The organism is Ruegeria sp. J8 (assembly GCF_056531925.1).
The window spans coordinates 1-115,343 of record NZ_JBQFMR010000006.1; the positions used below are offsets into that span (position 1 = coordinate 1).

106 protein-coding genes, 1 tRNA gene and 1 riboswitch (1 of these 108 running past the window's edge) are annotated in these 115,343 nt (G+C 58.4%); of the genes, 38 read left to right on the forward strand and 69 right to left on the reverse strand.

Annotation, left to right across the window (positions count from 1 at the left end):
• Positions 1–356 precede the first annotated feature (356 nt).
• Both katG and ACR0L1_RS13345 read right to left on the reverse strand, forming a co-directional pair.
• Positions 357–2,558 carry a catalase/peroxidase HPI gene (gene katG, locus ACR0L1_RS13340; RefSeq protein ID WP_480506090.1) on the reverse strand — a complete coding sequence of 734 codons (2,202 nt, stop codon included), beginning with the start codon at positions 2,556–2,558 and terminating at the stop codon, positions 357–359.
• A 237-nt stretch (positions 2,559–2,795) separates the two neighbouring features.
• On the reverse strand, positions 2,796–3,641 hold the full coding sequence (locus tag ACR0L1_RS13345; protein WP_480506088.1) for an SDR family oxidoreductase: 846 nt from the start codon (positions 3,639–3,641) through the stop codon (positions 2,796–2,798).
• 90 nt (positions 3,642–3,731) lie between these two features.
• Here ACR0L1_RS13345 and ACR0L1_RS13350 point away from each other — a divergent pair, with 90 nt between their 5' ends.
• On the forward strand, positions 3,732–4,364 hold the full coding sequence (locus ACR0L1_RS13350) for a class I SAM-dependent DNA methyltransferase (RefSeq protein WP_480506086.1): 633 nt from the start codon (positions 3,732–3,734) through the stop codon (positions 4,362–4,364).
• Here the strand turns inward: ACR0L1_RS13350 and ACR0L1_RS13355 are convergent.
• From ACR0L1_RS13355 to ACR0L1_RS13365, 3 genes are read right to left on the reverse strand one after another with little or no spacing between them, the layout of a single operon-like run.
• A complete protein-coding gene (locus ACR0L1_RS13355) occupies positions 4,361–5,140 on the reverse strand; it encodes a carnitinyl-CoA dehydratase (RefSeq protein ID WP_480506084.1) in 780 nt (259 codons plus the stop codon). The genes ACR0L1_RS13350 and ACR0L1_RS13355 overlap by 4 nt on opposite strands.
• Positions 5,137–7,149, reverse strand: coding sequence for an acetate--CoA ligase family protein (locus ACR0L1_RS13360; RefSeq protein WP_480506082.1), 2,013 nt, complete (start codon positions 7,147–7,149; stop codon positions 5,137–5,139). Before ACR0L1_RS13360 ends, ACR0L1_RS13355 begins: the two co-directional genes overlap by 4 nt.
• Positions 7,146–8,306 (reverse strand): acyl-CoA dehydrogenase family protein, encoded by a 1,161-nt coding sequence (locus ACR0L1_RS13365; RefSeq protein ID WP_170786038.1) that lies wholly within the window; start codon positions 8,304–8,306, stop codon positions 7,146–7,148. The genes ACR0L1_RS13360 and ACR0L1_RS13365 overlap by 4 nt, the downstream gene beginning before the upstream one ends.
• A 77-nt stretch (positions 8,307–8,383) precedes the next feature.
• Here ACR0L1_RS13365 and ACR0L1_RS13370 point away from each other — a divergent pair, with 77 nt between their 5' ends.
• Entirely contained in the window at positions 8,384–9,325 is a 942-nt protein-coding gene (locus ACR0L1_RS13370) for a GlxA family transcriptional regulator (RefSeq protein ID WP_480859334.1), read from the forward strand.
• On the opposite strand, the gene ACR0L1_RS13375 is transcribed toward ACR0L1_RS13370, so the two are convergent.
• Positions 9,322–10,311: a sterol desaturase family protein gene (locus ACR0L1_RS13375; RefSeq protein WP_480506076.1), complete on the reverse strand. Its 990-nt coding sequence runs from the start codon at positions 10,309–10,311 to the stop codon at positions 9,322–9,324. The genes ACR0L1_RS13370 and ACR0L1_RS13375 overlap by 4 nt on opposite strands.
• Positions 10,312–10,322: 11 nt before the next feature.
• Positions 10,323–11,078 carry a class II aldolase and adducin N-terminal domain-containing protein gene (locus tag ACR0L1_RS13380; protein ID WP_480506074.1) on the reverse strand — a complete coding sequence of 252 codons (756 nt, stop codon included), beginning with the start codon at positions 11,076–11,078 and terminating at the stop codon, positions 10,323–10,325.
• 109 nt (positions 11,079–11,187) lie between these two features.
• Here ACR0L1_RS13380 and ACR0L1_RS13385 point away from each other — a divergent pair, with 109 nt between their 5' ends.
• The 4 genes from ACR0L1_RS13385 (at position 11,188) to ACR0L1_RS13400 (ending at position 15,883) form a co-directional block, all read left to right on the forward strand.
• Positions 11,188–12,063 (forward strand): LysR family transcriptional regulator, encoded by an 876-nt coding sequence (locus ACR0L1_RS13385; RefSeq protein WP_480859336.1) that lies wholly within the window; start codon positions 11,188–11,190, stop codon positions 12,061–12,063.
• A 139-nt stretch (positions 12,064–12,202) separates the two neighbouring features.
• Complete coding sequence (ade, locus tag ACR0L1_RS13390) at positions 12,203–14,005, forward strand: adenine deaminase (protein ID WP_480859338.1); 1,803 nt, start codon at positions 12,203–12,205, stop codon at positions 14,003–14,005.
• Entirely contained in the window at positions 14,002–15,465 is a 1,464-nt protein-coding gene (locus ACR0L1_RS13395; RefSeq protein WP_480506068.1) for an AMP nucleosidase, read from the forward strand. Before ade ends, ACR0L1_RS13395 begins: the two co-directional genes overlap by 4 nt.
• A 130-nt stretch (positions 15,466–15,595) precedes the next feature.
• Positions 15,596–15,883, forward strand: a complete 288-nt coding sequence (locus ACR0L1_RS13400; protein ID WP_039533371.1) for an HU family DNA-binding protein — start codon at positions 15,596–15,598, stop codon at positions 15,881–15,883.
• Positions 15,884–15,943: 60 nt separating this feature from the next.
• On the opposite strand, the gene ACR0L1_RS13405 is transcribed toward ACR0L1_RS13400, so the two are convergent.
• Entirely contained in the window at positions 15,944–16,177 is a 234-nt protein-coding gene (locus tag ACR0L1_RS13405) for a hypothetical protein (RefSeq protein WP_170355542.1), read from the reverse strand.
• A gap of 194 nt (positions 16,178–16,371) precedes the next feature.
• On the opposite strand from ACR0L1_RS13405, the gene ACR0L1_RS13410 reads away from it, so the two are divergent.
• Entirely contained in the window at positions 16,372–17,259 is an 888-nt protein-coding gene (locus ACR0L1_RS13410; RefSeq protein ID WP_170790278.1) for a DMT family transporter, read from the forward strand.
• Here ACR0L1_RS13410 and ACR0L1_RS13415 read toward each other — a convergent pair.
• Positions 17,235–17,756 (reverse strand): glutathione peroxidase, encoded by a 522-nt coding sequence (locus ACR0L1_RS13415; protein WP_480859340.1) that lies wholly within the window; start codon positions 17,754–17,756, stop codon positions 17,235–17,237. The genes ACR0L1_RS13410 and ACR0L1_RS13415 overlap by 25 nt on opposite strands.
• A 140-nt stretch (positions 17,757–17,896) precedes the next feature.
• On the opposite strand from ACR0L1_RS13415, the gene msrB reads away from it, so the two are divergent.
• Positions 17,897–18,346 carry a peptide-methionine (R)-S-oxide reductase MsrB gene (gene msrB, locus ACR0L1_RS13420; protein WP_170786053.1) on the forward strand — a complete coding sequence of 150 codons (450 nt, stop codon included), beginning with the start codon at positions 17,897–17,899 and terminating at the stop codon, positions 18,344–18,346.
• Positions 18,343–18,852, forward strand: coding sequence for a peptide-methionine (S)-S-oxide reductase MsrA (gene msrA, locus ACR0L1_RS13425; RefSeq protein ID WP_170771516.1), 510 nt, complete (start codon positions 18,343–18,345; stop codon positions 18,850–18,852). Before msrB ends, msrA (ACR0L1_RS13425) begins: the two co-directional genes overlap by 4 nt.
• A gap of 4 nt (positions 18,853–18,856) precedes the next feature.
• Here the strand turns inward: msrA (ACR0L1_RS13425) and ACR0L1_RS13430 are convergent, their stop codons facing one another.
• The 7 genes from ACR0L1_RS13430 to ACR0L1_RS13460 all read right to left on the reverse strand — a co-directional run bounded on the left by ACR0L1_RS13430 (position 18,857) and on the right by ACR0L1_RS13460 (position 30,036).
• The gene (locus ACR0L1_RS13430) at positions 18,857–20,860 is read right to left on the reverse strand and encodes a hydantoinase/oxoprolinase family protein (protein WP_480859343.1); all 2,004 of its coding nucleotides are present in this window, start codon (positions 20,858–20,860) and stop codon (positions 18,857–18,859) included.
• Positions 20,861–20,931: 71 nt separating this feature from the next.
• On the reverse strand, positions 20,932–21,969 hold the full coding sequence (queG, locus tag ACR0L1_RS13435) for a tRNA epoxyqueuosine(34) reductase QueG (protein WP_480506062.1): 1,038 nt from the start codon (positions 21,967–21,969) through the stop codon (positions 20,932–20,934).
• Positions 21,970–22,040: 71 nt separating this feature from the next.
• Positions 22,041–22,706 carry an FtsZ-binding protein FzlA gene (fzlA, locus tag ACR0L1_RS13440; protein ID WP_480859345.1) on the reverse strand — a complete coding sequence of 222 codons (666 nt, stop codon included), beginning with the start codon at positions 22,704–22,706 and terminating at the stop codon, positions 22,041–22,043.
• Positions 22,707–22,764: 58 nt separating this feature from the next.
• Entirely contained in the window at positions 22,765–23,499 is a 735-nt protein-coding gene (mtgA, locus tag ACR0L1_RS13445) for a monofunctional biosynthetic peptidoglycan transglycosylase (RefSeq protein ID WP_480859347.1), read from the reverse strand.
• Between the two features lie 116 nt (positions 23,500–23,615).
• On the reverse strand, positions 23,616–28,148 hold the full coding sequence (gltB, locus tag ACR0L1_RS13450) for a glutamate synthase large subunit (RefSeq protein WP_480859349.1): 4,533 nt from the start codon (positions 28,146–28,148) through the stop codon (positions 23,616–23,618).
• Entirely contained in the window at positions 28,145–28,579 is a 435-nt protein-coding gene (locus ACR0L1_RS13455; RefSeq protein WP_170771505.1) for a GFA family protein, read from the reverse strand. Before ACR0L1_RS13455 ends, gltB begins: the two co-directional genes overlap by 4 nt.
• A 23-nt stretch (positions 28,580–28,602) precedes the next feature.
• The gene (locus ACR0L1_RS13460; RefSeq protein WP_480859352.1) at positions 28,603–30,036 is read right to left on the reverse strand and encodes an NAD(P)-dependent oxidoreductase; all 1,434 of its coding nucleotides are present in this window, start codon (positions 30,034–30,036) and stop codon (positions 28,603–28,605) included.
• A 230-nt stretch (positions 30,037–30,266) separates the two neighbouring features.
• Here ACR0L1_RS13460 and ACR0L1_RS13465 point away from each other — a divergent pair, with 230 nt between their 5' ends.
• Complete coding sequence (locus ACR0L1_RS13465; protein WP_480859354.1) at positions 30,267–31,070, forward strand: undecaprenyl-diphosphate phosphatase; 804 nt, start codon at positions 30,267–30,269, stop codon at positions 31,068–31,070.
• Here ACR0L1_RS13465 and ACR0L1_RS13470 read toward each other — a convergent pair whose 3' ends face one another.
• On the reverse strand, positions 31,071–32,054 hold the full coding sequence (locus ACR0L1_RS13470; protein ID WP_480859356.1) for a complex I NDUFA9 subunit family protein: 984 nt from the start codon (positions 32,052–32,054) through the stop codon (positions 31,071–31,073).
• 200 nt (positions 32,055–32,254) lie between these two features.
• Between ACR0L1_RS13470 and ACR0L1_RS13475 the strand changes: the two genes are divergently transcribed.
• Positions 32,255–32,341, forward strand: a tRNA-Leu gene (locus tag ACR0L1_RS13475).
• Between the two features lie 64 nt (positions 32,342–32,405).
• Here ACR0L1_RS13475 and ACR0L1_RS13480 read toward each other — a convergent pair.
• Positions 32,406–33,386, reverse strand: coding sequence for a hypothetical protein (locus ACR0L1_RS13480; RefSeq protein ID WP_480859358.1), 981 nt, complete (start codon positions 33,384–33,386; stop codon positions 32,406–32,408).
• A gap of 299 nt (positions 33,387–33,685) precedes the next feature.
• Between ACR0L1_RS13480 and ACR0L1_RS13485 the strand changes: the two genes are divergently transcribed.
• Entirely contained in the window at positions 33,686–35,314 is a 1,629-nt protein-coding gene (locus ACR0L1_RS13485) for a DUF4139 domain-containing protein (RefSeq protein WP_480859359.1), read from the forward strand.
• A 64-nt stretch (positions 35,315–35,378) separates the two neighbouring features.
• Here ACR0L1_RS13485 and ACR0L1_RS13490 read toward each other — a convergent pair whose 3' ends face one another.
• On the reverse strand, positions 35,379–36,029 hold the full coding sequence (locus tag ACR0L1_RS13490) for a carbonic anhydrase (RefSeq protein WP_170771492.1): 651 nt from the start codon (positions 36,027–36,029) through the stop codon (positions 35,379–35,381).
• A 144-nt stretch (positions 36,030–36,173) separates the two neighbouring features.
• On the opposite strand from ACR0L1_RS13490, the gene ACR0L1_RS13495 reads away from it, so the two are divergent.
• From ACR0L1_RS13495 to ACR0L1_RS13505, 3 genes are all read left to right on the forward strand, one after another.
• Positions 36,174–36,563: a hypothetical protein gene (locus tag ACR0L1_RS13495; protein ID WP_170771590.1), complete on the forward strand. Its 390-nt coding sequence runs from the start codon at positions 36,174–36,176 to the stop codon at positions 36,561–36,563.
• Positions 36,564–36,626: 63 nt separating this feature from the next.
• Entirely contained in the window at positions 36,627–38,009 is a 1,383-nt protein-coding gene (locus ACR0L1_RS13500) for a leucyl aminopeptidase family protein (RefSeq protein WP_480859361.1), read from the forward strand.
• Positions 38,006–38,743, forward strand: coding sequence for a C40 family peptidase (locus ACR0L1_RS13505; RefSeq protein WP_480859362.1), 738 nt, complete (start codon positions 38,006–38,008; stop codon positions 38,741–38,743). The genes ACR0L1_RS13500 and ACR0L1_RS13505 overlap by 4 nt, the downstream gene beginning before the upstream one ends.
• On the opposite strand, the gene ACR0L1_RS13510 is transcribed toward ACR0L1_RS13505, so the two are convergent.
• The 10 genes from ACR0L1_RS13510 to ACR0L1_RS13555 all read right to left on the reverse strand — a co-directional run bounded on the left by ACR0L1_RS13510 (position 38,740) and on the right by ACR0L1_RS13555 (position 49,677).
• A complete protein-coding gene (locus ACR0L1_RS13510; RefSeq protein ID WP_170771486.1) occupies positions 38,740–39,090 on the reverse strand; it encodes a DUF2794 domain-containing protein in 351 nt (116 codons plus the stop codon). The genes ACR0L1_RS13505 and ACR0L1_RS13510 overlap by 4 nt on opposite strands.
• Before the next feature lie 72 nt (positions 39,091–39,162).
• Positions 39,163–40,830, reverse strand: coding sequence for an ABC transporter permease (locus ACR0L1_RS13515; RefSeq protein ID WP_480859364.1), 1,668 nt, complete (start codon positions 40,828–40,830; stop codon positions 39,163–39,165).
• A 119-nt stretch (positions 40,831–40,949) separates the two neighbouring features.
• The gene (locus tag ACR0L1_RS13520; RefSeq protein WP_480859366.1) at positions 40,950–42,167 is read right to left on the reverse strand and encodes a phenylacetate--CoA ligase family protein; all 1,218 of its coding nucleotides are present in this window, start codon (positions 42,165–42,167) and stop codon (positions 40,950–40,952) included.
• Positions 42,168–42,186: 19 nt separating this feature from the next.
• Positions 42,187–43,020: an ABC transporter ATP-binding protein gene (locus ACR0L1_RS13525; protein ID WP_170771463.1), complete on the reverse strand. Its 834-nt coding sequence runs from the start codon at positions 43,018–43,020 to the stop codon at positions 42,187–42,189.
• 74 nt (positions 43,021–43,094) lie between these two features.
• Positions 43,095–44,375 (reverse strand): ABC transporter substrate-binding protein, encoded by a 1,281-nt coding sequence (locus tag ACR0L1_RS13530; protein ID WP_170771461.1) that lies wholly within the window; start codon positions 44,373–44,375, stop codon positions 43,095–43,097.
• A gap of 74 nt (positions 44,376–44,449) precedes the next feature.
• Positions 44,450–45,526 (reverse strand): branched-chain amino acid ABC transporter permease, encoded by a 1,077-nt coding sequence (locus ACR0L1_RS13535; RefSeq protein ID WP_170771459.1) that lies wholly within the window; start codon positions 45,524–45,526, stop codon positions 44,450–44,452.
• A 3-nt stretch (positions 45,527–45,529) separates the two neighbouring features.
• Positions 45,530–45,787, reverse strand: coding sequence for a hypothetical protein (locus ACR0L1_RS13540; protein ID WP_170771457.1), 258 nt, complete (start codon positions 45,785–45,787; stop codon positions 45,530–45,532).
• 2 nt (positions 45,788–45,789) lie between these two features.
• Positions 45,790–46,776 carry a branched-chain amino acid ABC transporter permease gene (locus ACR0L1_RS13545; protein ID WP_170771455.1) on the reverse strand — a complete coding sequence of 329 codons (987 nt, stop codon included), beginning with the start codon at positions 46,774–46,776 and terminating at the stop codon, positions 45,790–45,792.
• Between the two features lie 29 nt (positions 46,777–46,805).
• Positions 46,806–47,624: an ABC transporter ATP-binding protein gene (locus ACR0L1_RS13550; RefSeq protein WP_170355671.1), complete on the reverse strand. Its 819-nt coding sequence runs from the start codon at positions 47,622–47,624 to the stop codon at positions 46,806–46,808.
• 79 nt (positions 47,625–47,703) lie between these two features.
• Positions 47,704–49,677, reverse strand: a complete 1,974-nt coding sequence (locus tag ACR0L1_RS13555; protein ID WP_480859368.1) for an AMP-binding protein — start codon at positions 49,675–49,677, stop codon at positions 47,704–47,706.
• 163 nt (positions 49,678–49,840) lie between these two features.
• On the opposite strand from ACR0L1_RS13555, the gene ACR0L1_RS13560 reads away from it, so the two are divergent.
• Positions 49,841–50,413: an ester cyclase gene (locus ACR0L1_RS13560; RefSeq protein WP_480859370.1), complete on the forward strand. Its 573-nt coding sequence runs from the start codon at positions 49,841–49,843 to the stop codon at positions 50,411–50,413.
• 94 nt (positions 50,414–50,507) lie between these two features.
• On the opposite strand, the gene ACR0L1_RS13565 is transcribed toward ACR0L1_RS13560, so the two are convergent.
• From ACR0L1_RS13565 to ACR0L1_RS13575, 3 genes are read right to left on the reverse strand one after another with little or no spacing between them, the layout of a single operon-like run.
• Positions 50,508–50,906 carry a (deoxy)nucleoside triphosphate pyrophosphohydrolase gene (locus ACR0L1_RS13565; RefSeq protein ID WP_480859372.1) on the reverse strand — a complete coding sequence of 133 codons (399 nt, stop codon included), beginning with the start codon at positions 50,904–50,906 and terminating at the stop codon, positions 50,508–50,510.
• Positions 50,903–52,129 (reverse strand): bifunctional glutamate N-acetyltransferase/amino-acid acetyltransferase ArgJ, encoded by a 1,227-nt coding sequence (argJ, locus tag ACR0L1_RS13570; protein WP_480859374.1) that lies wholly within the window; start codon positions 52,127–52,129, stop codon positions 50,903–50,905. The genes ACR0L1_RS13565 and argJ overlap by 4 nt, the downstream gene beginning before the upstream one ends.
• A 6-nt stretch (positions 52,130–52,135) precedes the next feature.
• Positions 52,136–52,984: a peptidylprolyl isomerase gene (locus ACR0L1_RS13575; RefSeq protein ID WP_170771443.1), complete on the reverse strand. Its 849-nt coding sequence runs from the start codon at positions 52,982–52,984 to the stop codon at positions 52,136–52,138.
• Between the two features lie 176 nt (positions 52,985–53,160).
• Between ACR0L1_RS13575 and secA the strand changes: the two genes are divergently transcribed.
• The 3 genes from secA to ACR0L1_RS13590 all read left to right on the forward strand — a co-directional run bounded on the left by secA (position 53,161) and on the right by ACR0L1_RS13590 (position 58,478).
• Positions 53,161–55,878: a preprotein translocase subunit SecA gene (gene secA / locus ACR0L1_RS13580; protein ID WP_480505456.1), complete on the forward strand. Its 2,718-nt coding sequence runs from the start codon at positions 53,161–53,163 to the stop codon at positions 55,876–55,878.
• 100 nt (positions 55,879–55,978) lie between these two features.
• Entirely contained in the window at positions 55,979–56,902 is a 924-nt protein-coding gene (locus ACR0L1_RS13585) for a hypothetical protein (RefSeq protein ID WP_480859376.1), read from the forward strand.
• 25 nt (positions 56,903–56,927) lie between these two features.
• Positions 56,928–58,478, forward strand: a complete 1,551-nt coding sequence (locus ACR0L1_RS13590; protein ID WP_480859378.1) for a substrate-binding domain-containing protein — start codon at positions 56,928–56,930, stop codon at positions 58,476–58,478.
• 70 nt (positions 58,479–58,548) lie between these two features.
• On the opposite strand, the gene radC is transcribed toward ACR0L1_RS13590, so the two are convergent.
• From radC to dnaK, 13 genes are all read right to left on the reverse strand, one after another.
• A complete protein-coding gene (gene radC, locus ACR0L1_RS13595) occupies positions 58,549–59,304 on the reverse strand; it encodes a RadC family protein (RefSeq protein WP_480859380.1) in 756 nt (251 codons plus the stop codon).
• A gap of 35 nt (positions 59,305–59,339) precedes the next feature.
• Positions 59,340–60,074, reverse strand: coding sequence for an ABC transporter permease (locus ACR0L1_RS13600; protein WP_480859382.1), 735 nt, complete (start codon positions 60,072–60,074; stop codon positions 59,340–59,342).
• Positions 60,071–60,796 carry an ABC transporter ATP-binding protein gene (locus ACR0L1_RS13605; RefSeq protein ID WP_480859384.1) on the reverse strand — a complete coding sequence of 242 codons (726 nt, stop codon included), beginning with the start codon at positions 60,794–60,796 and terminating at the stop codon, positions 60,071–60,073. Before ACR0L1_RS13605 ends, ACR0L1_RS13600 begins: the two co-directional genes overlap by 4 nt.
• Positions 60,793–61,467 (reverse strand): thiaminase II, encoded by a 675-nt coding sequence (gene tenA / locus ACR0L1_RS13610; protein WP_480859386.1) that lies wholly within the window; start codon positions 61,465–61,467, stop codon positions 60,793–60,795. Before tenA ends, ACR0L1_RS13605 begins: the two co-directional genes overlap by 4 nt.
• Positions 61,464–62,399 (reverse strand): ABC transporter substrate-binding protein, encoded by a 936-nt coding sequence (locus ACR0L1_RS13615; RefSeq protein WP_170786111.1) that lies wholly within the window; start codon positions 62,397–62,399, stop codon positions 61,464–61,466. The genes tenA and ACR0L1_RS13615 overlap by 4 nt, the downstream gene beginning before the upstream one ends.
• Before the next feature lie 20 nt (positions 62,400–62,419).
• Positions 62,420–63,385: a ThiF family adenylyltransferase gene (locus ACR0L1_RS13620; protein WP_480859388.1), complete on the reverse strand. Its 966-nt coding sequence runs from the start codon at positions 63,383–63,385 to the stop codon at positions 62,420–62,422.
• Entirely contained in the window at positions 63,382–63,978 is a 597-nt protein-coding gene (locus tag ACR0L1_RS13625; protein ID WP_480859390.1) for a thiamine phosphate synthase, read from the reverse strand. The genes ACR0L1_RS13620 and ACR0L1_RS13625 overlap by 4 nt, the downstream gene beginning before the upstream one ends.
• Positions 63,975–64,739, reverse strand: a complete 765-nt coding sequence (locus tag ACR0L1_RS13630; protein WP_170786117.1) for a thiazole synthase — start codon at positions 64,737–64,739, stop codon at positions 63,975–63,977. The genes ACR0L1_RS13625 and ACR0L1_RS13630 overlap by 4 nt, the downstream gene beginning before the upstream one ends.
• Positions 64,740–64,741: 2 nt before the next feature.
• The gene (gene thiS, locus ACR0L1_RS13635; protein ID WP_480859393.1) at positions 64,742–64,936 is read right to left on the reverse strand and encodes a sulfur carrier protein ThiS; all 195 of its coding nucleotides are present in this window, start codon (positions 64,934–64,936) and stop codon (positions 64,742–64,744) included.
• Complete coding sequence (thiO, locus tag ACR0L1_RS13640; protein ID WP_480505435.1) at positions 64,920–65,897, reverse strand: glycine oxidase ThiO; 978 nt, start codon at positions 65,895–65,897, stop codon at positions 64,920–64,922. The genes thiS and thiO overlap by 17 nt, the downstream gene beginning before the upstream one ends.
• On the reverse strand, positions 65,894–66,697 hold the full coding sequence (gene thiD, locus ACR0L1_RS13645; protein ID WP_480505433.1) for a bifunctional hydroxymethylpyrimidine kinase/phosphomethylpyrimidine kinase: 804 nt from the start codon (positions 66,695–66,697) through the stop codon (positions 65,894–65,896). Before thiD ends, thiO begins: the two co-directional genes overlap by 4 nt.
• A 45-nt stretch (positions 66,698–66,742) precedes the next feature.
• A riboswitch (TPP riboswitch) is annotated at positions 66,743–66,849 on the reverse strand.
• A 171-nt stretch (positions 66,850–67,020) separates the two neighbouring features.
• A complete protein-coding gene (gene dnaJ / locus ACR0L1_RS13650) occupies positions 67,021–68,169 on the reverse strand; it encodes a molecular chaperone DnaJ (protein WP_480859395.1) in 1,149 nt (382 codons plus the stop codon).
• A gap of 74 nt (positions 68,170–68,243) precedes the next feature.
• Positions 68,244–70,151, reverse strand: coding sequence for a molecular chaperone DnaK (dnaK, locus tag ACR0L1_RS13655; RefSeq protein WP_170790228.1), 1,908 nt, complete (start codon positions 70,149–70,151; stop codon positions 68,244–68,246).
• A gap of 213 nt (positions 70,152–70,364) precedes the next feature.
• Here dnaK and ACR0L1_RS13660 point away from each other — a divergent pair, with 213 nt between their 5' ends.
• Positions 70,365–70,967: an alpha-ketoglutarate-dependent dioxygenase AlkB family protein gene (locus tag ACR0L1_RS13660; protein WP_480859397.1), complete on the forward strand. Its 603-nt coding sequence runs from the start codon at positions 70,365–70,367 to the stop codon at positions 70,965–70,967.
• Here ACR0L1_RS13660 and ACR0L1_RS13665 read toward each other — a convergent pair.
• Positions 70,964–71,791 carry an ABC transporter permease gene (locus ACR0L1_RS13665; protein ID WP_480505430.1) on the reverse strand — a complete coding sequence of 276 codons (828 nt, stop codon included), beginning with the start codon at positions 71,789–71,791 and terminating at the stop codon, positions 70,964–70,966. The two genes, ACR0L1_RS13660 and ACR0L1_RS13665, sit on opposite strands and share 4 nt — an antisense overlap.
• 122 nt (positions 71,792–71,913) lie before the next feature.
• Here ACR0L1_RS13665 and cysQ point away from each other — a divergent pair, with 122 nt between their 5' ends.
• From cysQ to ACR0L1_RS13700, 7 genes are all read left to right on the forward strand, one after another.
• On the forward strand, positions 71,914–72,711 hold the full coding sequence (gene cysQ, locus ACR0L1_RS13670; RefSeq protein ID WP_480859399.1) for a 3'(2'),5'-bisphosphate nucleotidase CysQ: 798 nt from the start codon (positions 71,914–71,916) through the stop codon (positions 72,709–72,711).
• A complete protein-coding gene (locus ACR0L1_RS13675; RefSeq protein ID WP_170790225.1) occupies positions 72,711–73,511 on the forward strand; it encodes a 3-deoxy-manno-octulosonate cytidylyltransferase in 801 nt (266 codons plus the stop codon). Before cysQ ends, ACR0L1_RS13675 begins: the two co-directional genes overlap by 1 nt.
• A 56-nt stretch (positions 73,512–73,567) precedes the next feature.
• Positions 73,568–74,551 (forward strand): UDP-glucose 4-epimerase GalE, encoded by a 984-nt coding sequence (gene galE, locus ACR0L1_RS13680; RefSeq protein ID WP_480859402.1) that lies wholly within the window; start codon positions 73,568–73,570, stop codon positions 74,549–74,551.
• A 7-nt stretch (positions 74,552–74,558) separates the two neighbouring features.
• A complete protein-coding gene (locus ACR0L1_RS13685; RefSeq protein WP_480859404.1) occupies positions 74,559–75,623 on the forward strand; it encodes a glycosyltransferase family 2 protein in 1,065 nt (354 codons plus the stop codon).
• Positions 75,624–75,759: 136 nt separating this feature from the next.
• Positions 75,760–76,746, forward strand: a complete 987-nt coding sequence (locus tag ACR0L1_RS13690; RefSeq protein ID WP_480859406.1) for a glycosyltransferase family 2 protein — start codon at positions 75,760–75,762, stop codon at positions 76,744–76,746.
• Positions 76,743–78,440: a DUF5927 domain-containing protein gene (locus ACR0L1_RS13695; RefSeq protein ID WP_170790221.1), complete on the forward strand. Its 1,698-nt coding sequence runs from the start codon at positions 76,743–76,745 to the stop codon at positions 78,438–78,440. The genes ACR0L1_RS13690 and ACR0L1_RS13695 overlap by 4 nt, the downstream gene beginning before the upstream one ends.
• 6 nt (positions 78,441–78,446) lie before the next feature.
• Positions 78,447–79,889, forward strand: a complete 1,443-nt coding sequence (locus ACR0L1_RS13700; protein WP_480859407.1) for a nodulation protein NodH — start codon at positions 78,447–78,449, stop codon at positions 79,887–79,889.
• On the opposite strand, the gene ACR0L1_RS13705 is transcribed toward ACR0L1_RS13700, so the two are convergent.
• The 8 genes from ACR0L1_RS13705 to hslO form a co-directional block, all read right to left on the reverse strand.
• Positions 79,873–80,391: a L,D-transpeptidase family protein gene (locus tag ACR0L1_RS13705; RefSeq protein WP_170771395.1), complete on the reverse strand. Its 519-nt coding sequence runs from the start codon at positions 80,389–80,391 to the stop codon at positions 79,873–79,875. The genes ACR0L1_RS13700 and ACR0L1_RS13705 overlap by 17 nt on opposite strands.
• Positions 80,392–80,451: 60 nt before the next feature.
• The gene (locus ACR0L1_RS13710; protein WP_480859409.1) at positions 80,452–81,237 is read right to left on the reverse strand and encodes an ion transporter; all 786 of its coding nucleotides are present in this window, start codon (positions 81,235–81,237) and stop codon (positions 80,452–80,454) included.
• A gap of 18 nt (positions 81,238–81,255) precedes the next feature.
• Positions 81,256–82,479, reverse strand: coding sequence for a class I SAM-dependent RNA methyltransferase (locus ACR0L1_RS13715; RefSeq protein WP_480859411.1), 1,224 nt, complete (start codon positions 82,477–82,479; stop codon positions 81,256–81,258).
• Positions 82,480–82,526: 47 nt separating this feature from the next.
• Positions 82,527–84,359, reverse strand: coding sequence for an ABC transporter ATP-binding protein (locus tag ACR0L1_RS13720; RefSeq protein WP_480505415.1), 1,833 nt, complete (start codon positions 84,357–84,359; stop codon positions 82,527–82,529).
• On the reverse strand, positions 84,356–86,194 hold the full coding sequence (locus tag ACR0L1_RS13725) for an ABC transporter ATP-binding protein (RefSeq protein WP_480859414.1): 1,839 nt from the start codon (positions 86,192–86,194) through the stop codon (positions 84,356–84,358). The genes ACR0L1_RS13720 and ACR0L1_RS13725 overlap by 4 nt, the downstream gene beginning before the upstream one ends.
• Before the next feature lie 192 nt (positions 86,195–86,386).
• Positions 86,387–87,541 (reverse strand): CCA tRNA nucleotidyltransferase, encoded by a 1,155-nt coding sequence (locus ACR0L1_RS13730; protein WP_480505412.1) that lies wholly within the window; start codon positions 87,539–87,541, stop codon positions 86,387–86,389.
• On the reverse strand, positions 87,538–88,143 hold the full coding sequence (locus ACR0L1_RS13735; RefSeq protein ID WP_170790297.1) for a CoA pyrophosphatase: 606 nt from the start codon (positions 88,141–88,143) through the stop codon (positions 87,538–87,540). The genes ACR0L1_RS13730 and ACR0L1_RS13735 overlap by 4 nt, the downstream gene beginning before the upstream one ends.
• Positions 88,127–89,104, reverse strand: a complete 978-nt coding sequence (gene hslO / locus ACR0L1_RS13740; protein ID WP_170790216.1) for an Hsp33 family molecular chaperone HslO — start codon at positions 89,102–89,104, stop codon at positions 88,127–88,129. Before hslO ends, ACR0L1_RS13735 begins: the two co-directional genes overlap by 17 nt.
• Positions 89,105–89,180: 76 nt before the next feature.
• On the opposite strand from hslO, the gene ACR0L1_RS13745 reads away from it, so the two are divergent.
• Entirely contained in the window at positions 89,181–89,624 is a 444-nt protein-coding gene (locus ACR0L1_RS13745) for an NUDIX hydrolase (RefSeq protein WP_170771379.1), read from the forward strand.
• Here ACR0L1_RS13745 and ACR0L1_RS13750 read toward each other — a convergent pair.
• Positions 89,621–90,892, reverse strand: a complete 1,272-nt coding sequence (locus ACR0L1_RS13750) for a PP2C family protein-serine/threonine phosphatase (RefSeq protein ID WP_480859416.1) — start codon at positions 90,890–90,892, stop codon at positions 89,621–89,623. The genes ACR0L1_RS13745 and ACR0L1_RS13750 overlap by 4 nt on opposite strands.
• A gap of 151 nt (positions 90,893–91,043) precedes the next feature.
• On the opposite strand from ACR0L1_RS13750, the gene ACR0L1_RS13755 reads away from it, so the two are divergent.
• Entirely contained in the window at positions 91,044–91,376 is a 333-nt protein-coding gene (locus ACR0L1_RS13755; protein WP_480505406.1) for an Hpt domain-containing protein, read from the forward strand.
• On the opposite strand, the gene ACR0L1_RS13760 is transcribed toward ACR0L1_RS13755, so the two are convergent.
• From ACR0L1_RS13760 to ACR0L1_RS13770, 3 genes are all read right to left on the reverse strand, one after another.
• Positions 91,371–92,249 (reverse strand): glycosyltransferase family 2 protein, encoded by an 879-nt coding sequence (locus ACR0L1_RS13760; protein ID WP_170790213.1) that lies wholly within the window; start codon positions 92,247–92,249, stop codon positions 91,371–91,373. The genes ACR0L1_RS13755 and ACR0L1_RS13760 overlap by 6 nt on opposite strands.
• Positions 92,250–92,330: 81 nt before the next feature.
• Positions 92,331–93,557: a threonine ammonia-lyase IlvA gene (gene ilvA, locus ACR0L1_RS13765; protein ID WP_170790212.1), complete on the reverse strand. Its 1,227-nt coding sequence runs from the start codon at positions 93,555–93,557 to the stop codon at positions 92,331–92,333.
• A gap of 59 nt (positions 93,558–93,616) precedes the next feature.
• Positions 93,617–94,351, reverse strand: coding sequence for a hypothetical protein (locus tag ACR0L1_RS13770; protein WP_480859419.1), 735 nt, complete (start codon positions 94,349–94,351; stop codon positions 93,617–93,619).
• A 163-nt stretch (positions 94,352–94,514) separates the two neighbouring features.
• Between ACR0L1_RS13770 and ACR0L1_RS13775 the strand changes: the two genes are divergently transcribed.
• From ACR0L1_RS13775 to msrA (ACR0L1_RS13785), 3 genes are all read left to right on the forward strand, one after another.
• Positions 94,515–95,741 (forward strand): argininosuccinate synthase, encoded by a 1,227-nt coding sequence (locus tag ACR0L1_RS13775; protein ID WP_170786164.1) that lies wholly within the window; start codon positions 94,515–94,517, stop codon positions 95,739–95,741.
• A gap of 144 nt (positions 95,742–95,885) precedes the next feature.
• Positions 95,886–96,167: an SCP2 sterol-binding domain-containing protein gene (locus ACR0L1_RS13780; protein ID WP_170786166.1), complete on the forward strand. Its 282-nt coding sequence runs from the start codon at positions 95,886–95,888 to the stop codon at positions 96,165–96,167.
• Positions 96,168–96,256: 89 nt separating this feature from the next.
• On the forward strand, positions 96,257–96,928 hold the full coding sequence (msrA, locus tag ACR0L1_RS13785) for a peptide-methionine (S)-S-oxide reductase MsrA (RefSeq protein WP_170786168.1): 672 nt from the start codon (positions 96,257–96,259) through the stop codon (positions 96,926–96,928).
• Here msrA (ACR0L1_RS13785) and ACR0L1_RS13790 read toward each other — a convergent pair.
• Both ACR0L1_RS13790 and ACR0L1_RS13795 read right to left on the reverse strand, forming a co-directional pair.
• Positions 96,925–97,794 carry a ribokinase gene (locus tag ACR0L1_RS13790; RefSeq protein ID WP_480505398.1) on the reverse strand — a complete coding sequence of 290 codons (870 nt, stop codon included), beginning with the start codon at positions 97,792–97,794 and terminating at the stop codon, positions 96,925–96,927. The genes msrA (ACR0L1_RS13785) and ACR0L1_RS13790 overlap by 4 nt on opposite strands.
• The gene (locus ACR0L1_RS13795; RefSeq protein ID WP_170786172.1) at positions 97,791–100,055 is read right to left on the reverse strand and encodes an NADP-dependent malic enzyme; all 2,265 of its coding nucleotides are present in this window, start codon (positions 100,053–100,055) and stop codon (positions 97,791–97,793) included. Before ACR0L1_RS13795 ends, ACR0L1_RS13790 begins: the two co-directional genes overlap by 4 nt.
• Before the next feature lie 161 nt (positions 100,056–100,216).
• Between ACR0L1_RS13795 and mutS the strand changes: the two genes are divergently transcribed.
• Positions 100,217–102,832 (forward strand): DNA mismatch repair protein MutS, encoded by a 2,616-nt coding sequence (gene mutS / locus ACR0L1_RS13800; RefSeq protein WP_480859630.1) that lies wholly within the window; start codon positions 100,217–100,219, stop codon positions 102,830–102,832.
• A gap of 58 nt (positions 102,833–102,890) precedes the next feature.
• Here the strand turns inward: mutS and ACR0L1_RS13805 are convergent, their stop codons facing one another.
• A complete protein-coding gene (locus ACR0L1_RS13805) occupies positions 102,891–103,454 on the reverse strand; it encodes a nucleotide exchange factor GrpE (protein WP_480859422.1) in 564 nt (187 codons plus the stop codon).
• Positions 103,455–103,464: 10 nt separating this feature from the next.
• Positions 103,465–104,529, reverse strand: a complete 1,065-nt coding sequence (gene hrcA / locus ACR0L1_RS13810; protein WP_480859424.1) for a heat-inducible transcriptional repressor HrcA — start codon at positions 104,527–104,529, stop codon at positions 103,465–103,467.
• 112 nt (positions 104,530–104,641) lie between these two features.
• On the opposite strand from hrcA, the gene rph reads away from it, so the two are divergent.
• Genes rph through ACR0L1_RS13830 form a run of 4 tightly spaced genes read left to right on the forward strand, consistent with a single transcriptional unit; the run spans position 104,642 to position 107,465 of the window.
• On the forward strand, positions 104,642–105,355 hold the full coding sequence (rph, locus tag ACR0L1_RS13815) for a ribonuclease PH (RefSeq protein ID WP_170790208.1): 714 nt from the start codon (positions 104,642–104,644) through the stop codon (positions 105,353–105,355).
• Positions 105,352–105,966 (forward strand): RdgB/HAM1 family non-canonical purine NTP pyrophosphatase, encoded by a 615-nt coding sequence (gene rdgB / locus ACR0L1_RS13820; protein WP_480859426.1) that lies wholly within the window; start codon positions 105,352–105,354, stop codon positions 105,964–105,966. The genes rph and rdgB overlap by 4 nt, the downstream gene beginning before the upstream one ends.
• Positions 105,956–107,110, forward strand: coding sequence for a radical SAM family heme chaperone HemW (hemW, locus tag ACR0L1_RS13825; protein ID WP_480859428.1), 1,155 nt, complete (start codon positions 105,956–105,958; stop codon positions 107,108–107,110). Before rdgB ends, hemW begins: the two co-directional genes overlap by 11 nt.
• A gap of 1 nt (position 107,111) precedes the next feature.
• Complete coding sequence (locus ACR0L1_RS13830; RefSeq protein ID WP_170771350.1) at positions 107,112–107,465, forward strand: YbaN family protein; 354 nt, start codon at positions 107,112–107,114, stop codon at positions 107,463–107,465.
• Here ACR0L1_RS13830 and ACR0L1_RS13835 read toward each other — a convergent pair.
• From ACR0L1_RS13835 to ACR0L1_RS13865, 7 genes are all read right to left on the reverse strand, one after another.
• Positions 107,455–108,351: a ParB/RepB/Spo0J family partition protein gene (locus ACR0L1_RS13835; protein ID WP_480505389.1), complete on the reverse strand. Its 897-nt coding sequence runs from the start codon at positions 108,349–108,351 to the stop codon at positions 107,455–107,457. The two genes, ACR0L1_RS13830 and ACR0L1_RS13835, sit on opposite strands and share 11 nt — an antisense overlap.
• A gap of 19 nt (positions 108,352–108,370) precedes the next feature.
• Complete coding sequence (locus tag ACR0L1_RS13840; RefSeq protein WP_170786181.1) at positions 108,371–109,171, reverse strand: ParA family protein; 801 nt, start codon at positions 109,169–109,171, stop codon at positions 108,371–108,373.
• Positions 109,164–109,766 carry a 16S rRNA (guanine(527)-N(7))-methyltransferase RsmG gene (gene rsmG, locus ACR0L1_RS13845; protein WP_480859431.1) on the reverse strand — a complete coding sequence of 201 codons (603 nt, stop codon included), beginning with the start codon at positions 109,764–109,766 and terminating at the stop codon, positions 109,164–109,166. Before rsmG ends, ACR0L1_RS13840 begins: the two co-directional genes overlap by 8 nt.
• Positions 109,763–111,631, reverse strand: a complete 1,869-nt coding sequence (gene mnmG / locus ACR0L1_RS13850) for a tRNA uridine-5-carboxymethylaminomethyl(34) synthesis enzyme MnmG (protein WP_480859433.1) — start codon at positions 111,629–111,631, stop codon at positions 109,763–109,765. Before mnmG ends, rsmG begins: the two co-directional genes overlap by 4 nt.
• A 12-nt stretch (positions 111,632–111,643) precedes the next feature.
• Positions 111,644–112,930: a tRNA uridine-5-carboxymethylaminomethyl(34) synthesis GTPase MnmE gene (mnmE, locus tag ACR0L1_RS13855; protein WP_480859435.1), complete on the reverse strand. Its 1,287-nt coding sequence runs from the start codon at positions 112,928–112,930 to the stop codon at positions 111,644–111,646.
• 30 nt (positions 112,931–112,960) lie between these two features.
• Positions 112,961–114,232: a transcription termination factor Rho gene (gene rho, locus ACR0L1_RS13860; RefSeq protein ID WP_170771337.1), complete on the reverse strand. Its 1,272-nt coding sequence runs from the start codon at positions 114,230–114,232 to the stop codon at positions 112,961–112,963.
• Positions 114,233–114,379: 147 nt separating this feature from the next.
• On the reverse strand, positions 114,380–114,829 hold the full coding sequence (locus tag ACR0L1_RS13865; RefSeq protein WP_170790202.1) for a CopD family protein: 450 nt from the start codon (positions 114,827–114,829) through the stop codon (positions 114,380–114,382).
• A 404-nt stretch (positions 114,830–115,233) separates the two neighbouring features.
• Here ACR0L1_RS13865 and ACR0L1_RS13870 point away from each other — a divergent pair, with 404 nt between their 5' ends.
• Positions 115,234–115,343 carry the 5' portion of a Maf family protein gene (locus ACR0L1_RS13870; RefSeq protein ID WP_480505381.1) on the forward strand. 490 nt of this gene lie beyond the right edge of the window, so the window shows 110 of its 600 coding nt (coding positions 1–110); its start codon is at positions 115,234–115,236; its stop codon lies off the right edge, out of view.

Genomic DNA, 115,343 nt, shown 5'->3' on the forward strand with positions numbered 1-115,343 from the left:
CCAGTCTATCCTGAGCGTCTCAACCGTCTTTCCAGTCCGTCAGCACCGTCTCCAGCGCCCCAGCACCGCCTCAGCAGCGCCGGTGAAGGGGTATTTACGGATTAGGTCTGGAACCTGCAACCCCCATTTTGAAAAAACTTTGAATTTGCAGGCAGAAACTTATTTAATTTAACAAAAACAACAGACTAACTTTAATAATCGCATCGAAAACCCGCCGAACAGAGTGTCACAATAGAGGATGCATACCCCTTTCGCAGGAATCGTACCCAATGCTTGGTAGCCGTTCATGACTCGCAAATAAAACGCCGCCCAAGTTTCCCTGCGCGGCGTCGTATTGTGAGTGATGGTGGTCTAAATTACTTCAGGTCGAACCGGTCCGCGTTCATCACCTTGATCCAAGCGGACACAAAGTCGGTGGTGAACTTGGCTTCGGCCCCGGCCTGACCATAGACCTCGGCCAGCGCCCGCAGTTGCGAGTTCGAGCCAAAGACCAGATCGACACGGGTCCCGGTCCACTTGACCTCACCGCTGGCGCGGTCGCGGCCTTCATAGACGCCCTTGCCTGCGGGCTTCCATTCGGTGCTCATGTCCAACAAGTTGGTGAAGAAGTCGGTGCTGAGCGTACCGACCCGGTCTGTGAACACGCCATGCTTGGTATCGCCGAAATTGGCGCCAATCACGCGCAGCCCACCAACCAGTGCGGTCATTTCAGGCGCGGACAAGGTCAATAGTTGCGCTTTGTCGACCAGCAACTCTTCGGGTGAAACGGTATAGTCACCTTTCTGATAGTTGCGGAAGCCATCAGCGATGGGCTCCATCACCGCAAAGCTATCGACATCCGTCTGGTCCTGCGACGCATCAGTGCGGCCCGGAGTAAACGGAACCTCGACATCCTGACCGCCAGCCTTGGCCGCCTGTTCGATACCTACGGCGCCGGCCAGAACGATCACATCCGCCAGCGAGACCTTTTTGCCGCCCGACTGCGCATCGTTGAACGCGGCCTGAACACCCTCGAGCGCGGACAGCGCCTTGGACAATTTCATCGGCTCGTTCACATCCCAGTCTTTCTGCGGCGCAAGACGGATACGGGCACCATTGGCACCGCCACGCTTGTCCGACCCGCGGAAGGTCGAAGCCGAGGCCCAAGCGGTCGAAACCAGTTCCGACACCGACAGACCGGTTGCCGCGATCTTGGCTTTCAGGTCCGCCACATCCGCATCATCCACCAGATCATGATCTATGGCGGGGACGTTGTCCTGCCAGATCAGCTCCTCGGTCGGAGCTTCTTCACCAATATAGGCCGCGCGGGGGCCCATGTCGCGGTGGGTCAGCTTGAACCAGGCGCGGGCGAACGCATCTGCGAATTCTTCGGGGTTCTCATGGAAGCGCTTCGAGATCGGGCCATAGATCGGGTCCATGCGCATCGCCATGTCGGCGGTGGTCATCATGGTCTTGACCTTTTTCGACGGATCATGCGCCGCCGGGGCCATGTCTTCTTCTTTCACGCCGACCGGCTCCCAGATCCATGCGCCAGAGGGGCTTTTGGTCAGGTTCCAGTCATAGCCAAATAGAAGATCGAAATAGCCGTTGTCCCATTGGATCGGGTTCGCGGTCCACGCGCCTTCGATTCCCGAGGTTGTGGTGTCGTCACCTTTGCCCGAGCCAAACTTGTTGATCCAGCCAAAGCCCATTTCCTCGATCGCAGCAGCTTCGGGTTCGGGGCCAACCAGATCGGGATCGCCCGCGCCATGCGCTTTGCCAAAGGTATGACCACCCGCAACCAGAGCCACGGTTTCCTCGTCATTCATCGCCATCCGACCAAAGGTGTCGCGGATGTCACGGCCCGAGGCCAGCACGTTCGGCTCACCATCGGGGCCTTCTGGGTTCACATAGATCAGGCCCATCTGCACAGCGGCCAGCGGGTTTTCCAGATCGCGTTCACCGGAATAGCGGCTGTTCGGGTTGTCGGTGGGGGCCAGCCATTCGGTCTCAGTGCCCCAATAGATGTCTTCCTCGGGGGCCCAAATGTCTTCGCGGCCACCGGCAAAGCCAAAGGTCTTGCCGCCCATGGATTCGATGGCGCAGTTGCCCGCAAGGATCATCAGGTCAGCCCATGAAATCTGGTTGCCGTATTTCTGCTTGATCGGCCACAGAAGACGGCGCGCCTTATCGAGGTTGCCGTTATCCGGCCAGCTGTTCAGCGGGGCAAACCGCTGGTTCCCGGTCGAAGCACCACCCCGGCCATCCGCCGTCCGGTATGTCCCGGCGCTGTGCCACGCCATACGAATGAACAATCCGCCGTAATGACCATAATCCGCTGGCCACCAGTCCTGCGAATCCGTCATCAGCGCATACAGGTCTTCTTTCAGCGCCTTCATGTCCAGTTTCTTGAACTCTTCAGCGTAGTTGAAATCGGCATCCATCGGGTTCGAGGCCGGTCCGTGCTGATGCAGGATCGACAGGTTCAGCTGGTTCGGCCACCAGTCCCGGTTAGACCGGGTTCCTGCGCCGTGCATGACAGGGCATCCGCCTGCTTTGGGGTTATCACTTCCGTCCATGTCGATCTCCATTCCTGGCAAAATTCCGGCGCAGGTGCGCCGCTAAAAACTCGGTCGATCAAGAGCACATATAGATGACACTTTTATCCATCCTAAAAGCATGACGAAAAATCGCGCAGTCGTGATGGGCAGTAGCGACTCGGTAGGTCTTGTCTAGAACCGTTCTAGCAAAGACAATCCATGCGAATAAGTTTTGTTTATGGATGATTATGATAACTAAAAGCTATCACAATTCAATCATTCCGCGCGCATCAGAGACGTCAGCCCGACCCGGTAGTCTGGATAAAGCAGCTTTACCCCCAACTCATCCTTGATCCGGTCGTTTCTGACCCGCTTGTTCTCGTTGTAAAAACTGCGGGCCATCGGGGTTAGGTCGGCCTTGTCAAAAGGAACGGCGGGGGGCAGAGGCAATCCCTGCAACTCAGCCGCATAGGCAATGACATCCTGTGGTGGAACCGGTTCATCATCGCAGACATTATATATGGCGCCGGGATTTGGCGCGGCCATCGACGCCGCCAGTACCTGCGCGATATCGGCCACGTGAATGCGCGAAAAGACCTGACCCGGCTTTATGATCCGCCGCATCCCAACGCGTTTCAGCTTGGAGAACGGACCGCGACCGGGGCCATAGATCCCCGCCAGCCGGAAAATATGCGTGGGCAGACCCGGAATGGTCAGCCATTGCTGTTCCGCCTGCACCCGCCATCTGCCCCTTTGGGCCGTGGGTGTTGCAGGGGTAGTCTCATCTACCCAATCACCCTGATGATCGCCGTAAACGGCTGTGGTCGACAAGTACCCGACCCATTCGAACTGCGCGGCGCGCTCGGTGATTTCGTCCTTCAAGGCCGCCAGAACCGGGTCACCTTCGGCATTGGGCGCCGTCGAGATCAGCAAATGCGTCACCCCGTCCAAATCAACCTGCTGTCCAGGCCAAACAACCGGCTCTGCCCCCGAAGCCCGCAGGGTTATTGATTGCGCGGGGTCACGGGTGGTTCCGATGATGCGCCAGCCCGCGGGTGCCAAAAGCCGCGACAATTCCTGCGCGGAATAGCCATGGCCGAATGAATAAAGAGTACCAGTCATGCCGCCATTGATGATCCCCAAATCAGCCGGATGCAAGCGCGGGCGACGGGATACTTGATTCGAATCCCACAATGGGCCTTTCTTTTAGGCATGAGCGATAAAACCCCTGATCTGCATGCGGCCTATGCGCTGGAAACGCCGGACGACAACCGGCGGCTTTATGCGGAATGGGCCGGGGATTATGACACAGGCTTTGCCACGCGTGAGGATTATCAGCTCCACATCCACACGGCGCGCGCCTTTGTAGGGGCGGGAGGACAGGGCCCGGTGCTGGATGTGGGCGCGGGGACCGGTCTGTGCGGTGATGTCCTGGTCGGGCTGGGCGTCGGTCCCATCGACGCCACCGATATCAGCGCCCAGATGCTGGATCAGGCCATGCGCAAAGACATCTACCGCGATGCAATCGAGGCCGACCTGAACGAGGGCATCCCTGTGCCGCGCGAAAGCTACTCGGGCATCGTGTCATCGGGCACCTTCACCCACGGCCACCTCGGCCCCGAGGCGCTGTTGCCCTTGCTGCGCGTCGCGCGCCACGGTGCGCAATTCGCCCTGTCGATCAACGCCCAACATTATGAGGCACTTGGCTTTGCCGAGGCGCTTCACAAGCTGGCTCAGGGTCAGATCAGAAACCTGTCTCTGCCCGAAGTACGTATCTATGGCGACCTCGCCATTGGTCCCAACAAGGACGACACGGCGCTCATCGCCTTGTTCGAGCGGATTTAGCGCCCTTTCCAGACCGGGTCGCGTTTCTCGGCAAAGGCGCGGGCGCCTTCCAGATTGTCCTCGGACCCATACAGAACATCCACGGTCGGCAATTGCCGCCGTGTGATCCGGTTCATAATGTCCTGAAACTTTGAATCCTCGGCCTCGCGCACAATCTCTTTGATCGCGGCATAGACCAGAGGCGGCCCGCTGGCCAGCAAACGCGCCAGTTCCCATGCGCGGTCCATCAGCTGATCGCCGGGCACGATCTCGTTGACGAGGCCCCAGGTCTTGGCCTCATCCGGAGTGAACCAGCGTCCGGTCAGCAGCAGTTCCATCGCGATATGATAGGGGATGCGTTTGGGCAGTTTGACACTGGCCGCATCCGCAACGGTGCCGGATCGGATTTCGGGCAGGGCAAAGCTGGCGTGATCTGCGGAGATGATCATGTCGGCGCTCAGCGCCAGTTCCAGCCCGCCACCACAGGCGATACCGTTCACGGCGGCAATCACCGGCTTGTTCATATCGCGCAGCTCTTGCAACCCGCCGAAGCCGCCCACCCCATAATCGCCATCCACCGCGTCGCCATCCGCCGCAGCCTTCAGATCCCAGCCGGGGCAAAAGAACTTGTCGCCGCCACCGGTGATGATTGCCACGCGCAGGTCCGGGTCATCGCGGAAATCCCGAAACACCTCGCCCATAACGCGGCTGGTGGCCAGATCAATCGCATTGGCTTTGGGACGGTCCAGAGTGACCTGCAATATCGCGCCGTCGCGCTGGGTTTTGACCGGGTTCATGTGCGTGCCTTTCGGATCAGTGCATCCACCGCCACGGCCCCTTTAGGCCCGCAGATAAGCGGATTGATTTCAACTTCGCTGACATGGGTTGCGTTGGCAATGACATAAGCCTGCACGGCCTCGACCGTATCCAGGATCGCGCCTATATCTGCGGCGGGCTTGCCGCGATAGCCAGCCAGCAACGGCGCACAGGCCAGCTCACCCAGCGCCTTTTCGACCACGTTCCGAGGCGACGGTATTAGCAGAGACACCGAGTCCCGCAGGATTTCCGTCAACACCCCGCCCGCACCCAATGTCAGAACATAGCCATGGGCCGGATCGCAAGTGACACCGATTAGCAACTCGGCAACGCCTTCGGGCGCCATTTCCTCGATCAGAACTTCATGGGTGCCGATATGGGCCGCGACGGCCGGCAGATCTCCCGCGCTTACCCCTAACTGAACCGCCCCGTGGTCCGACTTATGGGCCAGTCCAACGCCCTTGACGGCGAAAGGACCGGTCAGGTCACCCGCGCTGGCGGCATCGGCCTGAATCACCAACCTTTTCGGAGTGGACACACCGAAGGCTGCAAGCTGGTCCTTGGCCTCCGCCTCGGTCAGCGTAACGTTTGGATTGGCAGTACTGGGAAGGACCACCGGATCAGAGTCCTGACCTGCGGGTCGCGCCGCTGCTTCGACAGCCGACAGTGCCTCATGCAGCCCGGCGAAGGGAATAACGCCGCCATCCATCAGGCGCTGCGCGACGTCCTCGGGCATCAACTCGGGCAGAGTTGCGGTCACTGCAAAGGGCCGCCCGGTTTTTGCCACACAATTCAGCGCGGCCTGCGTCGCACAGGTCCAATCGGTTTGATCAGTGTGCGGATAGTCCACAATGGCCATAGTCAGAGCCTGTTCTGGCCCCATCATCGCCGACCAGGCACGCGTCATCGCCTGCGTGTCGCGCCAGATATAGGTGTGGTAGTCCAGCGGGTTCGCCAGCGCCACCATCGGCCCCAATGCCGCGCGCAGATCGGTGCGTTGCGTATCCGTCAACGGCGGAAAGTGCAGATCACGCCCCTCGGCCATATCCGCGGCCAGACTGGCCTCGCCCCCCGAGCAGCTGATCGTACCCAGCCCGTTGCTGTCCAGACGCCCAGCAACATGCAACAGCTTGAGGCATTCCAGAAAGCTGGGGATGTCATCCAAGCGGGCAATCCCCAACCGATCCAGAAACGCCTGAGCACCCGCGTCCTGCCCCGCCAGCGAGGCCGTATGCGAAATCGTTGCCGCCTGGGCATGGACCGACCGGCCCATCTTCAGCGCAACAATCGGGACACCGCGCTGACGAGCCTTTTTAGCCAGCGCCTCCCATTTGCGCAGATCGCCAAACCCTTCGATATGCACGCCGATGGCCGTAATGCGGTCGTCATCCAACAACGCCGAGGCAATCTGGGCCTGATGCGTCTGCGCCTGATTTCCACAGGTCAGCATGAAGGCCAACGGTAAAGCGCGGCGCTGCATGGTCATGTTGATGGCAATGTTCGAGCTTTGCGTCAGGATCGCAACCCCGCGATCCACAGGCCGCATGCCGTGCTGATCAGGCCAGACAGCCACTCGATGCAGGCCATTGACGAAACCGTAACAATTCGGCCCAAAAATCGGCATGTCCCCTGCGGCGGCGATCAACTGATCCTGAAGGCCCGCGCCTGAATGGTCTTCAGCCTGTGCCTCGGTATAGCCCGAAGCGAAACAGACCGCACCGCCCGTCCCCATCGCAGACAGAATCCTGACAGCCTCAATTGTGGCGTGGCGGTTGATGCCGACAAAGGCCATGTCGGGCACATCAGGCAACGACTCGAGTGTCGGGTAAGCACTTTCCCCCGCGACATCGGTTGCTTTGGGGTGCACAGGCCAAATTTCGCCCTCGAATCCAAACTTGCGTGCCTGCTCGATAACAGACGTACACCACGCGCCACCGCCGATCACGGCGATGGTCTTTGGGTTCAGCGCTCGGGCCAGCGCTGTCGTCATGCGCCCAGCGCCCGCAAGAGATCGCGGCTGATGATGTGGCGCTGAATCTCGCTGGTGCCGTCCCAGATGCGTTCGACACGCGCGTCACGCCAGAATCGCTCCAGCGGGTAGTCATCCATCAGACCCATCCCGCCATGCACCTGGATCGCCGCATCTGTCACCCGGGCCAGCATTTCCGAGGCGTACAGTTTGGCCGAGGCAATCTCGCGGTTGGCGGGCAGCCCCTTGTCCAGACGATCGGCGGCTGCAAGGGTCAGCAGATCGGCGGCATCAATCTCGGTGATCATGTCTGCAATCTGGAATGAGACGCCCTGAAACTTGCCGATCTTCTGGCCGAATTGCTCACGCGTGGCGGCATAGTCCAGCGCATAGTCGAACGCTCGGCGCGCACGCCCAACCGACATTGCGGCAACGGTGATCCGGGTGGCGTAAAGCCAGGTGTTCATCACCTCGAACCCGCCATCAACCTCGCCCAGAACCTGCGCATCCGGCAGGCGGCAATCGTCGAAATCCAGCACCATGTTCTTGTAGCCGCGATGACTGACCGACTTGTATCCATCCCGGATCGTGAAGCCGGGGGTCCCGCGATCGACCAGAAAGGCAGTGATGCGCTTCTTCGGGCCTTTCGGCGTCTGATCTTCACCGGTTGCGATGAAGACGATGATAAAGTCTGCATGTTCCGCGCCCGAGATGAAGTGCTTGGTGCCATTGACCACCCAGTCGCCCCCATCGCGCACGGCAGCGCATTTCATCCCCCGCACGTCCGAGCCCGCACCCGGTTCGGTCATCGCCAGCGCGTCCATCTTTTCACCCCTGACGGCCGGCATCAGGTAACGGTCGATCTGATCCCCCTCGCACGCCATCAGGATGTTTTGCGGCCGTCCGAAGAAATGGTTCAGCGCCATGGATCCCCGGCCCAACTCGCGCTCGACCAGCGCAAACTCCAGATGGTTTAGCCCGGCACAGCCGACGCTTTCGGGGAAGTTGCAGGCATAAAAGCCCAACTCGATCGTCTTGCGTTTGATCTCGGCGGCGATCTCATGCGGAACCTCGCCAGTGCGCTCGACCAGCTCTTCATGCGGGTAGATTTCGTTTTCGACAAAGCTGCGAACGGTCGCGGCGATCATCTCTTGTTCGTCGGACAGGCCATATTGCATCTGGGGTCTCCACATCTGGGGTTGCGGGTATCCTGACGTGGCTTGCCAAGCTGAACATGCAGAAATAGACCTAAATCATGCAAAGATGGATCAAATCGCCCGCTGCGCCGCAGCAATTCGGAGTGCTTCTGTTCGACGGCTTTTCCAACCACTGCCTTGCGAATGCGGTCGAACCCTTGCGGGCGGCGAATTCCATCGCGGGGCGCAAGCTGTATGACTGGCAATTTCTGTCACTGGATCGCGCTCCCGTCACGTCATCTTCGGGGCTGCAAGTCGCACCGCACGACATCTTGCAGAATGCACGCGGCGATACTTTACTGGTCATGCCCTCTTACGGGTATCGGGCCCATGGCGGGTGGCGGACGCTGGCGGGGTTGCGGTCCGCAGCGAGGCGCTACAGCATACTGGCCGGGCTGGATACCGGAAGCTGGTTGTTGGCGTTGGCCGGATTACTGGACGGGCACCGCGCCACAATCCATTGGGAGGAGCTGGACGGTTTCACCGAACGATTCCCCGAAATTGACGCACAGCGCGAACGCTACGTGATCGACGGCGACCGCATTACCTGTTCTGGCGCGATGGCTGCGTTTGATCTGGTGCTGCACCTGATTGGGCGAGACCACGGGCAGGCTTTGGCACTGGAGGTCGCGCAGCTTTTCATGACACGCGATTCCGCCAGGTCTCATTCCGGTGGGGCGGGTGCGACCAGCAGCTATGTGAACAAAGCGCTGGCGCTGATGCAGGAACATCTGGAAACGCCCTTGCCTATCCCCGAGATCGCCCGCCGGGTTGGACGATCGCAAAAGGCGCTGTCCGTGCGAATGCAAACCGAACTGGGCGCAGGCCCCGCACAGGTCTATCGCCGCCTGCGCCTGAACCTGGCCCGGAAACTGGCAGCCGAGACCGACCTGACCATCGCCGAGATCGCCCTGCGCGCAGGCTATGACGACCCAAGCGCCCTGACCCGAGCCTTTCGGACCGAGTTCGGGACCACCCCGCGCGCAATGCGATCCGGCTAGGTATACATCTGCTTTTTATAGGCCCGCGTCCGCGTCGTCGCCTCGGCAGACCCATCGTGATAGGTGCCAAACCACTTGTCGAAGGGGATTTCCGAGGTGCCGTAGTTGCACTCGAAATACCGGTGATGAAGCTGGTGGAAAAAGTCCCCCGCACGGGCCGCTTCAGTTTCTCCGGCTTTCAACTTTTCAAACCCTGAATGGGACAGAACCGGGCTGATCTGCTGAAAATACGTGTGAAACAGAAGATGCAGAGGGTGGGACGGCACGATCAGATGGATGAAATAGGTCGTGAAATACAGCAGGTTTTCATACCAATGGTTCGATATCCCCGACCACGGGCCGATATTGACGTTGCGATGATGCACGGCGTGGACGTGTTTATAGAGCTTGGGGTGATGCTCCAGCCGATGCACCCAATAGAAATGCAAGCCAGACCACATCGGGATGAACAACATCCAGACGATAAACCAAATCGGCGCGCTGGCCCAAGTGACTGTCGGCACATATCCGTTGGCCATCGCCCAATAGATCACCCATTGATACACGGTTGCCACGGTCATGGCGCTGCCCAGCGTCCACCAGATATTGTCCCAGACCTGATTGCGGAAGGTGAAATTGCCGTTGTCCCGGGTCAGGTCGCGACGGTCGAACTTTTTGTACATGCCCTGCCCCTTGCGCATGTAAAGCCACCAATGCAGCCCGCCCGCCACCAAGATCTGAGGCACCATGTTCAGCAGCCAAATGCGGAACATCCACCCCGGAGCAAAGCTCTTCATCGACTCTAACGCAGGGAAGAATATGGCATAGGCAATGATCGCCAGCCCCATACACAGGGTCAGCGAGGTAATCTGCAGCCAAGCTCCACTGTACCACTTCAGCACAGAGGCGGGGCGCGGAGGCCATGCGAACAGCGGGTTCAAGCCCACCGGACCTTCGGGGTGATAGTGCCAGCGGGCGGCTTCGGGGTCTTGGGCGGCGTCTGTCATGGCAATTCCCTTTAGCTGGCGTAATCCGAACCCTCTGCATCCAGCAGGGCTTTGATTTCCCGCAGATGCGCCTCGGCCTGATCAGGGTAGTCATCCAGTTCCTGCGCGGTCTTCTCGGCGATCTCATCGGACAAGACACGCAGGGGCTGGCCGGTCTGCAACGCGCGGATATATGTCTCGGCCGCACGCTCGAAATAATAGAGGCGGTTGAACGTATCCGCCGGATCGCTGCCCGTCACCAACACGCCATGGTTGCCCATGATCATGACCTTCTTCTTCGGGTCCGACAGCATTGCGGCGCAGCGTTCACCTTCGCTTTCAAAGGCTAGCCCGCCGAATTCCTGGTCCACCACATAGCGGTTGTAGAAGGTGGCAGTGTTCTGGTCGATCGGCGGTAGAGTGCTGTCGGCCAACGAGGCCAGAACGGTTGCAAAGATCGAATGCACATGCATCACACAGCGCGCATGCGGGCAATGGCGGTGGATCGAGCCATGCAGACCCCAAGCGGTCGGGTCGGGCGCGCCGGGCTGATCCATAACGTCGGGATCATTGGCATCCAGCAGCAGAAGGTTCGACGCCTTGATCCGTGCGAAATGCATCTGATTGGCGTTCATCAGGAACTGCGTTCCGCCCTCGTTGACCGCCAAACTGAAGTGGTTGGCCACGGCCTCGTGCATGTTCAGGCGTTCAGTCCAGCGGAAGGTGGCAGCAAGGTCGACCCGCTCGGGCCAGTGGTCGATATTGGGACGCAATTCGGTGACGGTCATGGCGGGCTCCTCCATCTGGTTTCTCAAGAAGGTGGCGACGCGAGGCGGATTTGACCAACGAAAAATTCTCGCCTATCTCATAAGCTCAGCTAATGGTGAGGTTATGCCAATGCAGACATCGCTTCCTCCGCTGGGCTGGCTGCGCACATTCGAGGCCGCCGCGCGACACTTGTCGTTCACCGGTGCGGCGCGTGATCTGAACATGACGCAAAGCGCGGTCAGTCAGCAGATTAAGTCGCTTGAGGGCTATCTGGGCCAACCGCTGTTCCTGCGTCGCCCCCGCGCGCTGGAACTGACCGAGGCCGGAATCACCTATTTGCCCGTGGTGCGTGAAGCGTTTCGTACGCTGGTGCGTGGCACGCAGGCCGTCACCGGCGCGCAGCAGAACGCGGTTCAGGTTCAAAGCAACATCACCTTTGCGGTGAACTGGCTGGGACCACGTCTGCCCCGGTTCCGCGCAGTGCACCCGGATGTGCAGCTGAACATTTTCACCGAACTTTGGGAGCCGCGCGAAATGGCCGAGGGCGCTGCGGTTGAAATCCGTTATTCCCTGCGCCCGTCCGACACTGTGCGTACCGAATTGCTGCGCACCGATCACTATTACCCGGTCTGCGCCCCGGGCTATGAAGTGCGGCTGGAAGACATTCAGGAACAGCCCCTGTTTGATTGTTCGAACCTGCTTTCGAACTGGCCGAACTGGATCACTGAACAGGGTCTAAATTGGGAAAATTCGCCCATTACCTATTCAACAACCTATCTGGTTAGCCTGTCTGTTGCGATGGCCGGGGGTGGGTATTGCCTAACCCATGACACCATAGCTCGCGACCTGATCGAGCGCGGACAACTGGTTTCTCCGTTTGAGTATCGTGCGGAGATGCCCGAGGCTTATTACCTGCTGCTGTCGCCTCAGGCCGAGGAAACGCCGGGTGCCGTCCTGTTCGCCGATTGGGTAAGGCGGGAAATTGCCCGCGATCTGGCGGGGTAGGCGCTCCCGCCCATCGTCAGGGGCGCTTGCGCGCGCCCTCCTTTGGTTGGGCCGGGCAGCGCTGACGCGCTGCGTGACGGTTTGATGATAGATGTTCGGCAGGGGTTGCACCTTCGGACACATTCAGAAAAGTTGAGCCATGGAATATACGCCTTTCCCAAGTTGGCCCGATACCGCCCCCCGATTGATCGCTGTTGCCGCTGGACGTGATCCAGCCGACATGGTCGTGTGCGGCGGGATCTGGGTGAACGTACACACGCGCGAAGCGCTGCCGGATCACGACATCGCAATCGCCAGCGGGCGCATCGCCTTTGTGGGACCGGATGCCTCGCATTGCATCGGCCCAAAGACGCAGATCATCGAGGCCAATGGGCGCTATATGCTGCCCGGTCTGTGCGACGCGCATATGCATATCGAATCGGGGATGCTGACCCCGGCGGAGTTTGCCCGCGCGGTCATTCCTCATGGCACGACGTCGATGTTCACCGACCCGCATGAGATTGCCAATGTGCTGGGACTGGACGGCGTGCGGATGATGCATGACGAGGCGTTGATGCAACCGGTCAACATCTTCACCCAGATGCCATCCTGCGCGCCATCGGCCCCAGGGCTTGAAACCACAGGCTATGAAATCACCCCTGAGGACGTGGCCGAGGCGATGAACTGGCCCGGCATCATCGGGTTGGGTGAGATGATGAATTTCCCCGGCGTGATCCACGGCGACCCCAAGATGCTGGCCGAGATCGCGGCGACTCAGAATGCGGGGAAAACCGTGGGTGGGCACTATGCTTCGCCTGATTTAGGGCCTGAATTCGCGGCTTATGTGGCCGGGGGCCCCGCTGACGACCACGAGGGAACTTGCGAAGCCGACGCCATAGCTCGGGTGCGGCAGGGGATGCGGTCGATGATGCGGCTGGGCTCGGCCTGGTATGACGTGGAAAGCCAGATCACAGCCGTGACCGAGAAAGGGTTAGACCCGCGCGGCTTTATTCTGTGCACGGATGATTGCCACTCGGGCACATTGGTGAATGAGGGGCATATGAACCGCGTGGTGCGCCACGCGATTGCCTGCGGTTGCGATCCGTTGATTGCGTTGCAGATGGCGACGATCAACACCGCCACCCATTTCGGGCTGGAACGCGAGATCGGGTCGATCACGCCAGGCCGGCGGGCGGATATTATCCTGAGTTCTGATCTGGCTGCGTTGCAGATTGAGGTGGTGATCGCCCGCGGCCAGATCGTTGCCGAAAATGGCGCGATTTCAGTAGACTGCCCGCATCTGAACTGGCCGGACAGTGCGCGCAATACGGTGCATCTGGGCCATACCCTGACCGATAAGGATTTTGAGATCAAAGCCCCAGAGGGCGCCAACCGCGTGCGGGCCAATGTGATCGGCGTGGTGGAGAATCAGGCACCGACCAAGGCGCTGAAGGAGGAATTGCCCATCATCGGCGGGTTGGTCGAGGGCGAAAGCGACGTCTGCCAGATCGCTTTGGTCGAACGCCACCGCGCGACCGGAGGAGTCACGAACGCATTTGTCTCGGGCTTTGGGTATCAGGGGCGCATGGCCATGGCCTCGACCGTGGCGCATGACAGCCATCATATGATCGTGGTGGGAACCGACCGCGAACAGATGGCACTGGCGGCGAACCGTCTGGCCGAGGTGGGCGGAGGTATCACCCTGTTCCGCGACGGCGAGGAACTGGCGCTGGTGGAACTGCCCATCGCTGGCCTGATGTCCGACAGTCCCGCCGCCGATGTGGCCGCCAAGGCGGACCGGATGGTTCAGGCGATGCAGGACTGTGGCTGTCAGTTGAACAACGCCTATATGCAGCACTCGCTGCTGGCCCTTGTCGTGATCCCCGAACTGCGGATTTCCGACCTTGGGCTCGTGGATGTGCGGACATTTGAAAAGATCGACCTTTTGGAACCCCTCGCATGACAATAATAAGAACACCCGACGTCCCAAACCCTGAGAAATTCACTGACCCTGCTGCAGCCGTGGCGCGCCTGGAAGAGCTCTACGAAAAGGCCACAAGTTTCCTGTGCGAAAACTTCGCCAAAGCGATGGAGGCAGGCACTCCGACTGAGCGTTTCAGAGCCTATTACCCAGAGATTCGCATCAAAACGACCTCATACGCGCATGTGGACAGCCGGCTGAGCTTTGGTCACGTCTCGGAACCCGGCACCCATGCCACGACGGTCACACGGCCCGATCTGTTCCGGGCCTATCTGACCCAACAAATTGCCCTGCTGATCAAAAACCACGACCAACCAGTGACGATTGGCGCCTCGGATACACCCATCCCGGTTCATTTCGCGGTGGCCAATAACCCCGACCTCGTGGTGCCGCATCAGGGCGCGGCGGGATTCACCTTGCGCGATGTGTTCGACGTGCCGGATCTGACGACCACCAATGATGATATCGTCAACGGGGTGCATGACCACGAAACCGAGATTGGCCCCTTGGCGCTGTTCACCGCCCAGCGTGTGGATTATTCGCTGGCCCGTCTGGCGCATTACACTGCCACCGATCCCAGCCACTTCCAAAACCATGTGCTGTTCACCAACTACCAGTTCTACGTGTCCGAGTTCGAGAACTATGCCCGCGAACAACTGGCCGACCCGGAAAGCGGCTATACCAGCTTTGTGTCGACCGGGAATGCGCAGATCACCTCGGCCGATGGCGTTTTGGAGCAGCCGCTGAAGCTGCCTCAGATGCCGACCTACCACCTGAAACGCGCCGATGGGTCGGGGATCACGTTGGTCAATATCGGGGTGGGGCCATCCAACGCAAAAACCGCGACCGACCATATCGCAGTTCTGCGACCACATGCGTGGCTGATGGTTGGCCATTGCGCCGGCTTGCGCAACACGCAGGCGCTGGGGGATTTCGTGCTGGCCCATGCCTATCTGCGCGAAGACAAGGTTCTGGACGATGACCTGCCCGTCTGGGTCCCGATCCCGCCCCTAGCCGAAGTGCAGGTAGCGTTGGAACGCGCCGTGGCCGAAGTGACAGAACTGGACGGCTACGAGCTAAAGCGCGTCATGCGCACCGGCACCGTCGCCTCGGTCGACAACCGCAACTGGGAACTGCGCGACCAGTCCGGCCCGGTGCAGCGCCTCAGCCAGTCTCGCGCGATTGCGCTGGATATGGAAAGCGCCACGATCGCCGCCAATGGATATCGGTTCCGGGTGCCCTATGGCACTTTGCTCTGTGTCTCGGACAAACCGCTGCACGGGGAATTGAAGCTTCCGGGCATGGCCTCGGACTTCTATACCACACAGGTCAGCCGCCATTTGGCGATCGGAATTCGCGCGATGGAACACCTGCGAGGCATGCCGCTTGAGCGTCTGCACAGCCGGAAATTGCGTTCTTTTGACGAAACAGCCTTTCTCTGAAGCAAAAAAGCAACGTTTTCCCCCTATTTTTGGGGTTTTTCGCGCTACTATTCGTTGTGTTCAGCCACAATATCCCGTTACAGTTACGCGGTGAGGCCCAAGACATCGGGCACGTTAAGGAGACCAAGAAATGGCAAAGCCTATGACAAAGACTCAGCTGGTTGCTGCTCTCGCTGAGGAAATGGGGACTGACAAGAAAGCCGCGAACGCCGCGCTGGAGGCCATGACCGGCCTGATCACACGCGAAGTTTCGGCCGGCGGCGCAGTGACCCTGCCCGGCGTTGGCAAAATCTACTGCCGCGAGCGCCCCGAGCGCATGGTGCGCAACCCCGCCACTGGCGAGCAGTTCAAGAAAGAGGCCGACAAGGTGGTTAAAATGACCATTGCGAAGGCACTGAAGGACAGCGTGAACGGCTGATCTCAGCTGTCGCAAAGATACGATCAAGGGCCGCCGTTTGGGGGCCCTTTTTCTTTGGGATCAGTGCAAACTTAACAGCACTTCCAGATCACGACGGCTGAGCCGGTTCATCAAGGCCCGATCGTCTGCAGACAGTTTTGCTTCCTTACGAATATACGTTTCAAGGTACGTCGCGATCTCACTGGTTGGGCGATAGTACAGATCAGGCGAAGATTGGCTGAGTTCATCCACAAGCCGAAACAGCAGCTTTTTCTGCCGCTCCGAATCCAGGTCTTTTCGCTTCTCTTGCAACATAACGGGCTTCGCCTTTGTTGTGGTCACTTATGATCTAGCGGGCCGAAAAGTAACTCCAACTCCGGTAAGAAATAAATTGTGCGCCGCGCGTGTGGTGCCCTTATGAGATTCCTAGTTACTACGGCCAGACGGTACATCTTGCGACCCTTACTGATTTAAGGAACAGTGCGCGAAACCAACAAAGAGGATGGGCGATGGATCTGCGCGCCATGGCGATGGGGCTGACATTTGCACTGATCTGGTCGTCGGCCTTTACTTCGGCGCGGATCATCGTGATGGACGCTTCACCGTTGTTTTCGCTGGCACTGCGCTTTTTGATTTCCGGGTTGATCGGCGTGGCCATTGCGCGCGCAATGGGACAGAGCTGGCGGCTGACACAGCAACAATGGTACGCGACCATCCTGTTTGGAATCTGCCAAAATGCCCTTTATTTGGGTCTGAATTTCTACGCAATGCAAACGATTGAGGCGTCGGTTGCCGCCATTATCGCCTCGACCATGCCGCTGCTAGTGGCGCTGGCAAGCTGGCTGTTTCTGGGTGATCGTCTGCGGCCCATGGGCGTGATCGGCCTGCTGGCAGGGTTTGCAGGCGTCGCCCTGATCATGAGCAGCCGCATCAGCGCGGGCGTTGATATGTTCGGCGTGATGCTCTGTGGTGTTGGAGCCTTGGCGCTGACCTTCGCCACCTTGGCGGTGCGCGGGGCGACCTCGGGCGGGAATTTCATGATGGTTGTGGGGTTGCAGATGCTGGTTGGTTCAGCCGTTCTGTTCGTCGCGGCTCCCGTATTCGAGACGATCTATATCCACCCCACGGTGCCGCTGGCGCTGGCTTTCACCTACACAACCCTGTTCCCCGGCTTGTTGGCCACGCTGATCTGGTTTCTGCTGCTGGATCGGATCGGAGCGACCCGCGCAGCCACCTTCCACTTCCTCAACCCTGTTTTCGGCGTGACGATTGCTGCGTTGCTACTGGGGGAGAAACTCGGCCCACTGGATGCCGTTGGCGTACTGATCACCACCGCCGGGATTTTGGCCGTGCAGTTATCGCGGCAACCTGCTCAGGGCAGCAAAGCCTCGACCTGAGACAAAACTTGCCGGGAATCGGGGCGCGTGGTTGCGCCATAGGTCGCTATAACTTCGCCTTCAGTGTTCAGAAGGATTTTGTTGAAGTTCCAACTGGGCTCAAATCCTGTCTGCTCCGCGACCTGTTGATAGAAAGGATGCGCTTTTGCGCCTCGAACCGAGGTAATGTCGGTCATTGGCAGGGTCAGGTTATAGTTGAAGTCACAGAATTCCTTGACCTCTTCCGCCGAGCCTAACTCCTGATTGAAGGAATCCGAGGGCACTGCCAGCACCACCAGCCCACGCGGGCCATAATCCTCATGCACCTGCTGCAGCGCGCTGTATTGCCCGGTAAAGCCGCAATGCGAGGCCGTGTTCACCACCAAAACCGGCTGCCCGCGCCAATCCGCAATCGACAGGGTACCGCCGTCGATGGACGGAAACTTTCCGCTCAACGGCGCAGCCTGCACGGTGCGCCCGGTCAGAAGCAAAGCGGTCAACAGCAAGATGCGGAACATGGTGAACCCTCCTCTACACAAGTATACGCGCCAAATCGTCCCCTGGATCAACGCACGAGGGCGCGAGGCGCATGAAACAGGCTTTGATTTCTGCGCCCCAACCCCCAAATAATGGTGCAACTCAACCGACCGGAGGATCCATGACCCAATACACCAAATCCCCCGAGGCCATCGCTGCCCTCTCGCCCGAAGAATACCATGTCACGCAGAACAGCGGGACCGAGCGTCCGGGCACCGGCAAGCTGCTGAACAACAAGGAACCGGGGATTTATGTGGATATCGTCTCGGGCGAGCCGCTGTTCGCTTCGACTCACAAATACGAATCCGGCTGCGGCTGGCCTAGTTTCACCAAGCCCATCGTGCATGAACATGTAGAAGAGTTCCGGGATACCACCCACGGCATGATTCGCACCGAGGTGCGTTCAAAACACGGCGACAGCCATCTGGGCCACGTCTTCCCCGACGGCCCGCGTGAACATGGCGGGCTGCGCTATTGCATCAACTCAGCCTCCTTGCGGTTTGTCCATCGCGATGACATGGAGGCCGAAGGCTATGCCGACTATTTGATCCATGTGGAGGAAATCCAATGACCGAAGAACGCGCTGTCCTAGCAGGAGGTTGTTTCTGGGGAATGCAGGACCTGATCCGCAAGCTACCGGGCGTGTCCCGCACCAGCGTCGGCTATACTGGCGGCGATGTCCCCAATGCCACCTATCGCAACCACGGTACCCATGCCGAAGGGATCGAGATTTTCTTTGACCCCACGCAGATCAGCTATCGTGACCTCCTGGAGTTCTTTTTTCAGATCCACGATCCGACTACGGTAAACCGTCAGGGCAATGACCGCGGGATGAGCTATCGTTCGGCCATCTACTATGTGGATGACGCGCAAAAACAGGTGGCGTTGGACACGATTGCCGATGTGAACGCCAGCGGTTTGTGGCCCGGCAAGGTCGTGACCGAGCTGGAGCCCGTCGGTGATTTCTGGGACGCCGAGCCCGAGCATCAGGACTATCTGGAGCGTATCCCCAACGGCTATACCTGCCATTTCCCGCGCCCCGATTGGGTTCTGCCCAAACGCGACGCGGCAGAATAAGCGATCAGCCGGCGGCGACCCTTGGGCGGCCGCTGGCTTCGACCGTGATCATGGCCTCGACAAAGACCTCCTGCGCCTCGACGCGGGCTGTGCGGATGTCGCGGTCAACGATCACGCGGATATCCTCGGCCCCGGCGTCGCGTACCGCGCCCTCAGCCTCGGATCGCAGTACGGATTCCAGCAGCGACAACGCCGCCTCGGAATCGTTGAAATCCTGCGGTCCGTCCTCAAGATGCACCCGGAACTTGCCCTCGGAAGGCGACGTGACCGTCCCCGTCCGGCGCAAGGTCAGGCGACCGACGACCGCGCCGATGGCATTCGCCACGCCAGTATGTTCGGGCAAGATCATCTTGCAATGCAAACGGTCCCCCACCGCCGGGTAATAGCTGGGGGCCGAGGCACCCAGCCCGATCACATCCACATTCAGCGCCGCATCCAAAGCCAACAGGCCCCGGTGTCGGGCCAAGCCCTTGCGCGTTAGAATGTGCCGAGCCAGATCCGTCGGGGGAATGCCAAAATCCTCGACTTCTTCGGCAAAAGCAGTCTCTAACAAAGCCAAAGACGTTTGTTCCGTCAACTGATCCACGATCATCTGCGCCAAAACCTCGGGGGTTTTCGCCAGCACATCGCCTGACCCAACCCGTTTGCGCGACACCAATTCCAGCGCCTTGCATGCTGCCTCAGCATCCCAGGCGTCCAGCCGCCCCAGAACGTGGCTGGCATCCGACGGCGTCACGCCCGAGACCTGAACGATCCCGCGATCCACCAGCCGCGTCAGGGCGCCATTCTCCATCCGTGTGCGCAATAGGTCGCTCAGCGGCAAAACCTGATCGCCAAGACGGTCCAATAACACCTCTTCCCGTGCACCCAGCCCTTCGGCGTGGATACCGGGCACGCGGCGGGCAAACCGCGTGTCATGTTCACCTACCGTGGTCGCGCGCAGTTGTTTGTCCAACTCAGCATGCACCACATCCGGGGCCTGGGCCGCGATCAGCGACACTGGCAATACCCTACGCGGCCCAAGGACCACGCCGCCCCCCAGCCCCTCGGTCACCACATGGACCTGACTGTCGCCGCCCAGACCATGGGTGCGCATCGCCACCGCCTCGACCATGGTGCGAAAGCCACCGACGCGCGCACCATTGGGATCAATTGCGGGCTTACTGTCGCGGATCACGGCGATGTCCGTGGTCGTCCCGCCAATATCCGACACCAGCGCATTCTCGGCCCCCGTCAACCAACTGGCCCCTACGATCGAGGCCGCAGGCCCGCTGAGGATCGTCTCAATCGGGCGTTCTCGCGCTTGCTCGGCGCTCATCAACGCGCCGTCGCCGCGGACCACCATCATCGGCGCGGTAATTCCCAACGTCAGTAACTGATCCTGCGCCCGTCCGATCAGCCGATCAATCATCCCGATCAGCCGTGCATTTAATACCGCCGTCACTGCCCGTTTCGGCCCGTTTAACTTGGCCGACAGGTGATGAGAACATGTGACCGGAGCCCCTGTCCGCTCGGCTATAATCCGCGCCGCTTCCAGCTCATGCGCGGGGTTGCGCGTGGCAAACTGCGCGGCCACGGCAAAGCCGGATATGCCTTTATGAGAGTCTAAAAACGTTTCCAACGCGGCTACATCCAGCGGAGCAGTCTCACCCCCCGCATGGCTATGACCCCCGGCAATCATCAGCGCCGGATCACCCTTCAACGCGTCGCGCAACCCGTGCCGATCCAGATCGCCCTCTTTGAACCCGATATAGACCAACGCCACGCGCCCGCCCTGCCCCTCGACCAGAGCATTGGTGGCCAAAGTGGTCGACAAAGATGCCATCGAGATCTGCTCGGGGCCAACCGCCGCCTGTTCCAACACAGCCGAAATCGCTTTGCCCACGCCGATTGCCAAGTCTGCCCGCGTGGTCAGCGACTTGGCCGAGGCGATCACCTCAGCCTCATCCCGGATCAGCACCGCATCCGTATAGGTTCCGCCCGTATCAACCCCCAAAGCCAGCGCCATCGGGTTCTCCTTCCTGTTCGCTGAATTGGGTGTAGCGGTTTGGATCGACACGTCCAACCTGTTTGCGGCACTTAGGGCAGTTGTTGCACCGCCCAGCGCGCGGCATCAGCCACAGATGCATCCGGATCTTCCACCAACCCCTGCGCCACCGGCTTCAGCGCGGGCAAACCGGAATTGCCAATCGCATACAGCACATTGCGCACAAACCGATCCCGTCCGATCCGCTTTATGGGCGAGCCCGAGAACTTGGCCCGAAACGCCGCATCATTCAACCCCGCCAATTCAGCCAGAGGCGGGGCCAACAAATCATCCCGCGCAGCATAGCGAATATCGCTGGCCGCAACGGCAAACTTGTTCCACGGACAGGCCGCCAGACAATCATCGCATCCGTAAATCCGATTGCCCAACTTGCCGCGCAGATCTTCTTCCACCGGCCCCTTATGTTCGATGGTCAGATAGGAAATACACCGCCGCGCATCCAACTTGTACGGCGCAGGAAACGCATCTGTCGGACAGGCATCCAAACAAGCGCGACACGACCCGCAATGATCCACCTCGGCCATATCCGCAGGCAGGTCCAATGTAGTAAAAACAGAGCCTATAAAAGCCCAATTTCCCCAATCACGGCTGACCAGATTCGTATGCTTCCCCTGCCATCCCAGCCCCGCCGCATGGCCTAGGGCCTTCTCAGGCACCGGCGCTGTATCAACAAACACCTTCACCTCGCCGCCACCTTCGGCAATCAACCACCGCGCCAACCGCTTGAGGCGTTTTTTCACCAGATCATGGTAGTCCTTGTTCTGCGCATAGACCGAAATCGCACCCCGATCAGGATGGCCCAAAACCTCGGTCGGATCATGTTCAGGCGTATAGCTCTCGGCCAGCATGATCACCGACCGCGCCTCGGGCCACAAAGCCGACGGATCGCCCCGCCAATGGGTCCGTTCGGCCATCCACCCCATCTGTCCATGATACCCGGAATCCAAAAACGCCTGCAACCGCGCGGGCACTTCCGGCACATCCCACGGCCGACAAATCCGACAGGACACAAACCCCTCACTCAATGCCTGAGCGACCACCTTGTCCTTTAAATCCGATCCGCTCTTCATCTGGCTAAAATATCCTCGGGGGGAATCGCGCCCCGGCGCGATGGGGGGCAGACAGCCCCCCTGCCACCCTATCAGAAATCCAGATCCGCGTAATGCGGCGGAGGCCGAAACCCCGGCACCTGATCCGCCAGGATAGACCGAAACGCAGGCCGAGACTTGATCTTGGCGTACCAATCCTTGACCGCCGCCGAACGGTTCCAATCCACGTCCGAGATATAGTCCAGCGCCGACAAATGCGCCGCGGCCGCGAAATCGGCCAATGTCATCTGGTCGCCCGCCAACCAACGCCGGTGATCTAGAAGCCATGCCATGTAGTCCAGATGATACTTGATCGCCTTGGCACCCTCTTTGACATTCTTGCTGTCCGGGTAACCTTGCCCGGTCATCTTCTTGTTGACCCGCTCGTACAACAGTTTCGATGTCACCTCGCGATGAAACTTGTCGTCAAACCAGCCGACTAGCCGCCGGACTTCATACCGGGCTTCCGGTGTTTTTGGCATCAAAGCGGGTTCGGGGCGCGTTTCCTCGATATACTCGCAAATGGCGCTGCTTTCCGCCATGACATGCCCGTCCAATCGCAGGACCGGCACTTTACCCGCCGGATTGCGGCGCAGGAAATCCGGGTCCTGTTCCCAGTATTTCTCTTCGACCAGCTCGACCTCGATCTTCTTTTCCGCCAGTGACAGACGGACCTTGCGGCAGTACGGTGACAGGGGAACGTGAAACAGACGCGCCATGAGCTTCCAATCGAACCAGTGAATACCCCTCAGCTTTAGCCCCGAGAGGGTTCGGTTTTCAATCCTCGAAACAATCCGCGCGACCATCTGCGCGGATGGTGGCCGCCCCGTCTAGAATCGCAGCCGCTCGTCTGCGGGTGCGCACCGACGGGTCGGTTACCGACCGATTTCGCGGGGATGGCAGGATCGCCGCAATCCGCGCCGCCTGAACCGAGGACAGTTTGGACGCCGGAACGTTGAAATTACGCTGTGCCGCTGCCTCAACCCCGAATACGCCATTTCCGGTCTCGGCGACGTTCAAATAGACTTCAAGTATACGTTGTTTGCTCCAGAAAATTTCGACGACCGGCGTCATCGAAGTTTCAAGCGCCTTGCGCACCCAACTGCGCCCTTGCCACAAAAAGACATTCTTCACCACTTGCTGCGTAATCGTCGACGCACCTCGGGCACCACCCCCTTCAATCGCGTCACGAATAGCTTCGACATCAAACCCCCAATGGCGGCAGAAATTGGCGTCCTCAGCCGCTACGGCTGACCTCGCCATGATCGGCGAAATCTGTTCGATGGGAACCCAGTCACGCTCGACCTTGCCCAATCTGCGCCATTCGGACCAGATCGTATGGGTCACCGGAGGGTTGACTACCGAATAGAGCCCAATCAGCGCCACTACAAACACCGCAATCGCCAATAGCCCACGCGTGACCCAGCGGCGAATCCGCATCACGACGTTGGGTTTGGCTTTCGACGCCTTCTTTTTCTTACCGCTTGTCTTGCGGACTGCTTTCTTTGCCATGCCACAGCTATACGACGTGTAGGCCTTGTTTGAAATGTCTGTTGTAGAGATCCATGAATAAGAAAACCCGCGTACCGGAGTGGTACGCGGGTTTTGCAATTTGACTGATTGGCGACTTATTCTGCCGGAACGGCTTCAACCTCATTAGTCAGAGGATGGCTGAGCTTGTTCAGCATCTCTTTCGGGCAGACCTGCAGGAAATTGGCCTTTTCCACATCCCAATGTTGCAGGATATCAGCGGCCTTGCGGCTGAAGGTCTCAGACTGATGAGTTTCGATCAGCGTTTTCAGCTGGTCTTCCCAATGGTCCACCGTAACCGGGCAGGTCACCAGCGTTTCCATGTTCATCAGAGCCTGTGCCTTGCCTTCGGGATCGTACAGGTACGCCATGCCGCCGGTCATGCCCGCGCCAAAGTTGGCACCAATGTCGCCCAGAATCACGGCGACACCGCCGGTCATGTATTCGCACCCGTTCGAGCCACAGCCCTCGATCACCACTTTGGCGCCCGAGTTCCGAACCGCGAACCGTTCGCCTGCGCGGCCTGCTGCGAACAGGTGGCCATCGGTGGCGCCGTACAGAACAGTATTGCCGATGATCGTGTTGTCATCTGCCTTAAGCGGGCTGACCTGCGGTGGGCGCACAACGATCATGCCACCGGAAAGGCCCTTGCCAACATAGTCGTTAGCATCGCCAGACACTTCCAGCTTGAGCCCCGGAGCCGCAAACGCCCCCAGCGACTGACCGGCCGAGCCCTGCAATTTCACATGCAGGTGGTCGTCCTGGAACGTGTTCCGCATCCCGAAATTCTGCACGATATGGCTGGATACACGAGTACCAACCGTCCGGTGCGTGTTCTGGATCGCGTAGGACAGCTGCATCTTTTCTCCGTCTTTCAGGAACCGCGCCGCATCGCGCACGATCTCGGCATCCAGCGTATCCGGCACTGCGTTGCGGTCCTTGTCGCGGTTGTAGACGATGTCATGTGCGCCATCGACGGTGATCAGCAGCGGGTTCAGGTCCAGATCGTCCAGATGCGCCGAGCCACGGCTTACCTGCGCCAGCAGATCGGCCCGACCGATGATTTCGTCAATCGAGCGCGCACCAAGGCTGGCCAGCAGCTCGCGCACTTCCTGAGCGTAGAAGGTGATCAGGTTGACGACCTTGTCGGCATTGCCGGTGAATTTGGCGCGCAGGGATTCGTCCTGCGTACAGACGCCGACCGGGCAGGTGTTCGACTGACACTGACGTACCATGATACAGCCCATCGCGATCAGGGCAGCGGTGCCGATACCGTATTCCTCGGCTCCCATCATTGCAGCCATGACGATGTCGCGCCCGGTGCGCAGACCACCATCTGTCCGCAGAGTCACGCGGTCGCGCAGGTTGTTCATCGCCAGAACCTGATGCGCCTCGGTCAGGCCCATCTCCCACGGCAGACCGGCGTATTTGATCGACGTCGCAGGCGACGCACCCGTGCCGCCATTGTGACCCGAAATAAGGATGATATCCGCTTTCGCCTTGGCCACACCGGCTGCAATCGTGCCAACGCCCGAGGACGCAACCAGCTTCACTGTCACCTTACAGCGCGGGTTGATCTGTTTCAGGTCATAGATCAGCTGCGCCAGATCCTCGATCGAATAGATGTCGTGGTGCGGCGGCGGTGAGATCAGCGTCACACCCTTGGTCGAATGCCGCAGGCGCGCGATCAGGTCGGTCACTTTCATGCCCGGCAACTGGCCGCCCTCACCGGGTTTCGCACCCTGGGCGACCTTGATCTCAAGCTCCTCACACTGGTTCAGGTACTCGGCTGTCACACCAAACCGGCCCGAAGCCACCTGTTTGATCTTGGCCGAGGGGTTGTCGCCATTGGGCTCGGGCACGAAATGCGCCGGATCTTCGCCACCTTCACCCGAGTCAGATTTCGCGCCAATCCGGTTCATCGCCACATTCAGCGTTTTGTGCGCCTCGGGGCTCAGCGCACCCAGCGACATGCCCGGCGTGACAAAGCGCTTGCGGATCGAGGTGATCGACTCGACCTCTTCAATCGGCACCGGTTTGCCCAGCGGTTTGAAATCCATCAGGTCGCGCAGATGAATTGGCGGGTTCGATTGCATCTTGGCCGAGTATTGCTTCCACAGCTCGTAAGATGCGCGGTTACAGGCCATCTGCATCATGTGCATCGAGGTCGCTTCCCACGCGTGGGTCTCACCCGATTTGCGCGCCTTGTAGAAACCACCGATGGGAAGCACGTCCAGACCGCTGTCCCAGCCCTTGGCATGGATTTCCTCGGCCTTGGTCTGAATACCGGTCACACCGATACCGGAAATCCGGCTGGTCATGCCGGGGAAATACTCAGCCACCATGGCACGGCTAAGGCCCACGGCCTCAAAGTTCAGACCACCGCGATAAGAGGAGATCACCGAAATGCCCATCTTGGCCATGATCTTCAGCAGACCTTGGTCGATTGCCTCTCGATAGCGTGCGACGTTTTCGGTCAGCGTGCCATCCAGCAAGCCGCGATCAATGCGGTCAGCCAGCGAGTCTTCGGCCAGATAAGCGTTCACCACGGTCGCGCCGCAGCCGATCAGAACGGCAAAGTAGTGCGGATCAACGCATTCGGCCGAACGCACGTTCAGCGAACAGAAGGTCCGCAGCCCCTGACGGGTCAGATGCGAGTGCACCGCGCTGGTCGCGAGAATCATCGGCATCGCCACGCGACCTGCGCCCGAATCCATGTCGGACAGCACCAGATGCCCCGCGCCCGAGCGCACGGCCTCTTCTGCTTCGGCTCTAACACGAGTCAAAGCGGCGTTTAACGCGCCCCGACCGGGTTCAAAGCTACAATCTATTTCCGCCAGCGGCGAACCGAGATTTTCTACCAGCTTGTCCCATTGGGTGTTGCCGACAAAGGGGCTGTCCAGCGTGATGATCTCGGTCTGGCTGCTGTCTTCGTCCAGCACGTTTTTCAGGTTACCGAACCGGGTTTTCAACGACATGACGCGGTATTCGCGCAGACTGTCGATCGGCGGGTTGGTCACCTGACTAAAGTTCTGGCGGAAGAAATGGCTGAGCGGGCGGTATTGCTTGGACAAAACCGCCGATGGCGTGTCATCGCCCATCGAGGCCAGGGACTCTTTGCCGTCTTCAGCCATGGGGGCAAGGATTTGCTCCAGCTCTTCAACAGAATAACCGGCTGCGATCTGTCGCTTGCGCAGTTCCTCTCCGCTGAACTTCGCGGTTTCGGTCACGCCTGACAGGCTTTCATTCAGATCGTTGATCTTGCCAACCCATTCGCCAAAGGGCAGGGCACGGGCCAGTTTGTCCTTGATCTGTGTGTCGCGGTACAGCTTGCCACGCTTCATATCCACGGCCAGCATCTGACCCGGACCCAGCGCGCCTTTTTCCGTCACCGATGCCTCATCAATCGGCACCATCCCGGCCTCCGACCCGGCGATAACCAATCCATCACCCGTCACAACGTAGCGCATCGGGCGCAAACCATTCCGGTCGAGCCCGGCGCAGACCCAGCGACCATCGGTCATGGCCAGGGCGGCGGGGCCATCCCATGGCTCCATCACCGAGTTGCAGTAGGAATACATGTCGCGCCACGCCTGCGGCAGCTCGACCGCCTGTTTGGACCAGCTTTCCGGCACCAGCATGGTTTTCGCCATTGGAGCAGACCGGCCCGCACGCACCAGAACCTCGAAAACCGAGTCTAATGCGGCGGAATCCGACGATCCGCCCGCGATGATCGGTTTGATGTCCTCGGCGTAGTCCCCAAAGGTCGAGGATGCCATGCGGATCTCATGGCTTTTCATCCAGTTGACGTTGCCTTTCAGCGTGTTGATCTCGCCGTTATGGGCCAACATGCGGAAGGGCTGGGCCAGCCACCATTGCGGGAAGGTGTTGGTCGAATAACGCTGGTGATAGATCGCAAAGGCCGATTCAAAGCGTTCGTCCATCAGGTCGGGATAGAAAACCGCAACCTGTTCGGCCAGCATCATTCCTTTATAGATGATCGAACGGCAGGACAGCGACGCCAAATACAGGCCGGAAATTCCTGCCGCCAATGCTGCCTTTTCGATCCTACGACGGATCACGTAGAGCTCGCGCTCAAAGGTGTCTTCGTCCACACCTTTGGAGTTCGAGATCAGGATCTGCTCAATCTCGGGCCGGGTCGCATTGGCCTTTTCACCCAGGCAGGTCACATCGACCGGCACGTGACGCCAGCCATAGATGTAGTAACCCATGCGCAGCACTTCGGTTTCCACGATGGTTCGGCACTGTTCCTGCGCACCAAAGTCCGTACGGGGCAAGAAGACCTGACCGACCGCGATCAGCTCATCCAGATTGGGTTCGTGGCCGGTGCGGCGGATCTGATCATAGAAGAAGGGAACAGGGATCTGCACATGGATACCCGCGCCATCGCCGGTCTTGCCATCGGCATCCACAGCGCCCCGGTGCCAGATCGCCTTGAGCGCATCAATCCCCGCGTCGACCACCTTGCGCGACGGCCTACCGTCGACAGACACGACAAGGCCGACACCGCAGGATGAATGTTCTTCCTGCTCGGAATAGAGACCGTTTTCGGCCATCCACTGACGTTTGGCTTCTTCGGCGCGCACCCAATCGGCATCATATTTGGTCATTGGCTGTCTCCTTCTTCCGAGGGGGCGTACATGGCCTCGACCTCGGCTTTGGTCATTTGCTTGCGTTCACCTGCGAACGCGTATCCTTCGGGCTTTTTGTCGAAGTAAAGTTCAAGTTTCAGCGTGTGGCCTGTATCCTGAAACAGGCCTGCCGCGATTTGCGTGTGTCCGTGCATTTCACCTGGAAGCGTGATCCGGTACCACAGCGCCGAGCCGCAGTCAGCGCAGAAGGCGCGCTCGGCCCAATCGGACGAGGTGAAGGTCTTGACGGGCCCAAGCGCGGCGTAGCCTTCTTCGGCCTGAAAAGTAACCAGCATCGAACTTGTCCAGCGTCGGCATTGGTCGCAATGGCACGCGCCCAGCGCATCGCGCGCGGGCGTAGCGGTCACCGTGACCGCGCCACACATGCATTGGCCTTGCAACTCGGGCATTTCGAGGCTCCTGATCGCTGGGTTTATTCGGCTGCAACCGCAGCCTTGGTGTTGAACCGGTCAATGATTGCATCGGCGCAATCGCGCCCGTCGCGGATCGCCCACACGACCAGAGAGGCCCCACGCACGATGTCACCGATGGCATAGACGCCGTCCATCTCGGTCTCGCCGGTCTGGAAGGCCGCCTTGACGGTACCCCAGCGTGTCACAAGCAGGTCGGGCTGGCCGAACAGGCTGGGCAGGTCTTCGGGCTCAAATCCCAGCGCCTTGATCACCAGATCGGCGTCTTCGACATAGTCCGCGCCTTCGATCACCTCGGGGGCCTGACGGCCGGTTGCGTCGGGCTGGCCCAAGCGCATCTTCTGCACCATCACACCTGTGACGTTGTCGTCGCCGGTAAAGCCCTTGGGCGCGCTGAGCCACTCAAACACCACGCCTTCTTCTTCGGCGTTCTGAGTCTCGCGCTGCGAACCAGGCATGTTCGCGCGGTCGCGGCGATACAGGCATTTGACCGATGTCGCCCCTTGACGGATCGAGGTTCGCACACAGTCCATCGCGGTGTCGCCGCCGCCGATTACGACAACCTTTTTGCCAGCCGCGTTCAGGCGACCATTGTCGAAGTCTTCAACCGCGTCGCCGAAGCTTTTGCGGTTCGAGGCCGTCAGGAAGTCAATCGCCTTCTCGATCCCGGCCAAACCGCTGCCCGGCATGGACAGGTCGCGCGACTTGTAAACGCCAGTGGCGATGATCACTGCGTCGTGCTTCCCACGAATTTCTTCGAATTTCGTGGCGTCGACGTCACAATTCAGTTCAAATGTCACGCCACCATCTGCCAGCAGATCGTTGCGACGCTGCACGATGTCCTTTTCCAGTTTGAAACCCGGAATACCGTACATCAACAAACCACCGGCGCGGTCATAGCGGTCATAGACCGTCACCTGAATACCGGCGCGGCGCAGCATGTCGGCAGCCGCCAGACCACCAGGACCCGCACCGATGATGCCGACGCTTTCGCTGCGCTCGGTGCCCGGAACAACGGGCTTAACCCAACCTTTGTCCCATGCGGTATCGGTGATGTATTTTTCGATCGTGCCAATGGTCACGGTGCCATGGCCGGACTGTTCAATCACGCAATTGCCTTCACACAAACGGTCCTGCGGGCAGATACGGCCACAGATTTCGGGGAAGGTGTTGGTAGCCTGACTGGTCTGATAGGCCTCTTCCAAGCGCCCGGTTGCGGTCAGGCGTAGCCAATCGGGGATGTTGTTGTGCAGCGGGCAGTGGGACTGACAATAAGGCACACCACATTGGCTGCAGCGGCTGGCCTGCTCTTCCGCCTTGGCCGAGGCGAATTCGGCGTAAATCTCGTCAAAGTCTTCCTTGCGCGTGTCTGCGGCACGCTTTTCGGGCATGGCGCGATCGACTTGCACAAATTTCAGCATCGGTTGCTTGGCCACGGGTCAGACTCCATGAATTGGCTTGATCGAGCTTCCATAAAAGATGCAAGATCAGATGAAAAGTCACAAATGCTGACCTATTTAGTAATTTCCAAAGCAAAATTTCCAATGATGTCCAAAAACTTTGAAAAAATAGATCCGATTCGGACCTATAAGTGTCCTTTCCTTTTCAACGCAGCACTTATACCCATGAATCGCATAAAACACGTGGCAATGGCACGGGCAGGTTCATGAGTCTTTTTCAGCTGATTCTTGTGGCAATCATTCAGGGCGTCACCGAATTCCTGCCGATCTCATCCTCGGGCCACCTGATTCTTCTGCCCAGCCTGACCGGCCTGCAAGATCAGGGTTTGGCTATAGACGTAGCGGTTCATGTGGGAACTTTGGGTGCCGTGGTCCTGTATTTCTGGCCCGACGTAAAGTCCGCGGCGGCGGGGCTGCCCCGCGCGCTGCGCGGTAAAACGGACACTGAACAAGCGCGACTGGCCTTGGGGCTGATCGTTTCGACCATCCCGACGGTAATCCTTGGGGCGGTCCTGTTTCAAAGCGGACTCAGCCAATCCCTGCGCTCGATGGCGATAATCGGATGGACCATGCTGGGCTTTGGGCTGTTGCTTTATTGGATGGATCAGAAAGGCCCGCAGACAAAAGAAGCCAAGGACTGGGGACTGAAAGATGCAGCCATCATGGGGCTGTGGCAGATGCTGGCGCTGATCCCCGGCACGTCGCGGTCCGGCATCACAATCACCGGCGCACGGCATCTTGGGTATACGCGAGAAGAAGGCGCACGGATCGCAATGCTGATGTCGATCCCGACGATCCTGGCATCGGGCATCCTGCAGTCGGTCGATGTGATCAAAGAGGCCGACCTGAGGCTGGCCATCGACGGCGCCATCGCCGCCCTTTTTGCCTTTGCCGCCGCCTTGCTAGCGCTATCCCTGATGATGCGCCTGCTGCGCAGTGTCAGCTTTACGCCTTACGTGATCTACCGCGTTTGTCTGGGCGTGATCCTGCTGATCATCGCCTACAGCTAATCAGGTGCGCAGATTGTCGGCCGATCTCTGGATCTCGTCATACTGACCCGAGGGGCGGAACTTCCACAGATAGTCCGGAAGAACCGATTCCAGCGTGGCGGGTTCAATCCCCAGATCGGCAAAACCCTTGGCACCGTCCGACACGACATTGTCGCGCCGCAGGTTCTTTAGCTGATCGCGAGTCAGGATGTTGTTCGGGAACAACTGGAAACTTACGAACTTCACAATATCAAGGACGCCGGCCATGATCCGGGCCAAAAAGAACGGCATCCCGAGAATGATGCGGCGGCGATGGATCACATCAAGCATCTGCTGCATGAGCGCGCGGAAGGATTTCACCTCGGGCCCGCCCAGCTCATAAGTGCCAGCCTTGGCTTGTCCCAAAACGCCCTGCACAGCGGCTTTGGCTACATCATCCACATACACAGGCTGGAATTTCGTCTCAGCGCCCACCAGCGGCAGGAATGGCCCCATGCGGGTCATCCCGGCAAAGCGGTTGAAGAACTGATCCTCGGTCCCGAAAATGACCGAGGGGCGCAAGATCACGGCACCGGGCATATGTTCCAGTACGCCGGCTTCACCCTGTGCCTTTGTCTGCGCATATTCGCTGTCCGAGTCCGCATCCGCGCCGATGGCCGAGATATGGACCATCGTCGCGATCCCCTGCTTGGCCGCAATCCGTGCGATCCGTTCGGCACCTTCGGCCTGAACGGCGTCAAACGCGTTCTTGCCCAGCTCGTTCAGCACACCCACGCAGTTCACCACCGCATCCGCGCCCTGCATAGCCGCTGCGACCGAGGCATCGTCGCGGATATTGCAAAGAATAGGTTCGACCTGCCCGACCACGCCATAGGGTTTGACAAACATCGCCTCGTTCGGATGGCGCACCGCTACCCGAACACGCCACCCTTCGCCTGCCATGCGCCGCGCGACATACCGGCCGACAAACCCAGATCCGCCATAAATCGTGACCAGTTTTGACATAGAAGGGCTCCTGTTTTTTAGGTCCAGATCCGATCTACCGCCCAAAAGGTCGCGGAACAAGGCGCAATAACGCCGCGTGCAAGGGAAAAACCCCACCATTCTCAGGGGTGTTCCGTATGCGGTCAAAAAACTTTCAAAAAACTTCCCGAATCCGGTTGACGCCCCTCGCCAGTGGGCTTAAACGCCCCCCCACGACACCTGCCCAGGTGGCGGAATTGGTAGACGCGCTAGCTTCAGGTGCTAGTGTCCGTATGGACGTGGAGGTTCGAGTCCTCTCCTGGGCACCATCGCTTCCGAAAACTCGCTGTTTTGTCCGGACGCAAATGTCCGTTCTTGCAACATGCTGTACCATCAGTCTGTTTCGACGAGCGCTTTCATTTCGCTGTTCCGCTTTTTTGCTTGCTTCTGAACGCGTTGAATAAACGTTGGTAACAAGTTCGGACCTTGTTGCGATCTGTATGACTCACTTGCTTCGTCGCCAATTAGTTCAGCGTATTTTACCCATGTGCGAAAACTGAAAACATCCCTCAGACTGAGAAACGTTTTCGAGTTCGTCTTCCGCAAGGATGTCGGGAGCTTCAAGTTTTTGAAATAGCGCGTCTCTTTCGCAACCCAATCATCTGGTACCTTGAACTCACTGAATGCTTCAGCTTCGTTGAATTTAAAATCCGGGTATTCCTGCACGAACTCGGAGCATCCGTGCGAAATTTTTGTACGAATCCCCTTTACCCCGTTCCGAATTTTGAGGCTTTCGAAAGCTACCATGCAGTCCTTAGCTTCTTCGATGCTCTGGCAATAAATATACCCTTTATAGGGGTATTTGATGCCATCTCTCAGCTCAATCATGCACTTCCTTGCATTGTCGTTCGGCAGATTGAGCAAAAGCAAAAGGAAATAGGTTTGGAACATCTCGTCTAGATTTGAAGGCAAGATTTGCACTTTGTAGCAATCGTGACAAAGCCGCGATATCACCTTGGTTTCTTTGAAGAACTTGATCCTCGTATCGCAGTGCGTTTGTTGGCCTTTGATTTTCATGACCCGGCCCGAAAACGCCTGAGCAATCGGGACGGCAGTAGCCATGCCTGCAGAAGACAAGACAGACATCCAATGATGATAACTTTCGCAAATTTGCGAGCGATCCAGCATGTCCTGACGCCAATCTGGACCTAGGTCTTCATTTATCCGGGCCTGCGTCGCGCCAAAGGTACCGCTTGCATTCTCGGAATTTTCCCAAAGGTCCAAAAGAGTAACGAGACGCCTGATGGCAGGACCGTCTTTGGGATTAATCAAAACCCTGTCTTCAAGCTTCCTGACCTGAGGGCCAATCGACATCCCACACCTCCTGCCTGCGGAAATCTCCTACAGGCATGGTGATCGCCTTGATCCGCATTGCGGTCAACTCATTTGCTCACGGACGCAAACAATAGATCCCCCCAAGCTTAAAAGGTCAGGACACCTCCTGTTCCGCCACGACCTCGGCAAATCCGGTGAAGAACTTGCCCCACCGTTTTTTGGCTGTCCCTGCAATCAAACGGCTGCCCAATCTGGCGACTCATTTTCTTTTGACTTGATGCAGCGCAGCACTCCTGCAACCTATACGGTATGGTGCCACTGATTTGTTGCGAGTTGTTATGAAATCTTTGATCTATTCTTTAGCCTTGTTGCCGACACTTCTACATGCTGATCTACATGCTGAAACTTTTACCATTGAAACCAATGTTAGCGCCGTGACTGTGTACCCGGAAGGGGCTCAGATCACCCGAACAGGCGCATTCGATGTGCCAGCGGGCCGTCATCGACTGGTTCTGTTGGGCACACCGAAAAGCGACGATGTAGGCTACCAAATCGCGACAATGCAGTTTCGCGCAGATGGATTAAGTCAGACGGCTCTGATCTCACGCTACGCAGACGTGCCCTGGCGCGACTATGTCGGCGAGGCCGTCAAAAAGGTAGAAGAACGTATCGAAGACATAGAATCTCGAATCCAATCGGTCGAGGATCAGGCTGACACCGCCCGATTGAAGGCCCAAGCTGCCGGTCACACGATTGCGTTCCTCACCAATCTGGGGCGTAACGTAGGCTCGGCCGAGTCGGATCCCGAAAACCTGCGCAGCATTGCCCGCATGGTTGGCGACGAAACCCTTGATGCTGAAAACACCGCGCAGGCAGCAGAGCTTGAGGCGCGAGAAACTGAAACCCAACTGGCAGAGCTTGAGGCCGAGCTGGAAACGGCGCACGCTGATCTGGCCGCGCTTTTGCCGGAAGCGGATGAACGTATCTTTATCGCCGTAGATGTTATTGCCGAAGAAGATACAAACGGAACACTATCGCTGTCATATCTCACTTATGAAACTGCATCATGGCAACCGGCTTATGTCTTTGATCTGAAAACCGGAAATACCCAGAAGGTGCAGATCAAACGCAGCGTCTTTGTGGCTCAAACGACTGGTGAAGACTGGAACGACATCGCCCTGAGCGTTTCCACACTGCAACCCGACGATCAAAGCACTGCGTCTAGGATTCGAACCAAACGCCGCTCTATCCGTGAAAAGCCCAAAACGCTGGAAGAACCGGTCGTAGAGGCGCCGGTTGTGGCCGAAGAAACCGCGAGAAGTTGGAACCCGAGCGCCGCGTCAGTCCAAGGAACGGGCACGACCTATACGCTGCCAGTGCCGATCTCGATTTCCAGTGGATACGGGGCCGCCGAACTGGAACTGGATACCATGTCTCAATCTGCAGAACTTTTTGCCTTGGCCAACCCCAGCAGGGACGACACGGCTTATCGCACTGCGCGTTTCACGAATCCGTATGCACAAAACCTAATCTCCTCGGAATATGCCAGATGGCATGTCGATGGCGTTCTGGTCGCAATCGATGCCAGCCCCGAAATCGGACCTCGTGAAGAGGTGGAATTGGGATTTGGTCCGCTTTATGCTCTGACTTTGAAGCATCAAATTCTGGGACGGCGCAGCGGTGACGTTGGGTTGATATCACGCTCGAACGAAAGAGTTGAACGCGCTCAAATTCACATCGAGAATCTCTCGGACCAAACTTGGCCCCTACGGCTGCTCGAGAGCGTCCCCTTTTCCGAACAGGATGATCTGAATATCACCTGGAGCGCAAATCCCAGCCCTGCCGAAGAAAATGTCGATAACCGGCGGGGAGTTCTGGCGTGGGAAATGGAGTTGGCCCCCGGACAGGCAGAAACTATTCAAATCGAGACAGAACTAAACTGGCCCGAGGGTATGATCCTACGGTGATTCAATTGCACAAAAAAGAGAAGGGCCTGACCGGCCCTTCACATCGCATTGCGCCTATCGAAAATCAAACAACCACGAACTTCTTTTCATGCGGGTCATAGCATTGCAGCCCGCCCTCTCCGATATCGGTCCACAGACCGTGCAGGCTCAGTGATCCGTCCTCGACTGCTGACGCAATGAACGGAAAAGTCAGCAGGTTTTCCAGCGAGGCAACAACCGCATGCCGCTCGAATTGGCGTGCCTGGTCCGTGCTGTCCTCGATATCGGCCACCAGATCGTATTTCGGCTTGAGGATATCCATCCAGCGCCCGACAAAACTGTCCTTGGCTTCAAGCTGAGGGGCCTGACCCTTGCACATGTCGATACAGCCCTGAACGCCGCCACATTGCGAATGGCCCAACACGATCAGATGCGCCACTTTCAGCGCGGTCACGGCGTATTCGATGGCGGCGCTGGTGCCGTGGTGATCTCCGTCCGGGGCGTATGGGGGGACGAGGTTGGCGATGTTACGGTGAATGAAGAAATCGCCCTGATCCGCGCCGAACATCGACGTCACGTGCACCCGGCTGTCGCAACACGAAATAACCATCGCGCGCGGGCGCTGACCCTCGGTTGCGAGGCGCCGGTACCAGACCTGATTTTCGGAATAGGTGGTGGCTTTCCAGCCGTGATACCGTTTGACCAGATAGCTCGGCAGAGGTTTGGCGCGTTCCATTCTTACGTCCTTAGTCTTGTGTCTGAGGAGTGCTGTAACCCGAATTCACCGAAAATTCGAGCCATTATCCCGCAGCACTGCAAGGTTTTGCAAAGGAATTTCACGCCACAGTAGGGCCACACCGTGGGGGTGCAAGGAATTGGGGTGAATGTGGTGGAAAAGATAATCACGCTTGAACACAAGGAATCCGTCCGCTTGGACCCGGAGCGTCTGAACGGATTGTGCGGACAGTTGGGGGATCAGAATGCATTGGACGTGTTGTGTCGCACGGTCGAGGAACTGGCCGTGCGCCTGTCTAATTGCGAACGCTACTGGCGGCGGCGCGACTGGGTGAGCTTGCGCAAATGCGCGCGTTCTCTGGTGGCGATTTCCGAACAGGTTGGGATGACCGCTTTGGCGCGCGTAGCAGGGGACGTGGCGCATAATGTTGATGTCGGCGATGCCGTGGCCACGGGGTCAACGCTGTCGCGCCTGATCCGCGTGGGTGAAAAATCGCTGACTGTCATCTGGGACCAGCAGGACCTTTCGGTCTGACGGGGCTTGCGAACGGATCGTGGGTGACTAGGCTGGGCGCAATTCGAACCAGTTGAGATCGCCATGACCCTGTCTTTTGCCCCTGCCTCTGACCCGTCCCTGCCATTGCACGTGATCTCGCAGCCCGATCTGGAAAGCTGGCTTTCGGATCAGCCTGGTTTTGTGGCGGCTTGGGTGGAACACAGCGGGTTCACGGCCGGTTTGGGTCAAACGCTGTTGATACCCGATGCAGACGGTGCGCCGTCCATGGCGCTGGCGGGCTTTGGCAAACCAGCAGGCCGGGCGCGCAAACGGTTCCCACTGGCCGCAGCGGCCGAAGCGTTGCCCAAAGGCACGTATCGCATAGCCTCGGGCCTATCGGATGATGTGCTTGAGACTGAATGCCTGGGATGGTTGCTGACCGGATACAGTTTCGACCGCTATGCCAGCCAATCTACCGCCAAAGCGCGCCTCGTCGCACCGGCTGGTGTGAATCCCACCCGATTGGAGGTTCTTGCCAAGGCCGAGGCGTTGATCCGCGATTTGGTCAACACCCCCGCCTCGGATATGGGGCCGGATCAGTTGCAGGCCGCATCTGAAGCGCTGGCGCAGGAATTCGGTGCATCCTGTTCGGTGATTGCAGGCAATGACCTGTTGGAACAGAATTTTCCCATGATCCACACGGTGGGCCGTGCCGCCGCGCAGGCTCCTCGCCTGATCGAGATGAACTGGGGCGACGCAGGACCGAAACTGACTCTGGTCGGTAAGGGTGTCTGTTTCGATACTGGCGGGTTGAACCTGAAGCCCGGTGCCTCGATGGGGTTGATGAAAAAGGATATGGGCGGGGCAGCCAACGTGCTAGGGCTGGCGCGGATGATCATGGCGCTGAACCTGCCGCTGCAACTGCGTGTTCTGATCCCAGCGGTTGAGAATTCGGTGGCTGGGAACGCTTTTCGACCCGGCGATATCCTGACCTCGCGCAAGGGTCTGACGGTCGAGATCAACAATACCGATGCCGAAGGGCGTCTTGTTCTGGCGGACGCGCTGGCGCTGGCGGATGAGGGGAAACCAGACCTTGTTATTTCGATGGCGACGCTGACCGGGGCGGCGCGTGTGGCTGTTGGTGCTGATCTGGCGCCCTTCTACACCGACAGCGACAAGGCTGCCGACGCCTTGACCCACGCGGCGCGCGCAGCAGCCGACCCAGTCTGGCGGATGCCCTTCCATGAGCCTTACGAAGGCATGATCGAACCCGGTATCGCCGATCTGGACAACGCCCCTGCGGGTGGATTTGCCGGGTCGATCACTGCCGCCCTGTTCCTGCGCCGTTTTGCGGTCGACAGTCCCTATATACACTTCGACATCTATTCGTGGCAGCGCAGCAAAGAACCCGGACGCAGCAAGGGCGGGCTGGGTCAAGGCCCACGTGCCCTTTTGACCGCCCTGCCCGAGATGCTGGGCCTATGACCCAACACCGCATCATACAGCCGGTCGTCGATCTGATGCGCAGCCCAGATGGGCCCCGGGATCGGCAACTTTTGTACGGGGATACAGTCGCAGTCACTGATACAGTAGAGGGTTGGAGCCGGATCACATCAGACAAGGACGGTTATCCGGGCTGGGTCCGGTCGGGCCAGCTTGGCCCGGACACCCCCGCAACCCATTGGATTACCGCCCCAGCCACCCATGCTTATACCCAAGCGGATATGAAAAGCCCGGACATCGCGTCACTGAGCTTCGGCGGCAGGATAGCCGCCCGGTCCGAAGTGAACGGGTTTCTGGAAACCGAACTTGGTTTCATTCCCGCCGTTCACGCCAAACCCATCGGCGTCACCCTGACCGACCCAGTCGCAGTGGCCGAGCTGTTTCTGGGCACACCGTATCTGTGGGGCGGCAACAGCCGAAGCGGGCTGGATTGCTCGGGCCTTGTGCAGGCCGGATTGCTGGCCTGCGGGATGCCTTGCCCGGGTGATAGCGGAGATCAAGAGCGCGCGGTCGGGCAAACTCTGCCAGACGGCACCCCGCCTCAACGTGGTGATCTATTGTTCTGGAAGGGCCATGTTGCATGGGTCTATGCCGAGGACATGCTTCTGCACGCCAATGCCTTCCACATGGATGTGACCTTTGAGCCGATGGTGCAGGCCGTTGCGCGGATCAAAGATCAGGGTGACGGACCGGTGACCAGTCACAAAAGGCTCTAATCAAGGTCAACCGAGCGGATCAGCTTGCGTTCTAGAACCCGCAGCACGGTACGCAAATCCTGGCCGCGCTTCAGGATGCGGCCATCCATGCCGACCACCGAATACATCCCCTGTTTCTGCCGCAAACGCGGGTGCTTTTCTACCCGGTATATCGGGTGTTCGGCCGTGCGGCGAAAGATCGAAAACACGGCCATATCGCGGAGGTTGGAAATGCCGTAGTCCCGCCATTCTCCGGCGGCGACCATCCGACCATAGACGGACAGGATATGAGACATCTCGTGGCGGTTGAAAGCGACGGGCATCTGGGCCGAGTTACCAGAGAACCGGCTGGGAGGCTGCATGTTCATACTCCAAGCCTTGCCGGAAAACGCGCCTGAATCAAGCCCACGCACGACAGGGTGTGGCAATTTTGAAGCGCCCTAGCGTCTGCGACCCACTTGCCGGCAAATCAAAATGACCGGTAGCAGTCCCACAGCCAGAATGACTAGCGACGGCACCGCAGCCCCCTCAAGCCGTTCGTCCGAGGCCAGCCGATAGGCCTGCACCGCCAGTGTGTCGAAGTTGAACGGGCGCATGATCAGGGTCGCGGGCAGCTCTTTCATCACGTCCACAAACACGATCAGCAGCGCGGTCAGCAGCGATGGTGTCAGAATCGGCAAGTGCACGCGGCGCAACGTGCCCAGCGGGCTTTGCCCCAAGGACCGAGAGGCCGCGTCCATATTGGCGTGGACTGTGCTTTGACCGCCCTCATAGGCACTTAGCGCAGCGGCCAGGAACCGGACCATATAGGCCGCAACCAGCAGCCAGATCGAGCCGGTGACAAGCAACCCGGTCGAGACATCGAAAGTCTGCCGCATCCACGCATCCAGAGCATTGTCGAAACTGGCAAAGGGCACGATCAGTCCGACGGCGATAACTCCGCCGGGCACCGCATAGCCCAGCCGCGCCATATACCCTGTGCTAGAGGATACCCGACCAGGCCGAAGCCGTTGAAAGAACCCAACGCAGATCGCAGCAAAAACCGTCACGACCGCAGCCGTCCCTGCCAAAATCAGCGAGTTTTGAATGAACCCGATATAGCGCCGTGACAGCAGGTTTTGTTCCGATTCCGTCCCCATCTGCACCAGAATGAACACAGGCAGCAGGAACCCCAGCAACACCGGGATGATGCACAGCGTGAACGCCGCTGCCGCCTGCCATCCCTTTAATTGGGCCGAGGGCAGCGCGGCGTGGTTTTTGCCCGCCTGATAGTATTTCGCTTTGCCGCGTTGCATCCGTTCAGCCACGGCCATGACCAGCGCAAAACCCAGCAGGCACAAAGCCAGTTGCGCGGCGGCAGCGCGGTCTCCGATAGAAAACCAGCTGGTATAGATGCCGGTGGCAAAGGTCTGCACGCCAAAATAGGCGACGGTGCCGAAATCTGCGATGGTCTCCATGATCGCCAGCAACACGCCCCCTGCAATCGCCGGGCGCGCCATTGGCAACGACACGCGCCAGAATGCGCCCCAAGGGCTGTTACCCAGCGCGCGGGCCGCCAGAAAGGCAGTGGCGCTTTGCTGCAAAAAAGCCGCGCGAGCCAGCAGATAGACATACGGGTACAGCACGAGGATCAGCATAACCGCCGCGCCTTCGGTCGAGCGGATCTCGGGGAACCAATAGTCGCGCGGACCCCAGCCGGTCATGTCGCGCAGGGTGGTCTGAACGATACCGGGGTGGTCCAAAATAAACGTATAGGCATAGGCCAGAACATAGGCCGGAAAGGCCAGCGGCAGCACCAGAGCGATTTCCAGAAACCGAACTCCAGGAAAGCGCGTCATCGTTACCAGCCACGCCGCACCGACACCGATGGCAAACGTCCCCATCGCCACCAAAACAACCAGCACCGCAGTGGTCAGCGCATAGCCCGGCAAGACCGTGTCCATCAGGTGCGAGATCGTGTCCGTCCCGCCCGTCACCGCCGCCAGAACAACTGCGAGCATAGGCAGCAGACAGGCCGCCGCCACCAGACAGGCTACGGTCGCCACCAACCGGGTGCCCAACGCGCCGCGATTGCGCGTTCCATGTTCTGAGAATTCGACGTCGGCCATGATCCCGGCTTGTTACTGGCTAAGGCGCAGGTTTCGTCATTAATCGACCAAAACGGTCAGAAACACCAGTGGGCAGGGATACAAATCTGCGGCACATCCTGCCGCAGACCTGCTTGGCCTCATTCGTAAACGCGCTGATCCTCGATCACCAACCCGTCCTTGGGCAGCGATCCCGGCGCGACGACCTCGATCGCACCCTTCAGTTTCAGCAGCTCGACAACCGATTTGGCATAGGCCATGTCATCGCCACCGGGGCTTTCGATCTGAACGGTCATCATGTCCATCTCACCCTGGCGGGCGGCAATAACGCGGGCTTTGACGATCTCGGCATGTTTATCGACAAGCGCTGCCACCTGTTCGGGCCGCACGAACATACCCTTGATCTTGGTGGTCTGATCGGCGCGGCCCATCCAGCCCTTGATCCGCGCATTGGTGCGCCCGCAAGATGACTGGCCGGGCATGATCGCCGATAGATCACCCGTCGCGAAACGGATCAGCGGATAATCGGGGTTCAATGAGGTCACGACGACCTCACCCACTTCACCCTCTGCCACTGGGGTTCCAGTGCCGGGGGTCACGATCTCGACAATGACATGTTCGTCGATGATCATCCCTTCCATGGCGGGGCTTTCGTAGGCGATGTTACCCAGATCGGCGGTCGCATAGCATTGCAGGCACGAGATTCCACGATCCGCGTATTCCTGCCGCAGTGACGGGAACAAGGCCCCGCCCCCTACGACGGCGGTAGTGAACTGAAGCTGGACGCCCATCTCATCCGCCTTGTCCAGTATGACCTTCAGATAGTCCGGCGTCCCGGCATAGGCGGTGCAGCCTACATCGCGCGCCGCCGTCACCTGCAGCTCGGTCTGGCCGGTGCCTGCGGGCAGAACAGCCGCCCCGACCGCGCGCGCGCCGCTTTCAAAGATCATACCCGCAGGCGTCAGGTGATAGCCAAAGCAATTCTGAACGATATCGCCCGGCCCTACACCAGCAGCGTGCAGGAACCTGCCCATACGCCACCAGTCGGGATCGGTGCTACCCGGTTCATAGATCGGACCCGGAGACTGAAACACATGGTGAAAATGCCGCGCAGGTTTGACCGTGAACCCCCCGAACGGTGGACGCGCAGCCTGCGCCTGCGCCAGATGGGATTTGCGCAGTACCGGTAGTTTGGGCAAGTCCTCGACAGACGCAACACCACCCGTCTCCACATCCGTCAGATGCGTTTGAAAACCGGGGGCGGAAAGGGCCCGAGCAAGTTGTTTTTGCAGCGCCTCGGCCTGATCAGCGGCGCGTTTGTCGGCTGATCGGGTCTCGAGTGCGTCGAAATAGGTCATCGCCAGATCCTCCATCCGCTTACAGCCACCTCTTGCGGCGGCGATAGGACCGCACATCGCGGAAGCTTTTGCGGCCCTCATCCGACATGCCGAGATAAAACTCCTTCACGTCCGGGTTCTCGCGCAGTTCCGCCGCCGGGCCATCCATCACAACGCGACCCGATTCCAAAATGTAGCCGTAATGCGCAAACCGCAGCGCCACATTGGTGTTCTGTTCGGCCAACAGGAAGGACACACCCTCTTTTTCATTGAGGTCCTTCACGATTCCGAAAATCTCTTCGACAAGCTGCGGGGCCAGACCCATCGAGGGTTCGTCCAGCAGGATCGTCTCGGGCCGCGACATCAATGCGCGCCCCATGGCGACCATCTGTTGCTCACCACCCGAAGTATATCCGGCTTGGGATTTGCGGCGTTCGGCCAGCCGTGGGAAATAGGAATAGACAAGCTCAAGGTCTTTCTGGATCGCCGCCGCACCGTCCTTGCGGGTATAGGCACCAGTCAGCAGGTTTTCCTCAACCGTCAGGTGTTCGAAGCAATGGCGGCCTTCCATCACCTGGATGACACCCTTTTCAACCAAATCCGCCGGATCGCTTTCATGCACGCTGGTGCCGCGATACTTGATCGTGCCTTTCGTCACCTCGCCGCGTTCGGAATGCAGCAGGTTCGACACCGCCTTGAGCGTCGTCGTCTTGCCAGCCCCGTTTCCACCCAGCAGCGCGGTAATTCCGCCCTTGGGCACGGTCAGGCTGACGCCTTTGAGGACGAGGATCACGTGATTGTAGATCACCTCGATATTGTTGACCTCAAGCAGGGTTTCGGTCTGCACTTCGGTGTTTTGAGCCGCATCCAGCATCAGCGCGTGTCCTCAAGCCTTGTGTTTAGTTCGGGACGGCGAGAGCCCGCCGCCCCGTGTTTCAGATCACCGGATCAGCAGCGCGAACCGATGTTGTTTTCCGACGCATATGCACCCGAATCCTCGTTGATCAGCGGACCGATCACGTCGCCATCGGTGGCTTTGAACTCGGAAATCAGGCTCCAGGTCTTGTTGGTCGCATCCCACTGGGTCACACCGACCAGAGCGTCGCCGCCGTGGTTTTCACACGAAACCGAGAAGGTCGGGCCAAAGTTTGGCAGGCCCAGTTCGGTCATTTTGGCTTCGGTGATTTCCAGCGCTTCCATGCCGTCGCGCATCATCGCAGGGGTGATGTCAGCGGTGCCGTGGATTTCCTGCGCTTTCTTGGCAGCTTCGGCAGCCAGCATTGCGGCATAAAGACCACGGTTGTACAGAACCGTACCCACCTGATCGCCCGCGCCAGCGGCTTTACCGGCATCGACGACATATTTCTGCAGGTCATCAAAGACCGGGAAATCGGTGCCCACATTGTGGAAGGTCAGCGCCTTGTAGCCATTCGCAGCTTCACCCGCTGGCAGCACGTCGTTTTCCGAGCCCGACCACCAGATGCCGATGAAGTTTTCCATCGGGTAACGGATGTTGGCAGCTTCCTGCACCGCCACCTGGTTCATCACGCCCCAGCCCCACATCAGGACGAAATCGGGACGATCACGGCGGATTTGCAGCCACTGCGACTTCTGCTCCTGACCAGGATGATCCACCGGCAGGGCAACCAGCTCGAACCCGTGCTTGGCAGACAGCTCTTCCAGCGTGCGGATCGGTTCCTTGCCATAGGCCGAGTTGTGGTAGACCAGCGCGATTTTCTTGCCGCTCAGGTCGCCGTTGTTGGTATCCAGCAGGTAGTTGATCGCGCCCGAGGCTCCATCCCAGTAGTTCGCAGGATAGTTGAACGTATGGCTGAACACATCGCCGTTTTTGGCCGAGGTGCGCCCATATCCCATCGTGTGCATCGGAATGCCATCTGCGGTGGTTTTGGGGATCAGCTGATAGGTGATACCAGTCGACAGCGGTTGATACACCAGCGAGCCTTCGCCCTTGGTGGATTCATAGCATTCCACACCTTTTTCGGTGTTATAGCCGGTTTCGCATTCGATCACCTTGGTCGCCACGCCACCAATACCGCCATCGCGTTCATTCAGCAGGGTAAAGTAATCAGCATAGCCATCCGCGAACGGGATACCGCCCGCCGCATAAGGCCCGGTCCGATAGCTGAGCGACGGGAATACGAGGTCGGCCATAACCGGACCTGCCGCCATTGCGGCGCCGAGCGCCATGGTTGCCAGTTTCAATTTCATCGGGTGTCTCCTCCCTTGGTTGGTCCGATGGTGAGTTCGGGCTTTGCACCCGTTATCTGATTGGGCCGAACCGCTTAGTGCGGGAACGGCCAGAGTCTGAGTTTTTCTTTGGCCACGCGCCACAGCTGCGCCAGCCCGTGCGGTTCAAGGATCAGGAACATGATGATCAGCGCGCCAACGATGACGAGATTCAAATGAGCCACGATATCGGTGGGCCAGCCCAGCATGTCCGCGCCGACGACCTTCAGCACAACGGGCAAAAGCACAAGGAACGCAGCCCCGGCAAAAGATCCAAAGATGGATCCCAGTCCACCGATAATGATCATGAACAGCACCAGGAACGATTTCTGAATACCGAAGACTTCGCCGACCTCGACCGCGCCCAGATAAACCGCAAAGAACAATGCACCCGAAATACCCACAAAGAACGAGCTGACAGCAAAAGCCGTCAGCTTAGCCCGAAGTGGATTCACACCAATGATCTCGGCTGCGATGTCCATGTCCCGGATCGCCATCCATTTACGTCCTGTGGTACCACGCGTCAGGTTGCGAGCGACGACGGCGCAAACTGCTAGGAAGATCAGGCAAAACAGATAGGTTGCCCATGCCGGAGCATTCGGGCCGGTAATGATGATACCAAACACATCGCGTTCCGGCGCATTAATCTGCCCCGAGGCCGAATAGTTGTAGAACCACGGTACCCTGTTGAACAGCCAGACAAGGAAGAACTGCGCTGCCAAAGTCGCCACGGCCAGATAGAACCCTTTGATCCTAAGGCTTGGAAGGCCAAACAGCACACCGACCAACGCGGTGATACCTCCGGCAAGGATGACATGGATGAACATGCTGACATCCGGGAAGGCCGTCATCAGCTTATAGCAAGCATAGGCCCCTACAGCCATGAACCCGCCGGTGCCCAGCGAAACCTGCCCGCAATAGCCCACCAGAATGTTCAGTCCGATCGCCGCAATCGCATAGATCAGAAACGGCAGCAGCAGCGCATTTGCCCAATAGTCGTTGATGATGAACGGGATGATCCCAAACGCCACGGCAAGCACCACATAGTACCGATACCGGTCGAACTTGATCGGGAAGGTCTGGCTGTCATCCACGTAAGAGACTTTGAAATCTCCGGCCTCACGATAGAACATGTCTTACTTTCCCCATTCTTCCTGCGCCCGGTTGCGGGCTGCGGCATCCAGTTGGTTCGATCCCTTGGCATATCCCGTCGCCTCGGACGCACGGACCAGCTTGAGGTAAGCCAGGATGCCCATGACCAGTCCGGCAAAAGCCAAGATCGCTGCGATTGTCACCTGCCCGTCCGTCAGATCATCCGACGTCAGAGCGATATACCCAAAGGCCCAGAACCCGGCCCATGCGATCACGTTGGTGATGGCGAGGAACTTTTGCATCGCTACACCCTCTCGATGATCTTCTCACCGAACAGACCCTGCGGCCGGAACACGAGGAAGATCAGCGCCAGCACATAGGCAAACCAGTTCTCGGTCGCACCGCCCACAAGCGGGCCGATGGCAAATTCGAACAGTTTCTCGCCCACACCGATGATCAACCCTCCGACAATCGCTCCGGGGATCGAGGTGAACCCGCCCAGCATCAGTACCGGCAGCGCCTTGAGCGCGATCAGCGATAGCGAGAACTGCACACCCGATTTCGTACCCCACATGATGCCTGCGACAAGGGCCACGAACCCGGCGACCGACCAGACCATCACCCAGATGAAGTTCAGAGAAATCCCAACGGACAGCGCCGCCTGGTGGTCATCGGCCACCGCACGCATCGCCCGGCCTTGCTTGGTGTACTGGCTGAACGCCACCAGCGCCGCCACCAGCAATGCCGCGATAACTGTTGCAACAATGTCCAGATTGTCGATGAAGAAACCGTAGCCGAAGATGTTGAACGTGCTCTCATCGATCCAAAGGTTGATGCCCTGCGGCAGGCCCACATCCAGCGTCTTGATTTCAGAGCCCCACATCAGATCGGCCACACCTTCCAGCAGATAAGCCAGGCCGATCGTCGCCATGAACAGGATGATCGGCTCCTGACCCACCAGATGGCGCATCACAAAGCGCTGCACCGCCCAGGCCAGCAACACCATCACCGCCATGGTCAGAATAATCGCCAGCAGCGCAGGCACGTTCCAGCCAAAATAGTGGATATGCGTGCCGAACATGGCATTGATCAGATGCGCAAACGGCACCTGACCTTTCATGATCCCCACCAGAGTCATTGCCGCAAACAGTGCCATAACCCCTTGGGCATAGTTAAAAATCCCCGATGCCTTGTAAATCAGCACAAAGCCCAGCGCGACCAGCGCATAAAGGACCCCGGCCATCAGGCCATTCAGAATGACCTCCATCGCAAATACCAACTGATCAGGCATGTCCGCCCCCTCTCATGTCTGTCAGATGTCTAGTCATGGCTCACCCCCAGATAGGCGTCGATGACCTCTTGATTGTTGCGCACCTCATCGGGTGTGCCGTCACCGATCTTGCGGCCATAATCCATCACCACCACGCGGTCGCTCAGGTCCATCACAACGCCCATGTCGTGTTCGATCAGCGCGATGGTGGTGCCAAACTCGTCATTCACGTCCAGGATAAAGCGGCTCATGTCCTCTTTTTCCTCGACATTCATGCCCGCCATCGGCTCATCCAGCAGCAGCAGCTTTGGCTCCGCCGCCAAGGCTCGCGCCAGTTCGACCCGTTTCTTCAGCCCGTAGGGCAGGCGAGACACAGGTGTTTTGCGGATGTGCTGGATTTCCAAGAAATCGATGATCTTCTCGACCGCCTCGCGATTTTCCGTCTCTTCCGCCTCGGCTTTGCCCTTCCACAAGGCCTGTTGGATAATATTCGTCTTCATGAAGCCCAAACGCCCTGTCATGACGTTATCCAAAACGCTCATCCCCTCGAAAAGAGCGATATTCTGGAACGTCCGTGCAATCCCCTGCTGCGCCACCTCAAAGGGTCGCATCTGCGGGCGTTTTGATCCGTGAAACCAAACCTCACCCTCCTGCGGCACATAGAACCCCGAGATCACGTTCAGCATCGAGGATTTACCCGCACCGTTCGGTCCGATGATGGCCCGGATCTCACCCTCGCGAATGTCGAACGAGATATCCTTGATTGCCACCACGCCGCCAAAGCGCAGGGTGATGTTTTTCATCTCCATCACCACACCGCCGATCTTACGACCGTCTTCGGTGACATATCCTTCGGAACTATCCAGCATCAGATCCTCCCTGAGCTGTAAAAAAACGGGACGCCGGGCGGGGCGATGACCGCAAGGTCGAGCGGCGCTCGAACGGCCCTCATTCCGCCGCCACCTTGTGCGAGGTCGCAGCAACAACCGGCGCGTCCACAATTTCCAGCGTGGCCGAGATCGACCCCTTACGCCCGTCCTCATAGGTTACTTCAGTCGTAGTCGAAACGCTGGATGATCCGTCATAAAGCGCATCAATGATGTCGTGGAATTTCTCTTCCACAAAGCCGCGCCGCACCTTTCGGGTCCGGGTCATTTCACCATCATCCGCATCCAACTCTTTGTGCAGGACCACAAAGCGATGCACCTGGCAGCCCGACAGCATCTCATCTGCCGCAACCGACTTGTTGACCTCTTCCACATGCGACTTGATCGTCTCTAACACGCGGGGATGACTTGTCAGTTCCTGATAGGACCCATAAGCCACATTGTTGCGCTCAGCCCAATTTCCAACCGCCGTCAGGTCAATATTGATAAAGGCCACGCAGCGATCTTTGCCGTTTCCGAACAGAACAACCTCAAGAATATCGGGATAGAACTTCAGTTTGTTCTCGACATATTTCGGCGCAAACATCGACCCGTCGGCCATTTTGCCCACGTCCTTGGCACGGTCGATGATCCGCAAATGGCCTGACCCTTCCTCGATGAATCCGGCATCCCCGGTTGCCACCCAACCCTCGGCATCCTTGGTCGAGGCGGTCGAATCCGGGTTATTGTAATACTCAACAAACACACCGGGCGATCGATAGTGAATCTCGCCCTTATCGTCGATCTTCAACTCAACATCTGGCGCAGGAACACCAACCGTATCCGCGCGTACCTCGCCGTCAGGCTGCACAGTGATAAAAACGGTCGCCTCAGTCTGACCATATAGCTGCTTCAGATTGATACCCAGTGAGCGGTAGAAATCAAAAATCTCAGGCCCAATGGCTTCCCCCGCCGTATAGCCGACGCGGAACCGGCCATAACCCAACGTATCCTTGAGCGGACCGTAAACCAGCATATTGCCGAGCGCGTATTTCACCTTGTCGCCAAACCCAACCGGCTTGCCATCCAGCAAAAGACCGCCCACCTTCTTGGCGTGATCCATGAAGTGACGGAACATACGCTTTTTCAGCTTGCCCGCATCCTCCATCCGGATCATCACATTGGTCAGCTGCGTCTCAAACACGCGCGGCGGGGCAAAGAAATAAGTCGGCCCTATCTCGCGCAGGTCGGTCATCATCGTGTCGGCGCTTTCGGGGCAGTTCACGCAGAAGCCGCACCAATAAGCCTGACCGATGGAAAAGATGAAATCACCCACCCACGCCATCGGCAGGTAGGACAGAATATCTTCGTTCCGGGTCAGATGATCGAACTCGGCCGAGTTCTTCGCGCTTTCGATCACATTACGGTTCGACAGCACCACGCCCTTGGGCTTGCCCGTAGTGCCCGAGGTATAGAGCATCACGCAGGTATCGTCATAGGTGATCGCCGCGATGCGTTTGTCCAGTTCTGCGTCAAACCGCGCGTGACCCGCCCCGCCTTCGGCCATGATGTCATCCAGCGCGTTCATCTGGGAGTGGTCGTATTTCCGCATCCCGCGCTTGTCAGTGTAGAGGATATGCTTGACCTGATGCAGCCCCTGCTGAATCTCGATGACCTTATCGACCTGCTCCTGATCGCCACAGACAACGAACTTCGCACCGCAATGTTCCAGCACATAGGCCATCTCTTCCGCGACCGAGTCCTGATACAGCGGCACCGGCACCGCCCCCACCATCTGCGCGGCCACCATCGACCAATAATGCGCCGGGCGGTTGCGGCCTATGACGGCGATATGGTCGCCCTTCTCAACGCCGATCTCCAGAAATCCCAACGCCAGCTTGCGCACCTCGGCGGCGGTTTCAGCCCAGGACCAGCATTGCCAGATCCCGAATTCCTTTTCCCGGTAGGCCGGGGCATCCCCGAACTGCGTCGCATTGCGATGTAACAGCGCCGGAAGGGAAACCAACCCTTCAGCGCCCGATTGCGTCTGAGCCAATCTTTCTCTCCTCCCCACCCGACCCCTCCCTTGGGTCGGAAATGGCGGGTTCGGGATGGTGCCCGAACGCCAATGCCCCACAAAGGGACAGGCGGAGGATCAGCGGCAAGTTTTGCCTGATGTTTTCTCAATTCTTACGAATTGTAACAGGGGTGGAAGGGTGATGGATTGGATGGATCGCCGGAGCACATCAGTCAAAATGTCGTCACCAAGCCACGATATTTCCGCGCATTTTGATAATGAGCTATTTCAGCGTACCCTGTTTCTTACTGCTTCAGTTGATGGCCAACACGGTTGGCCACAGTTTCGTAGGGGGGGGAAACACATGTCTATCCGAAAAGCCGCAAGAGAATTCTTTGAGGCCTGCGATACAGGCAAAGGCTGGGACGCCTGCAAAAACTTTTGCCATGAGGGCGCGACGTTTTCAGCACAAGCCGACGCATTGGCCGACGTCACTTCCCTGGAAGGTTACGCAGACTGGATGAAAAACCTGCTGACTCCGATCCCGGATGGTCATTATGAGCTCAAATCATTTTCTGTTGATGAAGAGCGTGGAATTGCAAGCATATTTGCCGTGTTCCATGGAACTCATTCCGTGGATGGCCCAGTGCCTGCTACGGGAAAAACTCTGGCCGCGGAATACGTCTATGCCATTGAGTTTGACGGTGACAAAATCAAACATATGACCAAGATATGGAATGATGCGCATTCCTTGAAACAGCTCGGCTGGGCCTAATACTTTAGGATCAGGGGTACAGGTCACAAATCACGCAATTCCGACCACCGCGTGCTCTCTTTTGGCCACAGGGGGCATGCGCCCTGCCGCGACACTACAACCAATCCCGCAGAATCGGGATCAACGGCACATCAGCTGCGGGCATAGGATAGTTCCGCAGATCATTAGCGCGGACCCATTTCAGCGCCTGACCTTCTTTTGATTGTGGTATCCCCTCCCATTTCCGGCAAGCGAACAGCGGCATCAACAGGTGGAAATCGTCATAGCTGTGGCTGGCAAAGGTCAGCGGTGCTAGGCAGGAGGCCCAGGTGTTGATGCCCAGTTCTTCCTCCAGCTCGCGGATCAGGGCGACCTCGGGGGTTTCGCAGGGTTCGACCTTGCCGCCGGGGAATTCCCACAGACCGGCCATGGACTTCCCCTCGGGGCGCTGCGCCAGCAGCACCCGGCCTTCGACGTCGATCAGGGCGACGGCCGACACCAAAACGGTCTTCATGAACGATAATCCGCGTTGATCTCGATATAGCCGTGCGTCAGGTCGCAGGTCCAAACGGTGGATGCGCCTTCATCCAGCCCCAGATCGACCGCGATCACCAGATCCTGACCTTTCATATAGGCGGCAGCGTCTTCCTCGCGGTAGTCGGGGCTGACCCAGCCTTTCTCGGCCACCAGAATATCGCCGAAAGAAATACTCAGCAGGTCGCGGTCGGCGGCGGCACCGGACTTGCCGATGGCCATGACTACGCGGCCCCAATTCGGATCTTCGCCCGCAATCGCCGTTTTCACCAGCGGTGAGTTGGCAATTGCCAACCCATGCACCTTGGCATCCGCGTCCGTGGCTGCTCCGGTCACACGAATTTCTACGAATTTCGTGGCGCCTTCACCGTCGCGCACCACCTGCTGCGCAAGGTCCAGCATCACCGTTTCAAGCGCCTGCGCAAACGCTGCATTGCCTGTGGCATCCACGCCCGAGGCCCCGGTGGCGCAAAGCAGCAGCGTGTCCGAGGTCGAGGTATCGCTGTCCACCGTAATGCAGTTGAAGGTGCGGTCGGTCTGCGCGCCCAGCATCGCTTGTAGCGCCGATTGTTCGACTTGCGCATCGGTGAAGATGTAGACCAGCATTGTCGCCATATCCGGCGCGATCATGCCCGAACCCTTGGCGATCCCAGCAATAGAGACGATTTGTCCATCAATCTCGACCTGTGCGCTTGCCCCCTTGGGGAAGGTGTCGGTCGTCATGATCGCCCGCGCGGCGTCTTCAATGGCGTGGCGGCTGAGACCCATTTTAAGCGTCTCAAGCTGCGATACGATGCGACCATGGGGCAGCGGCTCGCCGATCACGCCGGTGGACGATGTAAATACCCGCTCGACCCCGACCCCGGTGGCTTTGGACACGGCCTGCGTCACTTCGGCCACAGAGGTCTGGCCGTAGTGCCCGGTGAATGCATTGGCATTGCCCGAGTTCACCAAAATAGCCGCCGGACCATCGCTGGCCCCACCGATCTTGTCCTGACAATCCAGCACCGGGGCCGCGCGGGTGGCGGAACGCGTGAACACCCCCGCCACCGAGGTACCGGGATCCAGCACCGCCAGCATCACATCGGTGCGGCCCTGGTAGCGCACACCCGCCTCAACAGTGGCAAAGCGCACGCCGTCAATTGCGGGCAGGTCGGGGAATGCCGCCGGAGCCAGAGGCGAAACTTTGGTAATCGTTGCCACGGACGGTTACTCCTGAAGCAGTTCGATCTGACGCAGTGCCTCGGGTCCGACACCCTCGGTCGTGGGGCGCTCGATCTCGGCCTGCTGGGTCAGCTCGTCGATGCGCGCCTGAATGATCTCCTGCTGAAGACCTTGGGACAGTTCGGCGCGGACAGCCTCAATATCCGGGGCTTCGGTTTTGCGCTTGTCGTTCAGGGTGACAACGTGCCAGCCGAACTGAGTTTTCACAGGGTCCGAAACCTGGCCCTTTTCCAGACTGACAACGGCAGCCTCGAAGGCAGGCACCATGCGACCCGGGCCGAACCAACCCAACTCACCCCCATTCGGGCCGGACGGGCCGGTGGATTTCTCGCGCGCCAGTTGCGCGAAATCAGCACCGTCATCAAGCTGAGCCTTGATTTCATTCGCTTCTTCTTCGGTTTCGACCAGAATGTGGCTGGCGTTATATTCATCCGCGCCCTGGAAATCAGCATATTGCGCATCATAGGCGGCCTGGATCGCCTCATCCGTCAGATTTTCCTCGATCAACGCATTCACAGTCTGCACCGCACGCAGAGATCGGGTTTCATTCTCGATGCCCAATGCGTTCAGCCGGGTCAGCGCGTCCTGCTGTTGGCCCAGCAATTGCTGCTGGATCAACTGATCGACAATCAGATCATAGAGAACATCGTCTTCGATCTGCTGATATTGCTCGGGCAAGGCTGCGGCAGTAGCGATGATGTGACCCAATGTGATCTCTTCCCCGTTCACACGGGCCACGACCGCGCTGGGATCGGGCTGGGTTTCGGCGGCCAGTGGCAAGGCCAGCACGGCAGTCAGGGCCAGCGATGGCAGAAAAGTGAGGCCTTTGGGCATGGATTCATCCTATTTTCTAGCCGCGACGGGGCGCAGCGTTGACACTGTGGAACCTGCCGCTTACATCGCTTTGAAGCCTTGGACAGGGCCGCCTTTCACCCCCCGTATCTATGGGTTGCGCGCAAGGTGGGCAAGCCTGTCGCAACCAAGACAAGAACAGATCCGCTGGAGTGAACATGCTGGGACTCGGAACGCTCGCCAAAAAGGTGTTCGGAACACCGAACGACCGCAAGATCAAGGCGACCCGCCCCCTGATCGACCAGATCAACGCGCTGGAACCCGAGTTCGAGAAATTGTCGGATGACGGTCTGAAGGAAAAGACCGAGGAATTGCGTAAACGGGCGTTGGACGGCGAGAGCCTGGATGACCTGCTGCCCGAAGCCTTTGCCAACGTACGCGAAGGCGCCAAGCGCGCGCTGGGTCTGCGCGCCTTTGACGTGCAGTTGATGGGCGGCGCGTTCCTGCATCAGGGCAACATTTCGGAAATGAAAACAGGTGAGGGCAAAACGCTGGTCGCCACGTTCCCGGCCTATCTGAACGCTCTGACCGGCAAGGGCGTGCATGTGGTCACCGTGAATGAATACCTGGCCAAGCGCGACTCGGACTGGATGGGCAAGGTTTTTGGCGCTTTGGGCATGACCACGGGTGTGATCTGGTCTGGTCAGCCAGATGCGGAAAAGAAAGCCGCCTACGCCTGCGACATCACCTATGCCACCAATAACGAGCTGGGCTTCGACTATCTGCGCGACAACATGAAGTCCGATCTGGCCGAGATTTATCAAAAATACCACAATTTCGCGATTGTGGACGAGGTCGACTCGATCCTGATTGACGAGGCGCGCACGCCGCTGATCATCTCGGGCCCGTCGCAGGACCGGTCTGACATGTATACTACGATCGACGGGCTGATCCCTTCGTTGCAGGACGACCACTATTCGCTGGACGAGAAATCGCGGAACGTGACCTTCACCGATGAAGGCAACGAGTTTCTTGAAGAACAACTGATCGCAGCCGGACTGATCCCCGAGGGCCATTCGCTGTATGATCCCGAAAGCACCACGGTCGTTCACCACGTGAACCAAGGTCTGCGGGCGCATAAGCTGTTCCAGCGCGACAAGGACTATATCGTGCGCGACGGCAATGTCGTTCTGATCGACGAATTCACCGGGCGCATGATGCCGGGTCGCCGTCTGTCGGAAGGTCTGCACCAGGCCATCGAGGCCAAGGAAGGTGTTCCGATCCAGCCTGAGAACGTGACGCTGGCCAGCGTGACCTTCCAGAACTATTTCCGCCTTTATGACAAGTTGGGCGGCATGACCGGCACTGCCCTGACCGAGGCCGAAGAATTCCAAGAAATCTATGGCCTGGGCGTGGTTGAGGTTCCGACCAACAAGCCAATTGCACGTGTAGACGAAGATGATCAGGTCTATCGCACTGGTGCCGAGAAATACGGCGCGATGATCGAAGAAACCAAAGAAGCGCAGGAAAAGGGCCAACCAGTTCTGCTGGGCACCACCTCGATCGAGAAATCCGAACTGCTCAGCCAGATGCTGACCAAAGAAGGCATCCAGCACAACGTTCTCAACGCCCGCCAGCACGAGCAAGAGGCGCAGATCGTCGCCGATGCGGGGCGTCTGGGCGCAGTCACCATCGCCACCAACATGGCCGGTCGCGGAACCGACATCCAGTTGGGCGGCAATGTGGAAATGAAAGTGCTGAAGGCGCTGGCCGAAAACCCCGAGGCCGACCCCGCCGAACTGCGCGCGGCCGAAGAAGCAACTCACGCCGAGGAAAAAGAAAAGGTTCTGGCCGCTGGCGGTCTGTTTGTTATGGCATCAGAACGCCACGAAAGCCGCCGCATCGATAACCAGCTGCGTGGCCGTTCGGGCCGTCAGGGTGATCCGGGCCGCACAGTATTTTACCTCAGCCTCGAAGACGACCTGATGCGCATCTTTGGCTCGGAACGTCTGGACAAAGTTCTACACACCCTGGGCATGCAAGAGGGCGAGGCCATCGTTCATCCCTGGGTCAACAAATCGCTGGAGCGGGCGCAATCCAAGGTCGAAGGCCGCAACTTTGACATGCGCAAGAACGTTCTGAAATTTGATGACGTGATGAACGACCAACGGAAAGTGGTGTTCAGCCAACGGCGCGAGATCATGTCTGCCGATGACCTCTCAGATGTGGTCTCGGACATGCGCGAACAGGTCATCGACGATCTGATCGACGAATACATGCCGCCGAAATCCTATGCTGATCAGTGGGACACCGATGGATTGCACGAGGCGATCAAGGACAAGCTGACCATCGACGCGCCCGTACAGGATTGGGCCGCCGAAGAAGGCGTGGATGACGAACAGGTGCGCGAGCGTTTGGTCAAGGCCGCCGACGAGATGATGGCGCAAAAGGCGACCGCTTTTGGCCCCGAGAACATGCGCAACATCGAAAAGCAGGTTCTGCTGAACACCATCGACAGCAAATGGCGTGAACACCTGCTGACACTGGAGCATCTGCGCTCAGTCGTTGGGTTCCGGGGCTATGCCCAGCGCGATCCGCTGAACGAGTATAAGAACGAAAGCTTCCAGCTGTTTGAAAGCATGTTGGACAGTTTGCGCGAAACCGTGACTCAGCAATTGTCGCGCGTGCGCCCTCTGACCGAGGAAGAACAGCGCGAGATGTTGGCGCAGATGCAGGCCCAACAGGCCCAAGCGCAGCAGGCGGTCGATCAGGCCGCAGGCCAGGCCGAAGCTGTGGCCGAGGCCGAAGCCTCGGGTGATGCGCGACCCGGTTTCGATGAAAACGATCCAAGCACATGGGGCAACCCGTCACGCAACGACAGATGCCCCTGCGGTTCGGGCAAGAAGTTCAAACATTGCCACGGACGCCTGACCTGACATCACCTTAGTTCAGACACAATTAACCCGCGTCACGGCCACATATTGGCCGTGATTGACCCGCAGGGTGCGACTCGCTCCTTCAACTGGGGAGGGTGTTTTGTTTGTAATTAAGAACTACGTGACCACTGGGGGTACCGTTGCCTGTGCCCTGGCCATTGGTTACCTGATGCAGAATGGAACGCCTGCGGAACCTGACGCCCCGCAGACGCAGATCAGTTCTGTCATGGATCACACGGCGATCATCGCAGGGCTGGAGGATATCGTTCTGACCTCCTCGACTCCGGCCCACGAAACGCCGGACGACACCACAACCGGACATCGCAAGCTGCACGCCAACGGGTCTGCCCCCTCGGGCCCGACGGACTGCGCTATCGGCGCACGGGCGCGGGCTGTACCCGGTGCTGCAGCGCAACTGACCGTCCTTGCCCCTTGCCACGCGGGCGAACGGATTGATGTGCATCACAGCGGCCTGACCGTCACGCAACAAACAGACGCGACCGGTCGTCTGGAAGTGACAATCCCGGCGCTCAGCGAATATGCGATCTTCCTGATCTCGGTCGGGGATCAGGCGGGCACTGTTGCGACCACACATATCCCCGATATCACCCATTTCGATCGCGTGGCCCTGCACTGGCAAGGCAATACGGACCTGCAAATCCATGCGCTGGAGTTTGGCGCAAGCTATGGCAGCACCGGCCATGTCTCGGTTGACGCCAAAACACAGGGCGCCGGGCAAGTTGTCCATCTGGGTCAACCCGACCTGAACGACGCGCAGAACGTTCAGGTCTATTCCTACCCTGCAGGGCAATCCGATCAGACCGGCTCGATCACCCTGTCGGTCGAGGCCGAAGTGACCCGGGCAAATTGCGACCAGGAACTGCACCTGCAATCGCTGGAACTGCGCGGCGATCAGCGCCTCAGCGCGCGCGACCTGTCCGTCACTCTGCCGGAATGTTCGAAAGCGGGTGAGTTTCTGGTGTTGAATAATCTGCTCGAAGACCTGAAAATCGCGGCAAAGTAAAACCGCAGGCAGGCTCGGGCATCTTATGACATTTCTTCGTGTGGCGACCGCCGCACTCTTCTCCTTGGCATCTGCGTCGCAGGCGGCTGCGCAAGACATCACCCTGACCTCGCATGACGGCAAGGTCGAGGTAATCGGCAATCTGCTAGGCTATGACGGCGAGTTCTATCGCATCGACACCCGGTTCGGCGCGCTTACCGTTGACGGCTCGGGTGTGACCTGCACGGGTCCCGCTTGCCCCAGCCTGACAGATTTTGTGGCCGAGGTTCGCCTGTCCGGCGCGTCAGTTATGGCCGAGAACATCTTGCCCGCGCTTTTGGTGGCCTTTGCCCGACACGAAGGGTGGGCCGCGACCCCACGACATCTGGAGGGCGGGCAATTTGCCTATGAGCTGACTAAAACCGACCGCGCGGCACCGCTGGGTCGGTTCGTATTCACCCCCACAACCACCGACCAGGGGTTTGCCGATCAAGTGTCAGGTTCGGCCGACATCGTCATGGCCCTGCGCGAGGTTCGACCAACCGAGCAAGACAGCGCCATCAAGGCCGGTTTGGGCGATCTGTCCCTGGCCCGGCGGTCCCGCATCGTGGCACTGGACGCGTTGGTGCCGGTGGTGTCACCGGACAATCCGATCCGACAGATATCACCCGCTGATCTGGTCCGCATCTTCACCGGAGAGATCACGAACTGGACCAGCCTGGGCGGACCCGACGCGCCAATTGCCGTGCATCTGCCGGACACCGACCCGTCGCAAGCCTTGCAGGACAGTTTGCTGACACCGGTAAACGCCTCCCTGCCCGCAAGGATCAACCAGCATAACCGCAGCAGCGCTCTGGTTCAGGCAGTTGCACGGGATCCGTTCGCCATCGGCATCGCCAGCCAGGCGGCGGTCGACACGGTCCGCGCGTTGCCCCTGACCGGCGGCTGCGGTCACGCGCTGGCGGCGACCCGACAATCCATCAAGACCGAGGACTACCCCCTGACCTCGCCCATGTTCCTTTACTTGCCCAACCGTCGCCTGCCCCGGATCGCAAGGCAGTTTCTGTCTTTCGCCCAAAGCCCCGAGGCGCAAGTCGCAATCCGAGATGCAGGTTTCGTCGATCAAGCCCCCGAGCTGTTGTCCATCGACCAGCAGGGACATCGCCTGGCCAACGCCGTCGCCTCGGGCGGGGCTGAAATTGGGCTGGACGAGCTACAACGCATAGTAGGTACATTGCGCGCCCAATCTCGGCTGTCGCTGTCCTTCCGGTTCGAGACAGGCTCCTCCCGCCCCGACGCGCAATCGCGCGCCAACATCCAGCTTTTGGCTCAGCTGGTGGAATCCGGCCAATTCGACACCCGGCGCCTCACATTTATCGGCTTCAGCGACGGCGACGGATCGGCACATGCTAACGCCCAGATCGCCCTGCTGCGCGCCAAAACCGTGCGCAACGCCGTTCTGGCCGCAATTGAAGCTTCGATCTCCGAAAAGGTGGAACTGAATGTCGACGGTTTTGGCGAAGCCATGCCCATGGCCTGCGACGACACCGAATGGGGACGAAAGGTCAATCGTAGGGTCGAGGTTTGGGTCCAATAGCCCGGCCCTTCTTCTCGTTCCAAATACGGCGGGGGTGAATCGTCCCCAAAGGCCAAGAAGAGCAAAGCCCCTACAAATATCCTTCCGACCGGAAACTCAGTTCTGTCGATTTCCCGATGATCAGGTGGTCATGCAAGGTCAGACCCAACGCGACACAGGCATCCTGAATCCGGGCGGTCATATCGATATCCGACTGCGAGGGCGTTGGGTCACCTGACGGATGGTTATGCACCAGAATAAGCGCCGAGGCATTCAGCTCCAGCGCCCGTTTCGCCACCTCCCGCGGGTAGACCGGCACATGATCGACGGTGCCTTTAGCCTGCTCTTCATCCGCGATCAGCACGTTCTTACGGTCCAGATAGAACACCCGGAACTGCTCGGTCTCGCGATGGGCCATGGTCGTGTGGCAGTAATCCAGCAGCGCGTCCCAGCCCGAGATCACATGCCGCTGCATTACTCGCGCACGGGCCATACGATGGGCGCAAGCCTCAAGAATCTTCAGGTCGGTGATGACCGTCTCACCCACACCTTTGATCTGACGCAGCCGTTCTTCGGGCGCGGTCAGCACGCGGTTGAAATCCCCAAACGTATCCATCAGCGCCCGCGCCAGCGGTTTCACATCCTGCCGGGGGATGGACCGGAACAGCACCAGCTCTAACAACTCATAATCCGGCATTGCAGCGGACCCGCCCGACATGAACCTTTCGCGCAGCCGCTTGCGATGGTCTTTGATATAGGAGGGCAATCGACCACTTGGCAGCGGCTGCGCGGGCGCTTCGTCCGTTTCAAACAGCATTGGGGCTTCGGCAAAGGCGTCCTTGGTCATGTTCTCACCCTGACGCCGAATCGGTTTCCAAACCGTTAACGCACTTCACCTGCCATGCGCGCCGTCGCGCGGCGGATGATCAGATGCAATAGGATCGAAAACACGCCCAAGGTCAGCATCGCGGCAAACATCAGGTCGGTCTTGGCACGCCCATTGGCCAGCAGCATCAGATAGCCCAAGCCTTGGGACGAGCCCACCCACTCGCCAATCACAGCCCCAATGGGCCCATAAACCGCCGCCAGCCGCATCCCCGAGGCCAGCGAGGGCAACGCGGCGGGAATGCGGATATGCCACAAAACCGCGCGCGGGCTAGCCTGCATGGTGCGCGCAAGGTCCAGATAGCCCGGTGGCGTGCGCATCAGCCCGTCGAAAAAGGATGAGGTGATGGGGAAATAGATGATCAGAACCGCCATAGCCACCTTAGACCACAACCCATAACCCAGCCACAGGGTCAGCAACGGGGCCAGCGCAAAGACCGGAAGCGCCTGTGTGAAGACTAGCATCGGCTGCACCAACACCCGCGCCGCTCGCGAATTCGCCAGTTGCAGCGCGGTGATCACGCCCAGAACCGTGCCGAGGGCGAGCCCGATCACTACCTCTACCGCTGTAATCCACGTATGTTCGGCAATCACCCAGCGGTTCTGCCACCATGTCTCAGCCACCAGTGCCGGACCGGGCAGGATGAATTTCGGCAGGCCCGTTAGGCTGACAATCGCCTGCCAGACGGCCAGCGCGAATACAGTTGCGGCAAGGGCGGACAGGATCTTCATGCCGCCTCTCTCAACAACCGCAACAACGCGCCCTGCGTCTCCAGTGTTTCCAGGTCATCCACATGGCGCGGAGCCGGGGCCGAGGGCGGATCGCAGGGCGTCAACCCCTGCGCCGTCATCACCATGATGGATTGACCCAGGCGCGCGGCCTCGGCCGGATCGTGCGTCACCAGCAATACGGTGCGCCCCGCCAGCGCCTCGGCCGCCAGATCCTGCATATCGGCGCGGGTGCGGGCGTCGAGGGCCGAGAACGGCTCATCCAATAACACGATGGGCCGGTCCTCCATCAACGTACGCGCCAAGGCCACGCGCTGACGCTGACCGCCAGACAATTCTCCGGGTTTTTTGTTCAGATGATCCTGCAATCGCATCCGCTCGATCAAACGGTCCCGGCGGGCCAGGTCGGGTTTTTCCCCGCGCAGCCGCGCGCCCAGAGACACATTCTGCGCCACCGTCGCCCAAGGCAGCAGCAGGTCGTCCTGCGCCATGTAAGCGACGCGGCTTGGCACTGGCTTCGTGTCGCTGGCAGTGATCTGCCCTTTGAAATCCGCGCCCGTCTCCAATCCAGCAATCAGTCGCAGAACGGTGGTTTTCCCCACGCCCGATCCGCCAAGCAGACACGTCCACTGCCCAGCCCCAAGGGTCAGGGCCAACGGCGCGAACAAGGGCGCGCCGTCGATTGTGGCCGAGCCACTGATGGCCAGATCAGGCGCTTGGGTCACGGGGTCAGACCCATTTGCCAGAAGTTGACCTCAAGCTCGGTCGCAGTGCGGAAGGTCTGACACAGTCGATCCCAACGCGGTGAGGCTTCAAAATCTGCCCCAATACGCCCCGTTAGAGCCTGATTCAACAACTCTCCGACCGCTTTGCACGCGCCTTGGTAGTCTTCACCGGCATAGGTGTTGATCCAACCACGATAGGTCTCGGATGTAGCCTCGGCAGCCAGCCGCGCGCCGATCTCACCATAACCCATGACACAGGGCGCAAGGGCCGCCAGCAGGTCCAGCAGATCTCCGCTATACCCGGCCTCTAACACGAACCGTGTATAGGCCAGATTCTCGGCCCGCTCGGGAGTCGCGAACAGCTCCTCCTGCGAAATCCCGGCAGCCTCGCAGATGCCGATATGCAGCTGCATTTCTTCAGCGACCAGAGCGTTCACTGTTCCCACAGCGGTCAACATCTCGGAATGCGTTTCCGATTTCACCACCGCCAAAGCCCAGGCGCGGCAAAAATGGATCAAGAACACGTAATCCTGCCGCAGATAGTGCAGGAACGCCTCACGCGGCAGCGTGCCGTCCTTTATGCCTTCGACGAAGGCGTGGCGGGTATAATCCCGCCACGGCCCTTGCGCCGCGTCACGCATCAGCGCGAAGGCTTTGCCGTAGCCGCTCATTGCGCGGTCACGTCAATAGTGATGTCACTGACCGGGTTGATGCTGTCGATCATGCCGCTGTCTTTCAGGAACGCCTCGAACCGTGCGTACCGACCAGCGTCAAAACCAGCCGGACGCAAGGCAAAACGGGGCAGCGTGTCGACCCATGCACGGGCGTTCAGCTCATCCTGCAGCTCGGGCGAGGTGGCCGCGAAAATCTCCCAGCTTTTTTCGGGGTTGTTGACGATATACTGCGTGGCTTTCTCGGTCGCGGCCAGAAAACGCGCGATCATGTCGGCATCCATGGTTTCGGGGTTGGCCACATAGATCAGCTCATCATAGGGCGGTACGCCTTCTTCCTCGATGTAAAAGCAGCGGCCCGCGACACCTTCGATATCCATCTGGTTCAGTTCGAAATTGCGGAACGCACCGATTACCGCATCCACCTGCCCGGTCATCAGCGACGGCGACAGCGAGAAGTTCACGTTGATCAATTCGATATCGTCCAGCGCCACCCCATGGGCATTCAGCATGGCGGTCAGAATGGCCTCTTCCACGCCCGCGACCGAGAAGCCGATCTTTTTCCCCTTCAGGTCGGCCAAAGATTTAATCGGACCGTCTTCCAACACCAGAAGGCAGTTCAGCGGGGTCGCAACCAGCGTGCCCACGCGTTTCAGCGGCAGCCCTTCGTGGATTTGCAGGTGCAGCTGCGGCTGGTAGGACACCGCCAGTTCAGCTTGACCTGCTGCCACCAGACGCGGCGGGGCAGAAGGATCGGCGGGCGGGACGATTTCAACCTCAAGCCCCTGCTCGGCGAAATAGCCATTTTCCTGTGCCACGATGATCGGGCCGTGATCAGGGTTGATGAACCAGTCCAGCAGGACGGTCATCTTGTCCTCGGCCCAGGCTGGCGCAGCGGCCAGCAGAGCGATGGCGGTGATCAGCTTTTTCATGTCTCGCGTTTCCTTTTCGCTTACGAGGTCGAGGCCGCGACGAGGACAATCTCGCCCGGCCAATCCGGTTGAATCTGTTCGGCAGCACGCCATGCGCGCAGGCCAGTGGCGCAACACAAGGCCAGTCTTTTGCCTTGTTTAGGGTCTATTTCTTCCAAATTTTCAGGCGCAATGCGCTGCGCGTTCGGATGCGCTGGGATCGCCGCCTCAGCCTCATCGCGCAGCTCAATGATTTGATCTTCAGCACCGAGTTGACCGGCTGAGACGAACCGAAAACAGCTATTGGGTTCGGGCGCGTTGTCGAACCGGAAGTTGCTGGTGCGCAGGGTACCGGCGTCGTATTGAACCATCTGCCCCAAAGGCGAGGGCGCAATCCCAAGGATCAGGTTCAGCGCCATCTGCGCCTGCATCGCGCCAATTGTTCCAACGACCGGGCCCAGTACACCCGCTGTGGCGCAGCTCGCTCCGCTATCGGGCGCGTCAGGGAACACCGCGCGCAGCGAGGGCGCCCCTCCGCAGAACCCACCAACATAGCCCGACAGCCCCAGCACCGAGGCGCTGATCAACGGTTTCCCCTGCGCCAAACAAGTATCGGACAGAATATAGCTGGCCGCATAGCTGTCAGCACAATCCAGGATCACATCCGCCTGCGCGGCCATATTGGGCGCATTTGTACTTGTTAAAGCATGTTCTAGCGCCTCAACTTCGATCTCATCGTTTAAGGCCCGACACCTCTCGGCGGCCACTTTGGCCTTGAGTCGCCCAAAATCCGCCTGCGCGAACAGAGTCTGGCGATGCAGGTTGGACAGATCAACTGTATCCCTATCCATCACCGTGATCCGCCCTACCCCAGCCCCAGCCAACAATGGCAAGACCGGCGCAGCCAGCCCTCCGGCCCCCACAACCAGCACATGCGCCGAGGACAGACGCGCCTGTCCCTCTGCCCCCACCTCAGGCAGTATTGTTTGACGCCCGTAACGGCTCATCGGGTGGCCTCGATCCATTGGCGCACGCGCGCTTCGGGGTCTGTGTTCAGGGTGATATCTGTCACGACCGAGACGATATCCGCCCCCGCCTGCAGAACACCCGGCGCGCGTTCGACGCTCATCCCGCCGATCCCGACCAGAGGGATATCGCCCACCCGCGCCTTCCATTCGGTGACACGTGGCAGGCCCTGCTGATGCCATTTCATCTTTTTCAGGATAGTCGGATAAACCGGCCCCAGCGCCACATAATCCGGGTCCATGCCCAGAACGCGTTCCAACTCGTCGTCATCATGGGTCGATACGCCCAGCTTCAGTCCAGCCTTGCGAATGGCTTGCAGGTCGGCGTCGTCCAGATCCTCCTGCCCCAGGTGAATCCAGTCACATCCGGCCTCAATCGCGGCCTGCCAATAGTCGTTCACCACCAACACTGCCCCGTGCTGACGGCACAGATCGCGCGACTGGGCAATCTGTTCACGCACCACCGCATCAGGCTGATCCTTAACGCGCAACTGCACCAGTTTGACACCCAAAGGCAGCATCCGCCGCAGCCAGTTCGAGTGATCAAAGATCGGGTAAAAGCGGTCGAGGCTCATGACAGAAACGCCTTTCCGATCACGGGGGTCGAGGCTTCGGCCATATCGCGCGCCTCGATCGGGTCGGCTTGATGGGCCAGTTGCCCGGCCTCAATCGCCTGCATCATGGCCCGCGCCATCGCCGGCGGATCACCCGCGCGCGCCACGGCGGTGTTCAGCAGTACCGCGTCATAGCCCAGCTCCATCGCGCGCGAGGCGTGGCTGGGCAGGCCAATGCCCGCATCAATCACCAACGGCACATCCGGGAATTCTGCCCGCATCGCCCGCAACGCGTATTCGTTGTTCAGCCCGCGCCCCGACCCAATCGGCGCGCCCCAGGGCATCAGCACCTCACACCCTGCAGCCAGCAGACGTTCACCCACGATCAGATCGTCGGTGGTGTAGGGGAAGACCTGAAACCCTTCCTCGGTCAGGATGCGGGCAGCCTCGACCAGTTGGAACACATCCGGCTGCAGACTATCCGTGTGCCCGATCAGTTCCAGCTTGATCCATTTGGTGTCGAACACCTCACGCGCCATCTGTGCAGTAGTCACAGCCTCTTTAACCGTATGGCACCCGGCGGTGTTCGGCAGGATCAGCACGCCGAGGTCCTGGATCATCTGCCAAAAGGTCTGACCCGCCCCGGATTCGCGCCGCAGCGACACGGTGGCCACCCCGGCCCCGCTTTCCCGAAACGCCTGCTCCAGAATGGCCGGGCTTGGATATTGTGCTGTGCCCAGCATCAAGGGGTTGGGCAATTCGGTACTGTAGAACGTCTTCATCCTCAGCCCCCCTGCATCGGTGCGACGACCTCGACCCGGTCGCCATCCACCAATTTGTGCGAGATGCGCAGGCTCGAAGGAACGAATTCCTCGTTCACCGCCGTTGCGACCCGACCCGAGAATCCGCACTCAACCAGCATATCGGCCAGTGTCAGAGACGCAATTTTGCGGGATTCGCCATTAAGCACGATCTTCATCGACCATCTCCGAATGTTTGTTCTCAAGTGCCAGATCGGCCACACCCCGCGCCAAAGCCGGGGCCAGCAGATAGCCGTGGCGATACAGGCCGTTGGCGTAGATCGTGTGGCCCAAGCGCCGGATACGCGGCAGGTTGTCGGGAAAAGCAGGACGTAGATCGACACCAATCTCCAGAACCTCGGCCTCACCGAAGGCCGGGTTCAGCGCATAGGCTGCACTGAGCAACTCCAGAATGGAGCGCGCGGTGATCCGACTGCTGTCCTCAGACTCGATCATCGTTGCGCCCAGCATGTAAACGCCATCTCCGCGCGGTACGATGTAGAGCGGCATCCGCGGATGCAACAGCCGCACCGGGCGGGTCAGGTGGATATCCGGGCAGCGGATCACCAGCATCTCACCCTTCACGCCGCGCAGATCATGCAAAACCTCGCGTGCATGTAACCCTCGGCAGTCTATCGCGTTTTCCAGACGGGGCGGGGCGAGTTTCTGGTGAAATTCAACCCCTTGACCCTGCAACTGCCGATAGAGGTCCTGCAGCGCTTGCCGAGGGTCCAGATGCGCCTCATCCGGGAAGAACAAAGCTTTGGAGAAGCCATGCAGATCAGACTCTAATTCTCGAATTTGGGTCTGATCAACATCTGCGAATGCCTGGGTCCTGCGCGCAAACCGCCGCAAATCCGGCAGATCGCGCGGATTGGCCACGACCAGAGTTCCGCGCCGCTGCACCTGTGTACGCGCGGCCCACCAGTCCAACGCGGTCTTTCCCAATCGCAGCACCGGCTCTTCGGCATTTTCATATTCGCACCATGGGGCCAGCATCCCGCCAGCCCACCACGAACACCCATGCGCACCGGGCGGGCCACCGGGATCAAAGACCTGCACCTTGGCGCCGCGCGACACTATCTCGCTAGCCACAGCCAACCCTGCGACACCGGCGCCTATGACCGACCAGATCGTCACGCAGGCCAAACCTCATGAAAATGATGAACCGGGCCGTGGCCCTGCCCAATATCCAATGCATCCGCCTTGGCAATCGCACCTTGCAAATAGTCATGAGCCTGCGCAACCGCGTCCGGGATCGTCAGGCCCTTGGCCAATCCGGCCGCAATAGACGAAGACAAGGTGCACCCGGTGCCATGCGTGTTTCTGGTTTGGCGGCGCGGTGCGGTGAACTCGGCGATCAGCCCTGCCGAACTGACCAGAAGATCATGGCAAATCTCGCCTTGCCCATGCCCCCCTTTCATCAGAACAGTTTGCGCCCCATACCCACATAGGGCGCGACCTTGTTCAACCATCTCATTGGGGCTTTGTGCATCAGAAGACCCCAGCAAACACGCAGCCTCGGGCAAATTCGGAGTCAAGACCGAGGCGCGAGGCACCAACACATCCCTAAGCGTTTGAACAGCATCCTCGGCAAGCAAAGCGTCGCCGGATTTGGCGATCATCACAGGGTCTAACACAATAGGGCCGTCGAATTCGGCGATGCTGCCGGCCACAGTGTGGATAATGTCTGGCGTTGCGAGCATTCCGATCTTGATGGCACCCACGTCCAAGTCCGTCAGAACCGCTTCGATCTGCGCCGCAATCACATCCAGCGGGATGCCATGAACCGCCGTAACCGCCCTGGTATTTTGCGCCGTCACTGCCGTTATCACACTGGCGCCGTATACGCCAAGCGCCGACATGGCCTTGAGGTCAGCTTGAATTCCAGCCCCACCGCCGCTGTCCGAACCGGCAATCGTCAATGCAATAGCGGCCATATCGTTGCTCCAAATTCTTGGGGCAATCGCGGCGTAGAAACCGTCTATAGTTTGACGACCGTTCCCTCCGCCGGAATTGCCCGGATCAGGTTCGATGGGTTGATGCGAAAGCACCTCTCAGCCCCTTCTAGGAGGCACCCCAACGGTTGGCGCGGAACATCTCAGGCGCGCAAGAAATAATCAAGAGGATTCTGCGAGGCTCTGCCTCGCGCTCCGGGATATTTACGGCGAGATGAAGAGCGGATCCCACTTTACCTGGCCAAAAGTATACCGGGGGAGTCGCCTGGAACAGGCGGCGGGGGCAGGGCCCCCTATTCGACTTTTCAGCCCTTCATTCCGTCCCAGAAAGACTTGACGGATGAGAAAAAGCTTTTGGACTCTGGGTGGTTATCCTCACCCAAGTCGTCGAACTCCTTCAACAGTTCTTTCTGACGGCTAGTCAGGTTCACTGGCGTTTCCACTGCAAGTTCAATAAACATATCGCCTACACCGCCGCCGCGCAAAGCCGGCATACCCTTACCGCGCAAGCGCATCTGACGACCTGACTGACTGCCCGCCGGGATTTGCACGCGACCGCGGCCACCGTCGATGGTGGGAACTTCGATCGAACCGCCCAACGCTGCTTTGGCCATGCTGACTGGCACGCGGCAATAGAGGTTTACGCTGTCTCGTTCGAACAGTTTATGGTCCGACACTTCGACGAAGATGTACAGATCACCCGGAGGGCCGCCGCGCATTCCGGCCTCACCCTCGCCCGCCAGACGTATACGGGTACCCGTTTCCACCCCGGCGGGGATGTTGACGGATAGCGCGCGCTCTTTTTCCACGCGACCCGCACCGCCACAGGATTTACAGGGGTTCTTGATGATCTGGCCCAGACCCGAGCAAGTCGGGCAGGTGCGTTCCACAGTAAAGAAACCCTGCTGTGCCCGAACTTTGCCCATACCCGAGCAGGTCGGGCAGGTTGTCGGTTCTACACCACCTTCGGCACCCGAACCGTCACAGGCTGAACAGGCCACAGCGGCCGGCACGTTGATGGTTTTTTGCAGACCTGAGAACGCCTCTTCTAGCGTGACGCGCAGGTTGTAGCGCAGGTCCGAGCCGCGGGCGGCGCGACGTCCACCGCTTCCGCCACGTTGGCCGCCCATGAAATCGCCGAACAGATCGTCGAACACGTCCGAGAAGGCGCTGGAAAAATCGCCCTGACCGAAGCCGCCGCCAGGACGGCCACCACCGCCCATGCCATTTTCAAACGCGGCGTGGCCAAAGCGATCATAGGCCGCCTTTTTGTCAGCATCGCGCAGCACGTCATAAGCCTCATTTGCTTCTTTGAACTGCGCTTCGGCATCCGGGTTGTCTTTGTTGCGGTCCGGATGCAATTCCTTGGCTTTCTTGCGAAAACCTTTTTTGATCTCATCCGCCGATGCGCCCTTGGCTACGCCGAGCACATCGTAATAGTCGCGTTTTGACATCAGTATGTCCTTCTGCCTCAACGTAAATAGGCCGGCCCGGAGAACGGACCGGCCCGCATTGGCCCGGTGAGCCGTTAGTTACGTTTGTCGTCGTCCAGATCTTCGAACTCGGCGTCGACAATGTCATCATCGCCCGGCGCTGCATCGGCTGCGGCCGGTTCTTCTTCGCCTTCCTCGGACTGCGCCTTGTAGATGGCTTCGCCCAACTTCATCGCGGCTTCGGTGACGTTCTGGATGCCAGACTTGATCTTGTCGGCGTTTTCAGTTTCCAGCTCGTCCTTCAACGCGGCAATCGCCAGCTCGATGGCTTCGATGGTGGTCGGGTCGACCTTGTCGGCATGCTCTTCCATCGACTTTTCGGTCGAGTGGATGAGGCTTTCTGCTTGGTTCTTGGCGTCGACCAGCTCGCGGCGTTCCTTGTCGGCCTCGGCGTTTTCCTCGGCGTCCTTGACCATCTTCTCGATATCCGCGTCGGACAGACCGCCCGAGGCTTGGATGGTGATCTTCTGCTCTTTGCCGGTACCTTTGTCCTTGGCCGAAACCGAGACAATGCCGTTTGCGTCGATGTCAAACGTCACCTCGATCTGAGGCATACCGCGCGGTGCGGGCGGGATATCCTCGAGGTTGAACTGACCCAGGATCTTGTTGTCCGCAGCCATTTCACGCTCACCCTGGAACACGCGGATGGTCACGGCGTTCTGGTTGTCCTCGGCGGTCGAGAAGACCTGAGACTTTTTGGTCGGGATCGTGGTGTTGCGGTCGATCAGACGGGTGAACACGCCACCCAGCGTTTCAATACCCAGCGACAGCGGGGTCACGTCCAGCAGAACCACGTCCTTGACGTCGCCTTGCAGAACACCGGCTTGGATAGCGGCGCCCATGGCAACAACTTCGTCCGGGTTCACGCCTTTGTGCGGCTCTTTACCGAAGAATTTGGTGACCTCTTCGATCACTTTCGGCATCCGGGTCATACCACCGACCAGAACAACCTCGTCCACATCGCTGGCCGACAGACCGGCGTCTTTCAGAGCGGCCGCACAGGGCTTCATCGACTTTTTGATCAGGTCGCCCACCAGCGATTCAAGCTTGGCGCGGGTCAGTTTCATGACCATGTGCAGCGGTTGACCGTTGGCACCCATCGAGATGAAAGGCTGGTTGATTTCGGTCTGCGAGGTCGAGGACAGCTCGATCTTGGCTTTTTCGGCGGCTTCCTTCAGACGCTGCAGAGCCATCTTGTCCTGAGACAGGTCGACACCGTGTTCCTTTTTGAACTCATCCGCCAGGTAGTTGACGATGCGCATGTCAAAGTCTTCACCACCCAGGAAGGTGTCACCGTTGGTCGATTTAACCTCGAACAGGCCGTCGTCGATTTCCAGAATGGTCACGTCGAAGGTACCACCACCAAGGTCATAAACCGCGATGGTTTGCGTTTCTTCCTTGTCCAGACCATAGGCCAGAGCAGCCGCTGTCGGTTCGTTGATGATCCGCAGCACTTCCAGACCGGCGATTTTGCCGGCGTCTTTGGTGGCCTGACGCTGAGCATCGTTGAAGTATGCCGGAACAGTGATAACCGCTTGCGTGACTTCCTCACCCAGATAGCTTTCTGCGGTTTCCTTCATCTTGCCCAGAGTGAAGGCCGAGATCTGGCTTGGGGAGTACTTTTCGCCGCGAGCTTCAACCCACGCGTCGCCGTTGCCACCGTTCACGATAGCATACGGCACCATTTTCTTATCTTTTTCGACTTCGGCATCATCCACGCGACGACCGATCAGACGCTTGACGCCAAAGATCGTGTTGTCGGGGTTGGTGACCGCCTGACGTTTTGCAGGCTGACCGACCAGTCGCTCATCTTCGGTGAAGGCGACGATCGAGGGCGTGGTCCGCGCCCCTTCGGCGTTTTCGATGACCTTCGGCTGCGAGCCGTCCATGATAGCCACGCACGAGTTGGTGGTTCCCAGGTCAATCCCGATTACTTTACTCATATGTTCGATCCCTTTCTCTTCAAGGCGATGTCCCGAGGCCGGGACCCGTTATGGCATCCCTGCCTCGATCTCAATTGCGCAATGGCCCTACACCATCACGCGTCCCGGCGTATATAAGGGCGAGACCAAAAGCCTGCAAGCGGTGTAAATCGCAGGTTTTCGGGAATCCGGGGCCTTTTTTGCAACGTTTCGGCAAGGATTGAGGAATCTTCGATGACGCGGCTGCTTTTGCGCGATTTCGATATCAGAAAAGCCTATCTGGATGTGGCGGCGCAGACCGCGCTGATCGACCTGTTGCGCCCGATTCTGAAATCCGCACCCCTGTTCCGCCCGACGACGCCATCAGGCAAAGAGATGTCGGTCCGAATGACCTCGGCCGGGGCGCTGGGATGGGTGTCGGACCGGGCGGGGTACCGGTATCAGGATCACCATCCCAAGGGGGTGGCATGGCCCGCGATCCCCGATCCGATCCTTGAAATCTGGCACGCCCTCGCCGGCGTCGAGCGCGACCCAGATTGCTGCCTGATCAACTATTATGGCGAGGGCACCCGCATGGGCCTGCATCAGGACAAGGATGAAGCTGACTTTTCCTGGCCAGTCCTGTCAATCTCGCTGGGCGATGATGCTTTGTTTCGCATCGGCAACACCACCCGTGGCAGCAAGACCGAGTCGATCTGGCTGAACTCGGGCGATGTAGTGATCATGGGCGGCCCCGCGCGCCTGACCTATCACGGGGTGGACCGTATCCGGTTCGGATCATCCAAACTGTTGCCCAAGGGTGGTCGGATCAATCTGACGTTGCGCGTGGCGACCTAGCTGCGCGCCCCCCAGCTTTTCGACACGTGCTGACGGGTGAAGAAAATGCCCAGCAAACCGATCAAAAGCAGGATAATGCCTACCCAAAGCGCGTATTCCCAGCTGGTCTGGCGCGGGAAATAGTTGCGAAACACGAACCCGCGGCATTGGTCAATGACGTGAAACAGCGGGTTCCAGATAAACATGGTCAAAGTGAACCCACCCAGACTGTTGGCCACAAACATCTTGCCAGAAAAGATCATATTGATCCGACGGTAGACGACGGACGAAATGGACACAAATGTCGGAAGCCAGGGCTTGAGCGCCATAAACAGGACGCCAACTGCGCTGCCGGTAAACCAGGCCAGCACAAGCATATAGAACGCGCCACCCGGATCCTGTATTTCAAGCGGTTCGATGGCGACGTGATACATGAACAGGATGACCAGGATCGAAACCAGTTGCGTGTAGAACGTCCCGAACGCCGCCGCCAGAAGCGACACCATCATGTTCATCGGCGAATGCAGCATCATCGGGTTGTTTCCGGTCGCAACCCCAGACACTCCGCTGACGGATTTCACGTGGGTTAGAAACAGAAACACTCCTGACAGCAGAAACAGGATGGGATTACCGCGAATCTTGGACAAGCCGGTTATCTTTCCAACCAACGTCATGATCAGATAGAACACCGTTACCAGCGCAAGGATCTGGACAATGTTCATGATCACCGCCAGCACCGCGTTCGACCGTTGCGAACGGATGCTGCGCACCACCGAATGAAACACCAGTTCCGAGGTGGTGAAGGCACCACCCAAAAGCGTCCGGTTTCGCTTAAAGTAATACACCTGCGCGGTCTTTCCTGCTTTATTGCCAGCAATCTGGCACGAAATTCTTGCTGTTCCGTAACCGGGACATCATAAGGCCGTCAGGATTTTCAATCAACAAATCACAGGAACGGAGCCTTTTTGTGACCTACGACGCCCTCATCCCCGTCATTCGACGTTTGGCCCTGGAAGCCGGTGACAAGATCATGGAGATCTATAACTCGGATGATTTCGACGTGAAGGTCAAATCTGATGCCAGCCCTGTAACCGAGGCGGATGAGGCTGCGGACGCTCTTATCTCGGCCGGCCTACGTGCAGCCTTCCCCGATATCCTGCTGGTGACCGAGGAACAGGCGGCCTCGCACTCTGAGAAAGGCGACACGTTCCTGATCGTGGACCCGCTGGACGGCACCAAAGAGTTCATCAACCGTCGCGGAGATTTCACAGTGAACATTGCGCTGGTGGAAAATGGCGTACCGACGCGCGGGGTGGTTTACGCCCCGGCCAAGGGACGCATGTTTTATACCCAGCCCGATGGACAATCAGTTGAGGAAACCGGCGCTCTGGACAAGGATGTTGTGGGCAACGTGACGCCGATACTCGTCTCTAAACCAAACAATTCGGCGCTTTTGATCGTGGCCTCCAAGTCGCACCGAGACCAAGCCACCGAGGATTACATCAACAAGTATCAAGTGCGCGACAGCAAGAGCGCGGGCTCGTCGCTCAAATTCTGTCTGGTCGCAACCGGTGAGGCCGATCTGTACCCACGCGTTGGCCGCACAATGGAATGGGACACAGCCGCAGGCCACGCAGTTCTGGCCGGAGCCGGCGGCAAGGTGGTTCGCTTCGACAACCACGAAGCGCTGACCTATGGCAAGGACGGCTATGCAAACCCGTTCTTCATCGCCTACGCTCCGGGTGTTGAGTTGAAGGAAGCCTGATGTCCGTTCTGATCGCCATTCCCGCCCGCTATGCCTCGTCCCGCTATCCGGGCAAACCGCTGGTGCCTCTGACCGGGGCAAGCGGCAAGGCGATGACGCTGATTGAACGGTCGTGGCGTGCGGCCTGTTCAGTGTCGGGCGTGGACAAGGTAGTTGTCGCCACCGATGACGACCGTATCCGCGAGGCGGCCGAAGGGTTTGGCGCCGAGGTGGTGATGACTTCAGACACCTGCCAGAATGGCACCGAACGCTGCGCTGAAACCCATGCCAATCTGGGCGCGGGCTATGATATCGTGGTGAACCTTCAGGGCGACGCGCCACTGACACCGCATTGGTTTGTGGAAGACCTGATCGCGGGCCTGCGCGCCGCACCCGAGGCCGGTGTGGCCACGCCTGTTCTTCGCTGCGATGGCGATGCGCTCAACAGCCTGCTGAACGACCGCAAACATGGCCGGGTCGGCGGCACTACGGCGGTTTTTGCGTCCGATCACAGCGCCATGTATTTCTCGAAAGAGGTGGTGCCTTTCACAGCGCAGACCTATGCGGGCACCGAGGATACCCCGGTGTTTCACCACGTAGGCGTCTATGCCTATCGCCCTGACGCGCTGGCCGCCTATCCCACATGGCCGGTGGGCCCGCTGGAACAGCTGGAAGGTCTGGAACAGCTGCGCTTCATGGAAAATGGTCGCAAAGTTCTGTGCGTCGAGGTCGAGGCCAAAGGTCGCCAGTTCTGGGAACTGAACAACCCCCAAGACGTGCCCAAGCTAGAGCAGATGATGGCCGAAATGGGCTTGGAATAAACCATGAGCCTTGATGCAGAACTGCATCCTTCCACAACGCGGGAAAAGACTGTCCGATGACGAATATTCTTGTAACCGGCGGCGCCGGATATATCGGGTCCCATGCTTGCAAAGCGTTGAAACTGGCCGGATACACGCCCGTCACCTATGACAACCTGATCACCGGCTGGCAGGATGCAGTGAAATTCGGCCCGTTCGAACAGGGCGACCTGCTGGACCGAGCCAGGCTGGATGAGGTCTTTGACAAATACAAACCCGCCGCCGTCATGCATTTCGCAGCCCTCAGCCAGGTGGGTGAAGCGATGTCGGAGCCCGGAAAATACTGGACCAATAACGTCACCGGCTCGCTCAATCTGATCGAGGCCACGGTCGCTGCGGGCTGCAAAAATTTCGTATTCTCATCGACCTGCGCCACCTATGGCGAGCATGACAATGTGGTTCTGGACGAAGATACGCCGCAATTGCCACTGAACGCCTACGGGGCTTCGAAACGCGCGATCGAGGATATCCTGCGCGATTTTGATGCCGCGCATGTACTGAACCATGTGATCTTTCGCTATTTCAACGTAGCTGGCGCGGACCCCGACGGTGAAGTGGGCGAATTCCACCGTCCCGAGACTCATCTGATCCCCCTGATGCTGGACGCCATAGACGGCAAGCGCGACGGGTTGACCGTGTTCGGCACCGACTACGACACGCCTGACGGCACCTGCATCCGCGACTATGTACATGTCTGCGATCTGGTCGATGCGCATGTGCTGGGCCTGAACTGGCTGGAGCACGGCAAGGGCAGCCGCGTGTTCAATCTGGGCACCGGGACGGGTTTTTCAGTGATGGAGGTCATCGGTCATTCCAAAGCGATCACCAACCGTGATGTGCCCTATTCCATCGGTCCGCGTCGGGCGGGGGATTGCACCAAGCTTGTTTCCGGCTCGATTCGGGCCGGGGCTGAACTGGGCTGGACGCCAAAAAGCTCAACGTTAGAGACGATGATTGCGGATGCATGGCGTTGGCAACAAAACGGGCATTACGAGAAATGAGGGCGCGGTGACCGCTGCCACCAACCCTCTCCCGCCGATCTCATGGGCGCAGAAATACCGGTTGCGCCTGAAACGTCGGCGGCTTTTGTGGCGTGCGTTCCGCAGCCGACATGTCCTGACATGCCTGATAGACCGGACCAGCGACATTCGTCCCGGTGCCATTCTGGCCTTCACCACCCTGCGCAATGAACGCAATCGGTTGCCGTGGTTTTTCAACCATTACCGCGCATTGGGCGTCGGTCATTTTCTGATCGTCGACAATGACAGCGGCGATGGCTCAACCGAGTATCTCGAATGCCAACCCGACGTTTCGCTTTGGCAAACCACGGCCAGCTATCGTGCGTCACGTTTTGGTCTGGATTGGCTGACATGGTTGCAGATGCGATACGGTCACGGCCATTGGACCCTGATGGTCGATGCAGATGAGCTGTTAGTTTATCCCGACCACGACACCCATCCTTTGCCAGACCTCACCGGATGGCTGAACCGCACCGGGCGAAACGCATTTGGCGCATTGATGCTGGATCTCTACCCCGACACGTCACTGGGGATGCAGGACTATGACCCCAGCGCCGACCCAACCGAAGTTCTGAACTGGTTCGACACTGGGCCATATCGGATGCAGAGGCAGGTTCCGCTGGGGAACCTATGGGTTCAAGGGGGCGCGCGGGAACGGATGTTCTTTGCCGAAACGCCGCAAAAGTCACCCACATTGAACAAAATCCCGCTGATCCGCTGGTCGCGGCGCTATGCATATGTGAATTCGTGTCATTCTGCCCTGCCGCGCAGGCTGAACGCAGCCTATAACGGACCGGGCGACAACGCGCCCTCTGGGGTTTTGCTGCATACGAAATTCCTGCCCGAAGTGGTTGAGAAATCAGGTGTCGATAAGACCCGCCGACAACATTTCCACGACCCCGATCAATTCAACACGTATTACGACAGCATTCTTAATCGCCCCACCATGTGGACGCCCAACTCGGCCCGTTACAAAGGCTGGAGACAGCTTCAGCAGCTTGGCCTGATGGGAAAAATTGAGTGGAAATCCGCCGCGCGGGCTAACGACTTGTAAATGCGTTGCTTTGATAGATGGAAAGATGGCATAACGCGGCAATGCTCCGGCACCACTCTGGTTGATCCAGGCCCCGGAGATGCTCGCGTAAAGTAAAAGGTTGGGCCGTCACGTGAGCCTGTTGGATTCGTATCGCATGAGATTGCGGCGCAAGCGCCGCCTTTTGCGTTGCCTGCGCAAGCGGCGCGAACTGACGCCTGTCTTGGACCAGACTAACAAGATCAGCCGCCGCGATATTCTGCTGGTCAGCGTCGTGCGGAACGAGAAAATTCGCCTGCCGTATTTCCTGGACTATTACCGAAAGCTGGGGGTCGATCACTTTCTGTTCGTCGACAATGACAGCGAGGACGGAACCGGTGCGTTTCTGGCCAATCAACCCGATGTCTCGCTTTGGTCAACTGATGCCAGCTATCGGCGGGCAACCTTTGGCATCGACTGGTCCAACTACCTGCTGCGGAAATACGCCCACGGTCATTGGGTACTGACAGTCGACCCGGACGAGTTCTTTATCTACCCGTTCTGCGACACGCGCCCCATCCGCGCTTTAACCGATTGGTTGAACGGATGTGCCGTGCGCAGTTTCGGCACCATGCTGGTCGATATGTACCCACGCGGACCCGTGGATGATGAACCTTACCGCGAGGGTCAGGACCCGTTCGAAATCGCCCGTTGGTTCGACGCGGGCAATTACATGATCACCAAGAACCCCGAGTATGGGAACCTGTGGATACAGGGCGGCCCCCGCGCACGCACGTTTTTTCGCGACACACCGGAAAAAGCCCCCGCGCTTAACAAGATCCCGCTTGTGAAATGGGACCGGCGCTATGTCTATGTCAGCTCGACCCATTCCCTGCTGCCGCGCGGGTTGAATCAAGTCTATGACGAATGGGGCGGCGAAAAAGCCAGCGGTGCCCTACTGCACGCCAAGCTGATCGACAAGCTGGGCGCCAAGGCGTTGGAAGAAATGCAACGCGGCCAGCACTACCGCAAATCCGGTGAATACCGCGCCTATGCCGAAGGTTTGGAGGATCAGACGGTGTTCTGGTGTGACTGGTCCGAGAAATACATCAACTGGCGGCAGCTTGAGATTCTCGGCCTGATGTCCAAGGGGAACTGGGCATGAGCCTTGGGGTTGTCATGCTGGTCCACACTGCCTTCAACCGGGCCGAACAGGTTGCCCGCCATTGGGCCGCCGCCGGATGCCCTGTTGTCATTCACGTGGATCGCAAAGTGCCCGACCCCACATGCGCTGCGTTCAGAGCCGCTTGTAAAGATGAACCCCTGATCCGCTTTTCAGACCGGTTCACCTGCCACTGGGGTGGCTGGGGAATTGTGCGAGCCACGCAATCAGCGTCCGAGATGATGTTGAACGCTTTTCCCGATGTGCATCACGTTTTTCTGTCCTCCGGCGCGTGTCTGCCTCTGCGCCCAGTTGCCGAACTCATCGACTACCTTGCACAGCGGCCCCGCGTCGATTTCATCGAAAGCGCCACGACCGCAGATGTCAGTTGGACAATTGGCGGGCTGGATCAGGAACGGTTCACCCTGCGGTTTCCGTTTTCCTGGCGCAAGCATCGCAAATTGTTTGATGTCCATGTGAAGCTCCAACGCGCGCTCGGTCTGCGCCGACGAATTCCAGACGGTCTTGTACCACATATGGGCAGCCAATGGTGGTGCCTGACCCGTCAGACTCTGTCCGCCATTCTGCAAGACCCCAAACGCAAGACCTATGACCGCTATTTCAGTCGGGTCTGGATACCGGATGAAAGCTATTTCCAGACGCTGGCCCGAATGTATTCGACACATATTGAAAGCCGGTCTCTGACTCTGTCGAAATTCGATTTTCAGGGTCGTCCGCATATTTTCTATGACGACCATCTACAATTGCTGCGCCGGTCCGACTGTTTTGTTGCCCGCAAAATCTGGTGCGAGGCTGATCGTCTGTACCAAAGTTTTCTGAAGGATCAATCCGGCGCGTTGGAACGGGCAGAGCCCAACCCCGGCAAGATTGACCGAGTCTTTTCCAAAGCGGTCGAACGTCGGACCCGCGGCCGGGACGGGCTGTACATGCAAAGCCGCTTCCCCCGCCATGGCAGCGAAAATGGCCTGACCTGTTTCCCCTATTCTGTGTTTCAGGGCTTTGCCGAGTTGTTCGATGATTTTGCACCCTGGCTGACGGATTGTACCGGAACGCGTGTTCACGGACATCTGTTCGACCCTGAGCGGGCCGAATTTGTGGATGGGGCATCTGTCATCAACGGTGCCTTAAGCGATTGCGCCACTTTGCGCGACTATAATCCCACTGCATTCGTTTCAAACCTGATCTGGAACACGCGGGGTGAACGACAATGTTTTCAGTTCAGCCCGCGCGACACGCAAAAGATCAACTGGTTCTTTGCCCGCGACCGAAATGCCCAAATCTCGGTCATCACGGGGGCCTGGGCGATCCCCTTGTTCCGGTCCAACCGGGATTTCGCCGACATCCGGGCCGAGGCGGCGCGACTTCAGCAAATCGAGACCAAACAGCTAGAGGTTCTGAACTCGGTCTGGACCAAGGCACGGGTCAGGACCTGGACCTTGGCCGAGTTCGTGGAATCGCCGATGGAAGCTCTACAAACCGTGATTGATGAGATTGGTACACAACCCCACGGCCACTTGACCAAAGCCCCCACCATGGTGGATCTCAGCGGATTTGGCCAATTCCTGCAAAATCTGAAAAACCAGGGCATGCACCCCTATTTGATGGGCGATTTTCCGGCGGATGACGTGTTTGGCACCAAACTCCGCCCGTTTCCGAAACCCTATCTGGTGCAATAGCACGCAATGGCCAAGACCTTCGACTATTTCGTTATTCTCGCAGCCATGCGCACCGGTTCGAACCTTTTGGAAGCAAACCTGAATGCGCTGGACGGCGTGACCAGCCATGGAGAGGCGTTCAATCCGCATTTCATCGGGCGCATCAAAAAGGACGATCTGTTAGGAATCACGTTGGATGAACGCGATGCGGACCCGCTGTCCCTGCTGGACGCCATCCGGTCGGGCGACGGTCTGAACGGGTTTCGGTTTTTCGACGGTCACGACAATCGTGTGTTAGAGCCTGTTTTGACCGATCCGCGCTGCGCCAAGATTATTCTGACGCGCAATCCTTTGGACAGCTATGTTTCGCTTAAGATCGCGCGGGAAACCAAGCAATGGCAGCTCAAGAACATAAAGCGGCGGCGCGAAGCGCAGGTTGGTTTTGACGCGGCCGAGTTCGAACGGTTTCTGGATCAACACCACGCCTTCCAAACCTCGATCCTGCACCAGATGCAAGCCACCGGTCAGACCCCCTTCTACCTTGCCTACGAGGATCTGCGGCGGCTGGACAGTTTGAACGGCCTGGCCGCATGGTTGGGGGTTGAGGCGCGGTTGGATGCATTGGACGACACGCTCAAACCGCAAAACCCGGAACCGGCGCGCTCCAAAGTGACAAACCCTGATGAGATGGAGCGCGCGCTGCCCACTCTGGACCGGTTCAACCTGCATCGCACGCCGAATTTCGAGCCCCGGCGCGGTCCGGCTGTTGCGACCTATGTGGCCGCCCCGCAAACGCCGCTGATGTATCTGCCTGTGCGCGGCGGGCTGGAAGGGCCGATCACGCAATGGCTGGCGAATCTGGATGGCGTGCCGCAGGATAATCTGACCACGGGCCAGAACAGGCGACAAGCACGGAACTGGCTGCAATCACATCCCGGACACCGCAAATTCACGGTGCTGCGCCACCCTTTGGCGCGGGCTCATACGGCCTATTGCCGCTATATCCTCAGCACCGAACCGGGCGCTTATCTGAAAATTCGCAACATGCTGCGCAATCGGTTCAAACTGCCAATCCCCGGTCAATTGCGCGACGGCAATTATCCGATCGAGCAGCACCATCAGGCTTTTTGCGAATTCCTGACCTTTCTCCGCCAGAATCTGGCCGGTCAGACTCCGGTGCGCGTTGACGGGGTCTGGTGCAGCCAGGCACAAGTGCTGGAGGGGATGGCGGGTTTCACGCCCCCTGATCTGATCCTACGCGAAGAAGACGTCACCACTGCCCTGCCCGAGTTGGCGCGCCGTTTCGGCCATGAGGCCCCCCCGACTCCAACGGCCGTAGTGCGCGATGCGCCTTACGACCTGTCAGACATTTGTGACGAAAAAATCGAGGCGCTGGCGGCCGAAACCTACCAGCGCGACTATATGCAATTCGGATTTGATCGGTGGAAACCGGTTACGCGCGCAAGGTGATGATCGTGCCGCGGTTTACCATCGCGTAGATCTCTTCAATCTCTTCATTCTTGACGGCGATGCAGCCTGCCGTCCAATCGGGCGTTTTCTTGGCGCGTTTGCGTTCAGCCCGTCTGTTCGGTTGGCCGTGGATAAAGATATCCCCACCCGGATCAACCCCGGCGGCTTTGGCCTGCGCAACATCGTTGGAATTGGGATACGAGATTCCTAACGACAAGTGATATCGGCTGTTGGGGTTGCGGCGGTCGATCAGATAGGTGCCCTCGGGGGTGCGCCCATCGCCGCGCTTGGTCTTGGTCCCTTCGGGGGCGAATCCAAGATCTACATTATATTCCTTGAGGACGTGTTCGTTGTGCAGAAGATACAACTTCCGCGCGCCCTTGTTGATGACCAAAGATGTTACTTCGGGTCCATCATAAGTTAGAAAACGTGGGCTGGCCGAGGCACAGGCCGAAAGGCCTACCGCTGCCACAGCACCCAATCCAAATGCTCGACGATCCATATTTCACTGCCTGCTACTTATTTTTTTCCGAAATTATGCCATAAAACACAAAAACTGAAATCACTTTTTGCTGTTCGCCCGCTCGGCCAGGCGTCTTTCGATATTTTCCAGCCGTTCCAGCACCTCGTCCCGATAGGCATCGGTTTTCACTTCATCCTCGGCATGGTGCGCGTCCTGCATCGAGTTCACGATCAGACCAACCAGCAAGTTCACCACTGCAAAGGTCGTGACCATGATGAAGGGAACAAAGAACAGCCATGCATAGGGATAAACCTGCATCACTGGGCGGACGATCCCCATAGACCAACTTTCCAGCGTCATGATCTGAAACAGTGTATAGGCCGACAGACCCAGATCGCCGAACCAGTCGGGAAAGCTGCCCGAGAACAGCTTGGTCGAGATCACAGCCCCGATATAGAACAGTATCGCCATCAGCAAAAATACGCTGGCCATGCCCGGCAGCGCCGAGATAAAGCCTTCGACCACCCGACGCAGGCGCGGCGCGACCGAGATCACGCGTAACACTCGCAGAATTCGCAGTGCCCGCAACACAGACAATGCGCCGGCACTGGGGACAAGAGCTATGCCCACAATGATAAAATCAAAGATATTCCAGCCGCTTGTGAAGAATCGACGCCCGGTCGCGACCAGTTTCATCGCGATCTCGGCCACAAAAATCGCAAGACAAAGCTTATCTAGAGTCACGATCAAAGGGCCCGCAGCCTCCATCAAGGTCTCGGAGGTTTCCATGCCCAAGAGAGCGGCGTTAAACAGGATGACACCGGTGATGATTTTGCCGAAAATCGGCGCTTCTATAATGGTCAGCAGACGCTGATTGATGCCCATTCGGGATCTCCAGTGCGATTAGGGGTTCAGAGCGAACCGGGCGGCAAGTTCGGTGTGGGACGACCACCGAAATTGGTCAACCACCTGTACCCATTCAAGGGTGTAGCCTGCGTTAACCAGCGTCTTTGCGTCGCGGGCAAAGGTGACCGGGTTGCACGAAACATAGGCAATCACCAGAGGTTTGGCCTGCGCCAGCTCGGCAGTTTGTGCCTCTGCCCCGGCGCGGGGCGGGTCCAGCACCACGGCGTCATAGGGTTTCAGCTCGTCCGGCATCAGCGGGCGGCGGAACAGATCGCGCGCCTCGGTCGTGACTTTTTTCAACCCCTGTGCCCGGCGCCACCCCTGATCCAACGCGTCGGTCATCGCAGACTCGCCCTCAATTGCATGAACTTCGGCAGTTTGCGCCAGAGGCAGCGAGAAGGTTCCGCATCCTGCAAACAGATCGACAACCCGCTTTGCCCCCTGCGTGGCCTGCAAAACTGCCTGTAACAGAGCCTGTTCGCCCTCTTTCGTCGCCTGCAAAAACGCACCGGGCGGCGGTACAACCGCAGCTCCGTCAAAGCGCTGAACCGGGGCGTGGCGCATCGCGATAACCTCGCCCTCCCAACTGAGGCGGGCAAGCCCGTGTTTCTCGGTCGCTTGCGCAAGGGCCAGTTCCAACGGGCCATCCAGCGGCTTGCCGCCTTTGACCGCAACGTCCAGTCCGCCTTCGGACAAGGTGAGCGTCACCGCCAGCACGCCTTTACGACTGCCACCCAACAGAGCCAGCGCCTCGGCCACGGGAATGGCAGCGATCAGGGCCGGGTCCAGCAGGTGACAATCGGGGATCTCGGTGATGGTATCAGACGCGCGTCCATGGAACCCGGCAAGCGTGCCTTTCTTCGTCCGCCGAACGGCAATCGTTGCACGGCGACGCGAACGTTCCGGCGAGGTGTGAATGGGCCGCATCAGGGCATCGAGCCCCTGCGCGGCCAGCGCGTTGCGCACCACCGCCACTTTCCAGTCAGCGACAAAATCATCCGACGCGTGCTGCAATTGACAGCCACCGCAGGCCTTATAGTGGCGACACGGTGCCTTCACCCGTTGGTCCGAGGGGGTTTCGACCCGGATATCAGTCAAAACCTGCCCGTTAAGCGTGCCGCTGACCACCTCACCCGGAAGGGTTCGGGTGGCATAAACGGGACCGTCGGCTATCCCGTCGCCCTGATGGCCAAGGCGGTTTATGGTGAATGTCTGAGTCATGCGGGCCTGATACCGGTGCCTTGCACACAACAAAAGCCCTTTGGGCCCTATTCCGCCGCCTCGGCCTGAATGAATCCGCCAGACTGGCGGTGCCAGAACCGCGCATAAAGCCCGCCTTGATCCAGCAGCGCGTCATGCGAGCCGGATTCGACGACGCGGCCCTGATCCAGAACCACGATCCGGTCCATCTCGCTGAGGGTGGACAGGCGGTGGGCAATGGCCAGAACGGTTTTGCCTTCCATCACGCGGTGCAGGGCTGTCTGGATCGACGCCTCAACCTCGGAATCCAGCGCCGAGGTCGCCTCATCCAGCACCAGAATTGGGGCGTCTTTGAGGATTGCGCGGGCCAAAGCGATGCGCTGACGCTGTCCACCCGACAGCTTTACGCCCCGCTCACCCAGATGCGCGTCATAGCCGGTGCGACCGTGAGCATCTTGCAGGGACAGGATGAATTCATGCGCCTCGGCCTTTTTTGCGGCGGCAATCATCTGATCCTCAGAAGCATCGGGGCGCCCGTACAGAATATTGTCACGCGCCGAGCGATTGAACATCGCGGTTTCCTGCGTGACCATGCCGATCTGACGGCGCAGGCTGTCCTGCGTCACCTGTGACACGTCCTGCCCATCAATGCGAATAGCGCCTTTTTCCCCGTCATAGAGCCGCAATAGCAGCGAGACGAGCGTCGATTTACCTGCGCCAGAGGCCCCAACGATCCCCAGTTTTTCGCCGGGGTGAATGACCAAATCCACATCCGATACGCCGCCGATATCACGACCATAGGCAAAGCTAACGTGGTCGAAGGCGATCTGACCCTGACCCACTTTCAGTTCCTTTGCGGCAGGTGCATCCTCGACCCGGTCACGTTTGGCCAGGGTTTTCATGCCATTTTCGACCTCGCCGATATTGGCGTAAAGACCCATCAGGGTGAAACTGACCCAGCCGGTCATCTGCGAAATGCGGATCGAGACTGCGCCCGCCGCAACGATATCACCCGCCGTCGCAATGTCGCTGCGCCACAGCAACAAGGTCGCGCCCATCAGCAAGACCGGCAGAACACCTGCCAGCACCATCAGGATGAACCGGAAAGCGGCGGACAGGCTGCCGAACTCCAGAGATCTTTCGCGTAGATCGACCATAGCTGTACGCGCGGCCTGATCTTCGAACGCGGAATGAGCGAACAGCTTGACCGTCTTGATATTGGTGATCGTATCCACCACCTGCCCCGACACCATCGCCCGCGCCCCGGCCCGCGCGGCCGAGCGCAACCGGATTCGCGGCAGGTACCAGCGGATCAAAAGGAAGTAGACGATGAGCCAGCCGATAAAAGGCATCATCACCAGTGGATGAATCGATCCTAACAAAAGCAAAGAACCCACAAGCGAGGCCAGCGCAAAGACAATCGCACTGATCGTCTCGGACACGACCGAGGCCATCGCGTTCGAGGTCTGCATCTGTTTCTGCGCAATCCGTCCGGCGAAATCATCATCGAAATAGGTGACGGATTGGCCCAGAGTCCAGCGGTTCAGCTTCGCCAACACCAAGGGCGTGATATTGGGCATCACGACATAGTTGTTCGACAGGGCCGACATGCCGAAAAACACAGGGCGCAGCAGCATGAAGAACGCGGCACCGCCAAGGATGACCCACAGATTGCTGCCGCTCAGAAAACCCTCGGGACCGCCTTGGGTCGCCACGTCTATGACGCGTCCCAAGATCCAGGCAGTTCCGGCTTCCATCGCACCTGCCGACGCCGAGAAGAACGCGGCAACAAAGATCATCGGCCAGGCGCCCGACAGGCTCCAGCGAATGAACGCCCCCAGCGTTTGCGGCGGGGGCGTTTCGGTGGATTTGAACGGGTTTATGAGGTCAGCAACCCTCATTCCGCGGCCTCCGGGTTCAGAAAGCCGCCGGATTGCCGCGCCCAGAACTGAGCATACAGTCCGCCCTGCGACAGTAGCTCTGCATGGCCACCCTGCTCGACGATCTTGCCGCCATCCATGACCAGAATACGGTCCATGCGGGCGATCGTGCTAAGACGGTGAGCAATGGCGATCACGGTTTTTCCCTGCATCATGCCGTAGAGCGTTTCCTGGATTGAGGCTTCGACCTCGGAATCTAGGGCGGACGTCGCCTCATCCAACAGCAAAATCGGCGCATCTTTCAGAATGACTCGCGCCAACGTCACTCGTTGCCGTTGGCCACCGGACAGTTTCACGCCACGCTCACCCACATGCGCGTCATAACCCGTGCGCCCCTGCGGGTCTTGCAGATCAAGGATGAACTCATGCGCTTCGGCTTGCTTGGCGGCGGCGATCATTTGCCCCTCTGTCGCTCCGGGGCGGCCATAGAGAATGTTGTCCCGGACCGAGCGGTGCAGCAACGCGCTGTCCTGCTGCACCATGCCGATATGGCTGCGCAAACTGTTCTGCGTGACCTGTGCGATGTTCTGATCGTCAATCAGGATCGCGCCCTGTTCGACATCATAAAACCGCAAAAGCAACTTGACCAAGGTCGACTTACCGGCTCCGGACCGCCCGATCAGACCGATCTTTTCACCAGGCTGAATTGTCAGGTTGATGTGATCCAGCCCTCCGGTCTCGCGCCCATAGTGATGCGACAGATCGCGGATGTCGATCTGACCGCGGGTCAGCTGCAACGGCTGTGCGTCCGGTGCATCGAGCAGGTCGATGGGTTGAGCAATCGTCTCCATCCCTTCGGCCACAACACCCAGCTCCCGAAAGAAGCTGGTCAACGCCCACATGATCCAGCCGGTCATCGCATTCAGCCGCAAGGTCAGCGCCGTCGCCGCCGCGACCACCCCGACCGAGGCGCTGCCCTGCATCCAAAGCGCAATGGCCCAGCCGACCACGCTGACGATCAGCAGCCCGTTCAGCGCAACCAGGACAGCATCCATGATGGTGAAAATCCGCATCTCGATCTGGAACGTGCGACGCGTTTCCTCGATTGCTTCGCGGGCATAGCCCAGCTCTTGCGCGTCATGGGCAAACATTTTGACCGAATGGATGTTGGTATAGCTGTCCACCACCCGCCCTGTCACTTGGGACCGCGCATCCGAGGCCGCCTTGGACGCGGGCCCCACCCGCGCAACCGTCCATCGTACTAGCAGCGCATAGAGCGCAAACCAGATCAGCAACGGCAATAACAGGCGCGGATCGGCGGCCATCAACAGGATCGCCGCACCCACCAGATACGCAAGCGAGAAAGAGATCGCGTCAAACACCTGAAACACCGCCTCACCCGCGGCGGGAGGCGTCTGCATGATGCGGTTGGCGATACGGCCGGCGAAATCATTTTCGAACCATTTCACCGACTGGCGCAGCACATGATTATGGGCACGCCATCTAAAAATAGTCCCTACATTGGGCAAAATTGCATTGTTCAGCAGCAATACATCCACCACATGCAACAGCGGACGCAGCAGCAGAACGAAGATGGCCATCAGAATCAACTCGGTGCCATGGGCTTTCCAGACTTCGGCCGGAGAGCCGGACAACAGGTCCACAACGCGGCCCATGTAGTAGATCAGCCCAACTTCTACCGCGGCCACAATGATCGAGATCAGCGCCGCCCAGACAAACAGCCCATAGAAGGGCCGGGTATATTCCAGCATGAACGGCCACAGCCGCGTGGGCGGCGTGTTGGTTTCCGTGTAAGCGGCAAAAGGGTCAACAAGGTTTTCGAAATAGCGAAACATGAAGCGTGCTCCAGATTGAGCAGATAATAGGTCGTGCGAAGAAAGATGGTGCCAGAACACCACCCTTACGGGTCAACGTGTCCCGGCTTTAGCCGAACCAGATCCCGTAATACATTCGCATCCCTCCATTCATGTGACAGGCGCACGTAAGCACAAAGAATCCAAATTGTCATCCCTTTTTGAGGCTTTGGCTCAGCTTCCCAGCAGTTCTTCACGGGTGAGGGCAAACCCGGACGCAATCCACCGCGTCTCAAGCTCTGCCAGTTTTTTGCCCAGCGCGGGGCCGGTGAAATCCGGGATCAGATCGGTCGCTTGAACTGGGAAATCAGCGGCAGCCCCTTTACGCAGATCAGCGCGCATGTCTTCTGACCAAGGCTGTTCCAGAAGAGCGCAGCGCAGCAAAGCTTCGTGCAGACCATCCTCTTCGCCGTCGCGAAAGCCCAACTCGGCAATGGATGCGGTGCCGCTGGCCTCATCCCGCATCCGGGTCAAGCGTTGAAGCTGGGTTTTGCTCAGGCGCAGGGTCTTGGCGATCTCAGGCGGGGCAATGGCGGCCAGACGGCGGATCGGTTCGGGATCAACCCCCGCCTGTTCTTCTAATGCAATCAAAGGAGCAAGCGCGCGGTCATCCGCCCCTGGCAGGATTTGAGACAGAGCCCCCGCCTGCCGCATCGCCGCGACCGAAGGCGCAGGATCCTGCGCACCCAATAGTTTCAACAGTTCAGCGCCAACGCGTTCGCGAGACAGGGCGACAAGCCCGTCCAGATTGGACGCAATCGCGGCCAGTGCATCGGGGTCAAACCCCGCCTCAGCGTCGCCATACCACGCATGAAACCGGAAATAGCGCAGCGACCGCAGGTAGTCTTCGCGAATGCGGTGTTCTGCCGTGCCTATGAACCGCACCCGTCGCGCCTGCAAATCGCCCAACCCGTTCAACGGGTCCAAAACCGAGCCGTCAGGCTGGGCGTAAAGCGCGTTCATGGTGAAATCGCGGCGGGCCGCGTCCTCTTCCACGTGATCGGAAAAGGCCACTACGGCCCGGCGACCGTCGGTTTCCACGTCACGGCGAAAGGTCGTGATCTCATGCGGGATGCCATCGCTGACGACAGTGATGGTGCCATGATCAATCCCGGTGGGGATCGCTTTCAGACCAGCACCTTGCGCCAGTTCCATTACGCGTTCAGGCCGCGCATCCGTGGCGATGTCGATATCCGAGACCGGAGCCCCCAGCAGCGCATTGCGCACGCAACCACCGACAAACAAGGATTGCGCGCCCGCATTCACCAGCGCCGCGCAAACTGTTTGCGTCGCCGGGTTTGACACCCAATCTTCGGTGATCACCGTCATTCGCTCATCCGTGCAGCCAAACCTCGCAGCATTCGGGCCGTCGCGCCCCAGATGTAGTAGGGACCATAGGGCACCGTAAAATAATACCGTTTCTGACCCCGCCACCGGCGCGATTCAACGAGATAGTTTTCAGGGTTCAGCACATGCGCAAGCGGGACCGAGAAAACCTCGTCCACCTCACCAGGTTCAGATACAAACCGGACCCTGTCATGCAAGATTGCCACGACCGGCGTGACCGTGAAGGACGTCACCGTCTCATGCGTGGGCAGATGACCCAGAATTTCCGGCAGATCCTCGGGCAAGCCAATTTCTTCACGGGCCTCGCGCAGGGCGGTGGCGGTGGCATCCACATCCCCCTCATCCTGCTTACCGCCTGGAAAAGCGATCTGCCCCGGATGATGTTTCAGGGCCGAGGAACGTTTCGTCAGGATCAGGCGCGGCGTGCCATCGGCGATGGAAATCGGAACCAGAACTCCGGCCGGTCGCAGCTTGCGCCCTTCGGGCAGAACCGTGTCGGGGTTCAGGTCAAAATCGCTTGACCCGTTGCCGGGGCGGCGCAGGGCCACCCTCAGCTGGTCTGTCAGTTCAGGCGTTGTCAACATCGAAACCAACAGTGCTGGGGTCCAGCACATAATGCGCACCGCAGAACTGGCAATCCGCGGTCACGTCACCCTCGGGCGTGGTCATCTTTTCGATGTCCTTGGCCGAATAGATCGACAGGCTTTGCCGCACACGGTCTTCGGAGCAGGTGCAGCCGAACTGCACCGGCTGCGCATCGTATACACGCGGCTGTTCCTCGTGAAACAGGCGGATCAGCAGGTCGGTCGGCGCTATGGACGGTCCTATTAGTTCAAGATCGTCCACCGTATCCAACAGGATGTTGACGCGGCCCCAATTTTCGCCCTCTTCCCCGTCCACCAGATCATTGGCGGTCAGAATCTCGCCCGCGCCCTGACCCGAAGCCGCAAAAGGCGAGGCTTTGGGCATGTGCTGCAACATCACCCCGCCCGCGCGCCAATGCTCACCGACGCCCGGTTCGGTCGATTTCCCAAAACTCAGCGAGAACCGCGTCGGCAACTGTTCGGACTGTGCGAAATAAGCTTCGGCACAGGCGCTGAGTGAGCCACCGGCCAGCGGCGTAATGCCCTGATAGGGCTGCGTACCCTCGCCCTGGTCGATGAGGATGGCGAAATACCCCTCGCCAACCTGATCAAACGGCGCGGCATCGGTCAGCTTATCATGGTCGAAACTGGCATAGGCGCGGATGCGGGCCGGTTCACCCTCGGCCTGTGGGGCATAGTAATCGGTTGCAATCATGCGCACCGCCCCCTTGGATTGCACCTGCAAAGACAGCTTCCAGCGCAGCGAAACCGTCTGACCGATCAATGCGGTTAGCAGGGCCATCTCGGCCACCAAAGCCTCGACCTTTTCAGGGTAGTCATGCTGCTTCAGGATGCCGTCCAGCACCCCGTCCAACCGCGCTACGCGGCCACGCATATCGGATACATCGAGTTGAAAGGGCAGGACGGTGTCGTCCCACGCGATTTTGGTTCCAAGAGACATGGGGTTTCCTTACACGCCACAGATTGGCATACCGCCAGCATATAGGTCGAAGATTTCGGGTTGTAAGGGGCCATACATGATCAGACGGTTCGGTGAAACCCCGCAAGCAGGGCGCAAATACACGCAGCGGGTAGGAGTTTACGCCTTATTGCCGCGCGGGCAGCAGCTTTTGCTGACCTGTCAGTTGGAACCCGGCCCCGATCTGCAACTTCCGGGCGGCGGTATCGATCCCGGCGAATCACCCATCACCGCGCTGCATCGCGAAGTGGCCGAGGAAACCGGCTGGCTGATCGCCGCGCCCCGGCGCGTCGGTGCCTTCCGGCGCTTTACTTATATGCCGGAATACGACCTGTGGGCCGAAAAGGTCTGCCTGATCTACCGCGCCCGTCCGGTGCGGCGCATCGGCCTCCCGACCGAGCCGTTTCACGAAGCGCTTTGGATGGAGGCCACAGATGCAGCCCAAATGTTGGGAAATGACGGGGATCGTCACTTTGCCACGCAATATCTGCTGGATCTCTAGTTCCCGTTATATTCGAAGAATACGGCCGAGACGTCATCATCCATGCCCTTCCCCGGTGCCATGGATTGCGTCAACCGCCAGAACATGTCGTCCAGAAACTCGGTCCCGCTGCGACCCGGCGCGCAGTCGGTTGCCAGGCGCCGCAGCCCGTCTTCGTCTAGCAGAGAGCCATCGGCCAAGCTGCATTCGGTGAACCCATCTGAATAGAGCAGCAGCTTGTCGCCCGGTTCCATATAGATTTCGGTCCGCTGAAAAGACACGTCTGACAGCAATCCGATCGGTAAACCGCCTTCGCCCAGAAACTCGGTCCCACCGTTCCGGCGCAACAACAGTGGATGCGGATGGCCAGCCTGCACCATTTTGACATGCCCGTTGCGCAAATCGACAATGGCATAGACCATGGTGAAATATTCTTCGACCCCTGCATCCGCCATTAAACGGGAATTGAGCGTTTCGGCCACGTCTTCAGGCGGTAAAAGCGCAAAGAACTTTTCAAAGCGCCGCTCCATCGCGACGTTTTGGTCAAAATGCTGACTGGAGAGATATCCACCCAGACGCGCGGTCATCATCGCCGAAGTGATCCCGTGGCCCGAGACATCTATGCTATAAAATCCCACGCGATTCACGCCCGGTGAGAACATGCCGACAAGGTCGCCCCCGATGTGACCGCAGGGCTTCAACAACATGCTGACACGCGACTTACCGAATTCCCGCGACAATTCGGGCACCAGAGATTCCTGGATCTTGCGCGCCTGCATCAGGTCCTTGTCGATTGCATCATGGGCCACCCGCAATTCGCTGAGCGCCGTTTCGATCAACCGGTTCTTTTCCGAAAGCTCGTGCTGCATGTCCAAGATGCGCGCCCCGGCCGAGATGCGCGCGCGCAGCTCATCCGCCTCAAGCGGTTTGATCAGAAAGTCATCCGCGCCGGCATCCAGACCCCGTGCCACCTCTTGCTTTTCACTTTTAGCGGTCAGCAGGATAAAATAGCTGTATTGATCCGTTTCCAACGCCCGAAACGCCCGGCAAAATTCCGGCCCGCTCATCCCCGGCATAACCCAATCGCTGAGCACTAGATCGGGCAGGTCCTGCGCACAAATCTCAATTGCGGCATCGCCACTGTCAGCTTCGAGAACATCGAAGCCCCATTTTTTCAGCGACGCCACCAGGATTCGGCGCTGCAGGCGACTGTCGTCAACGACAAGCACCGTTCGGATACCGCCGAACCCCAGTTCTGCCCTGGTTTCTGTCTGACTGACCTCTGCCACCTGAATGCCCTGCGGTTCCCGTCTTTGCAGGCAGACCCTAGCGCAGAGCTCTTTAATATCCGGTGAAGGGTGAAGCAGTTTGAGATTTAACCGGGTTTTTACCGCTTTCACGTTACCAATCCTCCGTCACCGAAAATACGGAGGTTTGGGTATGATCGACTGGCCCAGGGTCAGACAACTAAGGGATGAGGTCGGCGCCAGCGAATTTGATGAGGTGGTCACAATTTTCCTGGACGAGGTGCAAGAGGCACTAGCCCGCCTGCGCGCCGACACAAACCGCGACGGGTTCGAACGAACCCTGCACTTTCTGAAAGGCGGCGCGCTGAGCCTTGGTTTCAAAACCCTTGCAACGCTCTGCCAGGATGGTGAAAGGCAATCGGCGCAGGGGCAAAGTCAAATGGTGAATGTCGCGCAGATATTCAAGGCGTTCGAAACCTCATGCGCCGAGTTCAAGTCCGGTTTGAGCAACTTGAAAGGGCTATAGCTTTATGGGGAATTTCTCGGGAAACCGGAACTTTCGCAAGGTGACGTCCATTTTCCGATCATGGGTGAAATAGCCATCATTCATGGCCATCAATGATTTCAAGGCATCCTGACGGCACAGCTCGACACTTTCCGTCATTGGGAATTCTGCGCAGCGTAACAATTCCCGTGTCAACCGCCGGTGTCGCCGTGATCGTCTGCGCCAGCCTACGATCCCCACGGATTGTCCCGGCGTACTGGCAATCTCAACCCCACCCGCCATCGAGTCATCCACCAACGGAGACCTCTCCTGTTCCCGTCGGTGCAACTCGTCCAGGTTGCCATAGTGAAAATGCATGTTGAACAGGCCCGGAAGCAGGTCGAAACTGTCATTCATCACCCCATGCCCGCCGGTTCCGAAGGACACGCGCCGCTGGACAAGGCAAGGTTTGGAATAGGGGACCTCGAACAGGCAGAATTTATCGGGTGAAAACAGCGTTTCCTGATCACTGCCCTGCGTTGCCACCAGATTGAACCCCACCGCCCCGGCCGCGTTTTCCTCGAAGTCGAACTTGTAGTCCAACAGTGCAGATCCGTCCGCCGTTACCAGCAATTCGTCGCAATCTGCCACGATCACCCGGTCATAGAACTGCGTCAGCATGGCCGAAAAATCCGACAACATGCGCCAGCGGGCGTAGTCAAAGCTTTGATGCAGCCCGTCGCGCAGAATGGCGATGACGTTGCAGCCCTGCCCGATCCGGTCAATCTCGGGATCAGCACCGTGGGACAGGATATACACATTCTCGGGGCCAAGCTGAGTTGTGTAGTAGGCGACCCATTTCTCAAGGTACCAATAATCGCGCCATACCATGGTCACTGCTGCAAGCGGCTTCATCTGTGCACTTTCCGGTCCTGTTCACCTGAACGTGCCTAGGCGAAAACCAGAAGGCAAACAAGGCGGTCGGCGCGCTTGCAATCAGATCACGAACTGCGCCAGCGTTTCGTCCTCGGTGATATCGGTATAGGTGAACCCAGCCTCGTCCAGATGCGCAAACAAGCGGGCGAAATTCTCGGGTTTGCGCGTTTCAATCCCTATCAGGACCGAGCCGAAATTGCGGGCCGATTTCTTCATATATTCGAACCGGGCGATGTCATCCTCAGGGCCGAGGATATTGAGAAACTCTTTCAGCGCACCCGGACGTTGCGGCAGGCGCAGGATGAAGTATTTCTTGACCCCCGAATAACGCTGCGCTCTCTCTTTCACTTCCGGCAATCGCTCGAAATCGAAGTTGCCACCCGAGGTCACGCATACGACGGTTTTGTCTCGGATAAAGCTTTGAATGTCGCCCAGCGCCTCGATCGCCAATGCACCTGCGGGTTCCAGCACGATGCCTTCGACATTCAGCATTTCGATCATGGTGGTACAGATACGGTCCTCGGACAAGACATGCACGTCAGACAAGTGGCGCGATTTCAACAGCTCGAACGGTTTCGCGCCGATTTTTCCGACGGCCGCTCCATCAACAAAATTGTCTACGTGATCCAATGCAACCGGATGCCCGGCCGCCATAGCTGCGTGCAGGCAAGCCCCACCCTTGGGTTCGACAAACAGGCAATGGGTGCGGTCCCCGAACCACGTTGCCACGCCCGAGGACATCCCGCCCCCGCCCACCGGCAGGATCACGTGATCTGGTATTTGGCCCAGCTGTTCTTCGATCTCAACCGCCAGAGAGGCCTGCCCTTCGATCACGTCCTCATCGTCGAAGGGCGACAGGAAATGTCCACCCTCCTGCGCACACCACGCTTGTGCCGAGGACAGAGTATCGTCGAAATAGTCGCCGGTCAGGTGGATCTCGATATTGTCGCCACCAAAGATTCGGGTTTTCTGGATTTTCTGCTGCGGAGTCGTCACTGGCATGAAGATCACACCGCGCACGTTCAGATGTTTGCACATGAAGGCCACGCCCTGCGCGTGATTGCCCGCGCTGGCACAGACGAACAGGTCCTGTCCTTGCTGCTTGCGCATCGCATTGAACGCGCCCCGGATTTTGTACGACCGCACGGGGCTGAGGTCTTCACGCTTCAGCCAGATATCTGCACCGTAACGGTCAGACAGATGGGCATTCCGCTGCAACGGCGTCGCCGGAAAGACTGAGCGCATCGCCTGTTCGGCAGCGCGGGCGCGGGTCATGAAATCACTCATGACCCGTTCAGTGGCCGATCCTGACTAAAAGAGCAAGGAATACATATGTGTACGCAGCTTCACCGCAGCTCGCGTTTCTCCACAAACACGCCGAACATTGTGGTCAGGATGCTGACATTAACCATCGGCAACACCAGTGTTCCGAAAAACAGCGCCAGCAAGGCACCCAAAATCGGATTGAAAGCCAGTGCCGATATTACAAACTGAATAAGCATATGAAAAATTGCTCCCACGATCACCAACACAATGATCGCCCCACTGGACCCAACAGTGCCAGCCCACGCTTGGCCAAGCGTCAAAGGCCGCCCAATGGCCGCCGCAGGAAGAATGATCGACAAGCGATAAAATGCGATGAACACGAAGATTGAAAAGCCCACCATAACGATCAGGGCCAACACGCGCCCTCCGGTAGCCGTTGCAAGAAAACTAAGGGGCACAAAGGCAAGCGCAACGAGAGCAACAAGCAGGCCAATCAAAATCAACCGTCCCAGATAGGCAAGGATTCTGTCGAACCGGAATGTCGGGAAAAGACCCCGAGGGTATTCCTCAAGCAGTATGAACCGGTGCCACGACACAGCGATCCAGAACATCGTCACGATGAAAATAACCGCCAAGCAAAGGAAAAACAGAACAACCGAGCCAGAAGGTTCAGTCGAGTCGGCATCAAGTTGGTCCAATGGGACATCCAGCACAAAAAACAAACCGATCAAAAGCGCTGTCGCCACGATGGCCGGACCAAGTGTGATCTGCAAAACCTGTTTGAGATTTCCAAAAACCATTCGCACCGAGTGCATAAAAATCTGCCAACCCAACATCGTAAAATCTGTCCCTTCAACCAATTCGTGTTTTATGTGCGAATGTTTCACCCGAAATCAGGCAGCCCGTCAACGCAGATAACTTGCCCCGCGCGGCAAAACCCGTTAGGGGCCAGTCGTTCTACGCATAAAGGGAAGTCAGATGTCCGCGCCCAAGAAAGTTGTTCTGGCCTATTCCGGTGGCCTTGATACCTCGATCATTCTGAAATGGTTGCAGACCGAATATGGTTGTGAGGTTGTCACCTTCACCGCCGATCTGGGTCAGGGTGAAGAGTTGGAACCAGCTCGCCAAAAGGCCGAGATGCTGGGGATCAGCCCCGAGAACATCTTTATTGAGGATATTCGCGAAGAGTTCGTCCGTGATTTCGTCTTCCCCATGTTCCGCGCCAATGCCCAGTATGAGGGTCTGTACCTGCTGGGCACGTCGATTGCGCGGCCTCTGATCTCGAAGCGTCTGGTTGAGATCGCCGCCGAAACCGGGGCCGATGCCGTGGCGCATGGCGCGACCGGCAAGGGCAACGATCAGGTGCGGTTCGAATTGGCTGCTTACGCTCTGAACCCAGAAATCAAGGTGATCGCACCTTGGCGTGAATGGGATCTGACCAGCCGGACCCGTCTGATCGAATGGGCCGAAGCGCATCAAATTCCGATCGCCAAGGACAAACGCGGCGAGGCCCCGTTCTCGGTCGATGCGAACCTGCTGCACACCTCGTCCGAGGGCAAGGTTCTGGAAGACCCCGCCGATATGGCACCCGACTACGTCTATCAGCGCACAGTCCATCCCGAAGACGCCCCGAACGAGCCCGAGTTCATCGAAATCGGCTTTGAAAAAGGCGACGCGGTCAGCATCAATGGCGAGGCGATGAGCCCGGCTACCATCCTGACCAAGCTGAACGAATATGGAGGCAAGCACGGCATTGGCCGTCTGGATCTGGTCGAAGGCCGGTTCGTTGGTATGAAATCGCGCGGCATCTATGAAACGCCAGGCGGCACAATCCTGCTGGAAGCGCACCGTGGTATCGAATCCATCACCATGGACCGCGGCGCGATGCACCTGAAAGACCAGCTGATGCCGCAATATGCCGAGCTGATCTATAACGGCTTCTGGTACTCACCCGAGCGTGAGATGCTGCAGGCCGCCATCGACAAGAGCCAGGAACATGTCACCGGCACCGTCCGCGTGAAACTGTACAAAGGTCTGGCCTCGACCGTAGGCCGCTGGTCGGATCACTCGCTGTATTCCGAAGCGCATGTGACCTTTGAGGAAGATGCCGGTGCCTATGACCAAACCGACGCGGCGGGCTTCATCCAGTTGAACGCGCTGCGCCTGAAGCTGCTGGCCGCGCGTGAAAAGCGTCTGTCGAAGTAATCAAAACCGATCTTTGATGGAACCCGGCGCCCGAAACGGCGCCGGGTTTTCTTGTGCCATCACTGCCACGTCAGTTCCCGTTGGGTCACCCTTGCCTGACGTCGCGCTTTACCCGTACGCAAAGGTCAACCGAGGAGGAACACCATGTTGCAAGAGATCGCGGACGGCATTCAAAAAGGTCTGACCGGCAAGAATTTTGACGGCTCGCTGAAGTTCGATTGCGGAGAGGACGGTGTCATCGTTCTGGCCGATAATCAAGCCACGACGCAGGATCAGGATACCGACTGTACGATCCGCATATCCAGGGACAATCTGACCAAGCTGCTAACCGGGAAACTGAACCCGATGACAGGCGTCGCGTTGGGCAAGCTCAAGATTTCGGGAAATATGGGCGTGGCGATGAAGCTTGGGCAGTTGCTGGGATAAACTCGTCTCACCACCGCGTGACAAACCATGTCAGCGGATTGCATGAGAGGAAAAGAGAGGGCAGCTTTGATCTCAGAAGGAGACCTGCCATGACTCGCATCGCTTATCTCGACTACGTCAAACCGACGCTTCTTTTTGCTTTGATTACGATCGCAGCCTTGCTGCGTGCAGCCCCTGCGCCCGCCGCCGGGACCGAAACCCTAACCGTTGCCGGAGGGTGTTTCTGGTGTGTCGAATCCGATTTCGAATCTGTCCCCGGCGTGATCGGAGCGGTTTCGGGCTTTACAGGCGGTCAGGTGGCCAACCCCACTTATGATCAGGTGTCCAAAGGTGGCTCGGGCCATTATGAGGCCGTGCAGATCACGTTCGATCCGGCTCGCGTTTCCCGTGAAACCCTGCTGAACATGTTCTTCCGCTCGGTCGACCCCACGGATGCTGGCGGTCAATTCTGTGACCGAGGTGACAGCTATCGCACCGCGATTTTCGTCTCCAACGCAGGCGAAAAAGCCAAGGCCGAAGCTGCCAAAGCCGACGCCCAACGCGCCTTGGGCCAGACGGTCGTAACGCCGATCCTGCAAGAAGGCGCATTTTATCCGGCAGAGGAATACCATCAGGACTACTACAAGGGCGACAAGCTGGTCTTTACCCGGTTCGGCCCAAAGCGTCAGAAGAACGCCTATAAGGCTTACCGCAAAGCCTGCGGCCGCGATGCCCGCGTCAAACAGCTTTGGGGCGGCGACGCACCCTTTGCCGGGTCTTAATCGAACCGCGCCTCCCGGACGTCTTTGAGGTCCGGTATTACATCCGCCGTACCGTGCCGCGTGACCATCAGGGCCGCGGCACGATTTGCTTGGGTGATCGCCTGCGCCATTGGCATCCCGCGATCCATCCCGGCCAGAACATACCCCGTAAATGTATCGCCCGCACCCGTAGTATCCACGGCATGTACCTTGTGGGCCGGAAAATCCGAGACCTCTCCACGGTGATAGTACCGCGCGCCCTCGGCACCCAACGTGACAATCACATGCTCAATCTGAAGGTCCGTTACAGATTGACCGGTGGCCTCGCGCAGCTGCTCGGCCTCGACCGCGTTGAGGATCAAAAAATCCAGATATGGCAGCACGGCCTGAACGGACTCTGCCTGAAACGGAGCAGCAGCATAACAGACCGTCAGGCCCAGCTCGCGTCCCATCTTCGCCGCCTCAACCTGCAGATTGGTTTCGTTCTGCATCACCAACAGATCGCCTCGCGACGCAGATGACAGCGCTTGCCCCAGCTGATCCTGAGAGATCGCGTGGTTCGAACCCTGGAACAGGATGATATTGTTCTCACCCTCGGAATCCACAGCGATGATCGCATGGCCCGTGGGCACATCCACCTGCGCGATATAACGGGTATCAACGCCATATTCCGTCAGCCGATCCCGTGCCCAGCGCCCGTCGAAACCGACGGCCCCGATATGCGCAATCCGCGCCCCTGCTCGGGCCGAAGCCACGGACATGTTTGCGCCCTTGCCGCCCAGAAACCGGTCCAGCCGATTGGCCGACAGCGTTTCCCCCGGTCCGGGTAGGTGCGGCACATCATAGATCATGTCCGCATTGATCGAGCCGAGGTTCCAGATCGTCATGGTTTGCCCGAAATGTCACACGAGGCCAGAATGGCCATGTTCAGGATGTCATTCGCCGTCGAGACGGTCGAACAGATTTGAATCGGCTTGTCGATCCCAGACAGGATCGGGCCAATCACGGTCGCGCCGCCCATCTCCTGCATCAGCTTGGTCGAGATCGAGGCCGAGTGCCGCGCGGGCACGATCAGGATATTGGCTGGGCCGGTCAAACGCTGGAACGGATAGCCCGCCTGTTGATCCACATTCAGGGCCACATCCACGGTCATCTCGCCTTCGTATTCGAAATCGACACCGCGCTGATCCAGAACCGCAGGTGCACGGTGCATCTTTTCGGCGCGTTCCGACACCGGATAGCCAAAGGTCGAGAAACTGACGAAGGCAACGCGTGGTTCAAGCCCCATATGGCGCGCAACGGCGGCTGAGCGTTCGGCAATATTTGCCAGATCATTCTCATCCGGCCATTCATGGACCAGCGTATCGCCGATCAGAACAATCCGCCCCTTGTGCAAAAGGGCCGTCACACCCGCTGCTCCGTGCGCGGCGTCGGCGTCAAACACATGGTTGATCCGGTCAAGCACATGCGCCGACTTGCGCGTCGCCCCCGTGACCAGACCATCGCCATGGCCATGGGCCAGCATCAACGAAGAAAACACATGCCGGTCGCGCGCGGCCAAACGGTGAATATCCTTGCGGTCGAACCCTTTGCGTTGCAGACGCTGATAAAGAAAATTCGAGTAGGTCTCGAGATGGTTGGTATTGGCAGCATTCACCACCTCCAACTCGCGCACGGCATCGCCCAGACCGGCCTCTTCCAGCTTTTGCTTCACGTCATCGGGGCGCCCCACAACCAGTGCCTTGCCAAAGCCCGACCGCTGATATGTCACTGCGGCGCGCAGCACGCGAGGGTCGTCGCCCTCGGCAAAGATCATCCGGCTTTGCGCGGCGCGGGCACGGGCGTTCAGACCACGTAGGATGCTGGCGGTCGGGTCCATGCGGGATTTCAGGCTCAGTTCATAGGCGTCCATGTCGATGATCGGACGCCGTGCTGCGCCGGTATCCATCCCGGCCTTGGCAACGGCAGGCGGAATGCGGTGGATCAGACGCGGGTCGAACGGCGTCGGTATGATGTAATCGCGCCCGAATGTCAGCGATTTGCCATAGGCCATGGCGACCTCATCCGGCACATCCTCGCGCGCCAAATTTGCCAACGCGTGGGCACAGGCAATCTTCATCTCGTCATTGATGGCGCGGGCGTGGATATCCAGCGCGCCGCGGAACAGGTAGGGAAAGCCCAACACGTTGTTCACCTGGTTAGGGTAATCGCTGCGTCCGGTGGCGACGATGGCATCGACGCGGACCTCATGCGCTTCTTCCGGGGTGATCTCGGGGTCGGGGTTTGCCATAGCGAAGATGACAGGGTTGTCGGCCATCGAGGCAACCATGTCCTGCGTCACCGCGCCTTTGACCGAAACGCCCAGGAAGACGTCTGCGCCTTTCATCGCCTCTTCCAGCGTGCGCAGGTCCGTGGTGATCGCATGGGCCGATTTCCACTGGTTCATCCCCTCGGTCCGGCCTTGATAGATCACGCCCTTGGTGTCGCAAACGATGCAGTTCTCATGCCGAGCGCCCATGGATTTGAGCAGCTCAATACAGGCGATCCCCGCCGCACCTGCCCCGTTCAGAACGATCTTCACGTCCTCAATCTTCTTGCCCGAGATATGCAGCGCATTCAGCAGACCCGCTGCACAGATCACCGCGGTCCCGTGTTGGTCATCGTGGAAGACTGGAATATCCATCTCTTCCTTCAGGCGCTGTTCGATGATGAAACACTCGGGCGCCTTGATGTCTTCAAGGTTGACGCCGCCGAAGGTCGGCCCCATGAGTTTCACCGCACGGCAGAATTCATCCGGGTCCTCGGTATCCAGCTCGATATCGATCGAGTTCACATCGGCGAAGCGTTTGAACAGAACGGCCTTGCCTTCCATCACCGGCTTACCGCCCAGTGCACCAAGGTTCCCAAGGCCCAGAACTGCCGTCCCGTTCGAGATCACAGCCACCAGATTGCCCTTGTTGGTATAGTCATACGCCGTCTCGGGCGCGGCAGCGATGGCCTCACAAGGCACCGCGACACCGGGACTGTAGGCCAGCGACAGATCGCGCTGCGTGGTCATGGGAACGGTGGCCTGCACCTCCCACTTGCCGGGGGTGGGGTCCAGGTGAAAGGCCAGTGCCTCTGCTTCGGTGATCTTCGTTTTGGGCATCTTTTAGGTCGTTTCCATGACTTCGGGGCTTATGCGTCATAGCGCAGGCAGGGCTGCGCCTCAACGACAATACGTTTTCACCTTTCGTCACGGTTGGGGGATTTGTAAGGTCGCGACCGGAAGACGCCAAGAGGGGGCCGCTTTTGTCCACAGTCACGCCGATGATGGCGCAATATCTTGAGATCAAAGAGGCCCATTCAGACGCCCTGCTGTTCTACCGCATGGGCGATTTCTATGAGATGTTTTTCGAGGATGCGGTGAACGCCGCCGAGGCGCTGGACATTGCCCTGACCAAACGCGGCAAGCACAACGGGGCCGACATCCCGATGTGCGGCGTGCCGGTTCATGCCGCCGAGGGCTATCTGCTGACGCTGATCCGCAAAGGCTTTCGCGTGGCCGTATGCGAACAGATGGAAAGCCCGGCTGAGGCAAAGAAAAGAGGCTCTAAATCAGTCGTTCGGCGCGATGTTGTGCGTCTCGTGACGCCCGGCACACTGACGGAGGACGCCCTGCTTGAGGCCCGCCGCCACAACTTTCTGGCCGCTTACGCCGAGGTCCGGGATGAGGCCGCTTTAGCCTGGGCCGACATTTCCACCGGGGCGTTTCACGTAATGCCTTTGACATCCGTTCGGCTCAGCCCTGAGCTGGCGCGGTTGGCCCCGTCCGAGTTGATCGTGGGCGACGGGATGGAACAGGCGTTGAACGAAACGGTGCGCGATCTGGGCATTTCGCTGACCCCCATCGGACGCGCCAGTTTCGACAGTACGTCGGCAGAAAAGCGGATCTGCGGGTTGTTTCACGTGGGCGCTTTGGATGCGTTCGGGTCCTTTGGCCGTGCCGAAGTGTCGGCTATGGGCGCGCTGATCGACTATCTTGAGATCACGCAAAAGGGCAAACTGCCTCTGCTGCAAACGCCGCTGAAGGAATCCGAAGACCGTGTGGTGCAAATCGACGCAGCCACGCGCCGCAATCTGGAACTGACTCGGTCTTTGTCCGGTGGGCGCGCCGGATCACTGTTGTCTGTGGTTGACCGGACTGTAACACCGGGCGGCGCACGGTTGCTGGAACAACGCCTGTCCAGCCCGTCCCGCAATCTGGAGGTGATCCATGCGCGGCTTGATGCGCTGAGTTTCGCCGTAGAAGATAGCCTAATCTCCTCAGACCTGCGCGAGGCGCTGCGCAAAACCCCCGATCTGGACCGCGCCCTGTCACGCCTGTCCCTGGAGCGTGGAGGCCCGCGCGATCTGGCTGCCATCCGCAACGGGTTGACCCAAGCCGCCGCGATTGCCGAAATCTGCGAGGCGCAGGATCTGCCGGTTCTGCTGGCGACCGCCCTGCAAAACCTCGTTGGCTTTGACGACCTGCTGAACCTGCTGGACGAAGCGCTTGTGGTCGAACCACCCCTGCTGGCCCGCGACGGTGCCTTTATCGCCCCCGGTTTCGACGCAGAACTGGACGAAGCCCGCACCCTGCGCGATGAAGGTCGATCCGTCATCGCGGGGTTCCAACAGAAATACGCGGAACATACCGGCATCACCTCGCTAAAGATCAAGCACAACAACGTGCTGGGCTATTTCATCGAAACCACGGCTACACATGCCGAGAAAATGCTGAACCCGCCATTCTCTGAGACCTATATCCACCGCCAGACCACCGCGAACCAAGTGCGGTTCACCACCGTCGAATTGTCCGAGATCGAAACCCGCATCCTGAACGCGGGAAATCTGGCGCTTGAGATTGAAAAACGGCTCTATCAAAGGCTTTCTTGCGATATTCTGACCCTCGCCGCCCGTCTCAACCAAGCTGCCCGAGGGCTGGCGGAACTGGACCTGACCACCGCGCTCGCCGATCTAGCGCGGGGTGAAAACTGGTGCCGCCCACAGGTCGACAGCTCGCGCGCGTTCAACGTGCAAGGCGGTCGCCATCCGGTCGTGGAACACGCGCTGCGCCAGCAATCGGGTGATGCTTTCATCGCCAATGACTGCGATCTGAGCGCCGATCAGGGGGCCGCGATCTGGCTGCTGACCGGTCCCAACATGGCCGGTAAGTCAACCTTCTTGCGCCAAAACGCGCTGATCGCCCTGCTGGCCCAAATGGGCAGCTATGTCCCAGCAGAACAGACCCATCTCGGCGTGGTCAGCCAACTGTTCAGCCGGGTCGGAGCCTCCGACGATCTGGCCCGCGGCCGCTCGACCTTCATGGTCGAAATGGTCGAAACCGCCGCCATCCTCAATCAAGCCGACGACCGCGCGCTGGTCATTCTGGATGAAATTGGCCGCGGCACCGCCACTTATGACGGCCTCTCGATCGCCTGGGCCACGCTGGAGCACTTGCACGCCGCCAACCAATGCCGCGCGCTGTTTGCCACCCACTACCACGAACTCACAGCACTGGCCGGAAAACTCGAAGGCGTCGACAACGCCACCGTCGCTGTCAAGGAATGGGAGGGCGAGGTGATCTTCCTACATGAGGTCCACAAAGGCGCCGCCGACCGCTCCTATGGCGTGCAGGTCGCACAGCTGGCGGGCCTCCCAGCATCTGTCGTCGATCGCGCCCGAACCGTCCTTGAACAACTGGAAAAAACCGAACGCGAAGGCGGCAAGCAAAAAGCGCTGATTGACGGCCTACCACTTTTCTCAGCTGCGCCACCACCTCCACCACACACGCCGAAACCCTCGCCGGTCTCAGACATGCTGCAAGATATCCTGCCGGACGAACTCACTCCACGCGAAGCACTCGACCTGATCTACAAACTAAAAGAGGCGGCCAAAAACTGACCGCCCCTTCTTCTGTTCAAAAATACCTCCGCCGGAGGCTTGGCTTCGCAGAAGCCAATCAGTTCGCAGGTGTCGACGACACTCCAACCTGCGCCGGACGCAGCAAACGGTCATGTAGCATGAATCCTTCAGCTGAGACCTGAATGATGTCGCCCGCCTTGGTGCCAGGCACCGGGGCTTCGAACATCGCCTCATGCATGTTTGGATCAAACCGATCCCCAACTTCCGGCGTGATCACCACAATCCCATGTTTTTGGAATACGTCCTTCAGTGCGCGCATGGTCAGTTCCACGCCTTCTATCAAACCAGCAGCCACTTCTTTCTGCTCATCGGTCGCAGCCTCAAGCGCGCGTTTCATGTTATCGTAAACCGGCAGCATGTCACGGGCCAGCTTTGACCCACCATACTGTTCCGCATCGCGACGGGCCTTATCGCCACGTTTCCGCGCGTTCTCTGCATCCGCCAGGGCGCGCATGAACTTGTCCTTGAACGCATCTCGCTCGGCGCGCAACGCGTCGATCTCAAGCTCTTCTTCGCTAATCTCAACAAGGTCCTCGGCCAGCTCTTCCGCTTCGGCCATTGCGATATCGTCCAGAAAATCTTCGTTTTTGGGCTCTGCCATCTCTTACCCTCTAGCTCCGGTCGGAAATCAGCTTGCCGACCAGTTGCGCCGTATAATCCACGATCGGTACGATCCGTCCATAGTTCAGTCGCGTGGGTCCAATAACCCCGACCGCACCGATTATCTTACGATCAGCGTTCATATATGGAGACACCACCAAAGAGGAACCCGAAAGTGAGAAAAGTTTGTTCTCAGAGCCGATAAAAATGCGCACACCCTCGCCATCTTCGGTCAATTCAAGAAATTCGGCGATGTCACGTTTGCGTTCCAGATCGTCAAACAGGGTGCGAATGCGATCCAACTCCTCTTCCTGCGCCGGATCATGTAGCAGATTCGCCCGCCCACGCACAATCAAACGGGCCGAGTCGCCCCCGTCCCCGTCCCAGGCCGCGATTCCACTTTCGACCATGTCACGCGCCAGAACATCAATTTCCTGTTTACGCGCGTCGATCTGAGACAGCATCTGCTTGCGCACTTCGCTAATCGTGCGGCCCTCAATCAGCGCGTTCAGGAAATTCGCCGCCTCGCGCATGGAACTCGGCGTCTGCCCCGGCGGCGGAGTGAATAGGCGGTTTTCCACGTGCCCGTCGGAAAACACCAGCACCACCAAAGCGCGGTCATGGCCCAGCGAGACAAACTCGATATGCTTGATCTCGGCCTCATGCTTGGGCGTCAGCACCAGTGACGCACCTTGTGTCACGTGTGACAAGGCCGATCCCACCCGGTCCAGCATTCCGCCCACATCGCCCGTGTTAGAGCCTAATGTCTCATTCAGCTTCTGCCGATCGTCGGCGCCCAGATCGCCAACCTCAAGCAACCCGTCAACAAACATTCGCAACCCCTGCTGCGTTGGAATCCGCCCCGCAGACACATGAGGGCTGTCCAGCAGGCCCAGAAACTCCAGATCCTGCATCACATTGCGCACCGTCGCGGCGCTGACTTTCTCCGACAAGGTGCGGGTCAGGGTGCGGCTGCCCACCGGCTCGCCGCTCTCCAAATAGCTTTCGACGATCAACCGGAACACTTCGCGCGAGCGGTCGTTCATCTCATTCAGAATTTTACTTGCTTCGCTCATCGGCGGCCCCCTGCTGGGTCGTCATTAAATCGCAGGTAAATGAAAGGTCAATCGGGGTTGCATCGTAACGCCACGGGGCGGTATCCCAAAGCCAGCAAACAAAGGATTTTTCATGCGACCCTCAGGACGTAATCTAGACGAAATGCGCGCTGTTTCCATCGAGACAGGTTTCACCAAACATGCCGAAGGGTCTTGCCTGATCAAAATGGGCGACACCCATGTGCTGTGTACCGCCACGATCGAGGACCGCGTGCCGCCCTTTATCAAGGGCTCGGGCCTTGGCTGGGTGACTGCCGAATACGGTATGCTGCCCCGCGCGACCAACACGCGTATGCGGCGTGAGGCGGCCTCAGGCAAGCAAGGCGGTCGCACCGTGGAAATCCAACGCCTGATTGGCCGCGCCCTGCGCGCCGGTGTCGACCGGGTGGCGCTGGGTGAACGACAGATCACTGTCGACTGCGATGTCATTCAGGCCGATGGCGGCACCCGCTGCGCCTCGATCACCGGCGGTTGGGTCGCGCTGCGTCTGGCGGTGAACAAGCTGATGAAAACGGGCGATGTGATTTCCGATCCTCTGGTCGATCCTGTCGCCGCCGTGTCTTGTGGCATCTATGCCGGTCAGCCGGTACTGGATCTGGACTACCCCGAAGACAGCGAAGCCGGTGTGGATGGCAACTTCATCATGACCGGCTCGGGCAAGCTGATCGAAGTACAGATGAGCGCCGAAGGCTCGGTCTTTAGCCGCCCGCAGATGGATCAGTTGATGGATCTGGCCGAAAAAGGCGTCGGCGAGTTGGCCGCCGCGCAAAAGGCCGCGACCGCATGACCCGCAAGTTCGACAGCGACAGGCTGCTGGTTGCCACTCATAACAAAGGCAAGCTTGAGGAGATGGCGCATCTTCTTGAGCCCTTTGGCGTGACCGTGATCGGCGCGGGCGAGATGAACCTGCCCGAACCGGAAGAGACAGAGGATACCTTTGTCGGCAATGCCAGGATCAAGGCGCATGCCGCGGCCAAAGCGACCGGCCTGCCCGCTCTTTCGGACGATTCCGGGATCACCATCGACGCGCTGAACGGCGCACCCGGCGTCTACACTGCCGATTGGGCCGAAACTGGCAATGGCCGGGATTTCCTGATGGCGATGACCCGCGCTCATAGTGAGTTGGAAGCCAAAAACGCCCCCCGCCCGCGTACTGCGCAGTTCCGCAGCACCCTGGTGTTAGCCTGGCCCGACGGTCATGACGAAGTGTTCGAGGGCATCGCCCCCGGTCATCTGGTCTGGCCCATTCGCGGCGAAGGCGGTTTTGGCTATGACCCGATGTTTGTCCCCGACGGCTATGACATTACCTTTGCCGAGATGGATCGCTGGGAAAAGAACAAGATCAGCCATCGCGGTCGCGCGGTGGAGATGTTCGTGAAGGGCTGCTTTGGCGGATGATTGGCGCAACGGGGGCTTTGGCCTGTACGTGCACTGGCCCTTTTGCGAGGCCAAATGCCCATATTGTGATTTCAACAGCCATGTATCGCGTAATATCGATCAAAAACAATGGCTTGAGGCATATCTGACCGAGTTGCGTCGCTCTGCCACAGAAACGCCCAATCGCGTCCTGAACACGATCTTCTTCGGTGGCGGCACCCCATCCCTGATGGACCCCGACACCGTCGCCGCTGTGATTGATGAGGCCCGCGCCCTGTGGCGGCCCGCCAATGACATGGAAATCACGCTTGAGGCCAATCCCGGCTCGGTCGAGGCTGGGCGCTTCGCTGCCTATCGTGATGCCGGCGTGAACCGGATCTCGATGGGGGTACAAGCGCTGAACGATGAAGATCTGCGTCGTCTGGGCCGTATCCACACGGTGGCCGAGGCCCGCGCCGCCTTTGATATCGCCCGTAATTGCTTTGACCGCGTCAGTTTCGACCTGATCTATGCCCGCCAGCATCAAACGTTGGACGATTGGCGCGCGGAACTAACCGAAGCCCTGTCGATGGCCGTTGATCATCTGTCACTGTACCAACTGACGATCGAGGAAGGCACCGCCTTTGGCGACCGTTACGCGGTGGGCAAACTGCGCGGCCTGCCCGAGGATGACCACGCCGCTGACATGTACCTCGCCACGCAGGAGATTTGTGAGGCCCACGGCCTGCCCGCCTATGAAGTGTCAAACCACGCCCGACCAGGCGCGGAGTCGCGGCACAATCTGATCTATTGGAACTACGGGGATTATGTGGGCATCGGACCCGGCGCTCATGGGCGCATCACGGTTCATAACACCAAATACGCCACTGAAACCTACTTGTCGCCCACCGCGTGGTTGACCGCTGCCCTCAAGGGATCGGGTGAAAAGGAACGCACCGCGCTCAACCCGCAAGAGCAGGCGAATGAATACCTTATGATGGGGCTACGTGTTTCGGATGGTCTAGATATAGATCGCTACAGTGCACTATCATCGTATGAGCTGCCACATGGCAAACTCAACGATCTGAGTGAAATCGGCATGGTCGAGGTGCAAGACCGTCGGCTTAAGGCTACCAAAAACGGACGCGCCGTGTTGAATGCCGTTATCCGGGAATTGCTGGGGTAGCATGCAGTATCTTTGGGCTACTCTGGGATTGATTTGCGTGGCGCTTGCAGTCATCGGTGTCGTGCTGCCACTGCTACCGACCGTCCCGTTCCTGCTATTGGCCGCCTTCTTCTTCGCGCGCTCGTCGTCCCGTTTGCATAATTGGCTGATCACACATCGCACGTTCGGCCCAATGATTATTGATTGGCAAAGCTCCGGCGCCATTCGTGCAAGTGCAAAAAAAGCGGCAACCGTATCGATTGCCGCCGTTTTTGGAATTTCAGTCCTGATTTCTGTACCGGGGTACGTTCTTGCAATCCAGGCGGTCGTTTTGGGCGCTGTGCTAACCTTTATCTGGACCCGCCCTAACGGCTGAGCTTGGCGCAAAGATCGTCGAGTTGATCCAGGTTTTCATAGGTTAATACAACCTGCCCCGTCTCGGTCCCCGCTTTATGGTTGATGACAACCTTCATCGCCAGAATGGCTGACAGATCCTTTTCCAATGCCCGCGTATCCGCATCCTTCCCTGCATCCAGATTGCGCGCCCGAGGGACCGGTTTAGCTTCATTCGGCTGCTGTTGTTTCTTGACCAACGCCTCGGTCGCGCGGACTGAAAGGCCATCGCGGATCACAATTTTCGCCAGCTCAGTTGGGTTTTCGGCGGTAATCAACGCCCGCGCATGGCCGCCGGACAGCTTTCCCTCGACCACGAAATGCTGCACATCCATTGGCAATGACAGCAATCGCAGCAGGTTTGCGATATGGCTCCGGCTTTTACCCAGAGCCTCCGCCATTTTTTCCTGCGTATGGCCAAAGCGGTCCATAAGCTGTTTGTAACCCGCGGCCTCTTCTACAGCGTTCAGGTCAGCACGCTGGATATTCTCAATTATCGCGACTTCCAGAACCTCGGTGTCGTCGAATTCCCGCACAATAACTGGAATTTCATGCAGTTGCGCCATCTGCGCAGCGCGCCAGCGCCGCTCACCAGCGACAATCTCATAATCACCTTCCGAGATTTCACGCACGATCAAAGGTTGGATAATGCCCTTTTCCTTGACCGAAGCCGCCAGTTCATCCAGTTGCTCTCGTGAAAAAGTACGGCGCGGCTGGTTCGGATTGGCGTGCAGTTTTTCAATCGGGACTTTCATGTCCGGGCGGCGTGGTTCGGACATGACGCGGCCTTCGGTTTCCTGCGTTACATCCGCCATCAATGCAGACAATCCGCGCCCCAACCCCCGAGGTTTCGATTTCTTTGCTGCCACTGTGACCTCCTACCGCCATTCAGGCGGCTTTTTTATTTTTATGCATGACCTCGCGCGCCAAGTGTCGGTACGCCATCGCCCCCAAGGACCCAGAATCATATTGCAGAACTGGCAAAGCGTAAGACGGAGCCTCGCTGACCCGAACATTTCTGGGTATCTTGGTTTTAAATACCATCTCACCCAGATTGTCACGCGCGTCTTTTTCCACCTGACGGGACAAGTTGTTGCGGTTGTCATACATAGTCAGCACAACACCTTCGATTCTGAGGTCGGGGTTTGCGGTTTGCCGAACCTCTCGAATGGTCAGCATAAGCTGCGATAGGCCCTCAAGCGCAAAGAACTCACTTTGCAGCGGAACCAGCACAGAATGCGCTGCAACCATTGCGTTGACGGTTAAAAGGTTCAGCGAAGGCGGGCAATCGATCAGAACAAAGTCAAACCCAAACTTGTCGATAGCGGTTTGACGCAATGCGTCATGAAGCAGATAGCTGCGTTTTTCGTTGGAAATAAGTTCGATATCAGCCGAACTTAGATCCACAGTCGCCGGGATAACAAAAAGCCCCCCAATTTCTGTTTCCTGAACGACCGCCTCCAGCGGTGCATCATCCAGGATCAGATCATATGTCGTCCAATCCCGGTCTTCGACACCTAAACCGGTGGACGCGTTGCCCTGCGGGTCCAAATCGACCACGAGAACTTTGCATCCAGCTTCTGCCAGGCCCGCAGCGAGGTTGATCGCAGTTGTTGTCTTTCCAACACCGCCCTTCTGATTAGCTACCGCAATTATCCGAGGGCCAGAAGGACGAGACAAATCAACCACGAGAAACTCCTATTATCTTAAGGATAACGGCTTGGGGCTCGGTTAAACTTTTAATCGGCTCGGCATCGAAATTCCATTCCTCCTGCGCGTCCGACAATTCTTTTTTCCACTTCGCGCCTTTCGGCAACAGGGCTGTCCCAGATTCGCCTAAATGCCTGTCGCAAAACGATAATAAGACCTTTAATTCTGCAAGCGCGCGGGCTGACAAAACATCGGCATTCAAGGGGTCAACGGATTCAATTCGTTTGGAAATTACCCGGCAATTCGTGCTGCATTCACGCGCCACATTTCGCAGAAATGCTGATTTTCTTTGATCACTCTCCACCAGTGTGAACGAGGCGTCCGGATATTCTTCCATAGCCAGAATCGCACAGACCATACCTGGAAATCCGCCCCCACTGCCCAGATCAACCCAAGAATTGAAGCTGTCGGCGCAGCGATAAACTTGCACAGAATCCTTGATGTGCCGCTCCCATATGTCCTCCAGGCTGTTCCTCGAGACAAGATTTATGCTTTGATTCCACTTTTTGACCAAATCCACATAAGTGGTCAGCCGGGAAAATGTTTCACGTGAAACATTCAAGTCGTCCCTCATATCTTTCGCACTTTCTGGTTGCGGCGAAGTCTGGCCAAAACCAATGTCAGAGCTGCAGGCGTAACGCCTTCGACGCGACTAGCCTGACCAATATTCTCCGGCTTTGCTTGGGACAGCTTTTGTTTCATCTCTGACGACAGGCCTTCCAGGGCAAAAAAATCGAAACCCCTAGGAATTTCATAAGCTTCATCCCGGCGCATTGCTTCGACATCTCTTTTCTGCCGCTCAATATAGTTCGCGTACAGCGCGTCACGCTCCACTTGTTGGCGGGTATCAGGGTCAACGGCTTCCGAGCCCGAAATTAGTGGGATCAAATCCGAGTAATTGACTTTGGGAAACGCCAGAATCGCCATGCCATCTCGACGATTGCCGTCGTTATTAACCGAAATTCCTGCCGCGTTTATCTCTTTCGGCGTATATTTCCGCTTATTTAGCAACGACTTTGCCGCCGTTAACTTCTTCATCTTCTCGGAAAACACTTCTTCCCGTTTAGGTGTTACGCACCCCAGCTTAATTCCGACCGGCGTTAACCTCTGGTCTGCATTGTCTGCTCGCAATGACAGGCGAAACTCAGCACGAGACGTGAACATCCGGTAAGGCTCCGCGACTCCCTTGGTGGTAAGGTCGTCAATCATTACCCCTATGTAACTGTCTGCACGTGTAAAATGAACAGGTTCTCTATCCAAGGTGGCCAGGGCGGCATTTAGTCCCGCTACCAAGCCCTGAGCAGCCGCCTCCTCATACCCAGTGGTTCCATTAATTTGACCTGCCAAATATAAACCTGGCACAGATGGCAGAGACAGCGAGGAAGTTAACACACGGGGATCCACGTAATCATATTCGATCGCGTATCCTGGTTGCAGAATCTTGGCTTTTTCCAAGCCCTTAATAGACTGGACATATTCGCGCTGAACGCCCTGCGGCAACGAAGTTGAGATTCCATTTGGATATATTGTGTGATCATTGACCCCTTCCGGCTCCAGAAATATCTGGTGGGAGTCCTTTTCGGCAAATCGAACAATCTTATCTTCAATTGAAGGACAGTACCGCGGGCCAACGCCATCAATATGGCCGCCATACATTGCTGAACGCGCCAAGTTCTTTTCGATTATCTCGTGTGTTTGGGCATTCGTATGTGTAATACCACACGAGATTTGGGGAGCTACAACCGAACTGGACAAAAAAGAGAACAGGCTTGGTTCATCGTCTCCGTCTTGACGCTCTAGATCTGACCAATCAATCGTTCGTCCGTCCAATCTTGGCGGAGTGCCCGTTTTCAAACGACCAAGTGGCAACTCAAAGCTATCTAATCTTTCTGCCAATCGAACCGACGGTCTGTCGCCCATCCGTCCGCCCGGTTTGGACTGATCCCCAATATGGATCACACCGCGCAGAAATGTCCCGGATGTTAAGATCACTGCTTTTGCTCGGATTTCTGAGTCGTCCGCCAATCGGATACCGACAACGCGATCGGCGACCATCAGGAAATCAGTCACTTCACCGACAATAACGCTCAATTCTTGTTGAGCTTGAGTTTCTTTTTGCATAGCCGCCCGGTACAAAGCCCGGTCTGCCTGCGTTCGGGGACCTTGCACCGCGGGCCCCTTGCGGCGATTTAGCAACCGAAACTGAATTCCGGCCCGATCTGCGACGCGCCCCATAACGCCGTCCATGGCATCGATTTCGCGTACTAAGTGGCCTTTGCCCAGTCCTCCGATTGCTGGGTTACATGACATGACTCCAATGTCGGCGGCTGATAAAGTCACCAATGCGGTATTCACGCCCATCCGTGCGGCTGCGTGGGCTGCCTCGGTTCCTGCGTGGCCCGCGCCGATGACGATGACATCAAAATCCGAATGTTTCACGTGAAACACTCCTTACTTGCCCAAGCAGAAACTCGAGAATATTTCGTCCAACAAGTCTTCAACCCCGATCCTCCCGACCAGAGATTCCAACGTTCTGATTGCTGTGCGCATTTCTTCCGCAGCGATATCATACAGGTCTGGGCCTGATTCCAGAACCGAGATTGCCGCGTTCAAGGCCTGTTGCGCATTGATCAGCGCAACACGGTGCCTTTCTCGTGTCGAAATACCAGATGTCGTGGTTCGCGATGACAAAATACGCGATATACGGGCAACAAGTGCATCCACTCCGTGGCCTGTTTTCCCAGAAATTCCATTTTCACCCTCGTCTCGAAGGTCGGATTTAGGGAAAACTTGGATATCGTCGGACTGAAACTGCACATCCAATTCGGACGGGTCAGCTGTCAGAAACACTCGCATATCCGCAGCTTCCGCCCGTTTCTTTGCCAACGCAATCCCCAATGATTCCACATGATCTTCGGTTTCGCGCAATCCGGCCGTGTCCAACAGTGTTACCGGCAGACCGTCCAAGTCCATCCGCACTTCGATCACATCGCGTGTAGTTCCGGCATATTCCGATGTTATCGCGGCTTCTCGCCCGGCCAACGCATTCAGCAAAGTAGACTTTCCAGCATTGGGCAAGCCGACAATAGCAACTTCAAATCCTGTGCGAATACGTTCAGCAATCTTGACGCCTTCGGCTTCACGCATCAGGTCGGACATGACACCTTCAACTAAGGCCCGAACTTCAGGAGTGACATCGGTTGGCACCTCTTCATCCGCAAAATCGATCACGGCCTCAAGCAGGGACGCAGCACGGATCAGGTCGCGACGCCAACGCTCGGCAAGCTGCCCCAGACCCCCAGCTAGAATAGTCTGCGCCTGCTTGCGTTGCGCTTCAGTTTCCGCGTCGATCAAATCGGCAAGACCTTCGACCTGAGTCAGATCCATCTTGCCGTTTTCCAACGCGCGACGGGTGAATTCTCCGGGTTCAGCCAGGCGCAAACCATCGGTATCGGACAAACACCGCATCACAGCATTCACCGACGCAGTGCTACCATGAATTTGCAGCTCTGCGACGTCCTCACCGGTGAAACTGGCCGGAGCCTGGAACGTCAGCACCAACCCGTTATCCAGACGAGATCCATCCGGCCCGCGTAGCGTGCGTAATTTCATACCGCGCGCGGGAAGTTCCCCGCCCGTCAGATCCCTGACCGCCGAGTGCGCTAAAGGACCAGAGAGGCGTATAACCGCCACCCCTGCTTTGCCTTGCGCGCTGGCCAAGGCGAATATCGTATCCATTCGAAGGCCTCGCGTCCGTTAAGACCTGTGTCAGGTATTCATTGAATCGAAGAACTCGCCATTCGTCTTCGTCTGTTTCAACTTGGACAGCAGGAACTCGATCGCGTCGGTCGTCCCCATCGGGTTGAGGATGCGGCGCAGAACAAATGTTTTGGCCAGATCACCCTTGTCGACCAGCAGATCCTCTTTCCGGGTGCCCGATTTGAGGATGTCAATCGCCGGGAACACACGCTTGTCGGCGATTTTGCGGTCCAACACGATTTCCGAGTTACCCGTGCCTTTGAATTCTTCAAAGATCACCTCGTCCATCCTGCTGCCGGTGTCGATCAGCGCTGTGGCGATGATGGTCAGCGAACCGCCCTCTTCGATGTTCCGGGCCGCACCAAAGAACCGTTTGGGTCGTTGCAGAGCATTCGCATCCACACCACCGGTCAGAACCTTACCCGAAGATGGGACCACAGTGTTAAACGCCCTACCAAGTCTTGTGATCGAGTCCAAAAGAATCACAACATCTCGTTTATGCTCAACCAGACGCTTAGCCTTTTCGATCACCATTTCCGAAACGGCCACGTGGCGCGTCGCCGGTTCATCAAAGGTCGAAGACACGACCTCACCCTTCACCGAGCGCTGCATGTCCGTCACCTCTTCGGGACGTTCATCGATCAGCAGGACGATCAGATAGCACTCGGGGTGGTTCTGTTCGATCGAGTGCGCGATGTTCTGCAGGATCACCGTCTTACCCGTCCGCGGAGGCGCCACGATCAGCGACCGCTGTCCTTTACCAATTGGTGCAACAAGGTCGATCACGCGAGCGGACTTGTCTTTGATGGTGGGATCTTCGATCTCCATCTTCAGACGTTCGTCTGGGTACAAAGGTGTCAGGTTGTCGAACAGGATCTTGTGCTTAGCTTTCTCGGGGTCTTCAAAGTTGATCTTTGTGACCTTGGTCAGCGCAAAATACCGTTCGTTGTCATCGGGCGCCTTGATTTCACCTTCAACGGTGTCGCCAGTGCGCAGCGAATGCAGGCGGATCATGTCAGGCGAGACATAAATGTCGTCAGGACCCGGCAGATAGTTTGCCTCGGGCGAACGCAGGAAGCCAAAACCGTCTTGCAGCACTTCCAGCACGCCATCGCCGCCAACGGTCCAGCCCTCATCCGCGCGTTCGCGCAGGATCTGGAACATCATCTCGCCCTTGCGCATGGTAGAGGCGTTTTCGATCTCCAGTTCTTCGGCCATCGCCAGAAGGTCTTTGGGGCTTTTGGCTTTCAGATCGGCCAGATTCAGGGATTCATTGGACATGATACAAACCTTCACCGCTGTCAGCGCGGCACGAAGTGGAATTTCAGTACGGAAGATACGCCGCCCGGACGGGCGTGTTGACCCCTACATAAGCGTGACCTTTGTTGGAGTCAAACTGCCCTTGTATTTCCTAAGTAGTTTGTGCCCTCAGAACTTCAGAACGACCGCCAGGACAATGATAACCATCAAAACCGTCGGAACCTCGTTCATCATGCGGTACTGCCGCCCAGTGAGCTTATTTCGCCCCTCTATGAAGTCCTTGCGCCGCGCCATCAGCCAATGATGGAACCAGGTCATCCCGATCACCGCGACCCCCTTGGCCCAGGGCCAAGTCCAATCCCAACCAACAATGCCGGGCGTGAAGACCATGATCAGCCCGCAGACCCACGCCACGACCATAGCCGGGCGCATGATCACGCGCAGCAGCTTTTCTTCCATTTCAAAGAAGATCTCCTGCGCTCCGTCGACCGCCTGAGCCTTTTCTACGTGATAGACGAACAAGCGGGGCAGATAGAACAACCCTGCCATCCATGAGATCACGGCCATGATGTGAACCGACTTTACCCACGGGTAGATTGCGAAAAGAAGGTCGGTCATGCTGGCTCCGAAGGTTTCCCGGAACCCTCCCTAATAAAAAAATAAGAAAAGAAAAAGGATGATGGTTTTGTAGGGTGGTTCAAATCCGTGGATTACTTTTTTACACATATGTTTTCCCCAAGTGGACAGAATCCGGTTCTGGCCGGGTGATTCTGTTGAGGGAAATTTTTTCTGATTAATTTCAGTGATTTATACTTTTCTTGAATATGAATCACTGGGGATAAGTCTTTGGGTATATATGGAAAACCCTGGTTTTCCCGTCTGTCGAGTTATCCTTGTCCCTATTGGATAGTATTCGGGCGAATCCGGGATGTTTGACGCGAAAATCGCGGGCTTGCGTGTCAACAGGAAAACCATACAAACCATCCCGGAACCGTTAACGATTTGCTCAGGGGGTTTTCCACATGTCTGTCCCCATCATTCTGGCCTCAGGCTCGTCCATCCGGGCGGAGTTGTTGCGCAATGCGCAGGTGCCATTCTGCGTGCAAACCGCGCGCGTCGATGAAGACACAGC

Bases quoted from the DNA above. Each gene is read 5' to 3' on its own strand.
- katG (WP_480506090.1), bottom strand. From the start codon at position 2,558: ATGGACGGAAGTGATAACCCCAAAGCAGGCGGATGCCCTGTCATGCAC.
- ACR0L1_RS13345 (WP_480506088.1), bottom strand. From the start codon at position 3,641: ATGACTGGTACTCTTTATTCATTCGGCCATGGCTATTCCGCGCAGGAA.
- ACR0L1_RS13350 (WP_480506086.1), top strand. From the start codon at position 3,732: ATGAGCGATAAAACCCCTGATCTGCATGCGGCCTATGCGCTGGAAACG.
- ACR0L1_RS13355 (WP_480506084.1), bottom strand. From the start codon at position 5,140: ATGAACCCGGTCAAAACCCAGCGCGACGGCGCGATATTGCAGGTCACT.
- ACR0L1_RS13360 (WP_480506082.1), bottom strand. From the start codon at position 7,149: ATGACGACAGCGCTGGCCCGAGCGCTGAACCCAAAGACCATCGCCGTG.
- ACR0L1_RS13365 (WP_170786038.1), bottom strand. From the start codon at position 8,306: ATGCAATATGGCCTGTCCGACGAACAAGAGATGATCGCCGCGACCGTT.
- ACR0L1_RS13370 (WP_480859334.1), top strand. From the start codon at position 8,384: ATGCAAAGATGGATCAAATCGCCCGCTGCGCCGCAGCAATTCGGAGTG.
- ACR0L1_RS13375 (WP_480506076.1), bottom strand. From the start codon at position 10,311: ATGACAGACGCCGCCCAAGACCCCGAAGCCGCCCGCTGGCACTATCAC.
- ACR0L1_RS13380 (WP_480506074.1), bottom strand. From the start codon at position 11,078: ATGACCGTCACCGAATTGCGTCCCAATATCGACCACTGGCCCGAGCGG.
- ACR0L1_RS13385 (WP_480859336.1), top strand. From the start codon at position 11,188: ATGCAGACATCGCTTCCTCCGCTGGGCTGGCTGCGCACATTCGAGGCC.
- ade (WP_480859338.1), top strand. From the start codon at position 12,203: ATGGAATATACGCCTTTCCCAAGTTGGCCCGATACCGCCCCCCGATTG.
- ACR0L1_RS13395 (WP_480506068.1), top strand. From the start codon at position 14,002: ATGACAATAATAAGAACACCCGACGTCCCAAACCCTGAGAAATTCACT.
- ACR0L1_RS13400 (WP_039533371.1), top strand. From the start codon at position 15,596: ATGGCAAAGCCTATGACAAAGACTCAGCTGGTTGCTGCTCTCGCTGAG.
- ACR0L1_RS13405 (WP_170355542.1), bottom strand. From the start codon at position 16,177: ATGTTGCAAGAGAAGCGAAAAGACCTGGATTCGGAGCGGCAGAAAAAG.
- ACR0L1_RS13410 (WP_170790278.1), top strand. From the start codon at position 16,372: ATGGATCTGCGCGCCATGGCGATGGGGCTGACATTTGCACTGATCTGG.
- ACR0L1_RS13415 (WP_480859340.1), bottom strand. From the start codon at position 17,756: ATGTTCCGCATCTTGCTGTTGACCGCTTTGCTTCTGACCGGGCGCACC.
- msrB (WP_170786053.1), top strand. From the start codon at position 17,897: ATGACCCAATACACCAAATCCCCCGAGGCCATCGCTGCCCTCTCGCCC.
- msrA (WP_170771516.1), top strand. From the start codon at position 18,343: ATGACCGAAGAACGCGCTGTCCTAGCAGGAGGTTGTTTCTGGGGAATG.
- ACR0L1_RS13430 (WP_480859343.1), bottom strand. From the start codon at position 20,860: ATGGCGCTGGCTTTGGGGGTTGATACGGGCGGAACCTATACGGATGCG.
- queG (WP_480506062.1), bottom strand. From the start codon at position 21,969: ATGAAGAGCGGATCGGATTTAAAGGACAAGGTGGTCGCTCAGGCATTG.
- fzlA (WP_480859345.1), bottom strand. From the start codon at position 22,706: ATGGCGCGTCTGTTTCACGTTCCCCTGTCACCGTACTGCCGCAAGGTC.
- mtgA (WP_480859347.1), bottom strand. From the start codon at position 23,499: ATGGCAAAGAAAGCAGTCCGCAAGACAAGCGGTAAGAAAAAGAAGGCG.
- gltB (WP_480859349.1), bottom strand. From the start codon at position 28,148: ATGACCAAATATGATGCCGATTGGGTGCGCGCCGAAGAAGCCAAACGT.
- ACR0L1_RS13455 (WP_170771505.1), bottom strand. From the start codon at position 28,579: ATGCCCGAGTTGCAAGGCCAATGCATGTGTGGCGCGGTCACGGTGACC.
- ACR0L1_RS13465 (WP_480859354.1), top strand. From the start codon at position 30,267: ATGAGTCTTTTTCAGCTGATTCTTGTGGCAATCATTCAGGGCGTCACC.
- ACR0L1_RS13470 (WP_480859356.1), bottom strand. From the start codon at position 32,054: ATGTCAAAACTGGTCACGATTTATGGCGGATCTGGGTTTGTCGGCCGG.
- ACR0L1_RS13480 (WP_480859358.1), bottom strand. From the start codon at position 33,386: ATGTCGATTGGCCCTCAGGTCAGGAAGCTTGAAGACAGGGTTTTGATT.
- ACR0L1_RS13485 (WP_480859359.1), top strand. From the start codon at position 33,686: ATGAAATCTTTGATCTATTCTTTAGCCTTGTTGCCGACACTTCTACAT.
- ACR0L1_RS13490 (WP_170771492.1), bottom strand. From the start codon at position 36,029: ATGGAACGCGCCAAACCTCTGCCGAGCTATCTGGTCAAACGGTATCAC.
- ACR0L1_RS13500 (WP_480859361.1), top strand. From the start codon at position 36,627: ATGACCCTGTCTTTTGCCCCTGCCTCTGACCCGTCCCTGCCATTGCAC.
- ACR0L1_RS13505 (WP_480859362.1), top strand. From the start codon at position 38,006: ATGACCCAACACCGCATCATACAGCCGGTCGTCGATCTGATGCGCAGC.
- ACR0L1_RS13510 (WP_170771486.1), bottom strand. From the start codon at position 39,090: ATGAACATGCAGCCTCCCAGCCGGTTCTCTGGTAACTCGGCCCAGATG.
- ACR0L1_RS13515 (WP_480859364.1), bottom strand. From the start codon at position 40,830: ATGGCCGACGTCGAATTCTCAGAACATGGAACGCGCAATCGCGGCGCG.
- ACR0L1_RS13520 (WP_480859366.1), bottom strand. From the start codon at position 42,167: ATGACCTATTTCGACGCACTCGAGACCCGATCAGCCGACAAACGCGCC.
- ACR0L1_RS13525 (WP_170771463.1), bottom strand. From the start codon at position 43,020: ATGCTGGATGCGGCTCAAAACACCGAAGTGCAGACCGAAACCCTGCTT.
- ACR0L1_RS13530 (WP_170771461.1), bottom strand. From the start codon at position 44,375: ATGAAATTGAAACTGGCAACCATGGCGCTCGGCGCCGCAATGGCGGCA.
- ACR0L1_RS13535 (WP_170771459.1), bottom strand. From the start codon at position 45,526: ATGTTCTATCGTGAGGCCGGAGATTTCAAAGTCTCTTACGTGGATGAC.
- ACR0L1_RS13540 (WP_170771457.1), bottom strand. From the start codon at position 45,787: ATGCAAAAGTTCCTCGCCATCACCAACGTGATCGCATGGGCCGGGTTC.
- ACR0L1_RS13545 (WP_170771455.1), bottom strand. From the start codon at position 46,776: ATGCCTGATCAGTTGGTATTTGCGATGGAGGTCATTCTGAATGGCCTG.
- ACR0L1_RS13550 (WP_170355671.1), bottom strand. From the start codon at position 47,624: ATGCTGGATAGTTCCGAAGGATATGTCACCGAAGACGGTCGTAAGATC.
- ACR0L1_RS13560 (WP_480859370.1), top strand. From the start codon at position 49,841: ATGGATTGGATGGATCGCCGGAGCACATCAGTCAAAATGTCGTCACCA.
- ACR0L1_RS13565 (WP_480859372.1), bottom strand. From the start codon at position 50,906: ATGAAGACCGTTTTGGTGTCGGCCGTCGCCCTGATCGACGTCGAAGGC.
- ACR0L1_RS13575 (WP_170771443.1), bottom strand. From the start codon at position 52,984: ATGCCCAAAGGCCTCACTTTTCTGCCATCGCTGGCCCTGACTGCCGTG.
- secA (WP_480505456.1), top strand. From the start codon at position 53,161: ATGCTGGGACTCGGAACGCTCGCCAAAAAGGTGTTCGGAACACCGAAC.
- ACR0L1_RS13590 (WP_480859378.1), top strand. From the start codon at position 56,928: ATGACATTTCTTCGTGTGGCGACCGCCGCACTCTTCTCCTTGGCATCT.
- radC (WP_480859380.1), bottom strand. From the start codon at position 59,304: ATGACCAAGGACGCCTTTGCCGAAGCCCCAATGCTGTTTGAAACGGAC.
- ACR0L1_RS13600 (WP_480859382.1), bottom strand. From the start codon at position 60,074: ATGAAGATCCTGTCCGCCCTTGCCGCAACTGTATTCGCGCTGGCCGTC.
- tenA (WP_480859386.1), bottom strand. From the start codon at position 61,467: ATGAGCGGCTACGGCAAAGCCTTCGCGCTGATGCGTGACGCGGCGCAA.
- ACR0L1_RS13615 (WP_170786111.1), bottom strand. From the start codon at position 62,399: ATGAAAAAGCTGATCACCGCCATCGCTCTGCTGGCCGCTGCGCCAGCC.
- ACR0L1_RS13620 (WP_480859388.1), bottom strand. From the start codon at position 63,385: ATGAGCCGTTACGGGCGTCAAACAATACTGCCTGAGGTGGGGGCAGAG.
- ACR0L1_RS13625 (WP_480859390.1), bottom strand. From the start codon at position 63,978: ATGAGCCTCGACCGCTTTTACCCGATCTTTGATCACTCGAACTGGCTG.
- ACR0L1_RS13630 (WP_170786117.1), bottom strand. From the start codon at position 64,739: ATGAAGACGTTCTACAGTACCGAATTGCCCAACCCCTTGATGCTGGGC.
- thiS (WP_480859393.1), bottom strand. From the start codon at position 64,936: ATGAAGATCGTGCTTAATGGCGAATCCCGCAAAATTGCGTCTCTGACA.
- thiD (WP_480505433.1), bottom strand. From the start codon at position 66,697: ATGGCCGCTATTGCATTGACGATTGCCGGTTCGGACAGCGGCGGTGGG.
- dnaJ (WP_480859395.1), bottom strand. From the start codon at position 68,169: ATGTCAAAACGCGACTATTACGATGTGCTCGGCGTAGCCAAGGGCGCA.
- dnaK (WP_170790228.1), bottom strand. From the start codon at position 70,151: ATGAGTAAAGTAATCGGGATTGACCTGGGAACCACCAACTCGTGCGTG.
- ACR0L1_RS13660 (WP_480859397.1), top strand. From the start codon at position 70,365: ATGACGCGGCTGCTTTTGCGCGATTTCGATATCAGAAAAGCCTATCTG.
- ACR0L1_RS13675 (WP_170790225.1), top strand. From the start codon at position 72,711: ATGTCCGTTCTGATCGCCATTCCCGCCCGCTATGCCTCGTCCCGCTAT.
- galE (WP_480859402.1), top strand. From the start codon at position 73,568: ATGACGAATATTCTTGTAACCGGCGGCGCCGGATATATCGGGTCCCAT.
- ACR0L1_RS13690 (WP_480859406.1), top strand. From the start codon at position 75,760: ATGAGATTGCGGCGCAAGCGCCGCCTTTTGCGTTGCCTGCGCAAGCGG.
- ACR0L1_RS13695 (WP_170790221.1), top strand. From the start codon at position 76,743: ATGAGCCTTGGGGTTGTCATGCTGGTCCACACTGCCTTCAACCGGGCC.
- ACR0L1_RS13700 (WP_480859407.1), top strand. From the start codon at position 78,447: ATGGCCAAGACCTTCGACTATTTCGTTATTCTCGCAGCCATGCGCACC.
- ACR0L1_RS13705 (WP_170771395.1), bottom strand. From the start codon at position 80,391: ATGGATCGTCGAGCATTTGGATTGGGTGCTGTGGCAGCGGTAGGCCTT.
- ACR0L1_RS13710 (WP_480859409.1), bottom strand. From the start codon at position 81,237: ATGGGCATCAATCAGCGTCTGCTGACCATTATAGAAGCGCCGATTTTC.
- ACR0L1_RS13715 (WP_480859411.1), bottom strand. From the start codon at position 82,479: ATGACTCAGACATTCACCATAAACCGCCTTGGCCATCAGGGCGACGGG.
- ACR0L1_RS13720 (WP_480505415.1), bottom strand. From the start codon at position 84,359: ATGAGGGTTGCTGACCTCATAAACCCGTTCAAATCCACCGAAACGCCC.
- ACR0L1_RS13725 (WP_480859414.1), bottom strand. From the start codon at position 86,194: ATGTTTCGCTATTTCGAAAACCTTGTTGACCCTTTTGCCGCTTACACG.
- ACR0L1_RS13730 (WP_480505412.1), bottom strand. From the start codon at position 87,541: ATGACGGTGATCACCGAAGATTGGGTGTCAAACCCGGCGACGCAAACA.
- ACR0L1_RS13735 (WP_170790297.1), bottom strand. From the start codon at position 88,143: ATGTTGACAACGCCTGAACTGACAGACCAGCTGAGGGTGGCCCTGCGC.
- hslO (WP_170790216.1), bottom strand. From the start codon at position 89,104: ATGTCTCTTGGAACCAAAATCGCGTGGGACGACACCGTCCTGCCCTTT.
- ACR0L1_RS13745 (WP_170771379.1), top strand. From the start codon at position 89,181: ATGATCAGACGGTTCGGTGAAACCCCGCAAGCAGGGCGCAAATACACG.
- ACR0L1_RS13755 (WP_480505406.1), top strand. From the start codon at position 91,044: ATGATCGACTGGCCCAGGGTCAGACAACTAAGGGATGAGGTCGGCGCC.
- ACR0L1_RS13760 (WP_170790213.1), bottom strand. From the start codon at position 92,249: ATGAAGCCGCTTGCAGCAGTGACCATGGTATGGCGCGATTATTGGTAC.
- ilvA (WP_170790212.1), bottom strand. From the start codon at position 93,557: ATGAGTGATTTCATGACCCGCGCCCGCGCTGCCGAACAGGCGATGCGC.
- ACR0L1_RS13770 (WP_480859419.1), bottom strand. From the start codon at position 94,351: ATGCACTCGGTGCGAATGGTTTTTGGAAATCTCAAACAGGTTTTGCAG.
- ACR0L1_RS13775 (WP_170786164.1), top strand. From the start codon at position 94,515: ATGTCCGCGCCCAAGAAAGTTGTTCTGGCCTATTCCGGTGGCCTTGAT.
- ACR0L1_RS13780 (WP_170786166.1), top strand. From the start codon at position 95,886: ATGTTGCAAGAGATCGCGGACGGCATTCAAAAAGGTCTGACCGGCAAG.
- msrA (WP_170786168.1), top strand. From the start codon at position 96,257: ATGACTCGCATCGCTTATCTCGACTACGTCAAACCGACGCTTCTTTTT.
- ACR0L1_RS13790 (WP_480505398.1), bottom strand. From the start codon at position 97,794: ATGACGATCTGGAACCTCGGCTCGATCAATGCGGACATGATCTATGAT.
- ACR0L1_RS13795 (WP_170786172.1), bottom strand. From the start codon at position 100,055: ATGCCCAAAACGAAGATCACCGAAGCAGAGGCACTGGCCTTTCACCTG.
- mutS (WP_480859630.1), top strand. From the start codon at position 100,217: ATGATGGCGCAATATCTTGAGATCAAAGAGGCCCATTCAGACGCCCTG.
- ACR0L1_RS13805 (WP_480859422.1), bottom strand. From the start codon at position 103,454: ATGGCAGAGCCCAAAAACGAAGATTTTCTGGACGATATCGCAATGGCC.
- hrcA (WP_480859424.1), bottom strand. From the start codon at position 104,529: ATGAGCGAAGCAAGTAAAATTCTGAATGAGATGAACGACCGCTCGCGC.
- rph (WP_170790208.1), top strand. From the start codon at position 104,642: ATGCGACCCTCAGGACGTAATCTAGACGAAATGCGCGCTGTTTCCATC.
- rdgB (WP_480859426.1), top strand. From the start codon at position 105,352: ATGACCCGCAAGTTCGACAGCGACAGGCTGCTGGTTGCCACTCATAAC.
- ACR0L1_RS13830 (WP_170771350.1), top strand. From the start codon at position 107,112: ATGCAGTATCTTTGGGCTACTCTGGGATTGATTTGCGTGGCGCTTGCA.
- rsmG (WP_480859431.1), bottom strand. From the start codon at position 109,766: ATGAGGGACGACTTGAATGTTTCACGTGAAACATTTTCCCGGCTGACC.
- mnmE (WP_480859435.1), bottom strand. From the start codon at position 112,930: ATGGATACGATATTCGCCTTGGCCAGCGCGCAAGGCAAAGCAGGGGTG.
- rho (WP_170771337.1), bottom strand. From the start codon at position 114,232: ATGTCCAATGAATCCCTGAATCTGGCCGATCTGAAAGCCAAAAGCCCC.
- ACR0L1_RS13865 (WP_170790202.1), bottom strand. From the start codon at position 114,829: ATGACCGACCTTCTTTTCGCAATCTACCCGTGGGTAAAGTCGGTTCAC.